General features: G+C 57.7%; 99 protein-coding genes and 3 pseudogenes. 46 read left to right on the top strand and 56 right to left on the bottom strand.

Translation table 11 applies throughout. The features are described 5' to 3' along the window. The 14 genes from DDA898_RS12360 to DDA898_RS23230 form a co-directional block, all read right to left on the bottom strand. Nucleotides 1-914 (bottom strand): phage tail-collar fiber domain-containing protein (locus tag DDA898_RS12360; RefSeq protein WP_038911325.1); only part of this gene is annotated, 914 nt, incomplete at its 3' end. A gap of 359 nt (nucleotides 915-1,273) precedes the next feature. Further along, a complete protein-coding gene (locus tag DDA898_RS12355) occupies nucleotides 1,274-1,885 on the bottom strand; it encodes a phage tail protein I (RefSeq protein WP_038911324.1) in 612 nt (203 codons plus the stop codon). Beyond that, complete coding sequence (locus DDA898_RS12350) at nucleotides 1,878-2,786, bottom strand: baseplate assembly protein (RefSeq protein ID WP_038901387.1); 909 nt, start codon at nucleotides 2,784-2,786, stop codon at nucleotides 1,878-1,880. Before DDA898_RS12350 ends, DDA898_RS12355 begins: the two co-directional genes overlap by 8 nt. Before the next feature lie 4 nt (nucleotides 2,787-2,790). Next, complete coding sequence (locus DDA898_RS12345; RefSeq protein WP_038658004.1) at nucleotides 2,791-3,141, bottom strand: GPW/gp25 family protein; 351 nt, start codon at nucleotides 3,139-3,141, stop codon at nucleotides 2,791-2,793. Further along, complete coding sequence (locus DDA898_RS12340) at nucleotides 3,138-3,779, bottom strand: phage baseplate assembly protein V (RefSeq protein WP_033111903.1); 642 nt, start codon at nucleotides 3,777-3,779, stop codon at nucleotides 3,138-3,140. Before DDA898_RS12340 ends, DDA898_RS12345 begins: the two co-directional genes overlap by 4 nt. Before the next feature lie 147 nt (nucleotides 3,780-3,926). Next, a complete protein-coding gene (locus tag DDA898_RS12335) occupies nucleotides 3,927-4,589 on the bottom strand; it encodes a hypothetical protein (RefSeq protein WP_038911323.1) in 663 nt (220 codons plus the stop codon). 427 nt (nucleotides 4,590-5,016) lie between these two features. Further along, nucleotides 5,017-5,478 (bottom strand): phage tail protein, encoded by a 462-nt coding sequence (locus tag DDA898_RS12330; RefSeq protein WP_038911322.1) that lies wholly within the window; start codon nucleotides 5,476-5,478, stop codon nucleotides 5,017-5,019. Nucleotides 5,479-5,553: 75 nt separating this feature from the next. Beyond that, the gene (locus tag DDA898_RS12325) at nucleotides 5,554-5,757 is read right to left on the bottom strand and encodes a tail protein X (RefSeq protein WP_038911321.1); all 204 of its coding nucleotides are present in this window, start codon (nucleotides 5,755-5,757) and stop codon (nucleotides 5,554-5,556) included. Between the two features lie 573 nt (nucleotides 5,758-6,330). Beyond that, nucleotides 6,331-6,552, bottom strand: coding sequence for a hypothetical protein (locus tag DDA898_RS12320; protein WP_038911320.1), 222 nt, complete (start codon nucleotides 6,550-6,552; stop codon nucleotides 6,331-6,333). 63 nt (nucleotides 6,553-6,615) lie between these two features. Next, nucleotides 6,616-8,742 carry a replication endonuclease gene (locus DDA898_RS12315; RefSeq protein WP_038911319.1) on the bottom strand — a complete coding sequence of 709 codons (2,127 nt, stop codon included), beginning with the start codon at nucleotides 8,740-8,742 and terminating at the stop codon, nucleotides 6,616-6,618. Nucleotides 8,743-8,838: 96 nt separating this feature from the next. Continuing rightward, complete coding sequence (locus DDA898_RS12310) at nucleotides 8,839-9,063, bottom strand: TraR/DksA family transcriptional regulator (RefSeq protein ID WP_013318204.1); 225 nt, start codon at nucleotides 9,061-9,063, stop codon at nucleotides 8,839-8,841. Then, a complete protein-coding gene (locus tag DDA898_RS12305) occupies nucleotides 9,063-9,278 on the bottom strand; it encodes a DUF2732 family protein (RefSeq protein ID WP_033111901.1) in 216 nt (71 codons plus the stop codon). The genes DDA898_RS12310 and DDA898_RS12305 overlap by 1 nt, the downstream gene beginning before the upstream one ends. A gap of 119 nt (nucleotides 9,279-9,397) precedes the next feature. Further along, the gene (repB, locus tag DDA898_RS12300; protein WP_042318392.1) at nucleotides 9,398-9,946 is read right to left on the bottom strand and encodes a phage replication protein B; all 549 of its coding nucleotides are present in this window, start codon (nucleotides 9,944-9,946) and stop codon (nucleotides 9,398-9,400) included. After that, nucleotides 9,943-10,413: a hypothetical protein gene (locus tag DDA898_RS23230; protein WP_152490685.1), complete on the bottom strand. Its 471-nt coding sequence runs from the start codon at nucleotides 10,411-10,413 to the stop codon at nucleotides 9,943-9,945. The genes repB and DDA898_RS23230 overlap by 4 nt, the downstream gene beginning before the upstream one ends. A gap of 124 nt (nucleotides 10,414-10,537) precedes the next feature. Between DDA898_RS23230 and DDA898_RS12295 the strand changes: the two genes are divergently transcribed. Beyond that, nucleotides 10,538-11,380: a phage repressor protein CI gene (locus DDA898_RS12295; protein ID WP_038911318.1), complete on the top strand. Its 843-nt coding sequence runs from the start codon at nucleotides 10,538-10,540 to the stop codon at nucleotides 11,378-11,380. Nucleotides 11,381-11,975: 595 nt separating this feature from the next. After that, nucleotides 11,976-13,973 (top strand): methyl-accepting chemotaxis protein, encoded by a 1,998-nt coding sequence (locus DDA898_RS12290; RefSeq protein ID WP_038911317.1) that lies wholly within the window; start codon nucleotides 11,976-11,978, stop codon nucleotides 13,971-13,973. A gap of 195 nt (nucleotides 13,974-14,168) precedes the next feature. On the opposite strand, the gene DDA898_RS12285 is transcribed toward DDA898_RS12290, so the two are convergent. The 4 genes from DDA898_RS12285 to yebS all read right to left on the bottom strand — a co-directional run bounded on the left by DDA898_RS12285 (nucleotide 14,169) and on the right by yebS (nucleotide 20,168). After that, complete coding sequence (locus DDA898_RS12285) at nucleotides 14,169-14,360, bottom strand: YdfD/YebW family protein (protein WP_033111898.1); 192 nt, start codon at nucleotides 14,358-14,360, stop codon at nucleotides 14,169-14,171. 364 nt (nucleotides 14,361-14,724) lie between these two features. Then, entirely contained in the window at nucleotides 14,725-16,173 is a 1,449-nt protein-coding gene (gene rsmF / locus DDA898_RS12280) for a 16S rRNA (cytosine(1407)-C(5))-methyltransferase RsmF (RefSeq protein WP_038911316.1), read from the bottom strand. 109 nt (nucleotides 16,174-16,282) lie between these two features. Continuing rightward, nucleotides 16,283-18,913: a PqiB family protein gene (locus DDA898_RS12275; protein WP_038911315.1), complete on the bottom strand. Its 2,631-nt coding sequence runs from the start codon at nucleotides 18,911-18,913 to the stop codon at nucleotides 16,283-16,285. Between the two features lie 16 nt (nucleotides 18,914-18,929). Further along, nucleotides 18,930-20,168 (bottom strand): membrane integrity lipid transport subunit YebS, encoded by a 1,239-nt coding sequence (gene yebS / locus DDA898_RS12270; RefSeq protein ID WP_038911314.1) that lies wholly within the window; start codon nucleotides 20,166-20,168, stop codon nucleotides 18,930-18,932. A 310-nt stretch (nucleotides 20,169-20,478) separates the two neighbouring features. On the opposite strand from yebS, the gene DDA898_RS12265 reads away from it, so the two are divergent. The 3 genes from DDA898_RS12265 to prc all read left to right on the top strand — a co-directional run bounded on the left by DDA898_RS12265 (nucleotide 20,479) and on the right by prc (nucleotide 23,842). Further along, a complete protein-coding gene (locus DDA898_RS12265; protein WP_038901376.1) occupies nucleotides 20,479-20,985 on the top strand; it encodes a free L-methionine (R)-S-oxide reductase MsrC in 507 nt (168 codons plus the stop codon). An 84-nt stretch (nucleotides 20,986-21,069) separates the two neighbouring features. Next, complete coding sequence (proQ, locus tag DDA898_RS12260) at nucleotides 21,070-21,801, top strand: RNA chaperone ProQ (protein ID WP_013318193.1); 732 nt, start codon at nucleotides 21,070-21,072, stop codon at nucleotides 21,799-21,801. Nucleotides 21,802-21,820: 19 nt separating this feature from the next. Then, nucleotides 21,821-23,842: a carboxy terminal-processing peptidase gene (prc, locus tag DDA898_RS12255; protein WP_013318192.1), complete on the top strand. Its 2,022-nt coding sequence runs from the start codon at nucleotides 21,821-21,823 to the stop codon at nucleotides 23,840-23,842. Between the two features lie 149 nt (nucleotides 23,843-23,991). On the opposite strand, the gene DDA898_RS12250 is transcribed toward prc, so the two are convergent. The 4 genes from DDA898_RS12250 to narX all read right to left on the bottom strand — a co-directional run bounded on the left by DDA898_RS12250 (nucleotide 23,992) and on the right by narX (nucleotide 29,248). Beyond that, nucleotides 23,992-25,047: a DUF481 domain-containing protein gene (locus DDA898_RS12250; protein ID WP_038901374.1), complete on the bottom strand. Its 1,056-nt coding sequence runs from the start codon at nucleotides 25,045-25,047 to the stop codon at nucleotides 23,992-23,994. A 221-nt stretch (nucleotides 25,048-25,268) separates the two neighbouring features. Continuing rightward, a complete protein-coding gene (locus DDA898_RS12245; RefSeq protein ID WP_038911313.1) occupies nucleotides 25,269-26,537 on the bottom strand; it encodes an acyltransferase family protein in 1,269 nt (422 codons plus the stop codon). A gap of 259 nt (nucleotides 26,538-26,796) precedes the next feature. Next, on the bottom strand, nucleotides 26,797-27,444 hold the full coding sequence (gene narL, locus DDA898_RS12240) for a two-component system response regulator NarL (RefSeq protein WP_013318189.1): 648 nt from the start codon (nucleotides 27,442-27,444) through the stop codon (nucleotides 26,797-26,799). Then, nucleotides 27,437-29,248, bottom strand: coding sequence for a nitrate/nitrite two-component system sensor histidine kinase NarX (gene narX / locus DDA898_RS12235; RefSeq protein WP_038911312.1), 1,812 nt, complete (start codon nucleotides 29,246-29,248; stop codon nucleotides 27,437-27,439). Before narX ends, narL begins: the two co-directional genes overlap by 8 nt. A gap of 420 nt (nucleotides 29,249-29,668) precedes the next feature. Between narX and DDA898_RS12230 the strand changes: the two genes are divergently transcribed. Beyond that, nucleotides 29,669-31,060, top strand: a complete 1,392-nt coding sequence (locus DDA898_RS12230; protein ID WP_013318187.1) for a NarK family nitrate/nitrite MFS transporter — start codon at nucleotides 29,669-29,671, stop codon at nucleotides 31,058-31,060. 113 nt (nucleotides 31,061-31,173) lie between these two features. On the opposite strand, the pseudogene blaCAR reads toward DDA898_RS12230, so the two are convergent. Further along, nucleotides 31,174-32,172 (bottom strand): annotated as a pseudogene (gene blaCAR, locus DDA898_RS12225) (CAR family subclass B3 metallo-beta-lactamase); the annotation flags it as partial. Between the two features lie 104 nt (nucleotides 32,173-32,276). On the opposite strand from blaCAR, the gene DDA898_RS12220 reads away from it, so the two are divergent. The 5 genes from DDA898_RS12220 to narI all read left to right on the top strand — a co-directional run bounded on the left by DDA898_RS12220 (nucleotide 32,277) and on the right by narI (nucleotide 40,221). Next, nucleotides 32,277-33,167: a LysR family transcriptional regulator gene (locus DDA898_RS12220; RefSeq protein ID WP_038911311.1), complete on the top strand. Its 891-nt coding sequence runs from the start codon at nucleotides 32,277-32,279 to the stop codon at nucleotides 33,165-33,167. A gap of 328 nt (nucleotides 33,168-33,495) precedes the next feature. After that, entirely contained in the window at nucleotides 33,496-37,269 is a 3,774-nt protein-coding gene (locus DDA898_RS12215) for a nitrate reductase subunit alpha (RefSeq protein ID WP_038911310.1), read from the top strand. Continuing rightward, nucleotides 37,266-38,828: a nitrate reductase subunit beta gene (gene narH / locus DDA898_RS12210; RefSeq protein WP_013318183.1), complete on the top strand. Its 1,563-nt coding sequence runs from the start codon at nucleotides 37,266-37,268 to the stop codon at nucleotides 38,826-38,828. Before DDA898_RS12215 ends, narH begins: the two co-directional genes overlap by 4 nt. Then, nucleotides 38,825-39,544: a nitrate reductase molybdenum cofactor assembly chaperone gene (gene narJ, locus DDA898_RS12205; RefSeq protein ID WP_013318182.1), complete on the top strand. Its 720-nt coding sequence runs from the start codon at nucleotides 38,825-38,827 to the stop codon at nucleotides 39,542-39,544. The genes narH and narJ overlap by 4 nt, the downstream gene beginning before the upstream one ends. Then, nucleotides 39,544-40,221, top strand: a complete 678-nt coding sequence (gene narI / locus DDA898_RS12200; protein ID WP_038901368.1) for a respiratory nitrate reductase subunit gamma — start codon at nucleotides 39,544-39,546, stop codon at nucleotides 40,219-40,221. The genes narJ and narI overlap by 1 nt, the downstream gene beginning before the upstream one ends. 71 nt (nucleotides 40,222-40,292) lie before the next feature. On the opposite strand, the gene DDA898_RS21790 is transcribed toward narI, so the two are convergent. Further along, on the bottom strand, nucleotides 40,293-40,748 hold the full coding sequence (locus DDA898_RS21790) for an NUDIX hydrolase (RefSeq protein WP_042318387.1): 456 nt from the start codon (nucleotides 40,746-40,748) through the stop codon (nucleotides 40,293-40,295). Between the two features lie 385 nt (nucleotides 40,749-41,133). On the opposite strand from DDA898_RS21790, the gene yiaY reads away from it, so the two are divergent. From yiaY to DDA898_RS12180, 3 genes are all read left to right on the top strand, one after another. Then, complete coding sequence (gene yiaY, locus DDA898_RS12190) at nucleotides 41,134-42,282, top strand: L-threonine dehydrogenase (RefSeq protein ID WP_038901367.1); 1,149 nt, start codon at nucleotides 41,134-41,136, stop codon at nucleotides 42,280-42,282. 139 nt (nucleotides 42,283-42,421) lie between these two features. Then, nucleotides 42,422-42,643, top strand: a complete 222-nt coding sequence (locus tag DDA898_RS12185) for a type II toxin-antitoxin system Phd/YefM family antitoxin (protein ID WP_038911309.1) — start codon at nucleotides 42,422-42,424, stop codon at nucleotides 42,641-42,643. Then, on the top strand, nucleotides 42,640-43,017 hold the full coding sequence (locus DDA898_RS12180; protein WP_038911308.1) for a type II toxin-antitoxin system death-on-curing family toxin: 378 nt from the start codon (nucleotides 42,640-42,642) through the stop codon (nucleotides 43,015-43,017). The genes DDA898_RS12185 and DDA898_RS12180 overlap by 4 nt, the downstream gene beginning before the upstream one ends. A 353-nt stretch (nucleotides 43,018-43,370) precedes the next feature. Here DDA898_RS12180 and DDA898_RS12175 read toward each other — a convergent pair whose 3' ends face one another. Further along, nucleotides 43,371-43,955 (bottom strand): TetR/AcrR family transcriptional regulator, encoded by a 585-nt coding sequence (locus tag DDA898_RS12175; RefSeq protein ID WP_038902688.1) that lies wholly within the window; start codon nucleotides 43,953-43,955, stop codon nucleotides 43,371-43,373. A gap of 131 nt (nucleotides 43,956-44,086) precedes the next feature. On the opposite strand from DDA898_RS12175, the gene DDA898_RS12170 reads away from it, so the two are divergent. Further along, entirely contained in the window at nucleotides 44,087-44,518 is a 432-nt protein-coding gene (locus DDA898_RS12170; protein WP_038911307.1) for a VOC family protein, read from the top strand. Between the two features lie 262 nt (nucleotides 44,519-44,780). On the opposite strand, the gene DDA898_RS12165 is transcribed toward DDA898_RS12170, so the two are convergent. Beyond that, complete coding sequence (locus tag DDA898_RS12165; protein ID WP_022633797.1) at nucleotides 44,781-45,047, bottom strand: hypothetical protein; 267 nt, start codon at nucleotides 45,045-45,047, stop codon at nucleotides 44,781-44,783. Between the two features lie 258 nt (nucleotides 45,048-45,305). On the opposite strand from DDA898_RS12165, the gene DDA898_RS12160 reads away from it, so the two are divergent. Then, a complete protein-coding gene (locus tag DDA898_RS12160) occupies nucleotides 45,306-45,929 on the top strand; it encodes a glutathione S-transferase family protein (protein ID WP_038911306.1) in 624 nt (207 codons plus the stop codon). A gap of 130 nt (nucleotides 45,930-46,059) precedes the next feature. Continuing rightward, entirely contained in the window at nucleotides 46,060-46,950 is an 891-nt protein-coding gene (locus DDA898_RS12155) for an oxidoreductase (protein ID WP_038911305.1), read from the top strand. Between the two features lie 164 nt (nucleotides 46,951-47,114). On the opposite strand, the gene DDA898_RS12150 is transcribed toward DDA898_RS12155, so the two are convergent. From DDA898_RS12150 to pdxR, 5 genes are all read right to left on the bottom strand, one after another. Then, entirely contained in the window at nucleotides 47,115-48,146 is a 1,032-nt protein-coding gene (locus DDA898_RS12150; protein ID WP_033111894.1) for a methionine synthase, read from the bottom strand. Between the two features lie 28 nt (nucleotides 48,147-48,174). After that, nucleotides 48,175-49,158, bottom strand: a complete 984-nt coding sequence (locus tag DDA898_RS12145) for a DUF1852 domain-containing protein (protein ID WP_038911304.1) — start codon at nucleotides 49,156-49,158, stop codon at nucleotides 48,175-48,177. Nucleotides 49,159-49,656: 498 nt separating this feature from the next. Then, nucleotides 49,657-49,887 (bottom strand): tautomerase PptA, encoded by a 231-nt coding sequence (gene pptA / locus DDA898_RS12140; protein ID WP_013318169.1) that lies wholly within the window; start codon nucleotides 49,885-49,887, stop codon nucleotides 49,657-49,659. A 198-nt stretch (nucleotides 49,888-50,085) separates the two neighbouring features. Beyond that, complete coding sequence (locus DDA898_RS12135; protein WP_038911303.1) at nucleotides 50,086-51,180, bottom strand: ABC transporter ATP-binding protein; 1,095 nt, start codon at nucleotides 51,178-51,180, stop codon at nucleotides 50,086-50,088. 400 nt (nucleotides 51,181-51,580) lie between these two features. Then, nucleotides 51,581-53,068, bottom strand: coding sequence for a MocR-like pyridoxine biosynthesis transcription factor PdxR (gene pdxR, locus DDA898_RS12130; RefSeq protein ID WP_013318166.1), 1,488 nt, complete (start codon nucleotides 53,066-53,068; stop codon nucleotides 51,581-51,583). A 126-nt stretch (nucleotides 53,069-53,194) separates the two neighbouring features. On the opposite strand from pdxR, the gene DDA898_RS12125 reads away from it, so the two are divergent. From DDA898_RS12125 to DDA898_RS12100, 6 genes are all read left to right on the top strand, one after another. Next, on the top strand, nucleotides 53,195-54,460 hold the full coding sequence (locus DDA898_RS12125; protein WP_013318165.1) for a 4-aminobutyrate--2-oxoglutarate transaminase: 1,266 nt from the start codon (nucleotides 53,195-53,197) through the stop codon (nucleotides 54,458-54,460). 21 nt (nucleotides 54,461-54,481) lie between these two features. After that, entirely contained in the window at nucleotides 54,482-55,942 is a 1,461-nt protein-coding gene (locus tag DDA898_RS12120; protein ID WP_038911302.1) for an NAD-dependent succinate-semialdehyde dehydrogenase, read from the top strand. A 306-nt stretch (nucleotides 55,943-56,248) separates the two neighbouring features. Beyond that, nucleotides 56,249-57,280 carry an ABC transporter substrate-binding protein gene (locus tag DDA898_RS12115; protein ID WP_050570261.1) on the top strand — a complete coding sequence of 344 codons (1,032 nt, stop codon included), beginning with the start codon at nucleotides 56,249-56,251 and terminating at the stop codon, nucleotides 57,278-57,280. Nucleotides 57,281-57,316: 36 nt separating this feature from the next. Continuing rightward, nucleotides 57,317-58,588 (top strand): ABC transporter permease, encoded by a 1,272-nt coding sequence (locus tag DDA898_RS12110; protein WP_038911300.1) that lies wholly within the window; start codon nucleotides 57,317-57,319, stop codon nucleotides 58,586-58,588. Between the two features lie 33 nt (nucleotides 58,589-58,621). Then, a complete protein-coding gene (locus tag DDA898_RS12105; protein ID WP_038912554.1) occupies nucleotides 58,622-59,440 on the top strand; it encodes an ABC transporter permease in 819 nt (272 codons plus the stop codon). Between the two features lie 432 nt (nucleotides 59,441-59,872). Further along, a complete protein-coding gene (locus DDA898_RS12100; protein WP_038911299.1) occupies nucleotides 59,873-60,775 on the top strand; it encodes a hypothetical protein in 903 nt (300 codons plus the stop codon). A 103-nt stretch (nucleotides 60,776-60,878) separates the two neighbouring features. Here the strand turns inward: DDA898_RS12100 and fhuA are convergent. The 3 genes and pseudogenes from fhuA to DDA898_RS12090 all read right to left on the bottom strand — a co-directional run. Further along, nucleotides 60,879-62,927 (bottom strand): annotated as a pseudogene (gene fhuA / locus DDA898_RS12095) (ferrichrome porin FhuA); the annotation flags it as partial. Between the two features lie 18 nt (nucleotides 62,928-62,945). Beyond that, complete coding sequence (locus DDA898_RS23225) at nucleotides 62,946-63,128, bottom strand: hypothetical protein (RefSeq protein ID WP_152490684.1); 183 nt, start codon at nucleotides 63,126-63,128, stop codon at nucleotides 62,946-62,948. A gap of 258 nt (nucleotides 63,129-63,386) precedes the next feature. Beyond that, complete coding sequence (locus tag DDA898_RS12090; protein ID WP_038911298.1) at nucleotides 63,387-64,166, bottom strand: DeoR/GlpR family DNA-binding transcription regulator; 780 nt, start codon at nucleotides 64,164-64,166, stop codon at nucleotides 63,387-63,389. A 113-nt stretch (nucleotides 64,167-64,279) separates the two neighbouring features. Between DDA898_RS12090 and hisN the strand changes: the two genes are divergently transcribed. The 3 genes from hisN to DDA898_RS12075 all read left to right on the top strand — a co-directional run bounded on the left by hisN (nucleotide 64,280) and on the right by DDA898_RS12075 (nucleotide 67,165). After that, entirely contained in the window at nucleotides 64,280-65,071 is a 792-nt protein-coding gene (hisN, locus tag DDA898_RS12085) for a histidinol-phosphatase (protein WP_033111891.1), read from the top strand. Between the two features lie 77 nt (nucleotides 65,072-65,148). Then, nucleotides 65,149-66,327 carry an MFS transporter gene (locus DDA898_RS12080; protein ID WP_038912553.1) on the top strand — a complete coding sequence of 393 codons (1,179 nt, stop codon included), beginning with the start codon at nucleotides 65,149-65,151 and terminating at the stop codon, nucleotides 66,325-66,327. Between the two features lie 28 nt (nucleotides 66,328-66,355). Then, a complete protein-coding gene (locus DDA898_RS12075; protein ID WP_038911296.1) occupies nucleotides 66,356-67,165 on the top strand; it encodes an HAD family hydrolase in 810 nt (269 codons plus the stop codon). A 106-nt stretch (nucleotides 67,166-67,271) separates the two neighbouring features. Here the strand turns inward: DDA898_RS12075 and DDA898_RS12070 are convergent, their stop codons facing one another. The 4 genes from DDA898_RS12070 to DDA898_RS12055 are packed head-to-tail and all read right to left on the bottom strand — an operon-like array spanning nucleotide 67,272 to nucleotide 70,379. After that, entirely contained in the window at nucleotides 67,272-68,189 is a 918-nt protein-coding gene (locus tag DDA898_RS12070; RefSeq protein ID WP_038911295.1) for an aminotransferase class IV, read from the bottom strand. Nucleotides 68,190-68,198: 9 nt separating this feature from the next. Continuing rightward, entirely contained in the window at nucleotides 68,199-68,981 is a 783-nt protein-coding gene (locus tag DDA898_RS12065) for an amino acid ABC transporter ATP-binding protein (protein WP_013318153.1), read from the bottom strand. Between the two features lie 43 nt (nucleotides 68,982-69,024). Beyond that, nucleotides 69,025-69,699, bottom strand: a complete 675-nt coding sequence (locus tag DDA898_RS12060; RefSeq protein WP_038901350.1) for an amino acid ABC transporter permease — start codon at nucleotides 69,697-69,699, stop codon at nucleotides 69,025-69,027. Nucleotides 69,700-69,707: 8 nt separating this feature from the next. Then, nucleotides 69,708-70,379, bottom strand: coding sequence for an amino acid ABC transporter permease (locus tag DDA898_RS12055; RefSeq protein ID WP_038911294.1), 672 nt, complete (start codon nucleotides 70,377-70,379; stop codon nucleotides 69,708-69,710). Nucleotides 70,380-70,735: 356 nt separating this feature from the next. Between DDA898_RS12055 and DDA898_RS12050 the strand changes: the two genes are divergently transcribed. Beyond that, a complete protein-coding gene (locus DDA898_RS12050) occupies nucleotides 70,736-72,145 on the top strand; it encodes an MmgE/PrpD family protein (protein WP_038911293.1) in 1,410 nt (469 codons plus the stop codon). A gap of 19 nt (nucleotides 72,146-72,164) precedes the next feature. Here the strand turns inward: DDA898_RS12050 and DDA898_RS12045 are convergent, their stop codons facing one another. The 16 genes from DDA898_RS12045 to sctW form a co-directional block, all read right to left on the bottom strand. After that, nucleotides 72,165-72,974, bottom strand: a complete 810-nt coding sequence (locus DDA898_RS12045) for a transporter substrate-binding domain-containing protein (protein WP_438266279.1) — start codon at nucleotides 72,972-72,974, stop codon at nucleotides 72,165-72,167. Nucleotides 72,975-73,358: 384 nt separating this feature from the next. Beyond that, on the bottom strand, nucleotides 73,359-75,314 hold the full coding sequence (locus tag DDA898_RS12035) for a methyl-accepting chemotaxis protein (protein ID WP_038911290.1): 1,956 nt from the start codon (nucleotides 75,312-75,314) through the stop codon (nucleotides 73,359-73,361). A gap of 521 nt (nucleotides 75,315-75,835) precedes the next feature. Beyond that, on the bottom strand, nucleotides 75,836-77,809 hold the full coding sequence (locus DDA898_RS12030) for a methyl-accepting chemotaxis protein (RefSeq protein ID WP_038911289.1): 1,974 nt from the start codon (nucleotides 77,807-77,809) through the stop codon (nucleotides 75,836-75,838). A 697-nt stretch (nucleotides 77,810-78,506) separates the two neighbouring features. After that, nucleotides 78,507-79,736, bottom strand: coding sequence for a peptide antibiotic transporter SbmA (gene sbmA, locus DDA898_RS12025; protein ID WP_038911288.1), 1,230 nt, complete (start codon nucleotides 79,734-79,736; stop codon nucleotides 78,507-78,509). Nucleotides 79,737-79,895: 159 nt separating this feature from the next. Next, nucleotides 79,896-80,390 carry an OsmC family protein gene (locus DDA898_RS12020; protein ID WP_038911287.1) on the bottom strand — a complete coding sequence of 165 codons (495 nt, stop codon included), beginning with the start codon at nucleotides 80,388-80,390 and terminating at the stop codon, nucleotides 79,896-79,898. Between the two features lie 81 nt (nucleotides 80,391-80,471). Then, nucleotides 80,472-81,551 (bottom strand): type III secretion system export apparatus subunit SctU, encoded by a 1,080-nt coding sequence (sctU, locus tag DDA898_RS12015; protein ID WP_038911286.1) that lies wholly within the window; start codon nucleotides 81,549-81,551, stop codon nucleotides 80,472-80,474. A 39-nt stretch (nucleotides 81,552-81,590) separates the two neighbouring features. Beyond that, nucleotides 81,591-82,394 carry a type III secretion system export apparatus subunit SctT gene (sctT, locus tag DDA898_RS12010; RefSeq protein ID WP_013318137.1) on the bottom strand — a complete coding sequence of 268 codons (804 nt, stop codon included), beginning with the start codon at nucleotides 82,392-82,394 and terminating at the stop codon, nucleotides 81,591-81,593. Nucleotides 82,395-82,401: 7 nt separating this feature from the next. Next, on the bottom strand, nucleotides 82,402-82,662 hold the full coding sequence (gene sctS / locus DDA898_RS12005) for a type III secretion system export apparatus subunit SctS (protein ID WP_013318136.1): 261 nt from the start codon (nucleotides 82,660-82,662) through the stop codon (nucleotides 82,402-82,404). Between the two features lie 7 nt (nucleotides 82,663-82,669). Beyond that, nucleotides 82,670-83,323 carry a type III secretion system export apparatus subunit SctR gene (sctR, locus tag DDA898_RS12000; protein ID WP_038911285.1) on the bottom strand — a complete coding sequence of 218 codons (654 nt, stop codon included), beginning with the start codon at nucleotides 83,321-83,323 and terminating at the stop codon, nucleotides 82,670-82,672. Beyond that, the gene (locus tag DDA898_RS11995) at nucleotides 83,320-84,468 is read right to left on the bottom strand and encodes a FliM/FliN family flagellar motor switch protein (RefSeq protein WP_038911284.1); all 1,149 of its coding nucleotides are present in this window, start codon (nucleotides 84,466-84,468) and stop codon (nucleotides 83,320-83,322) included. Before DDA898_RS11995 ends, sctR begins: the two co-directional genes overlap by 4 nt. Next, entirely contained in the window at nucleotides 84,465-84,989 is a 525-nt protein-coding gene (locus DDA898_RS11990; protein WP_038901338.1) for a type III secretion system HrpP C-terminal domain-containing protein, read from the bottom strand. Before DDA898_RS11990 ends, DDA898_RS11995 begins: the two co-directional genes overlap by 4 nt. Then, complete coding sequence (locus DDA898_RS11985) at nucleotides 84,986-85,465, bottom strand: hypothetical protein (protein WP_013318132.1); 480 nt, start codon at nucleotides 85,463-85,465, stop codon at nucleotides 84,986-84,988. The genes DDA898_RS11990 and DDA898_RS11985 overlap by 4 nt, the downstream gene beginning before the upstream one ends. Continuing rightward, nucleotides 85,452-86,831 (bottom strand): type III secretion system ATPase SctN, encoded by a 1,380-nt coding sequence (gene sctN, locus DDA898_RS11980; RefSeq protein WP_038911283.1) that lies wholly within the window; start codon nucleotides 86,829-86,831, stop codon nucleotides 85,452-85,454. The genes DDA898_RS11985 and sctN overlap by 14 nt, the downstream gene beginning before the upstream one ends. Next, nucleotides 86,831-87,802, bottom strand: coding sequence for a type III secretion system inner membrane ring subunit SctD (gene sctD, locus DDA898_RS11975; RefSeq protein ID WP_038911282.1), 972 nt, complete (start codon nucleotides 87,800-87,802; stop codon nucleotides 86,831-86,833). Before sctD ends, sctN begins: the two co-directional genes overlap by 1 nt. 11 nt (nucleotides 87,803-87,813) lie before the next feature. Next, a complete protein-coding gene (gene sctV / locus DDA898_RS11970) occupies nucleotides 87,814-89,916 on the bottom strand; it encodes a type III secretion system export apparatus subunit SctV (RefSeq protein ID WP_038911281.1) in 2,103 nt (700 codons plus the stop codon). A gap of 3 nt (nucleotides 89,917-89,919) precedes the next feature. Continuing rightward, a complete protein-coding gene (sctW, locus tag DDA898_RS11965; protein ID WP_038911280.1) occupies nucleotides 89,920-91,089 on the bottom strand; it encodes a type III secretion system gatekeeper subunit SctW in 1,170 nt (389 codons plus the stop codon). Nucleotides 91,090-91,411: 322 nt separating this feature from the next. Between sctW and DDA898_RS11960 the strand changes: the two genes are divergently transcribed. From DDA898_RS11960 to DDA898_RS11915, 10 genes and pseudogenes are all read left to right on the top strand, one after another. Then, nucleotides 91,412-91,966 carry an RNA polymerase sigma factor gene (locus DDA898_RS11960; protein WP_038901333.1) on the top strand — a complete coding sequence of 185 codons (555 nt, stop codon included), beginning with the start codon at nucleotides 91,412-91,414 and terminating at the stop codon, nucleotides 91,964-91,966. A 259-nt stretch (nucleotides 91,967-92,225) separates the two neighbouring features. Then, a pseudogene (locus DDA898_RS11955) lies at nucleotides 92,226-93,691 on the top strand (PAS domain-containing sensor histidine kinase). Nucleotides 93,692-93,721: 30 nt separating this feature from the next. Beyond that, on the top strand, nucleotides 93,722-94,363 hold the full coding sequence (locus tag DDA898_RS11950) for a response regulator transcription factor (RefSeq protein WP_013318125.1): 642 nt from the start codon (nucleotides 93,722-93,724) through the stop codon (nucleotides 94,361-94,363). A gap of 441 nt (nucleotides 94,364-94,804) precedes the next feature. After that, complete coding sequence (locus DDA898_RS11945) at nucleotides 94,805-95,788, top strand: sigma 54-interacting transcriptional regulator (protein ID WP_038911279.1); 984 nt, start codon at nucleotides 94,805-94,807, stop codon at nucleotides 95,786-95,788. Nucleotides 95,789-95,951: 163 nt separating this feature from the next. Beyond that, entirely contained in the window at nucleotides 95,952-96,158 is a 207-nt protein-coding gene (locus DDA898_RS11940; protein ID WP_033111884.1) for a type III secretion system major pilin HrpA, read from the top strand. 83 nt (nucleotides 96,159-96,241) lie between these two features. Next, on the top strand, nucleotides 96,242-96,607 hold the full coding sequence (locus tag DDA898_RS11935) for an EscI/YscI/HrpB family type III secretion system inner rod protein (RefSeq protein ID WP_038901331.1): 366 nt from the start codon (nucleotides 96,242-96,244) through the stop codon (nucleotides 96,605-96,607). An 86-nt stretch (nucleotides 96,608-96,693) separates the two neighbouring features. Continuing rightward, a complete protein-coding gene (sctJ, locus tag DDA898_RS11930; protein ID WP_033111883.1) occupies nucleotides 96,694-97,476 on the top strand; it encodes a type III secretion system inner membrane ring lipoprotein SctJ in 783 nt (260 codons plus the stop codon). A gap of 2 nt (nucleotides 97,477-97,478) precedes the next feature. After that, nucleotides 97,479-98,072 carry a hypothetical protein gene (locus DDA898_RS11925; RefSeq protein ID WP_038911278.1) on the top strand — a complete coding sequence of 198 codons (594 nt, stop codon included), beginning with the start codon at nucleotides 97,479-97,481 and terminating at the stop codon, nucleotides 98,070-98,072. Between the two features lie 92 nt (nucleotides 98,073-98,164). Further along, nucleotides 98,165-98,767 (top strand): type III secretion system stator protein SctL, encoded by a 603-nt coding sequence (gene sctL / locus DDA898_RS11920; protein WP_013318119.1) that lies wholly within the window; start codon nucleotides 98,165-98,167, stop codon nucleotides 98,765-98,767. A 260-nt stretch (nucleotides 98,768-99,027) separates the two neighbouring features. Continuing rightward, nucleotides 99,028-100,341 (top strand): lytic murein transglycosylase, encoded by a 1,314-nt coding sequence (locus tag DDA898_RS11915; RefSeq protein ID WP_050570259.1) that lies wholly within the window; start codon nucleotides 99,028-99,030, stop codon nucleotides 100,339-100,341. Between the two features lie 10 nt (nucleotides 100,342-100,351). Here DDA898_RS11915 and DDA898_RS11910 read toward each other — a convergent pair whose 3' ends face one another. After that, entirely contained in the window at nucleotides 100,352-101,512 is a 1,161-nt protein-coding gene (locus tag DDA898_RS11910) for an alpha/beta hydrolase (protein ID WP_038911277.1), read from the bottom strand. A 552-nt stretch (nucleotides 101,513-102,064) separates the two neighbouring features. Here DDA898_RS11910 and DDA898_RS11900 point away from each other — a divergent pair. From DDA898_RS11900 to hrpN, 7 genes are all read left to right on the top strand, one after another. After that, nucleotides 102,065-103,114: a hypothetical protein gene (locus tag DDA898_RS11900; RefSeq protein ID WP_013318115.1), complete on the top strand. Its 1,050-nt coding sequence runs from the start codon at nucleotides 102,065-102,067 to the stop codon at nucleotides 103,112-103,114. A 217-nt stretch (nucleotides 103,115-103,331) separates the two neighbouring features. Further along, complete coding sequence (locus tag DDA898_RS11895) at nucleotides 103,332-103,559, top strand: type III secretion protein HrpF (RefSeq protein ID WP_013318114.1); 228 nt, start codon at nucleotides 103,332-103,334, stop codon at nucleotides 103,557-103,559. After that, nucleotides 103,546-103,980, top strand: a complete 435-nt coding sequence (locus DDA898_RS11890; protein ID WP_038911274.1) for a type III secretion system chaperone — start codon at nucleotides 103,546-103,548, stop codon at nucleotides 103,978-103,980. The genes DDA898_RS11895 and DDA898_RS11890 overlap by 14 nt, the downstream gene beginning before the upstream one ends. Next, nucleotides 103,973-106,042: a type III secretion system outer membrane ring subunit SctC gene (sctC, locus tag DDA898_RS11885; protein WP_013318112.1), complete on the top strand. Its 2,070-nt coding sequence runs from the start codon at nucleotides 103,973-103,975 to the stop codon at nucleotides 106,040-106,042. The genes DDA898_RS11890 and sctC overlap by 8 nt, the downstream gene beginning before the upstream one ends. A gap of 34 nt (nucleotides 106,043-106,076) precedes the next feature. Beyond that, nucleotides 106,077-106,265, top strand: a complete 189-nt coding sequence (gene hrpT, locus DDA898_RS11880; protein WP_022633734.1) for an HrpT family type III secretion system protein — start codon at nucleotides 106,077-106,079, stop codon at nucleotides 106,263-106,265. Next, the gene (hrpV, locus tag DDA898_RS11875; RefSeq protein ID WP_038911273.1) at nucleotides 106,262-106,672 is read left to right on the top strand and encodes an HrpV family type III secretion system protein; all 411 of its coding nucleotides are present in this window, start codon (nucleotides 106,262-106,264) and stop codon (nucleotides 106,670-106,672) included. Before hrpT ends, hrpV begins: the two co-directional genes overlap by 4 nt. A 163-nt stretch (nucleotides 106,673-106,835) precedes the next feature. Next, nucleotides 106,836-107,864: a harpin HrpN gene (gene hrpN / locus DDA898_RS11870; RefSeq protein WP_038911271.1), complete on the top strand. Its 1,029-nt coding sequence runs from the start codon at nucleotides 106,836-106,838 to the stop codon at nucleotides 107,862-107,864. A 159-nt stretch (nucleotides 107,865-108,023) separates the two neighbouring features. Here hrpN and DDA898_RS11865 read toward each other — a convergent pair whose 3' ends face one another. Continuing rightward, a complete protein-coding gene (locus DDA898_RS11865; RefSeq protein WP_013318108.1) occupies nucleotides 108,024-108,425 on the bottom strand; it encodes a cupin domain-containing protein in 402 nt (133 codons plus the stop codon). 349 nt (nucleotides 108,426-108,774) lie between these two features. Here DDA898_RS11865 and DDA898_RS11860 point away from each other — a divergent pair, with 349 nt between their 5' ends. Both DDA898_RS11860 and DDA898_RS11855 read left to right on the top strand, forming a co-directional pair. Further along, nucleotides 108,775-110,451: a ShlB/FhaC/HecB family hemolysin secretion/activation protein gene (locus DDA898_RS11860; RefSeq protein ID WP_038912551.1), complete on the top strand. Its 1,677-nt coding sequence runs from the start codon at nucleotides 108,775-108,777 to the stop codon at nucleotides 110,449-110,451. 71 nt (nucleotides 110,452-110,522) lie between these two features. Further along, nucleotides 110,523-111,263: filamentous hemagglutinin N-terminal domain-containing protein (locus tag DDA898_RS11855; protein WP_038911270.1), on the top strand; the 741-nt coding region annotated here is incomplete at its 3' end.

Genomic DNA, 111,263 nt, shown 5'->3' with positions numbered 1-111,263 from the left:
GCCCCGCGCCCATCATCCCAGCCACGAATAAATTCGCCGCGCAGATCCGGCAGGACGCCGCCGGGGTACGCCAGCGCCAGTTTGGGGAAGGCGTTTTTGTCGAACGCCTGACCGTTGCATTTCAGCCAGCCGGCCGGTGGCGTCGCCTGCGGCCAGGGCAGCGGGATGCCGGCCAGGTCGGCGCTTTTCAGCACGTCGCTTAAACCCAGGTTTGCGAGAAAAGCGGATTTGTTAGCGATGTCGGCGCCGTTCTGCTCTTTGAGCAGAGCGACGTTTTTGACAAACGCGGTAGTCGCCAGCTGTGTGGAGTTCACACTTTTCTCCGCTGTTGGCGCGGTGGGTGCGCCGGTCAGCGCCGGACTATTGAGTGGTGCGTACTGCGGGTGAGGGTTGGGGGCTGCAAGATGTGCGTTGAGTTGAGTGTCGGCGTAGGCCTTGACCTGAATGGCGCTATCATCGACGTATTGACGAGTGGCCAGCACCACCGCCGGGTCAATCTTCAGGGTAATGGCTTCGGTCGTGCTGACAATCAGGATCATGCGCACGGTTTGCACCCGGCCGGACCCTTCCTGCAACTGCGGTTTATAGGTTTCGGCGCAGTTTGCGACAGCGATCAGATCGCCGTCGCTGTCGTACAGACCGATTTCGCGGATCCACCAGCCGCCTTCATTCTCAGGAATTACCTGCTCGGCCATGATCTGGTTGGTGTTTTGCGGGTCGATGCTTAGCGCGTTGAGCGCGGCGCGGCGTTTCTCATTGACCAGTTTGGTTTGAGCGGGTGTCGGCGTCGGCAGGCTGCCGCCGCCATCACCCACCGCCATTTGCGTGATAGCCAGATGGCTACCCAGCGCGGTGGCGTTAGCCAGCTTCGCCGCGCCGGTGTTCGTCAGTAAAGCAAAGTATTTTGTACTCATGCAGATTACTCATTTTGTTGACAGGAGAGGATGCCGCAGAGCGGCATCGGAGAAGCCGGGCTGGCCGACGGGCGATGACCAGCCGGTATGCCCGGCTGTGGGTAGGCTGTGTCGCCGGATATCTGGGTGCGGGCGCAGGCCCAAAGGCGTTATCAGGTTATGGGCGCTGCACCGGGGTAGGTGCGCGCCCGCGTCGGTCGTGAAGTGCGTTACCCGGGGCACAGCCTGGGTAGAGGTAGTATGCGAAGTCGGCGCTGTTGGCGCATCCGGCGGGCGTTGTTAGCGGGGGGAGACAACATCCGGCGGCGATTCAGCCATAAAAAAAGCCAGCGCAGGCTGGCTTAGAACGAGAGGGAAAATCAACCACCGACGTAGATGTCATCAATCAGGTGAATCGCCGCCCCATTGATCTCTTCGCCAGAAACGCTGATGGTTTCCGGGAAATAGGGGTAGATGGTGAGTTCGTCGCCGCTATAGGCGCCGGCGCCCATTAACAGTGGGCCGGAACTGTCCAGATTGATGTTTAACCCCAGCATCTGGCGGCTAACCGGTTTGGCGTCGGCAATCAGGCGCTCCAGCTCCTGAAAGGACTCTTCGGTGATCCCGGATTCCTGAATACCGATATCCAGCCGGAAGGTGCCGGGAGTGTCGCCGGTTTGCCACCATTCCTTGATGCGAATCAGGTATCCCAGCGGTTCAACGACCCGGCGCAGCGCGCCGATGGTGCCCTTGTGGCGGTGGATAAAGAACGCGTCCCTGATGACCTTGCGTTTGACGGTTTCCGTCCAGCTTTCATCCCAGCGGTCAACCGATAGTGTCCAGGCCAGATAAGGCAACAGCTCGACCGGGCAGGTATCCGGATTCCAGAGTTGGCGCAGGGGAATCGGCACGGTTTCCAGGCTGGCGCCGGTGACGGCAACGGCGTGTTCCAGCGGCGATGAACCGGGCGGCAGCAGGGGGCTTTTATTCATCCGTTCCCCCCAGCGTCAGGGTATAGCCGGTGCAGTGCGACGCCTGAGTATCGTCCAGCACGATATCCGCCGCCGGACGAGCCAGTTCTACCCGCTGAACCCCTTCCACATGCAGTGCGGCGTAGATGGCGGAACGGCGGATATCACGGCCCAGTCGATGCTGGGTGCTGACGTAACTCTGCAGTTTCTTCTCGGCAGTGGCGCGGATAGGTTCGGCCTCCGGGCCGGGATACAGGTAAAGCGTGGCATTGATATCGTAAGGAACGATCACTGCCGATTGGACGGTAACCCGGTCGGCCACCGGCCTAACGTCTTCGGCATTGAGCGCCGCATTGACGGTGGCGATCAGCGTATCGCTGGCCGTACCGTCGTTTTCCCGCGACAGGACCGACACCAGCACCTGAGCGGGACCGGGGCTGATGACCGAGATATCCGCTACCTGACCGCTGGCGCTGCGCCCGTGGAACTGGTAGGCGCCGATGGAGCCGGCCACGCTCAGGCCTTCGTAAGCCTGCTGAATACGCAGGCGGAAATCGGTATCGGACTCCATCACGGCGGCGATCGGGGGAACGGTGGTATTGTCAGCCGGGGTGATCACCAGTCGGGAGACGTTGACGTTGGCGCCCAACTGGTCCAGATCGTTGCCCTGAGCAAACGCCAACATCCCGGCCTGAGCGGCTTCATTGATGCGCTGGCGCAGCAGCAGCTCGCGGTAAGCGTTTTCCTGCAGCAGTTTCACCATCGGCTCCGATTCCAGCGTCAGGGCGCGCGCAATGGCTTCGCGCTCGTCGGCGCTGTAGAGCGACAGCAGGGTTTCTTTGCGTGTGGCGTACAGGGTTTCATAATCCAGCGTTTCGACCACGCTGGGGGCGGGTAACTGACTTAAATCGATAAGAGGCATGATCTCAGCTCACGGGAATGGTTAACGAAAGGGATGTGCCGTTGCCGGCCAGGGTGCCGGAAATATCCACAATCAACTGGCCGTCGTAGTGGCTTTCCATTGCGATGGACGTCAGCGTCAGCCGCGGCTCCCACTTCAGCAAGGCGACATAGCAGGCCGCCTGCACCTGTAACTTCAGCGCGGGCGTTTGCGGTTGGTCGATCAGGGTGGAAAGCAGCGAACCGTAATCGCGCCGCATGACCCGGCTGCCTTGCGGGGTGGTCAGGATATCGCGCACGCTTTGACGCAAATGTTCCAGATCGCTGAGGCTGCCGCCGGTGTTGCGATTCATGCCGGTGTATGACGTGCTGGTCATAGAGGTCCTCCTGTTGTGCCGCCGCCATTTTGTACGCCGCTATGCTGATGGGTATGCACCACCACGCCATTGGAGGAGAAGCTTCCCCCCGAGTGGGTGACGCTGCCGGTAATGCTGCCGCCTTGCTGCACGTCGATAGTCTGGGTGATTAATTTGTGCGTACAGACGACTTCCGGGGTGTCCAGCGTGATGCGTTGGCTGGCGTTGACGGTGACGTTTTTCGTGGTGACGGTCACCGATTCCGATGCGACGACCGTCGCGCTCTTGATACCGGTGACCGTCAGCGCGCCGTTGGCCGGCTCGTATTCCATCACCGCGCCATCAGGGAAGCGGATGTGGCAGGCATCCGCAGAAGCCGATGGGGCCGGATGATGTTCGCTGTAAATACCCGGTAAGACAAATGCCGTATTGAGTTCGCCTCCTATTGCAAGCAATAACACCTGTTCACCCACCGACGGCGCCCACCATTCGCGGGAACTCCCCGCACGACGGGACAGCCAGTGGAGCCATCCGGTGACCATGCCACCGGTCTGCACGCGGCAGCGTGCCTGTTGGGTATCGACCTCGGTGATGACGCCGATACGAATCAGGTTACGCAGCGCGCGCTGGATTTCGGAGAGATATTCGTATGTATTCATGGTGGGAAGCATGCGTCTTCCCGCGCAGTGAGACAATTCGCCGTGGTTGTGTGGCGGATGGCCCCACCGATCTTTGCACCACGGCCTTTGCATTGCGATCCTGGCATCACGGTAACACGCCGTGGCGTGGCGCACCGGTGTAAGGCGTCAGTGTTGTGTCGGGTTCGGTTTGTTGATGAACATGTGCGCCAGGTAAGGGGAATCCTGGCGGAAAAACGGGGTAAATGGCACACAGGTGTGGGTACTGCGACGGCTGTCGATAATGAGCAGATCGCCCCGTTTCAGATTGAGCCATTGCATGCTGTTTTTCAGCAGCGGGTCGAACTTCAGCAACGCATATCTGGCGGGCGAGGTCAGGGGATACGCCAGGTCAGGCGTACAGGTCAAAAAGGGGTCGCGGTCGGCGCTGAGGAGACTGAACGGCGTTTGCTCCTGGCTGATGGCGCCGGGGCGCAGCGTATACTGCGGCAGGCATAATTCGATGCGGGTTTGCCGGTCCATATGCGTAATAACATGACGAAGGCTGGCGATGCCAACCAGTATTTTGAAGACGGACGTTTCACACCGGCAATACAGCAGCAGAAAGTCGGGCTGGGTAAACACCGGCGTTGGCGAATCCGCTCTGGCCGTCAGCAATCCGTAAGAAGAGAAAATACTGGTGAGCTGCGGTGACGCGCCGGGAACGGCGGTCGGGCTATACGGGTCGCCCAAATGACCGCCGAACAGAGTAAGCAACTTTCTGAACTTTTCACCATTGCCGCCGCAATGGGAGATGGCGTTTTCAGGCAGAGAAGGGCGAATATCTTCCATGATTTTTGGGTAATAAAGAAATCCTTCATTGTTACCAAAATGTTTAAAATGGAGTAATTCCTTTCGTATATTACGTGGCAAACTTCGGCTGTTATCCAATGGTGTTTCCCTTCAGTTATTCAATCCAAAAGAGAGTGGATGAGGTAATAGCGTCAGCAGGTTTTCGCTGATGAGGCATAGAAGGTAATAGGGTATTACTGATTAATCCCCGGCGATAACAGTAGAAAACGATTTCTGAAATAATTTGCGATGAAGAAAATAAAGAAGGCGTGTAGGTAGATCGGAGATAAAGTTTATTATGAAAATTACGGGATGGAAATAAATAAGATGAAAGTTTTAGATCATGAAATAATCATTACTTATAGTTTCTCAGGAAAAAAGGCCGTATTCACAACGGCCATCACGAAGGAAATGATATCTAGAGGGGTCAGTTCCCTTTCCACTGACTGACCGGTTCACCGGCGATATACAGTGCCGTGGGCCGGCTAACCGGTTCGGGCGGTGTTGGCTCCGGTTCATAATGCACCTGCAGGCTTTGATTCTGTTCATTGACCCGGTTGCGCTCAGTCAGGTTGAGCCGTACGGACAGCGTGCTGGTGTTATCCGCGTTGTTGTCGATCGTAAAACTGATGCCTTTGTTGCGGATACTTTCACGCGTTAGCAGGTCCGGCTGATTCTGACGCACCCAGAGCAGCAGGGTGACGAAAAGGGTGTCGGGATTGTCAGAGAAATTAGTCAACGTCAGCAGCAACTGATAGCGGTATTCAAACGACAGGGACGGCTCTTGCAACGCGGCGATTTCCCCCTCCTGGATCCGAAACTGTAACGCATTGCCCAACGCGGGTAGCGCGCTGGTCAGTGCAAGTTTGAGGCTTTGTGGTTTTTGCATGATAAGGTTCCTGGTGTGGCGGCGATCTCCATGTGTTATCAGCCGAAGGCAAGCATGGAGCCTGATGATCCGGCATTATTCCCAGATATTGACGCTTTCCTGTGAGCCGGAAGTATTCATATCGGGCAGGGTGACGGCGGTGCCGTGCGGCAGAATCGGGCCAAGGTCCGCAAGCCCGTGGTTGGACAGCATAACCGTTTCCACCACGCCTTGCTTGCGGCCGTAGTAGCGGTAACAGAGCGCGTCCAGGGTGTCGTCCTGATGGGCGTAAACTTTCATGTGATACCTTTAAGTTCAGATAAAAAGATCGAGTAAAACGGGTTATCTCGGGTCCTTTATCCTCCAGAGGAACGATAGCGGTCGCAATGCGGGAAAGGCGTTGGACGGATGACACAACAACAGGCGGAAAATGGTGTCAGGGGTGTCTGGTTAGCATGTCCCTTGTTTATTGTTCGCGCGGCTTATTATGGTTCTTTTAGGGTGCCCGCTTATTATGTCCCCTGCCGATCCTTGCTGGCAGGGGATATTGTACGTTAAAGGTACCGGGAAGGCCGGGGGTAATATCACTACCAGACGTTTTTACATGGGAATACCCTAATTCCGTACTGCTGTGTTAAAGAAAAAACATGACCAACGAACAGGTTTGCACTGAGTCAGAATTAAAATTTATACCAAAATGTATATACCGGCTTTGGCCAGTCAGACCTTTTTATTGAACGGTCTGGATACGAAAAAAATTTTGCTGCGTATTAGTCGGGCGTGTTAGCCACAGAGAAAATCCATTAATTTGCACGTGCCTCTGGCTATCGGCCAGGGAATTTCACGTCGGTCATTATTATCCATCGAAATCCCTTACAACATTTGTTGTTCGAACCATGCTTTAAGCTGCTGTCCATCACTGCTGTTTTTCAGAAACTGTTGATAATCACTGTCCGGGAGTTCGCCGTGAGATAAGTCGGCGATCAACGACATGGCGATTTTCATTTCTTCAGGATTGCATTGTGATATCAATGATATATCGGCAATTAATCGAATCCTTGACAAGGTCAGCTCTCTGTTTTCAGTCTGTTCCACGGTACCTCTTCCATTGTGAGACTGTATTTATATACAGTACTTTATTCAGTAATATTCGTCAACTCATAAGTGCAGGACCTGTTTGCCCATGATGCGCTTTTCATCAACGGCGGATATAGCTTTATTCCTAAATTCATCAATCAGTTGGCCGTCAATTTTCACGCTGGCGCCGCGCACCAACGCCTCCCGTTCCCAGCGTGAGATATCAATACCTTGCTGGCTCAGGCGGGGGCGCAACGACGCCAGTCGATCGCGCTGAAAATAGGTTAGCCGCGCTGAAGGAACGCGAGGAATATCGCGAAATGGGTAAGGGAGCGCGTCGGACGAAAACGCGCCCCCACAGTTATTGACAGAACTCCAAGGCAGAGCCGGGCGACGGCCGTTGGCAACATCGCCGCCGGCGTGGTGTTTGGCCACGATTTGCCATTCGTCCAGCCGGGTGGTGAAGACACGCTCGCGACCGCGCTGGGCGGAAAAAATACCGATGGTGCGTACGATAGTTTCATCGTAGGCGTTCAGCCGTTCGCTGGCGGCTCTGGCGACACGAACCGACTGGCGTTGCCTGGCGACATTCGCGCCGCCCTGCGCTTCGATATAGGCCGCGAAGTCGCCGCGATCCGCCGCAAATCTCACCACTTCGGCCTGTTCGCCCAGTTCGTCCTGCAATGACCGGCTGCGAATTCGACGGCATTCGCGGTACGCGCCAATCGTGGGCAACCCGATGAAATGGAATTGCGGAATGCGCCAGAGCGAGGCCCAGGCCGAGGCGGCGGCGGCCATCTCTTTTAGCGGCTTTCCGGTTTCGTGGTCTGCTTCACCGTCGAGCGCATAGCCATCGATATTTTTGGCGATGTATTTGGCGACGTACGCCGCCGCGCCGCCCTTGTTGATGTGCTTGCAGTCAAACCGGCGGTTATGCGCCACCGTGCGCTCGCTTTCACCAGGCTGGGCATAGCGACGCAGGATCTCGACGATCGCCTGACGCTGTGCGCGTTCGCAATACAGCATTATGTGCCAGTGCGGCGTGCCGTCGTGATGGGGTTCCACGACCCGTAATCCGTAGATGTGCAGTTTACGGTCTTTGAGCGCGGTACGGATTTTTCCCCATAGCTTGACCAGATAATGCTGGGTCATTTTGGGCGAAGGGCAGTCCGGCATCCATCCGGTGTTGACCAATACTCGCTCGTGACCGCGAGTACGGGTGGGATGGTAGTGGCCGGGAGCGGTGAATGTCACCAGCATACCGATGTGGTGGTGTGCGGTCGCGTAACGCTCAATACCCGCCAGCATGGTCATCAGTTCCATTCGGCGAATTTCCGGGTTGGCGATACTGCCCATGACTTTATCGATCAAATCGACCCGCTCGCCGTTGCGGGTATTCTCCAGCTCGCGACTTTTCAGAAAATCCAGCGTCGCCAGACGGCGGTAGCGGATATCCTGCAATGCCTGGCGGCTGAGAAAGGGAGACGCGGCCCGGCTCACCTCGCCGCCGGCAATCCACAATGCCTCGCGCCAGCGGGCTCGCTGAATCTTCAACTGGCGTTCCCACCAGCGGGGGTTGACCAGCCGCATAATGCCGGCGCACGCCTGTTCCAGCGTGAGCGTTCCGTTCTGATGGCGATGCCAGTGGGCGGGCGTCACGTTCAGGGCTTGCGCCAGTGTCGCTAACCGACCATAGATGCGCGCTTGTGTTTCATCGTTGAATAACGTCGCCTGAGCATCGCCGGGACATTCCTGCAGGTAGCGTTCGCAGTGGGCATGGTAGGCATCGTTCATGTGGGCGGCGATGCGGCCGGCGAACGCGCGCAGCACCTTGTCCGGCATATCCGGCAACTGGTGATACTGCTCCGCTTCGCTGATGAAGCGTGAAGATAAGGCCGTGTTCATCCGGTAGCGGGCGTTGACGGCGTCGATTCGGGGCCAGAGCCGCCGCTGAACCACCGATAACAGGTAGCTGAACGCGGCGGCCAGCCCCTGATGCTGCTTCAGATAATCGAAGCGACGGCGGAAATGGCCGGCCAGAAAACGCGGCAGCAACGCCAGCAGATACAGTACCGCCTGTCCCTGCTGCAAGGTGTCCGCAGACAATGCGCTGGATTCGGGCAGTATGGCGGGGCGGGGCGCATTCCACGGGTATGCCCAGCGGTCGCCCCGGTTGTCGGCGTTTTTTTCGGTTTCGTCAGACGTCATAACCAGCCAGCGTTTACCTACCCGATGAATGTTTGCCGGATTACCGGCGGGAATAGCCGCAGATCGACCCTGGCTTGTCAGTCAGTGAAAACATGCTCAGGACGGTGAACGGTAGTGACGTTGTTTCTGTTCGCGAATTTCCTGGCACGCCACGCAGCACGTCACCCCGGGGATCGCCTGACGGCGGGCTTCGGGAATCGGCGCATCACAGTCCTCGCAGACATGGGCGGTGTGAGCGACCGGGGCTTTGCGGGCATGGGCGATTTGCGCATCCAGCAGCATGGCTTGCTGCTCCTGGGAAATGTCCATACTGTCTGCCATTAGTGCGCCTCCCAAATCTGGTGCCGAATGTTTTCGGCTTCCTGTTGTAGCAACGCCACCAGTTCCTGAGCGGACAGCTGTTCCTGCCGGGCGTGTTGCGCCAGCTGCTCCAGATGCTCGCTATAGCGATGAGCAAGGTCGGTACGCCAGACGTCATTTGGGATATGCCGCCTGGTAAGGGACGACGTCTTGTGATTCGTTTGTGTATTTTTCATACAATTTCCTGATGTTAAGCAGCAACAAGGCGGACCATCCTGAACGGTGGCCTGTGTGCTGGCGGTTGAGTTAACGATGTCGTTTTTACTGACGCGATCTGCCGTCAGCGAAACTGTCGTCAACGCGAATGGTGTTCGGCGCTGAAATAGTGTTCGGCGTTGAAATAGTGTTCAGGTCTGATGCTGGTCAGAATGTCCGGCGCCTCGGCAAACAGGCTATGCAACTCGCCGAGGGCGCGGTTAAGCGCTTTCGCCCACTGGCAATCCGACTCATCAATGCGCCGCAAAGGTTGATCGAATTCCTGGGTCGTGAGCCCGGCATGGAAAAACAGCGTGCGTCGTTCGCTGAGGGTGAGGACCCGAACCGAGTACAGGAGCTGGCCTGGCTCCTGTTTTTCCGGCAAGTCGAATGCGCTACGCAGTTCATTCAGCGCGCTGACGATTCTTTCGCGCGCCATTTCATCCATCTCTTCCAGTTGATAGACACACCAGCGGTGGTGCAGCGCGGCATGAAAACACAGCGTGCGGCGATAGCGTTCGGAGAGCCGCCGATAAAAAACGCACGTCTGCGCCCAGCGCGAATCCGCGAAGTGTTTTCCGATCAGCGCCCGCAAATTGGGCGGCAAGGTCTGCAGATGTTCGGCGGTAAAGGCATAATGGGGCTTCATGATGACGCCCGTTTACCATCGCGGCCGTCAGCCTCCGGCAACCGACGCGAAATATCCGCTGAATTCGAATTTCCGAACTTAGTGTTAAAATCATTGCCGCCATTCACAACGGTTGAACGGCTGTACTGCGCCGATGGCGCTCGGGCGGTGATGAGGCTGGAAAAAACGGCTGTCGTCGTAGCAGTGATGAATGCCGTTTTTGCATTTGCAAAATTGCGCTGAGGCACGATGTGGGCAGACTGGATCCATGACGTGCTTGTGCGGCAGGACGCACGCCGCGTCATGGGGACTGACGCGGCGTTATATACCGCGCTGCGCAAGCCGGTGAAAGAAGTTAACGCCCGGTCGGGTATAGCATGAAACCGTTGGTTGACAGCCAAAAAGCTGATTTCTGCCACTGCGGATGAACTCGCTGCGGTAGGATTTTCCTCAGAAATGTGCGTTAGAATTGAAATCTCGTCCGACATAAAGCAATATCTCCCCCAGGCCAGGGTGTTCTATGGTGTTACATGTGCTGTGTAGACACTATAAAACACGTAACGTGTATATGTAAATACTCGTGAGGTGTTTTTGAATACAAATAGTAATGCCGTGTCTGCGGCCTTCGTGCTTGAGCGCATCATGTCAAGCTACGGAGTAAAGACTCAGAAGGAACTGAGCGAGGTGACTGAGATACCTACCAATACAATCAGTAACTGGGTTCAGCGAGGGAATGTGCCGGGTAATATTATTTTGAAGTGCGCGCTTGATACCGGAGCGGATGCCGGATGGCTGGTCACCGGGGAGTTCGCAAATGCGAATGTGTTTACGTATAAATCGCCGCTGAAAGGCAAAGCGCTTTATGAGCAGATTCTGTCATCGGGCGGCAAGGCTGTACTGCGTCGTATGCTTGATGCCTATGGCTTCAGCACGCAAAAAGAGCTGGGCGATCTGCTGGGCATCGCGCCCGGTACGATCAGCACCTGGATTCGCCGCGATTTCTTTCCGGGGGATGTGGTGGTCACCTGTGCGCTGGATACCGGTGTGTCGCTGGCGTGGCTGGCAACCGGTAGAGGTTCGCCGCAGCAGAATGACGCGCCCGTCAGCCGTCACGACGACAGCGGCATTTGCCTGATCCCGCGTAATCTGTTGAAAACCGGAAAACTGCAGGATGCGGGTGAGTGGAAGGCGGATCCGCAGTTTATTCCTGCGGGATTGCATGCGCCTCTGCTGGTGGAAGGGAGTTCGTCTTCCTGGCTGGTGGATACCGGAATTACCAGTATCAGCAATGGTCGTTGGCTGCTGGATATCGACGGCAAGAGCGACATCTACGATGTGGCGCTGTTGCCGGGGCGTAAAATGCAGGTCGAAGGCGGCGGCTCACAATTCCAGTGCGGGGTGGATGAGGTCACGCCGCGCGGTGTGGTGGTGCTGACGCTAACCCCCAGCTTCTGATATCCGAACACCCGGTGCGTGCAGGCTGCGCCGGGTGTTCCCATCCGCAGGTAAAGCGTAGCCGTGGCGATTAAGGTTGCTCGCAACGGCGTATTATCCCCGATGTTTATTCTGTCTTCCCGCCATTGATAACGACCTATTTATTTTCATCGAAATATCCAGTCATGCTAGATCAGCGGGGGTTCTTATACCCTTGCATTATATATCTTTCTATTATTGGAAGGATGATATATAGATTATGAGGGATTAAAACGGTTAACTAAAATCCTGATAATCAGCGTAAATCGTTTTTCTCTCACCATTCTTAATGGTGTTTCAATTTATTCATAATCACATGATTTATTTGTTATTTTAATCGTGCGAGACGGTGTCAAGCATCCAGCTATTCATTATTTCTACTTTTTGCTGAATTGAGTGTTATACGCATCAATAGATTTTTTAACGCATCAATAGGTTTTTGGCGGCAGGATGACAGTAAAAAAGGATGTTGATTACCTTTGCAATTATTAAATAGCGATATGTAATATTTATCATGATATGTCATTGATATACATGGAATGACGTTCACATTATGAGAGCCATAAATGGTGATTCTATGAATATTCTGGGTGGAAAATACGAAAATCTTAAACTGGGAACCAAACTGTCATTAGGCTTTGGTTCGGTTTTGTTATTGTCGTTGGTGGTATTGATGGCCGGGGTTATTGGATTTCGCAGTGTGGCGGATAATAACGATAAGGCACAGGCGAGCAATCAACTCAACGCCACATTGGCGCAGGCTCGAATCCTGCGCACGCAATTTCAGTTCACGCATGACTACAGCTTTATCGATAAAAATGGCGAGCTGATTAATAAGATGGATGACATTCTCAGGCAGGCCAAGACGCTGAGCTGGGATAAGGATACGATCGACGATGTGAACCGCATTGAGCAGGACCTGAAAACGTATCGGGCCATGCGGGACGCATTCATCGCCGCCAGTAAAAAGCGGGATGCCGCTGGTTTGACTATTGGTCAGGATGAAAGCGGCAGCGTGCTGGAAGCATTCCATAATAAGTGGCAGCAGGTCGCGGGCGTATCGTCAGATATTCAGGTGCTGTTGTACCAATTGGGCGAGTACATGTCTGATATTCGCGACGTAGCGCATGATCTGCTGCTGGGGCCCTCGGATAATACGCTGGGAATGACCCTTAAAAACATTGATGCCGCCGAAGCGGCCATTAAGGAAAAGGCCGGGCGGTTATCCGCGGAACAGCAGGCATGGCTGAATACCGCCTGGGATTATTTCGCAGGCTACCGCCGTTCTGCGCCGGCCTATCTGGCCGCTTTTAAGGATGAAACCCGCGCCAGCCAGGCAATGAGTGAGGCGGCGGAAAAACTGAATACGGATGTCGGCAGTCTATTCAATCAACAACTGGCTAATTCCAATCAAACTACCCAGTCATCGGAATTCAACATGGTGGCGACCGGTCTGTCCGTGATCCTGCTGGGTATCATCATGGCGTGGCGTATCTCGGTGCAATTGATTGTCCCGCTGAAACTGAGCCTGTCGGTGGCGGAACGGATCGCCAGCGGCGACCTTTCATCTGTGGTCAGTACGACGCGTCGCGACGAGCTGGGGCAGTTGCTCACCGCAATGGGCAACATGAATGACAAGCTGCGCACCATGATCCGGGATATCCGCGAAGGGGTGGGGCATGTCGAATCCGCCTCGGCGGAAATCGCGGCGGGTAATACCGATCTTTCGTCCCGTACCGAACAGCAATCGGCGGCGGTGGTGGAAACGGCCGCCAGCATGGAGCAGTTGACCTCGACGGTGAAACAGAACTCCGAAAACGCCCACCATGCGTCGCAGCTGGCGTCGGAAGCGTCGCAGAACGCGGTCAAGGGCGGTGAAATCGTCAATAACGTGGTGAAGACCATGGACGACATTTCCAGCAGCTCCAAACGCATTTCTGATATTACGACGGTGATCAACAGTATCGCCTTTCAGACTAATATTCTGGCGCTGAATGCGGCGGTTGAGGCCGCGAGAGCCGGCGAGCAAGGGCGCGGATTCGCGGTGGTCGCCAGTGAGGTGCGCAATCTGGCCCAGCGTAGCGCTCAGGCCGCACGGGAAATCGAGGGGTTAATCCATGAATCGGTATCGCGGGTCGATACCGGTTCAGCGCTGGTGGGAGAGGCGGGAAAAACCATGCAGGATATTGTCAAATCGGTAGCCCATGTGTTTGACATTATGGGGGAAATCGCCTCGGCTTCGGATGAGCAAAGCCGGGGAATATCCCAGATCGCTCAGGCGGTGTCGGAGCTGGACACCACGACCCAGCAGAACGCGGCGCTGGTGGAAGAGTCGTCATCGGCGGCCAATTCGCTTGAAGAGCAGTCGCGGATACTGGCGCAGGCGGTATCGGTGTTTCATTTGGGCGACGATTCGCACCCTCACCATGTTAGTTCACCGGCAAGCCATCAGACATTACTGTTGAATAAGCCGGGCCAAACCGGCCGGAAACCGACGCAGAAGAAAGATACTCACCGCAAGGCGACAGAGTCGGCGAAACATCATCCCGCCGAAGATGAGTGGGTGAAATTCTGATAATCATGAAATTCTAATAATAACAGGCAATAACCATCACACCTGTTTGGGCAACGCCGTCACAGCTGCGACGTTGCTTTTTTTGCGATGCAATAGGCAGGAATCCGTGAAAGATGCGCACGGTTCAATCCGTGTCAGTGCAATCCGTGTCAGTGCAAATCCGTGCCAGTGCGATCAATGTCAGTGCGATCAGCGTCAGCGGTCACGATACTCGCGCGCCGGTTTCCAGTACCCACTGCGAAAATCGTCAATCGGAAAACAGCCGCCGTTACGGATTTGCTGTTCCTCCATGGCACCCAGACATTGTGGTTCATTGATATAGGTTCCCGCGACCAGACTCTCGCAGTTACCTCCCAGGTAACAGACAAAGATCACCAGTGCGAACATAGATTCCTCAACAGGTTGAATGCTGATGCTACGCCTTGATTGTGAGTGTATACCCGTCATACTTCAAGTTGCAGGTGCGTTGGCTTTCTTACTCGGCCCATAAATGGGCCTCGCCCTACGGGCCGCTGCAAGCAGCGTTCAAATCGGCTAAGCCGATTTGTCGCTCACCCCAGTCACTTACTTGAGTAAGCTCCTGGGGATTCGCTGCGTCGCCGCGTTACAAGGCTCGTTACTCGCCTTGCCCTAAAGGGCCAACGCGTTGCGTTGTTCAACACGCTAGCGTGTTGTCCTGCAACTCGAATTATTTTGGGTATAGATGAAAAAAACGCACCGGGAACGCCCAGTGCGGCGACCCGGTTAAAGATTAGTCGATAGGGGAAATAAGGTTGGCGCCGTCGCGAACCAGATCGCGAGGCAGGGTGTTTTTCAGCCGCTGTCCGACACGCTTGGTCAATCCCAGCGTGGTTTGTTGCCAGGTCAGCAGAACCTCGTCGTGATTGACGGGCGAGGGCGGATAAATGTCTTTGCCGCGAAACCAGTCAACGACCTGCTCCGCACTGAGCGCGTAGGTGTTTGGGGTGTCCGGGTTGCCCAGCGCCACAATGGCTTCATGCTGCCAGCGATACCCTTTGGCAAAGCGCTCCGCCAGTTTGACGCCCATGCGGGAGAAGCGCATTTTGCCCAGCATCGGCTGCAAAGCCGCCGGAAACAGCCAGATTTCATCGTCCCGCTGCCATAACTGTAACTGCTGTTCCGACCATTGCAGGCCCAGCCGCTGCGCGCTTTGGCGAATCAGCTGCGCATCCTTGTGGCTGAGGGGGGTAAACGGTAGCTTGCCGAGTTTGTAATCCGGCGCCGCCAGCGGCGGTACGCCGGCGGTTTTACGCAGGCGCGCCACAAAAAAACCTTCGCTGTCGTAAATCTGCGGGAAAACGTGCAAAAAGCCGTCTTCGGTGAGGGCGTGGTGCGCTTGTGGGAACAGATCTTTCAGCGATTCGACCTCGCAGGCGTCGGGGAACTGCTGCATCAGCCAGCGGCAAACGTGCTGGTTCTCCTGATGATTCAGGGTGCAGGTGGAATAAATCAGCACGCCGCCCGGCTTCAGGGCATGAAAAGCGCTCAGGATCAGCTCGCGCTGGGTCGCCGCGATATCGGCGATGCTCTCCAGCGACCAGTGACTCATGGCAGCGGGATCTTTTCTCACCACGCCTTCCCCGGAGCAGGGCGCGTCCAGCAGGATGGCGTCAAACGTTTCCGGCAAGGCGTTGCCGAAAACCCGGCCGTCAAAATGCGTCAGGGCGGTATTGCTGACGCCGCAGCGGTGCAGGTTGGCGTGCAATACCTTAACCCGGCTGGCGGAATATTCATTGGCGACAATTAATCCCTGATTGTTGAGCCGGGCGGCGATCTGGGTAGTTTTGGAGCCGGGGGCGGCCGCCATGTCCAGCACTCGCTCCGGGGCGTCATCCCCCATGAACAGCGCGCTGACCGGCAGCATTGAGCTGGCTTCCTGAATGTAGAACAGGCCGGCCAGATGCTCCAGCGCGTTGCCCAGCCGTATGGCTTCTTCATCCGCGTTCAGCAGCCAGAACCCTTCATCGCACCAGGGCACCGCTTCCAGTTCCCAGCCGTAGGGCGCGACCAGCGCGAGAAATTCGGCCACGCTGATTTTCAGGGTGTTAATACGGATGCTACGCCGCAGCGGCCGCTGGCAGGCGTCGATGAATGCGTCCATGCTCAGGTGCGCGGGCATGATAGCTTGCATGGCGGTCAGAAAATCGGGAGTGAGGGACGCGGGAATAGGTTTGGCCACAGAAACGGTTCCGTTACAGCTACAATCAGGACGCGAATCTTACCATATCTCGACCGCCTGAAGGGATGACGACTCACCGGTATCGGCCGGTGAGTCGTAGAAATGACGCCTATCGTTCCGGCAGCGCGGTTCCCCAGTCGCGCCAGCCGCCAGGCTCTTCGCCGTGCAGCAGGAAATGCTTGCCCGCCTGCGCCGCGGGGGCCAGTGGGGTAGCCGGTGGCGTGGCGAAGGCGATGCCGCCGCGGATAAACTGCTGGAAGGTGCCGCTCTTGATCACGCCGCCGGTGAGGCCAAACTGCAGGTTATAGCCGGAGGCCAGCCAGAACACCGAATTGTCGCGTACCAGATGGGCGTGGCGTTTGCTGATGCGCACCGCCACCGATACCCGGTCGGACAAGGCCCCAAGCGACAGACCGGTCACCGTGCCGACCTCAATCCCGCGGAACAGCACCGGGGTGCCGACCTGTAATGACCCAGCTTCGGCGGTATCAACGCTGATGTTCAGCCCATCCTGATAGCGGGAGTCGGAAATGGTGGCTTTTTGCAGTTCAAAGCTGCGGGTAAACACGCCGCTGCCCGGCTCGACGTTGATGTAGGGTTGGATCAGGGTTTCCAGATGGTTGACCCCGGCGGCGGAAATCTCGGGCGTCACCACCGAGAAGCGGGTGCCGGCGCGGGCGAAGTTGCGGACATATTCCGGGTACAACACCGCCTGAACCAGGACTTCATCCCGCTGCTCCGCCAGTTTCAGCGACTCCAGTTGACCGATATCGATGCCGAGATAACGAATCGGCATCCCGGCGGAGAGTTTGCTGGCATCGTAGGTGCGCAACGTGATCCGGCTGCCAATCGCCCGGGCGGCGGTTTCATTGCTGTACAACGGACGTTTGCCGCCCTGCACGTCGGCGGCGCCGTCCACGTTATCGAAGCTGATGGCGCCTTTCAGCGCCCGGCTGAGCGGGGAGGCCTGCACGGTTAGCCCGGCGCCGCTAAGCTGCACCCGCGCGCCGCCTTCCGCCCAGAAAACACTGTTATCAGTCAGCAGATTGCGGTATTCCGGCCGGACATACACATCGATTTCGAAGGCGTCGGCTTTCGGGCGAATGCGGGTGATTTCACCCACCTGAAACTTGCGGTACAGCACCACCGAGCCTTCCTGAATGTCCGGCAGACTGTCGGTCAGCAGCGTCAGGGTGGTGGGCGGGGTAACGCCCTGAATGCCGGCGCCGGCTTTTTCCCGGTCGCTGTAGAGTGGATAACGCGGCTGGGCGTCGCCGGTGCGCCCCGGCAGCACCGTCACGCCGCCGCTCAGCCATTCCTGGGCGCTGGCGCCCAGCACCTGAACACCGTCCAGCCCCAGCTTGACGTTGACCCGGCTGCTGGCGATGAACTGGCTGTCTTTATGCAACAGATGGCGGTACTGACGATCGATAACGGCGATAAAACTGACGCCGCTATCGGTTAACGCGCGCTGAACAATCCGGCCGATTTGCACGCCGTGCAGGATAACCGGCTGGCCGCTGTCGATGCCGTAACTCTGGCTGGCGGTCAGCTCAACGGTGAGCGCGCCGGGCTGCTGCAACTGCTGTTGGGTGGCGTCAGGCACGGTGAAACGCTGCTTCGGTTCTCCATCGCCGGGGATCAGCGTCAGGGTGGTGCCGCTCAACAGGCTGGGCAGATTAAGGTCGCTCAGCGACAGACGCGGCGCGGCCAGTTCAATGCGGGTGTTTTCCCGCATCAGCGGCACCACCGACGGGTCGACGATTAACTCTCCGGTAACGCGCTGGTCTGCCTCCAGCGCGATGCGCTGCAGCGTGCCGACTTCCAGTCCCTGATACAGCAGCGGCGTATGCCCGGCCCGCAGTTTATCGCCGGAAGGCAAATCCAGCGTGATCTGAACCCCGCGCTGGCTGTGCGCCAGGTCTGGGTACAGGGTGTAATTCTGGTCGGCCGCCGCCGCTTCGGCCTGCGCGGGGGAGTCGAACGCGATGGCGCCGTTGACCAGCGCGGACAGGTTCTGCATTTCGACGGTCGCGCCGCTGAGGCTGACGTCGGCTTTTAGCCCGGACACGTTCCAGAAGCGGCTGTCTTTTTTCACCAGCCCGGTAAAACGGCGGTCGATCAACACATCGATCGTCACGCCGCCGTGATCGGGGTTAACGCTGTAATCGTAGACTTTCCCTACCGGCATTTTACGAAAATAGACCAGCGAACCGGCGTTCAGCGAACCCAGATCGTCGGCGCGCAGATGTATCAGCAATTCGCCGCTGTTAACGCGGTATTTGGGCTGCGTATCCTGTGCGGTGAAGTGACTGGCGGGATCGCCGCCGCCGGGTAGCATGCCGATGTAGTTGCCGCCGACCAGCGCATCCAGACCGGACACGCCGGCCAGCGACGCTTTAGGCGTAACCAGCCAGAACTGGGTGCCGCTGCGCAGCGCCTCTTTCATGTCGTTGCGAATACTGGCGATAACCTGAATGGTGCGCAAATCATCGCTGAGTTTAATGTTGCGCACGGTGCCGATCTCGACGCCCTGATAGCGCACCGGCGTGCGGCCGGGGACGATGCCGTCCGCCGACACGAAATCGATGGTCACCGTCGCGCCGCGTTCCTGCTGGTTGGTGTAGAGCAGCCAGCCGGCGAGCAGCATGGCGATAAACGGAAGCAGCCAGAATGGCGACAGGCGGCGCCGGGTTTTGACGTTGGCCTCAGTTGGTGTCATCGGCGTTTGGTTGTGCATTGTTATCCTACGACTATTAAGTGTTATCCCACATCAGTCGGCTATCCAGCCACTCGACAGACAGTATTGTCAGAATAACGGCGGCGCCAAAATAGAACGCCGCCGGTCCCATGGTAAAAGCCAGCAATTGGTCACGGTTAACCAGCGACATGGTCAGGGCGATCACGAACAGATCGAGCATCGACCAGCGCCCGATCCAGGTCATGAGGCGCAGTAGCCGCATGCGCGCCATCAGACTGTGTTTGACCCGAAAATGAATACTGAGCAGCAAGGTCGAGGTGATTAACACCTTGCTGAACGGCACCAGAATACTGGCGACAAAAACCACCAGCGCCACGGGGACATTTCCGGCGGCCAGCGACATAATGCCTGAAAAAATCGTGTCTTCCCGGCGAACGCCATTGACGTAAATTACCGATATCGGCAGCAAATTGGCGGGAAACAGCAGGATTACGGCGGCAATCAGCGCGGCACAGGATTTCTGCAGGCTATAAGGGCGGCGCAGCGTCAGCGGTACGTGACAACGGCGACAGCGGCCCCGATCGTCCGGCGCGCCGGTGAAACGGCAGGACAGGCAGACCAGCGCCTGCGGCGAGGCCGGGCAGGCGCGCTGCGGATAGAAGCGTTGCCACAGCTGTTCGGGATTAAGGTGAATCAGGGTCAGCAGACTGAGCGCCATCAGCGCCAGAAACGCCAGCAGCCCATTGCCGGGGAGTACCTCGGAAAACTCGCGTACCTTAATCGAGGCGACCGCCAGACCGACCAGATACACATCCAACATGACCCACTCTTTCAGTCGCTCAAACAGCAACAGTACCGGGCGCAGGTTCATGCCGACCCGCGGCGCGAAAAACAGATATAGCAGGGCGAGTACCAGCGTCACGGGCGCGCCGATGATACAAAACGCCACCATGCTGGCGGTGACCGGGTGCCCCTGACGGGTCATTTGCCAGATGCCTTCCAGCAGGCTGGCGTTGATGGACACCCCCAGCAGCCGAATATTGAGCAGCGGTTCGGTATAAGCGAAGGGCATCAGCACCAGCATGGCGAGCGCCATCGCCACCAGCCGGGTAATCGGCCAGTCGCGGCCGCTGGCGATATGCGCCGCGCAGCGCGGACAGTGGCCGTGCTGATGGCGTTTGAGCCGGGGCAGCGTGAACAGCAGGTCGCATTGCGGGCAACGTTGAAGACGCCGCGGCGCGGCGGGCGGCGAGTCAGCCGACCCGGCGGACGGTGCGGCGTTATAAATTTTCATATTTCCTGCGGGCAGGTTAACAGGACAGGTATTATCATAGTGTAACTGAATGATGAACGACACAAAATCACTGCTAACCTTGTCCGTTGACATTGATGGTCAGTCGACATTGATGGCGTCACCAGACGGTAGTCCGTACGGCAGCGACAGGAGCCAGGCGAAAAGCGATAAGCCCCTGTGATGGTGCCGTGCGGTGAAGGTTGGGCTAACAAGAGAAATCCTGTAGCATCCTGATCCGAAACTTTATTAATGTGCTGCGGGCGTCAGCCGTCAGGCGGTCCGTAAAGACAATTTATGCCTATTGCAAGCTATGAAAAAAGAACAATTCTACGATGAGTTGGTGCGTGATCTGACCGCGCTTATTGCCGGTGAAGATCGCTTCATCACGATATTATCAAACAGTAGCGCGTTACTGTTTGAGCGACTGGATGGTGTGAATTGGGCCGGCTTTTATCTGCTGGATGGCGATACGTTGTTTCTGGGGCCGTTTCAGGGGCGCCCGGCCTGCGTGCGTATTCCGGCGGGAAAAGGGGTCTGTGGTCGGGCTGTTCTGGAAAACCGCGTGCAGCGGGTCGGCGATGTGCATGAATTTCCCGGTCATATCGCCTGCGACGCCGCCAGCAATGCCGAGATTGTGTTACCGCTGACGGTCGATGGGCAACTGATTGGCGTACTGGATATCGACAGCACCGTTCATCACCGTTTTGATGCTGTGGACGAAGACGGGCTGAATGCTGTGACGGCTGCGCTATGCCGCCAGTTGTCACAGAGCGACGTGTTGGCTTTCATCAATTCTCTTACGTTGCGACAAGGATAACGTAGCAATTGCCGATGGCGTCATTATAATGACGCCTGTTCATGCCTGCGCTGGTTGGCAAACCCGTTGTAATCAGGAAATTTCATGGAAAATCAACCTAAGTTGAACAGTAGTAAAGAAGTGATCGCCTATCTGGCAGAGCGTTTTCCGCTTTGTTTCACCCTTGAAGGCGAAGCGCGTCCGTTAAAGATTGGTATTTTTCAGGATCTGGTCGAACGCGTGTCCGAATCTGAACACGTCAGCAAGACGCAGTTGCGTTCCGCACTCCGTCTGTACACGTCAAGCTGGCGCTATCTGTATGGCGTCAAAGTGGGCGCTCAGCGCGTCGATCTCGATGGCAATGCGTGCGGCGAACTTGAACAGCAGCATGTAGAACATGCGCGTAAGCAGCTGGAAGAAGCCAAAGCCCGCGTTCAGGCCCAGCGGGCGGAACAGCAGGCGAAGAAACGCGAAGCCGGCGAAGCCGAACCGTCCCGTCCGCGTCCGGCTGCCGGCAGAAATGCCCCGCGCCGTGAGCGTGATGGCGCCGGTACTGCGCCGCGCAAGCCGCGTCCTGCTTCTTCCCGTTCCGCACAGACCGCTTCTCCGTCATCCGAAAAATCCCAACCCCGTCAGCCCAAAGCGGCCCGTGCGGCGCAGCCGGAGCGGCAGGCGGTGACGGATATTTCCAGCCTGCAAATCGGCCAGGAAATCAAAGTCAGGGCTGGCAAAAACGCCATGGATGCCACTGTGCTTGAGATCGCCAAAGATGGAGTCAGGGTACAACTGGCTTCCGGTCTGGCGATGATCGTACGCGCAGAACATTTGCAGTTCTGATACGGAGGCCAACCTGGGCATGAACAAATTTGTCAAAGCAGCGGCTTTAATCTGGCTTTTGCTGTCTGGATGCAGTTTTGCCAGTGAGAATATCACCCGCGCGGATCAAATCCCCCAATTGCAGCCGGAAGCGCAGCATTCCACCGTTAGCGAACGCGTCGCGTCGCGTTTTCTGCGTTCCCACTATCGCCAGTTCATGCTGGATGCACAGTTTTCCGGCAAGATTTTTGATCGTTACCTCAACATGCTGGATTACAGCCATAACGTGCTGCTGGCTTCCGACGTGGCGCAGTTTTCCGGTCAGAAAGGCGAGTTGGGCGACGATCTGAAAAGCGGCAAGCTCAGCCTGCCGTACGCAATGTACAATCTGGCCCAGAAACGCCGTTTCGAACGTTACCAGTACGCGCTGACGCTGCTGGAAAAACCGGTCAATCTGAACGGCAACGATGTTATCGATCTCGATCGCGCCAAGGCGCCGTGGCCGCAAAACGTGGATGAGCTCAATGCATTGTGGGATGCCAAAGTCAAATATGACTGGCTGAGCCTGAAACTGACCGGCAAGACCGATGCGGAAATCAAGGAAACGCTGACCAAACGTTATCAGTTTGCGATTCGCCGTCTGGTGCAAACCAACAGCGAAGACGTGTTTCAGTTGATCATGAACGCCTTCGCGCGGGAAATCGATCCACACACCAGTTATCTGTCGCCGCGCAATACCGAGCAGTTCAATACCGAAATGAGCCTGTCGCTGGAAGGCATCGGCGCCGTGTTGCAGATGGATGAAGATTACACCGTGATCAACTCCATGGTGCCGGGCGGTCCGGCGGCGAAAAGCAAACGCATCAGCGTTGGCGATCGCATCGTGGGCGTCGGTCAGACCGGCAAGCCGATGGTGGATGTGATCGGCTGGCGTCTGGACGATGTAGTCGCGTTGATCAAGGGGCCGAAAGGCAGCAAGGTGCGTCTGGAAGTGCTGCCGGCAGGCAAGGGCACCAAAACGCAAACCATTACCCTGACTCGTGAACGTATCCGGCTGGAAGATCGCGCGGTGAAAATGTCGATCAAGGACGCGGGCAAAGACAAAGTCGGCGTGCTGGATATCCCCGGTTTCTACGTCGGACTGACGGATGATGTGAAAGTGCAGTTGCAGAAGCTGGAGAAAGAGCATGTCAGCAGCATCATCATTGACCTGCGCGGCAACGGCGGCGGTGCGCTGACGGAAGCGGTCAGCCTGTCGGGGTTGTTCATTCCCACCGGGCCGGTAGTGCAGGTGCGCGACAACAACGGCAAAGTGCGCGAAGACAGCGATACCGACGACACTATCTATTACAAAGGTCCGTTGGTGGTGCTGGTTGACCGCTTTAGCGCCTCGGCGTCGGAGATTTTCGCCGCGGCGATGCAGGATTACGGCCGTGCGCTGATTGTCGGCGAGCCGACCTTCGGCAAGGGCACGGTGCAACAGTACCGTTCTCTCAACCGCATTTACGATCAGATGCTGCGCCCGGAATGGCCGGCGTTGGGTTCGGTGCAATACACCATCCAGAAGTTCTATCGTATCAATGGCGGCAGCACCCAGCGTAAAGGGGTCACACCTGATATCGTGATGCCGACCGGCAACGAGATGGTCGATACCGGCGAGAAGTTTGAAGACAACGCCTTGCCGTGGGACAGCATCAAGCCGGCCAGTTATACGGTGATGGGCGACATGAAACCGCTGTTGCCGGGGCTGATCGATCAGCATAACGCGCGTATCGCCAGGGATCCGGAGTTCCAGTACATCCAGCAGGATGTGGCTCGCTACCAGGAGCTGAAAGATAAGCGTAACCATGTATCGCTGAATCTGGTCCAGCGCCAGAAAGAAAACAACGAAGACGAGTCTACGCGCCTGCAGCGCATCAACGATCGACTGAAACGTCAGGGTAAACCGCCGTTGAAGTCGCTGGATGATTTGCCGAAGGATTATCAGGATCCGGACGCTTACCTGAATGAAACCGTCCAGATTGCGGAAGACCTGTCTAAACAGGAACCGAAACCGCAGTAAAGGCGAGCAACAGCACTAAAGAAAAAGCCCGGTGAGAAAACCGGGCTTTTTTATGCGCGGAACTTTTTATGTGTAGCGCTTTTATAGATGAAACGTACGGTGATAGTGGGGAACGGTTCCTGCGGCAATCGCAGGAACCGGGCCGGGAATTACCAGCCGACGCCCAGACCCAGCGAGTACAGGGTATCGTTGACGTTGCCCTGAACGCTTTCGGTGCGGTTGCGGGACACCTTCATGCTGACGGATGACCAGTCGGTAACCTTGAAGCGCAAACCGGCGCCAGCTTTGAAGTAAAGCGGAGTGGTGCTGTCAAACGAACGGCCCACTTCGCCATCGGTGAACAATTCGGTGCGCTTGCTGAACAGGAAACGATCGTAGTTCCACTTCAGGCCGCCGGAGTAGAAATTGTCTTCGCTGTTGTTCTGATAAATAAAGGTCTGGGAGTTCACCAGCGTGGTGACGGAGAAGGAGCCCAGATCGTTATCCCAGAACTGGTAGCCCGGACCGGTACCGACGGAGCGGTTGATCTTGATGTTTTCCACCCAGTCGCGTTTGTATTCATAACGACCCTGCCAGAACCAGTGCTCGTCGATGAATTTATCCAGCGCGTATTCGCCGGCGGCGTTTTTGGTGCTCTCCACATTGTCTTCTTTGGTCATGTGGTAGCTGGCATCCAGATTGTGGCGCCAGGTGCCGTGACGCAGGCGGGTGCTCAGCGTGACATCGCGGTTGTCGGTTTCGGTGGAGCTTTTCTTGTGAGCCAGGCTGACGTCGACATTGCCTTTCCAGGAGAAATCTTCCACCCAGCGGCGCGGTACCACCATCGAGTTGATATCAGACAGCGGCAGGGTTTCCTGACCGGCGCTGACCTGCTGGCCATCTACGCTTGCCGGCTGGGCAACGATGGCGCGTGAACTATCGGAGGCCTTGATGGACGGGTAGAGCACGCCTTTCTCGTAGCGTTGTCCCTGAATCACCATCCCGTGGTCGGTCTGGAAGGTTTTGACTTTGTCCCAGGTGACCGACACGGTGTCGGCATAGTCGGTTTTGATAAACAATTTACCGCTGTCCAGCAGCGTAATCTGGCCGCTGATCTTGTCACCGTTGGTTAACCAGACGGTGTCCGCATGGCTGGTGGAAATGCCTGCGGCGCTGAGGGCGATAAACAGACTCAGCGACGAAAGTGCGTGTTTGGAATGTGTCATGATGTCAGATAAAACAGTGGGTGACTAAAAGTGAAAGACGCCGTTCAGACGATGCATCGATGTACCGGTTTTTTCCGGCGAGGCAAACATTAACAGGAATCGCGCTGCGCCTCTAGGTATAAGTGTCCCATAATTAGAATGGAAATTGTTATAAACCGTGTGATTAATGATTTACGGCTATAACGGTGACGATGATCACATCACCGCGATAGCCGTTATCATCAGGCCGCGCTGCGGGAGGGGTGGAAACGGCGGCCCAGGAAGCGTTCGGTCAATGCCTGTTTCATGCGGATGACCACCTGTTCCTGCAATACCACGCACAGTGCGACGGTGGTCAGCAGGAACACGCCATAGCCGGTCATGGACAGATCGACTCTTCCGGCGGCGTCGATACAGGCCGTCCAGTCGCTGAAGCACTGTAGCGGGTCGCCGCGCAACAGCTGTTCCAGCGTACGGAACAGGTTAAATAGCGGCACATGCAGGGCAAAGATCGACAGCGATGCCGCGCCCAGCCGGGTTGCCCAGGTTTTCAGCGTTTCGCTGTCCGGTTCGCGGAAGTGAGCGCACAGGCACACCAGCGCTACCTGTGCCGGCAACAACAGACCGTTGTGCAGCAGGAAATACCAGTAGCGTTCGCCATGCGTAAACAACCAGGTAGCGATGATAAAACTCAGGCAGATAAAGGCGCCCAGCGCTTTGCGCTGCATACGGGTCAGCGCCGGCAGCGTGCCGTCGCGGTATTGACGGAAAATGGCGTAGCCCAGCACCCCGGCCAGAAATTCCGGCAGGCGCAGCAAGGGGTTGCGTTGTAGCAGGCCGGTGTATGGCGCGCCATATAATTGATGCCAGATCACCCATATCGGCGGCAGTAAATACAGCACGAACATCGCCATCAGCCACAGGCGCGGGTGACGACTGCCCAACAGCCGCGGCGCCAGCAGTGGGAACAGCAAATAGAAGAAGAACAGTGTCGACACCGACCACAACGGCGCGTTGAAGGTCAGAAAGTAGGGGTTCCACGCCTGCAACATCAGTAATTGCAACAAGCCGTTAAAAGCCAGTTCAGCGTTGTCCATGTAGTGGCGTAACGTCTCCGGCGCGACACTGGGGTCGTTGCTGTCGTAAATCACGAAGCGGGCGCTGGCGACCTGACCTTCCGGCGGAATCGCCAGCCAGTGCATCAGGCTGACCACGACGATGGATGACACCAGACCGATGATATGAATCGGGTAGAGGTTAAACAACCGCTTGGCTAAAAAGTGCCGGGCGGGTTCCCGCAACTGGCCGTCACGCAGATAAACGTGCGTCAGCAGAAAGCCGGATAACACAAAAAAAGTACTGGTGGCGAAGAATCCCATGCTGGTCAGTTCGTTCAGAAAGAGGATCTTTTCACGCTGCGGATAGACATGTACGGTGTGGTAGACCATGACATAGCATCCAAGCAGAAACCGGAGCCATTCCAGTCCAATATATCGTTCTCTGACTTTCATTCTCTTTTTCCTCCGGTTAAGCCTGGCGAAAGCGCAATGAAACGCCGAACAAGGTGAGTCTAGGAAAGGAATATGGGGAAATATCTAGGAAAATGGCGATAAAGTACTAAAAACCATGAACGGGCGTTACTTTATCAGCCGTAACGCAAATAAACGTATAGAAGTGTAGGTGGGTGTATTTTACTGTAATTTTTGACCTCAAAAAGTAAGCGCGACATCGGCGTGGCGGTGCTGGCCGGCGGCGTCCGGCCGCCGCCGGTTAAAAAATCTTCTCTTGCACCACCCAGACTGCGGCTTCCACCCGGGAGCGCAATTTCATTTTTTTCAGCAGATGTTTGACGTGTACTTTCACCGTGCTTTCGGTAATCGTCAGCTTACGGGCGATGACCTTGTTGGGCAGACCCTGGGCGATCAGCTTCAGGATATCTTTTTCCCGCGGGGTCAGTTGCTGGATATCCCGCGTATCGCTGCTGCGCGTTTCCCGCAGGCTGGCCGCCAGAACCGGCGTCAGGGCATCGCTGAGCACCATTTTGCCGGCGGCGGCCTGATGCAGCGCCACCAGCAGGTCTTCCGGTTCCATATCCTTGAGCAGATAACCATCGGCACCGCTTTTAAACGCGCTGATCACATCTTCTTCGTGGTTGGAAACGGTAAACACCACGATACGCCCGGACAGTGGGGTTTCGCGCAGCCGGGCCAGCGTTTCCAGCCCGTTCATGCCGGGCATGTTCAAATCCAGCAGAATCAAATCCGGATCCAGCTGTTCCGCCAGCGTAACGCCTTGCTCGCCGTGGCTGGCTTCGCCGACTACGCGCAGGTCGGGCGCCATGCTAAGCAACTGCTTGACGCCGTTGCGCAGCATCGGATGGTCGTCAATCAGCAGCACGGTGGCGGCGTCGTTAGTCATGGTTTTCTCCTGATAGTACGGGTGGCTGGCGGTAGTCTGCCAGAAAGCTGACGCAGACTTCTGTGCCGCCGGACGCAAGACGTTGAATAGTACAGTCGCCGTGCAGGCTGCGGGCGCGGTCGCGCATAATAATCAAACCGTAATGATTGGCGCGGCCGATGTCATCGCTGATACCGATGCCGTTATCGCGCACGCGCAGCTCAATGTGTCGTTGTTGCTGACGCAGGGTGATGTTAACGGCCGTAGCCTGCGCATGTTTGTAAATATTGCTCAACGCCTCACGCACGATCTGCAGCAAATGAATGCCCTGATGGGCGGACACCGCCTGTAACGGTAGCTGGTAGTCCAGCGCGATATCGTAGCCGAGGCGTTGACTGAATTCGTCCGTGGTGGCCCGCAATGCCGCCAGCAGGCCGGATTCCGACAGCTTGAGCCGGAAGGTGGTCAGCAACTCGCGTAGCTGCCGGTAGGCGGTATTGGTTTCATCGCGCATGGCGTTCAGTTGCTGTTGTATCTCCGGCGTTAGCGCGGTGTGCTGCATCTGCAGGCAACTGATCTGAATCTTCAGACAGGACAGCGACTGGGCGATGGAGTCATGCAGTTCGCGGGCGATGGTGGCGCGTTCCTCCATCAGCATCAACTGCTGCTGATGGCTGGATTGCCGCTCCAGCGCCAGCGTGCTGGTCAGTTGCTCCAGTAAGGTATTCAGCAACTGGTGCTGGTCGGGCGTCAGGTGCTGATTTTCGGGCAACCGCGCCAGCACCACGCCGTAATGGCCGAGCTTGTCGTGCAGATTCCAGCTTACCGGTTTGCCTTCTGTCGTCATGCGGGGCGGCGAAAGGTGATCGCAGCGTTGGCAGTGGCTGTCCGGGCAGGCGTCGGGGTCGGGAATAAGCGTCAGGCTGGACGGCGTGACATGCGCCTGATGATTGTCTTCGTAGAGCTGTAAGCGGATATCGGACAGCGGCATCAGCGCGCTCAGCTCATCCAGCACCGGCAGTAGCCGGCTGCATAACGGCGTGCTGGTATGTAGCCGACGGCTGGAGCGGTAGAGAAACGCCAGCGTGTCGTTCTTCTGCTGCAGGTCGGCGGTTTTTTCCGCTACCCGCCGCTCCAGATCGTGGTACATCGCCGACAACTCATCCGACATATTGTTCAGCGCCTGCGCCAGCGTGCTCATTTCGTCCTGACCGCGCAGCGTTACACGCTGATGGAATTCGCCCTGGCCGATGGCCTGCGCCATCGACACCAGCTTACGCCAGGGGGCCAGCAGGCGGTGGCGCAAATAGAAAAAGGTGATCAGCAATAGCGACAGCATGATGCCGATAAAAACGCGTTGCACTAGCGTCACCAGCCGCAGGTGCGCTTCGGTTTTCTGGTCGATGGCCAGCACCAGCGTATCCAGATGATGGACAAAATCGGCCGCCGCGGCGGCGGCGTCGGTCGGGCGTTCAGCCTGGCGCAGGCGCGGTTTAAGCTGTTCCGCCCAGTAATGTCGCAAGGTGATGAACTGTTCGCTTAATCCCTCGCGCATCACCGCCTGACGCAGGTCGTCGTCGTTTTCATCCCGTTCCAGTTCCTGCAAATAGCGCTCACTGTCGGCGTTGAGCGGCACCATCGACAGCAACCGGTAGCTTTGCATACGCAGAGAGCCGGCGGTATTGATGGCGTGCGCGTTGCCCTGAATGCTTTGCGACATCCAACTGGAAACCGCCATGCCCGCAATCCCCAACAGGCCCAGCAGCAACATCAGCAACGCCACCTGATTGACCAGCGAGAGTGGAAGCCGAAAGCGTCTGAACATCGGGAAACCGCCTGTGACGAAAGTGGAAACGCGTTTGTGTGATAAAAACTATACCGCGGGTATGGTGCTACGCTTTGATGGAGATCGACAGAAACCCGAATCCTGCTGCCTGCCGTGGGAAGCAGCCTCACGCATCACAAGGTCATTTTTTCTTATTTTCAGGGGTAACCCCATACCCCTAAAGAAGTACCACTTAATTTCAATAAGGGGGTAGTAGTGAGTACAGTGACAAAGCAAATGACTATAACAGTATGAAACTACGACATTAACTTGTCACTGTCGCTTACCCCCTTGGGAGTGGTAGCGAAAGAGGTGCATTTTTTTACCCAACAACCTGTTGATGTATATCAACTTTGCCCCGGACATACCTTCTAATGTGGCGCGTAGTGATAGAGGTATTTTTACTGACCGAGGCTTTTTATGACGCAGTCAACCATTACGCCAGGCGATTCACGACAGACTGTTATCCGGGATTGGCGCCCGGAAGACGTTCAGTTCTGGCAAAAACAGGGGCGCGGCATCGCCCAACGCAACCTGTGGATTTCAATTCCTTGTCTGTTGCTGGCTTTCTGTGTCTGGATGTTGTTCAGCACCGTGGCCGTCAACCTGAACAAGGTTGGGTTCCATTTCACCACCGATCAGCTGTTTATGCTGACCGCCTTACCGTCGGTATCCGGCGCGCTGCTGCGGGTGCCGTATTCATTTATTATTCCGCTGGCGGGCGGGCGCCGCTGGACCACCTTCAGTACGTTGATTTTGGTCATCCCGTGTGTGTGGCTGGGGTTCGTGGTACAGGACCCGCAAACGCCTTACAGCGTATTCATCGTTATTTCGTTGTTGTGCGGGTTCGCCGGCGCCAATTTCGCCTCCAGCATGGCTAATATCAGCTTCTTTTTTCCCAAAGCACAGCAGGGCAGCGCGCTGGGTTTGAATGGCGGCTTCGGTAATCTCGGCGTCAGCGTGATGCAGTTGCTGGTGCCGGTAGTGATTTTTCTGCCGGTGCTGAGTTTTACCGGCAATGGCGTGGCGCAGCCGGACGGCGGTCAGGTCTGGCTGCAGAATGCCCCCTGGGTGTGGGTGCCGCTGCTGCTTATCGCGTCGGCGGCGGCCTGGTTCGGCATGAACGATCTGTCCACCGCCAAAGCGTCGCTGCGTCAGCAGTTGCCGGTGCTTAAGCGGGCGCATTTGTGGATCCTCAGCGTACTGTATCTGTCGGCGTTCGGCTCTTTTATCGGTTTTTCCGCCGGTTTCGCCATGCTGTCGAAAACCCAGTTCCCGGATGTGATTATCCTGCATTACGCCTTTTGCGGTCCGTTGTTAGGGGCGCTGGCGCGTCCGGTGGGCGGCATGCTGTCGGACCGCTTCGGCGGCGTGCGGGTGACGCTGATCAATTTCGTGTTCATGGCGATCCTGTCCGTGCTGTTGTTCACCGCGTTGCCGGGTGACAATCAGCCCGGTTCCTTCCTGCTGTTCTTTGGTATCTTCATGCTGCTGTTTTTGACGGCCGGGCTGGGGAGCGGGTCGACCTTCCAGATGATCGCGGTGATTTTCCGTGGATTGACGGTAGAGCGGGTGACCGCAGCGGGCGGTGGCGAAGACGAAGCGCAGCGCAGCGCGGTGACCGATACCGCCGCGGCATTGGGATTCATCTCCGCCATCGGCGCTATCGGCGGCTTTTTCATCCCGAAAGCGTTCGGCACATCGCTGGCGATGACCGGCTCGCCGGCCGGCGCTATGAAGATCTTCGTGGTGTTCTACATTGCCTGCGTGGTTATCACCTGGCTGTGTTACGGACGTAAAACCCGTTCCTGATGTTTGTCTCATCGTATCGTGCCGGGGCGGTGAGCCCCGGCACGATAGATTTCAGCGCCATCGGTGCGGATAGCATCGGAACTTATGTCGCTTACTTCTTGTTTTCCTGTTTCTTTTTTCTGCTCGGCGAGCAGGCGTTGTTCGGCCGCGTCGCGGGCACTATCCAGCTGTTTAATCAAGGCGGCCTGGTCGACCAGCGGGTGCGGCTCTCCCGGCTGGCGTGTCTTCAGGCGCTCTTTCGCTTCGGTTAACCCGGTATTGAACGGGTGCGCGGTCAGGTGAACCGCGATCGGGTGTTGCGGATCGGTAATCAGCCGCTTCAGACGGTCGATGCTGGCGATATAGGCTTGTACCTGCCGGGCATTTTCGATGGCATTCAACCCCATTCCTCCGATGGTGATAGCCCGATAGGCGTTGCCGCCGTCTTTGACATCAAAGGCGTAGGACGTGGTTCCCCAGGTATGACCGGGAGTGGCGTAAGCGTAAAAGGTGGTATCGCCGACGGTGAAGGTCTGGCCGTCCTGCGCCACGATGTCGGCGTTATCCAGCATTTTCCAGGGATGGGGCGAATGTTGCGATTGTTCGGCGTCTTCCCGCGCTTCGTCCCAGCCGGCCTGGGTCATGACGAATCGCGCCTGACTCAACGCTTTGATTTTATAAGCGCCGCCCACATGGTCGAAATGACCGTGGGTCATCAACACCAGTTTAATATCCGCCGGGTCGACGCCGACTTGCCGGATATTGGCGATCAACCGGTCAACATACGGTTCATGCAGCGTATCAATCAGCACCGGACCGCCGCTGGTTTTAATCAGCCAGGCGGAAACCCAGCAAACCCCGACGAAGTAGACATTATCGAACGCCTGATAGGGCGGGATAGCCTGCGCCTGTGGGTCATTCAGCCACTGGTTCAGGTCTGGCAGCATGCGGCCGGTGCGGCCGAATTCGGCAAACCGCGCGTTGATGGCGTCGGACGGGCAACCGGCTAATGACTGCGGCGCGGCGCTGCGGGGGGAAGGCGGCGTTTGCGCCAGCGCGGAGGCGCCCGGCGCTGCCAGCAGTCCGGCAGTAAAGCACAACAAGAGGTATTTTTTAAACATAATCAATCTCATAGCAGAATTTCTACAGACAAGGAATTATTATTGCTTCCTGATGTGAGCGAATAAACCCTAAAATAGGCCATAGTTTGTTGCATATATCGGTCAACAGGAGCGCTATGGATCGTCTTATCGCCATGCAGGTGTTTGTGGATGTGGCGGACCTGGGCAGCCTGACGGCGGCGGCGAACAAACTGGATATGTCACGTTCGATGGCCACCCGTTACATTGCCTCGCTGGAGCACTGGCTGGGCGTGCGGCTGCTGCACCGTTCGACCCGCAGTCTGGGGCTGACCAGCGCCGGTAACGACATGCTGGTGCGCTGCCGCCAGATTCTGGCGTTGTCGGAGGACATGGCGGCGCTTTCCGGCCACGGCGACACCGAGCCGCACGGGGTGATTCGTATCGCGAGCAGCGTGTCGTTTGGGCAGTTCTATCTATCGCCGGCACTGAGCCGCTATCGCGCCCGTTACCCGCATACCACCACGGAATTGATATTAACGGATCGCGCCATCAAGCTGGTGGAAGAACGCATTGATCTGTCGGTAGACGTCACTAACACGCCCGATCACAACCTGATCGCCAAACCGCTGGGCCACTGCGCGTCGGTGGTGTGCGCCGCGCCGGACTATCTGGCCCGCCATGCACACCCGGTCACGCCGAATGACCTGATACGGCACGATTGCCTCAATCACACGCGCCTCGGCAGGGAGTGGTTTTTCACGCACCGGGAAAACGGAGCACCGCACCGGGTGATGGTGGCGGGGCGCGTTATCGCTAACGATACGCTGGTGCTGTTGAATGCGGCGCGAGCCGGCGAAGGCGTCGCCTGTTTGCCGGAGTTTGTCGCGCGAGCCGGGCTGGAGGCCGGGGAACTGACGCCGCTGCTGCCCGACTACCAGACCCAGGCGCTGGGTATTTACGCCTGCTATGTGTCGCGGCGGCATATGCCCGCCACGCTCCGCACGTTACTGGATTTTCTGGCGCAGGATCTACCGCTATACGGCTAACAACAATCGCAGGTCGGGCGGCAGGGATAACACCGGTTTCGGTCGCCTGATACGACCTACTACCTCCAAATAGTCACCGGGGGTGAGTATGGTCTTACCTGAACGTTACGCATCAATAAATTTCCTTTTTTATCAGTTCATTATCTTGTTTTTCTCGGGTAATCCTTTGGTGGTATCTCCGCTGTTTCCCGCGTCAACCGGCCCGGGCTGGCTTGATCGCTGTCAATTCTGACACTTATCCGGCTGGCTACCCTACGCCTCAGTGAGCAAAACCCACGTGTACTTCATAACGACAGGAACCGTCAGGTTCCGCAGCAGGAGAGTCCGGATGAGCAAATTTCTTGACCGGTTACGTTATTTCAAACAGTTGGCCGAGCCGTTTTCCGGCGATCACGGCCAGACATTGAATACCAACCGTGACTGGGAAGACGGCTATCGCAGCCGCTGGCAACATGACAAGGTGGTGCGTTCGACGCATGGCGTCAACTGTACCGGTTCGTGCAGCTGGAAGATTTACGTCAAAAACGGGCTGGTCACCTGGGAGACGCAGCAAACCGATTACCCTCGCACCCGGCCGGACCTGCCGAATCACGAACCGCGCGGTTGCCCGCGCGGCGCCAGCTATTCCTGGTATCTCTACAGCGCCAATCGGTTGAAATACCCGATGGTGCGTAAACGCTTGATGAAGCTGTGGCGCGAGGCGCGTCAGCATCATGCCGACCCGGTAGATGCCTGGGCGTCGATTGTCGGCGACGCGAGCAAAACGCAGGAATACAAACAGGTACGCGGGCGCGGCGGTTTTGTGCGCGCCGACTGGCAGGAGGTGAATGAACTGATCGCCGCCGCCAACGTGTATACCGCCAAAACCTTCGGCCCGGACCGGGTCATTGGCTTTTCGCCGATTCCGGCCATGTCGATGGTGTCCTACGCTGCCGGCGCCCGTTACCTGTCGCTGCTGGGCGGGGTATGCCTCAGTTTTTACGACTGGTATTGCGATTTGCCTCCCGCGTCGCCGCAAACCTGGGGCGAGCAAACCGACGTGCCGGAATCGGCCGACTGGTATAACTCATCGTACATTATCGCCTGGGGTTCCAACGTACCGCAGACCCGCACCCCAGACGCCCACTTCTTCGCAGAAGTGCGCTATAAAGGCACCAAAACCGTCGCCATCACCCCGGATTATGCGGAAATCGCCAAGCTGTGCGATCAGTGGCTGAATCCGAAACAGGGCACCGACAGTGCGCTGGCGCTGGCGATGGGCCACGTGATCCTCAACGAATTTCATCTCAAACAGCCGCGCCAGTACTTCACCGATTACGTGCGCCGCTATACCGACATGCCGATGTTGGTGCTGCTGGAAGCGCGCGCGGACGGCAGCTACGCCGCCGGGCGTTTGCTGCGCGCCGCCGATCTGGTGGGAAAACTGGGGCAGGAGAACAACCCGGAATGGAAAACCATCGCCATTGACGAACCCACCGGCGAACTGGTCGCGCCGCAAGGCTCCATCGGTTATCGCTGGGGCGAGCAGGGCAAATGGAACCTGGAACAGCGCGAAGGCAGCGCCCAGCGCGACGTCAATCTGCAACTGAGCCTGCTGGGTCACCACGACGAGGTGGTGTCCGTCGGCTTCCCGTATTTTGGCGGCGCATCCAGTGAAAACTTCGCCAGCGTCGCGCTGGACGAGGTGCTGCTGCATCGGTTGCCGGTCAAACGCCTGACGCTGGCCGATGGTCAGCAGGCGCTGGTTACCAGCGTTTATGACCTGACGCTTGCCAACTACGGTGTGGATCGCGGTCTGGACGATGCGCAGTGCGCGACCGACTACGATCAGGTGAAAGCGTACAGCCCGGCGTGGGCGGAGCAGATTACCGGCGTGTCGCGCCAGAACATTATCCGTATCGCCCGTGAGTTCGCCGATAACGCCGACAAGACCCACGGCCGTTCGATGATTATCGTCGGCGCGGGCATGAACCACTGGTATCATCTCGACATGAACTACCGCGGCATTATCAATATGCTGATCTTCTGCGGTTGTGTCGGGCAGAGCGGCGGCGGCTGGGCGCATTATGTCGGCCAGGAGAAACTGCGTCCGCAAACCGGCTGGCTGCCGCTGGCGTTCGGGCTGGACTGGCAGCGTCCGCCGCGCCATATGAACAGCACCTCGTTCTTCTACAACCACTCCAGCCAGTGGCGCTACGAAACCATCGCGCCGCAGGAACTGCTGTCGCCGCTGGCGGACAGCTCCCGTTTCAGCGGCAGCCTGATCGATTTCAACGTGCGCGCCGAGCGCATGGGCTGGTTGCCGTCGGCGCCGCAGCTGGGTGCAAACCCGTTGCGTATCGCCGAACAGGCCGCCGCCGCCGGGATGTCGCCGCAGGATTACACCGTGGCGGAACTGAAAGCCGGCCGTCTGCGTTTTGCCGCCGAGCAACCGGACAACCCGCAAAACTTCCCGCGCAACCTGTTTATCTGGCGTTCCAACCTGCTGGGTTCCTCCGGTAAAGGGCATGAGTACATGCTCAAGTACCTGCTGGGCACCGAGCACGGTATTCAGGGGCAGGATTTGGGTCAGCAGGGCGGCGTGACGCCGGAAGAGGTGGAATGGCGCGCGCAGGGCGGCGAAGGCAAGCTGGATCTGGTGGTCACGCTCGATTTCCGTATGTCCAGCACCTGTCTCTACTCCGACATCGTGCTGCCGACCGCCACCTGGTATGAAAAGGACGACATGAACACCTCGGACATGCATCCGTTCATCCACCCGCTGTCGGCGGCGGTTGACCCGGCCTGGGAGTCGAAAACCGACTGGGAAATCTATAAAGGACTGGCGAAAACCTTCTCCCGCGTCTGTCAGGGGCATCTGGGGGTGGAAACCGACGTAGTGACGCTGCCGATCCAACATGATTCGGCGGCCGAAATGGCGCAGCCGCTGGGCGTCAAAGACTGGAAAAAAGGCGAGTGCGACCTAATTCCGGGCAAAACCGCGCCTCACATCATGACGGTGGAACGCGACTACCCGAACCTGTATAGCCGCTTTACCTCGCTGGGCCCGTTGCTGGATAAGCTGGGCAACGGCGGTAAAGGCATCAGCTGGAATACCCAAAACGAAGTCGATTTCCTCAAGCGTCTGAACCGGGTGCAGGAAGACGGCCCGGCCGCCGGCCGCCCGAGAATCGACAGTGCGATAGACGCCGCCGAGGTGATCCTGTCGCTGGCGCCGGAAACCAACGGCCAGGTAGCGGTAAAAGCCTGGGAAGCGCTGAGCAAGGTCACCGGGCGCGATCACACCCATCTGGCGCACCCGAAAGAGGAGGAGAAAATCCGCTTCCGGGATATTCAGGCGCAGCCGCGCAAAATCATTTCCAGCCCGACCTGGTCTGGTCTGGAAGACGAGCATGTGTCTTATAACGCCTGTTACACCAACGTGCATGAACTGATTCCGTGGCGCACGATTTCCGGTCGCCAGCAACTGTATCAGGATCACGAGTGGATGCGCGCCTTCGGCGAGAGCCTGCTGGTGTATCGTCCGCCGGTGGATACCCGCGCCGCGCAGCCGCTGCTGAATAAAAAGCCCAACGGCAACCCGGAAAAAGCGCTCAACTTCCTGACGCCGCATCAGAAGTGGGGTATCCACTCCACCTACAGCGAAAACCTGCTGATGCTGACCTTGGGACGCGGCGGGCCGATTGTCTGGCTGAGTGAAGACGATGCCCGCGAGCTGAACATCGCCGACAACGATTGGGTGGAAGTGTTTAACGCCAACGGCGCGCTGACCGCGCGAGCCGTGGTCAGCCAGCGTATTCCGTCCGGCATGACCATGATGTACCACGCGCAGGAACGACTGGTGAACCTGCCCGGTTCGGAAGTCACCGGCCAGCGCGGCGGCATCCACAACTCGGTCACGCGCGTTTGCCCGAAACCGACCCACATGATTGGCGGTTATGCCCAACTGGCGTATGGCTTTAACTATTACGGCACCGTCGGCTCCAACCGCGATGAATTCGTGGTGGTCCGCAAGATGAACCGTATCGACTGGCTGGATGAGGACAGCCATGACGACCTGTCTTCCCATGTGCAACCTCATCTGCAGGAGAAAGCCCGATGAAAATTCGTTCACAAGTCGGCATGGTGCTGAATCTGGATAAATGCATTGGCTGCCATACCTGTTCGGTGACCTGTAAGAATGTCTGGACCAGCCGCGAAGGGATGGAATACGCCTGGTTCAACAACGTGGAAACCAAGCCCGGCACCGGCTATCCGCATGCCTGGGAAGATCAGGAAAAATGGAAGGGCGGCTGGATCCGCAAAATCAACGGACGACTGGTGCCGCGCATGGGCAACCGCGTCGGGGTGCTGTCGAAGATTTTCGCCAACCCGGACGTCCCGGCGCTGGATGATTATTACGAGCCGTTCGACTACGACTACGCCCATCTGCAACGCGCCGGCGAAAGCCGGCACCAGCCGGTGGCGCGCCCGCGTTCGTTGATCACCGGCCAGCGCATGGAAAAGATCGAAAACGGCCCTAACTGGGAAGACGATCTGGGCGGCGAGTTCAGCAAGCGGTCGAAGGATAAGAACTTCGACGACATGCAGACGGCGATGTACGGGCAGTTCGAAAACACCTTCATGATGTACCTGCCCAGACTGTGCGAACACTGCCTCAACCCGGCCTGTGTCGCCACCTGTCCGAGCGGCGCTATCTACAAACGGGCGGAAGACGGCATTGTGCTGATCGATCAGGATAAATGCCGCGGCTGGCGCATGTGCCTGACCGGCTGCCCGTACAAGAAAATCTATTTCAACTGGAAGAGCGGCAAGTCGGAAAAATGCATTTTCTGCTATCCGCGTATCGAATCCGGCATGCCGACGCTGTGCTCGGAAACCTGCGTCGGGCGTATCCGCTATCTGGGCGTCCTGCTTTACGATGCCGACCGTATCGAGCAGGCGGCATCGGCAGAAAGCGAAACCGATCTGTACGGTCGCCAACTGGATATTTTCCTCGACCCGAACGACCCCGAGGTGATCGCGCAGGCGCAACGCGACGGCATTCCGCTCAGCGTGATTGAAGCGGCGCAGCAGTCGCCGGTGTACAAGCTGGCGGTGGAATGGCAGTTGGCGCTGCCGTTGCATCCGGAATACCGCACGTTGCCGATGGTGTGGTACGTGCCGCCGTTGTCGCCGATTCAGTCCGCCGCCGATGCGGGCCAGCTGGCGCACAGCGGCGTATTGCCGGACGTGGAGAGCCTGCGTATCCCGGTACAGTATCTGGCTAATCTGCTGACCGCGGGCGACACCCGCCCGGTGCTGCGTGCGTTACGGCGTATGCTGGCGATGCGCCATTACAAGCGGGCGCAGACGGTGGAGCAGGTTACCGATGTCAGCGCGCTGGAGCAGGTTGGGCTGACACCGGCGCAGGCTGAAGAAATGTACCGCTATCTGGCGATCGCCAACTATGAGGATCGCTTTGTGGTGCCGTCCAGCCATCGGGAACTGGCGCGTGAAGCTTTCCCGGAAGCGCATGGCTGCGGCTTCAGTTTCGGCGACGGCTGCCACGGTAGCGATTCATCGTTCAACCTGTTCAACAGCCGCCGTATCGACGCTATCGACGTCACCAGCAAAACCCAGACCATGAGCAACCGGCGGATGCAGGAGAACCAGTCATGATCAGTCTTCGCGTTATCGCCCGGCTGCTGGAATATCCGGATGCGGAGTTGTGGCAGCAACAGCAGGCGATGCTGGAGGCGTTGGAGCAGGCCGACGAGCTGCCTCTACGGCAGAGCGCGCAACTGTTGCAATTCATCGCCGACTTTTATCAGGGCGACCTGCTGGACCGGCAGGCGCGCTACAGCGAACTGTTCGATCGCGGCCGCGCGCTGTCGCTGCTGCTGTTTGAACATGTGCACGGCGAGTCGCGCGACCGTGGTCAGGCGATGGTGGATTTGCTGGCGCAGTACCGTGAGGTCGGGCTGGAGCTGGATTGCCGCGAGCTGCCGGATTTCCTGCCGCTGTATCTGGAGTATTTGACGCTGCGCGATCCGCAGGCGGCGCGTGATGGGCTGCGTGACATCGCGCCGATCCTGACGCTGCTGGCGGAACGCTTACGCCAGCGCGACAGCGAGTATGCCTTGTTGCCGGATTTGTTGCTGACGCTGGCAGAGTTCGAACCCGCGCGTGAATCCGTGGCGGCGAAGGTGGCGGAAGAAGCGCGCGATGACACGCCGCAGGCGCTGGATGCGGTGTGGGAAGAAGAGCAGGTCCGCTTTCTGGCCGACGCGGGCTGCGCCCCGGCGCAACAGACTGGTCACCAGCGTCGTTTCGTCGACGCGGTGGCGCCGCACTACCTGAACCTTGACGCTTCACCGGTCAAAGGAGATTGCTGATGCATTACCTCAATCTGTTTTTGTTTGATATCTACCCTTACATCGCCGGCGCGGTATTTCTGATCGGCAGTTGGTTACGCTACGACTACGGTCAGTACAGCTGGCGCGCCAGCTCCAGCCAGATGCTGGATAAGAAAGGCATGCGGCTGGCCTCAAACCTGTTCCACATCGGTATTCTGGGGGTGTTGGGCGGCCATTTTTTGGGCATGATGACGCCGCACTGGATGTACGAGTCGTTCCTGCCGCTGGAAATAAAACAGAAGATGGCGATGATCGGCGGCGGGACGTGCGGCGTGCTGACGCTGGTGGGCGGCGTGCTGTTGCTGAAACGTCGGCTGACGAATCCACGAGTGCGCGCCACATCGACCACCGGTGACATCCTGATCATGTCGCTGCTGGTGATTCAGGCGGCGCTGGGGCTGCTGACCATCCCGTTTTCCGCGCAACACATGGACGGCAGCGAGATGATGAAGCTGGTGAATTGGGCGCAGGCGGTAGTGACGTTCCGCGGCGGCGCCTCGGCGTATCTGGATGGCGTGGCGCTGATTTTCCGCCTGCATCTGGTGCTGGGGATGACGCTGTTCCTGCTGTTCCCATTCTGCCGGCTGGTGCATATCTGGAGCGCGCCGGTTGAGTATCTGACCCGTCGTTATCAATTGGTCAGAAACCGGCACTAACGCCGCACGGTATTCGGTATGGTTAACGCGATACGCTCCGGCGTATCGCGTTGTCATTTTCGGCGGGAGAATCAGTGCGTGTTGCGCCAGAGCAGGTTCAGAGCGCGCATGACGTAGGGCACAACCGGCAGGTGCGCGATTTGTTCCCGGGTGAAGAAGGCGAACCCGGAGCCTTCCTGCAGGACGATATCGCCCGGCGTCAGCGTCGTGGTCAGGGAGAAGATATAAATCCGGGCGTTTTTACTGTCATCCGACAGCGTGACGATCAGCGGCGTCAGATCCCGATCGTCAAGGGTGATACCGATCTCTTCATTTAATTCACGCACCGCCGCCTGAGCGGGCGTCTCTTCACCTTCAAGTCCGCCGCCGAACAGCGACCAGTAACCGGGGTAGGGAATGTCTTTATCTGTATCCCGCAATTGCAGCAGGATTTTTCCGTACGGATCGACGAGTACCACCAGCGCAGCGCTACAGGCGCTGGCCGTGCTGATATCGCCGATCACCTTAAATGTGATCTCATTCGTCATGGGTATTGTCGACATTAAAAGCCCCGAGTGGTCATGATACGACAGCCTGTATCCGTTCACTAATACTGATACGGTTTGGTCTGGCGCGATGCGCCGATGTAACACCTTTTCAGGCCGTAATCTATGTAATAACGGCAGATTGACCCGCTTGTTTACAACGAAAATACCGCCCGCGGCGTTACGCCGGTTTTATATCGGTTCAAAAGTAAAATAATTGTTTATTTGTGCGGTGCGGTTTTTTCATTTATGCATGATATCCCTAAGAAAAAACGGTTCAGCCTTTTAGCGAAGAGTGGGTGAAGTTTGTTTTTGGTCAATTTTAGCGGCAAATGTCAATGCTAGGATGGCTGTAAGTTAAGACTCTGTAATAAATGGATGGTGATCTATGAGCAGCGCATTTTATATTCCGGCTTTAAACCTGATGGGTGAGGGTGCGTTAGAGGAAGCGGCCAGGCAGATTCAGTTGCAGGGTTTCAAACATGCCTTGATCGTGACTGACGGCGTGCTGAACAAAATCGGCGTCGCCGCCTCCGTGCAGCAACTGCTGAAAAAGTACCAGATCGACAGCGCCATTTATGATGGCGTGCAGCCGAACCCGACCGTCGCCAACGTGGATGCCGGTCTGAAGATTCTGAAGGCGAACCACAGCGATTGCGTGGTGTCGCTGGGCGGTGGGTCTTCCCACGACTGCGCCAAAGGGATCGCTCTGCTGGCGACCAACGGCGGCGAGATTGCCGACTATGAAGGCGTGGATGTTTCCGCCAAGCCGCAGTTGCCGCTGATCGGCATCAACACCACGGCGGGCACCGCGTCTGAAATGACCCGTTTCTGCATCATTACCGATGAAGTGCGGCATGTGAAAATGGCGATCGTGGATAAAAACGTGACGCCGGTGATGTCCGTCAACGACCCGGTCCTGATGGTCGGCATGCCGGCCTCGCTGACCGCCGCCACCGGGATGGACGCCTTAACCCACGCCATTGAGGCCTATGTGTCGACCGCCGCTAACCCGATTACCGATGCGGTGGCGATTAAAGCGATTGAGTTGATCCGCGACCATCTGCGTGATGCGGTCAAAGACGGCAAAAACATGGTGGCGCGCGAGCAGATGGCTTACGCCCAGTTTATGGCCGGCATGGCGTTCAACAACGCATCGCTGGGGTATGTTCATGCGATGGCGCACCAGTTGGGCGGCTTCTATAACCTGCCGCACGGGGTGTGCAACGCGGTGCTGCTGCCGCACGTTGAACGCTACAACGCCGCCGTCGCCGCGCCACGTCTGAAAGACGTTGCGGTAGCGCTGGGTGTGGATGTCGCCGGGCTGAGCGATCGGCAGGCGGCTGATGCGGCGATCGCAGCGATCAGCCAGATGGCGCACGATGTCGGTATCCCGGCCGGATTGAAAGATCTGGGCGTGAAAGAAGAAGACTTCAGCATTCTGGCGGACAACGCGCTGAAAGACGCCTGCGGTCTGACCAACCCGAAAAAAGCCACTCACGCCGAAATCGTCGAGATTTTCGCCGCCGCGTTCTGACGGTGATTTGAATGGTATTGAAAAGCCCCCGGCCTGATGGTTGGGGGCTTTTTTTATAACGTCGCATTAACGCGGCATAGCTGGTGGTCTATTTTACTAATCAGATGTACACTTGAAATGTACATTTCAAGGGGGTGCCATGAAGACTTATACCATTACTGAAGCCCGGCAAAACATTGCGACGGTCATTGATACAGCAGCCAGCGGTGAGCCGGTAGAGATTAAGCGTCGGGACGGCACCTCGACTGTACTCATCCCCAAAGCAGAGTTTGAGGCTTATCAGAAAGCCAGATTAGACGCCGAATTTGATTTCATCATGCAGCGCCACGGACACACCATCAAAGCGCTTGCTGACAGATGAAATGGGTGAGTGCACAGGACGTCATCGACTTTCATGATCGTATTTTGCAGGTGTTGCCCGGGGTAGCGGGTATGGCTGATCCTGGTCGGGCTGAGGCGTTGATTTATCGGGTGCAAAACCGTCTTTATTATGAAGGTGTGACCGAATTGTTTGAGCTGGCGGCGACGTATTGGGTAACCATTGCTCGTGGTCATATTTTTAATGATGACAATAAACGCACCGCTTTTTTTGTTACCATGATATTTTTACGCCGCAATGGCATATTGATTGTTGATAACGACAATTCGCTGGAAGAACTCACCATTAAGGCGGCAACCGGAGAATGCCTGGTGTCGGAACTCGCCGAACAATTAAGAAAACGGGTGGAAAAATAAACGGTATCTCAGAAGAGATAGCTTCTTGCTGGTGGTAAATATATTAAAAGATGCCAGAGGTCTGATCACCCCGAAAAAGTGACTCACGCCGAAATCGTCGAGATTTTCTCCGCCGCGTTCTGATTGTGATTTGGATGGTATTAAAAAGCCCCTGGCCTGATGGTTGGGGGCTTTTTTTATAACGGTCTATAGTGGAATTGTGGGTTGTTTTATCAATCAGAGGTATTGTACTGGCCTGTAATTAATTTAGTTGGATATTATTTTTGGTGTAATTATGTCTAATGGCCGGCTAAGTGCCAGAAGCGTACAAGCTGACTCTCCTTGAGGGTCAATAAACAGCGAGCTGGCTTCGCTCATTCTTTATCTGGCATGAGATTCTTTGTGGATTGATCTAACGCTGAAAGCACGATTTTACGTGCATACAGCAGGACGGATTTTATCTCGTCTGCAGAAATATCTGCGAACCCAAGCCCGCGCAGCAGAAAAATACCTTCAACGGCAAGGAGTGCGTGCCTTACTTCAGCATACTCATCGCTAACTGAACGAAGAGGTACGAGAAGTGAACTGTACAGTTTTCGTACCGGCTCCAGCATACCAGGCGCATGGACAAGAGCGGTAATAAGAAAAGCTGCCATTTGAGTTGAAGCGTCTTCCTCTCCAAGAGCTTCCTCAAGATGAGCGAGAACTAATTCGATCGGCCCAACCGGGGTTGTTAGGAGACGCTGGCGTACTGCTTTTTGGAAACGTGCAACTTCTCTTTCCAGTGCTGCATAGATCAGACCATCCTTAGAGGAAAAGGTATAAACAAGCCCGCCTTTACTGATACCCGCGCGCTCCGCTACAGCATCAAGAGTAAATAATCTGCCGCCAGATTCAAGAATGATGCTTTCGGCCGCATCTAAAACTTGTTCTCTGTCGATCTCTTTTTTACGTGTCACAACTTCCCCTTGTCTTTTTCGACTGAACAGTCGCATAATCATTTTCGACTACTCAGTCACATTAACATTGCAATGTTGACACGACAATATTGCACTTGCATTTATTAATCTGAATACAGTAAGGCATTGAAATGGAAAAATCTTTACCATCTGCAGCCCTCGCGCATTATGTCATGAAAGTGAAAGACATTGAGTTAAGCTATGATTTTTATCGGGGTTTAGGTCTCCGCGGATTAGACAAATTTCCGGGAATGGCTATCGTCGAACTACGCGGCGGTACGCATCTGTTATTAACAACAAAAAGCGATCCTCTGACTGCTCCCCTCCATGCCAGCCGTGTAGGCCAGCGCCCTGATTTTATATCTGAAAAAATTGACCTGATGATTGCAGGCCACTCCAAGTCAGACCTCGAAACTTTTCGAAATGGATTGATTGAACGAGGGTATTCCCCTCTGGAAATTGCGGAAGGTTCGCTGCATGGACATCATTATTTCTCAATGCAGGACCCTGATGGTAATGGCGTGACTTTCTATACCAGCCATTGCAATGATGAACCCGTGTAATTAATAGATCGTCTGTAGTTTATGATTATATTGGGTAATCTGCTTATTGAAGCGTCTTGCCTAATAGTTGCTTACCGCAGCCTGTTGTAGATGCAACAGGCTGCTTTGAATTATCAATTACCGTAAAAGTCCGCTCCTTGCTCACAGCAGACACGCCCCATCTTTTGGATTTGCCGCTGTCAGAAGGGATATTGGCGCGTTAGGTCACGACAACGATGTGCCGTCATACTTATATATTAAATGTCTACGTGACATGCGAGGATCAATTGAGCTGTTTTTCCGTAGAACGGATGCAGACTCCCGGACGCTGGCTGTGGAGGTATTCATACAGCAGAAGCATCCCTACAGGATTATTCTCCAGATTTTCGAAATCCACGTGGATCCTCTCCAACAGGTAATCACGCAGTTCGAAGCGCTCCATTCCTTTATGTCTCGCCAACGCCTGGCACAGTTGATCCATAATTTCACATTTTGCACCGTATGGAACATCAGGGTTGTAGATTTCAGGAATGGAGTGAGTCTGCTTCATTACAGTACCCTCATGAGCGTCTGTTTTGAGTGATATAGCAACCAGATGTATTCTGATTTATAGCTAAATACGCAGCAAAGTGCCAACAGAGAACGCTGGTAGGGGCATGAAGCGCGTCCAGGCTGCCGTCAAACTGTTTTTTGATGTCGAGGACGTTAGTGCATTCTGTGTGTCCAGTGCGCTGCTGCCAGTAGTAAGAAGATATTAAGCTGGTGTATTGTTTTTAAACGATTAATCACGCGGAAGGACATTCGAAGTATGCTCAAAATACTTGGCAAAACGACGTCAATAAATGTGCGCAAAGTGCTCTGGACCTGCGAAGAAGCGGGGCTGGACTATGTTCAGGAAGATTACGGTAGCGGATTTGCATCGACGGAAACCGATGCATTTCGCGCCATGAACCCGAACGCGATGGTGCCCGTGTTGATTGACGATGAATTCGTGCTGTGGGAATCCAATTCGATTTGCCGCTATCTGGTGCGCAAAGCCGGGCGCGATGACCTGCTCCCCAACGAGCCGCAGGCGTGCGCTAACGTCGAGCATTGGATGGACTGGCAGGCGACCGAATTTAACAACGCCTGGCGTTATGTCTTCCCGGCTCTGGCGCGCAAGAACCCGGCCTATAACGATCAAAACGCGATTGCCGCTGGCATTAAAGAGTGGAACCACTGTATTGGTATTCTTGAACAACAACTCCAGCTCACCGGGGCATGGGCGGCAGGCGAGAGGTTTACGCTGGCGGATGTGGTGCTTGGGCTGTCGGTGAATCGCTGGAAAATGACACCGTTTCCTCACCCCGACGTCCCTGCCATTGACGCGTGGTTTGCGCGCTTGAATCAGCGACCAGCATTTTTACGTCATGGGAATAATGGTATGGTCTAAGACACCAGGTTTGCCGCGGTATTGGGTGATCGGTTTCCCGGCGAGACGTTAACGCTGAGAAAATGCTGGCGTAGGTGGTGATTGCCGCCGGCACACTGATGATGGGCTAATCAAATCAGGAGAACACAAGATGTCTGACCATCCCACGATGGCTCTTCTGGGGCCGGGCGCTATCGGCACTACCATCGCTGCTGCACTGCATGAAGTTGACCGTACGCCGGTCCTTTGCGGACGCACCGCGCATTCGCAATTAATTCTGCGTCACGATGACGGTGAAACTGTGGTGCCTGGTCCGGTATTGAGCAATCCGGCGGCTATCAGCCATCCGTTCGATCTGGTGTTTGTCGCGGTGAAAATCACCCAGGTCGCAGACAGTGCCGACTGGCTGGCCGCGCTGTGCGATGAAAACACCGTGGTGTGTGCGCTGCAAAACGGCGTAGAACAGAAAACTCAGTTGGAACCCTGGGTCAACGGCGCAACGGTGCTGCCTTCGGTAGTGTGGTTCCCGGCACAGCGCGAGCCAGATGCGTCTGTCTGGTTGCGTGCGAAACCGCGCCTGACGCTGCCGGATGTGCCGCAGGCAAAATGGGTAGCAGATGCGCTCAGTGGTACACGTTGCACGGTGGAGTTGTCATCCGATTTTGTCTCCATCGCCTGGCGCAAACTGCTGCAGAATGCGGCCGCTGGTCTGATGGTTCTGGCTAATCGCCGTGCCGGGATGTTCTCACGCGGGGATATAACGGAACTGGCGCTGGCTTATCTGCGCGAGTGTCTGACGGTAGCACGTGCGGAAGGTGCGGTACTGAGCGATAACGTTCCGCAGGAGATCGTTGACGGTTTTCAGCGTGCCCCTGCGGATTTAGGCACCTCTATTCTCGCCGACCGCCAGGCTAACCGCCCGCTGGAATGGGATATCCGCAACGGCATAGTACAGCGTCGTGGTCGTTCACAGGGTATTCCTACGCCCATCAGCGACGTGCTGGTACCGCTGCTGGCGGCAGGAAGTGAGGGGCCGGGTTGATGTCGTTCACTGCTAGGGTGTTGGTAAGACCACGACACCGTTACGAGATCATAGAGTAGGTCCAACTAAATCGCTCAGTCCGGCTGGCGGTTTAGGTGATTTGGCGATTGATCAGATCGCCGCACGGACTGAGTTTTGTTTAAATGATCTATTATTGGGCGATGTTATTTAGCCGAGAGTTCTCTGCGGATGATTTCTGCGCCTGCACTTAACGCATTGAGCTTGCCTGTGGCTACCCGACGAGATAAGGGGGCCATGCCACAGTTAGTCGACGGGTAGAGCTTGTCGGCATCGACAAACTGAAGTGCTTTTCGTAGCGTATCGGCGACTTCTTCTGGTGTCTCGACGGTATTGGTTGCCACGTCAATGGCCCCGACCATCACTTTTTTACCGCGAATCAGTTCAAGCAGATCCATGGGAACACGCGAGTTATGGCATTCCAGCGAGATGATATCGATATTGGATGTTTGCAGTTTGGGAAACGCTTCTTCATATTGCCGCCACTCTGACCCCAGCGTCTTTTTCCAGTCGGTGTTGGCTTTGATGCCATATCCGTAGCAGATATGTACCGCCGTCTCACATTTCAGCCCTTCAATCGCTCTTTCTAACGTGGCGATACCCCAATCATTCACTTCATCAAAGAAAACATTAAACGCGGGTTCATCAAACTGAATAATATCCACACCCGCAGCTTCTAACTCTTTCGCTTCCTGATTGAGAATTTTGGCGAATTCCCAGGCCAGTTTTTCGCGGCTTTTATAGTGGTTATCATAGAGCGTATCGATCATCGTCATCGGCCCCGGCAGAGCCCATTTAATAGGTTGCCTGGTGAGTTGACGTAAGAATTTGGCATCTTCGACAAAAACGGGTTTTTGGCGCGCCACCGCTCCGACAACGGTCGGTACGCTTGCGTCATAGCGATTACGAATTTTAACGACTTCACGTTTCTCAAAATCCACGCCGCTAAGGTGCTCAATAAACGTGGTGACAAAGTGTTGGCGCGTTTGTTCGCCATCGCTGACAATATCAATACCTGCACGCAGTTGATCAAACAGCGACAAACTCAGGGCATCTTTTTTCCCCTCAATTAACTCTTCGTTTTGTAATTTCCAGGGGGACCACAGTTTCTCAGGCTCTGCGAGCCAGGACGGTTTGGGCAAACTGCCGGCAGTCGAGGTGGGTAGCAATGTTTTCATAGCAGGTGACCTTATATTTTTTGGTGAATCAAAGCGCGTAGTGAGCAGACCATTGTTCAAGAATATTTTTGTAGGGTTTGATGAAATGCTCTTCAGTAAACTTTCCTTGCTCAATAGCCAACTGACTGCGTTCTTCCCGATCATAAACAATTTTTGTTAATGAATGATCCTGATGATTCAGGTTGGGTTGATAGTATTGTCCTGCTGCAGAGTTAGCATTGTAAATCTCAGGTCGATAAATCTTTTGGAAAGTCTCCATCGTACTGATGGTACTGATAAGCTCAAGATTAGTGTAATCACTCAGTAAATCACCAGAAAAATAAAAAGCCAAAGGTGCAACGCTATTTGCAGGCATAAAGTAGCGAACCTGTAACCCCATTTTTTCGAAATAATGATCGGTCAAGGAAGCGTCATTTTGCTGGTATTCGACGCCCAATACAGGATGCTGATTTCCAGTGCGATGGTAGGTGTTTTTACTTGAAACACTTAGGCATATAACAGGCTGTTTGTTAAAGTGTTTTTTGTAATCACCTGAATTTGTGAAATGTTTGAATATTTTCCCATGCAAATCGCCAAAATTATCTGGCGTGCTAAATTCGGTGCGATGCTTATTGTGCTCAGGGAGTATTACGCTAAAATCATAATCTCGCACGTAAGAGGAAAAGTTATTCCCTACAATGCCTTCAATGCGTTGGTTAGTTTTTTTATCAACAATATTCGTTTTCAATATTTCAATCACAGGGAAGGTATCGTTATTGCCTTCGACAGCAATATTTATCTCAACGGAAATGATTTCAAGTTCGACAGAATAACGGTCACCTTTGGGGTTATCCCAATACGCCAATGTATTGAAACGATTGTCAATCATCACTAACGTGTTGCGCAAGTTCTCCTGGCGGTTCGTCCCTCTGGCCAAATTAGCAAAGTTGGTAGTGATACGCGTATTTTCGGAGGGGTTGTAATTTTCATCGAAGCAACTGCTCTTAATCGTAAATGTAAAATCTTTATTCATCGCGATCTTTGCATCCTAAATTTTGATATGAAAACTGATTTAATTTGTTGATTTTAAATGATTTGTTTATTTCTCATTCAGCAGTCTTCATGTTGTCAATAAGTTAATTTAGCATATTTTATGCCAGAGTTAGTGGATGAGTGAAAGAGACTTAATTTCACTACAACATGAGCCATATTCATGGTCTGGCGTACGGTCAGATCCGCAATGGTTGCAGACGTCCCTGGCCCATAAGATTCACCGGGGGAATCCATGGGGTCAGGAGCGACTAACTGAACAGACTGATGGAAATGCTAAACAATGTGGAAGGCCGCTTTCATGGCGCAGAACGAGCAATAACGAAGCCGTGGCGCGGCGAATCACAGATAGGGCAGTTGTGTTACAAGGCTCGTCATGAGCCTTGTCTTTGACGGGGCAACACAGATTATTCAGGGCACAGCGATCGGTGATCACACTGTTCCGCCTTTGAGCGCCGATAACCTGCTTCAGGCGTTGTCGTTACAGCGTGTAGCCCGGCTTTTTGGTGAGATTATCCAGCTCCGGCCCGATTTCGATGTCGTAAACCGCCTCTTTCCAGCTTTCCGGCGCGACTTCGGTTAAGGCCACCGAGATCGACTTGTCTTCCGCGTTCATATACTTCTTGAGTAATTCACTGATCTCGTTTGCCAAATCCTGTTTGACGGTTTCCGGCAGATTGCGGGGAAAATACTTGATGGCAACATGTGGCATATAAAGGCTCCGTGTAGTGCGTCCTGTCTGTAGCGGACGGCGGTTAAACCTAACGCCGGCGGCTACCCGTGCCAGCGTCGGCATGGCGTCGGGCAGCAAGCGTTAGCCCTCTATTATTGACGCCGGCTTAACCGGTGGCAACGTCTGTCGCCATCATCAATATCAATGCGTAGTGACTGATCAATGCGTAGTGACTGATCAATGCGTAGTGACGGCATCCAGCGCGCGCAGGTGTTCCGGCTGCCAGGACAACTTGATTTCGCTGCCGATTTGCCAGTCCGGGTTAACGTCGCTGGCCGGCAGTTTCACCATAAACTGCGGTTGACCGGCGACCTCGGTCATCATGCGTACATGATCGCCGAGATAGATAAACTGCTGGATGCGAGCGCTGACTTGCTGTGCGCCGTCCGGCAGCATGCTGGCGTTGACCTTTACCCGTTCCGGGCGAATGCACAGGTGGATTTTTCTGCCTGGTGAGCTGGGGCGGACTTTCAGCGCGCGTAATGTGGTGCCGTCATCCAACTGGGCCTGATAGTAGTCGCCGTCGCCGCCGGACTGAGTGCCAATCAGCGTGTTGTTTTCGCCGATAAACTGCGCCACGAAGGCATTCTGCGGACGTTCGTAGATGTCGCTGGGGCTGTCCATCTGCTGAATAATCCCGTCGTTGAAGACCGCGACCCGGTCCGACATGGTCATCGCCTCGCTCTGATCGTGGGTGACGTACACCACGGTGAGCTCCAGCGCCCGGTGCAGTTCCTTGATCTCCAGTTGCATGTGCTCGCGCAGTTGCTTGTCCAGCGCGCCCAGCGGTTCATCCATTAGCACCAGACGCGGTTCGAACACCAGCGCTCTGGCCAGCGCCACGCGCTGTTGCTGACCGCCGGACATCTGCGCCGGGTAACGGTCGGCCAGATTGGTCAGTTTGACGCGGTCCAGCACCCGATCCACTTTGTCTTTGATATCGCTGCGGTTCATACGGCGGATGGAGAGCGGAAACGCCAGGTTTTCCGCCACCGTCATGTGCGGGAACAGCGCGTAGTTCTGAAATACCATACCAATGCCGCGTTGATGGGGCGGCAGGTTGTGCAGTGGGGTGTCGCGCAGCAGAATTTCACCCTGCGTCGGCGTTTCAAACCCGGCCAGCATCATCAGGCTGGTGGTTTTGCCGGAGCCGGACGGGCCCAGCATGGTCAGAAACTCGCCTTCCTGAATATCCAGATTCAGATTTTTGACCACCAGACGATCGCCATCGTAGGTTTTTTGAATATTTTTGAAGCTAACGTAGGTTTTCATTCTTCCCTTCTCTCACGTGTCGTAGCGCGGTGTTGATGACTTACGTATGCATAAGTCATGCCTGATGCTTAATTGAGAAGTTATTCTTATTATTTTGAGGGCAAAAAAGAACAATGCAGAATCTTACGCCAGCGGAAAATCAGGCCGAGGCTTAGCCGTTGGCGGGTAGTTTATTGTGCATGTTGCACAACGGTAAAATCGCCAAAGCGAACAGCAGCAGTGAACAGTAAGGTGTACGACAAATCGGCTTTGCCTCAAAATAGTGATCGCGTGTTAAATAAAAGCACCACTATTGTGCGTTGTTTTACGGCGAAAAACCGGCGTGAAGGATATCGGTTGCACCGGTTTTTCTGCTGCGTGTTTTGGCGGCACGTGAGCGGTTAAACAGCAGGCGAGGGATTCAGGCGCGCGCGTTTTCCAGCGCGCCTAAACAGCGAAGAATCACCTCAAACGCCGGCACCATCTCGGCGTCGTCCACGCTGGCGTAACCGAGCAGCAGCCCACGCTGGTGCGTCGGCCGCAGATAGTAACTGGACAGCGGTTTGACCATCACGCCGTGTTGCAGAATACGGGCGCTCAACACCACATCGTCGATGTGGTCGGGCAACCGCAAAATCAGGTGCAGACCGGCGTTACTGTTGTAGCCAAGGTAATCTTCGCCCAGGTGCTGCACGATCAATTCGCTCAGCAGGGCGCGACGGCGCGCGTACAACAAGCGCATGCGGCGGATGTGGGCGGCGTAGTGACCTTCGCGGATGAACTGACTCAGCGTCAGCTGTGTCAGCAGGTGACCGCCCCGGTATAGCTCGGCGTGCGCCGTTTTCAGCTCACGCGCCAGATGCGGCGGCAGCACCATGTAACTGACGCGCAATCCCGGATAGAGGGTTTTGCTGCAGGTGCCGATGTAAATCACCGGCGGTTGGGTTTGCAGCCCCTGCAGCGCCGGGATGGGGCTGCCGGAAAAACGGAATTCGCTGTCGTAATCGTCTTCGATAACCCAACTGCTGTGTTCCTGCGCCAGTGCCAGCAGGCGCTGGCGGCGTGCCAGGCTCATCACCGCACCCAGCGGATACTGGTGCGACGGGGTGACGCAAATCAGCCGCGGCACCGATTGGGGCGAGACGTCCTCCGGCGGCACCATGCCTTGCTCATCCACCTCGATGGGCGCGACGCGCAAGCCGTTGATGGTCAACACGTTGCGCATTCCCCAGTAGCAAGGGTCTTCAATCCACGCCAGATCGCCGGGGTTGCACAGCATTTTTGCCAGCAGGTCCATCGCCTGATGGGTGCCTTCGGTAATCAGAATTTGTTCCGGGGTACAGGTGACCGAGCGCGCCACCCGCAGGTAGTCCACCAGCGCCTGTTGCAGTTCCGGGCAGCCGCCGATCGGCGAGTAGGAGAGTTGTTCTGGTTTCAGGCGGCGAGACAGCCGGGTTTGCAGCCGCCGCCACAGGTCATGCGGAAAGCTGGCGATATCCGGGATGCCGGGCATAAAGGCTCCCCACTGACGCGCCGACGCACCGGCGTAGCCCAGCAGGTGCATGCCGCGCCGGGAGATTTCCTGCACCGCCGGGCGCAGTGGCGACAGGGTATCGTCGCGCACATCCGGCGGGTGGGTGTCCGGCAACTGTTCGGTGACGTAACTGCCGCTGCCGGTGCGGGTTTCGATATAGCCTTCCGCCAGCAATTGTTCAAAGGCGGCGATCACCGTATTGCGCGACAGCGACAACTGCTGCGCCAGGTCGCGGGACGAAGGTAGCCGCCGCCCCGGCGCGATATCGCCGCTCAGAATCGCCAGCCGGATAGTGTCGTACAACCGCTTGTTGAGGGTGCCTTCCTGCTGCTGTTCCAGCCCCTGCAACAGCAAATCGGTCAGTAGTGAGCGCAAAGTGGATCCTTCAAATATTAAAAACTGGCTCTGGATTATAGGGCCATGCAGGGGATAAATAGCAACATCAGAACGTTAATCGTCAGCCCCCGTCGGGCGGTGTGTTCATCGAATCGGAGCAGAATAATGAGTAACAGCGAATTGAATCAACGTCGTTTGGCCGCTACGCCGCGTGGCGTGGGCGTCATGTGCGATTTCTTTGCCGACAAGGCCGAGAACGCCACCCTGTGGGATGTTGAAGGGCGCGAGTATATTGATTTTGCTGCCGGGATTGCGGTGCTGAACACCGGCCACCGTCACCCGAAACTGGTGGCGGCGGTGCGCGAACAGCTGGAGAAATTCACCCATACCGCTTATCAAATCGTCCCGTACGGCAGCTATGTGGCGCTGGCGGAACGCCTGAACGCGCTGGCGCCGATCGCCGGCCCGGCCAAGACCGCTTTCTTCACTACGGGTGCCGAAGCGGTTGAAAATGCGGTGAAAATTGCCCGCGCGTATACCAAACGCCCAGGGGTGATCGCTTTTGGCGCCGCGTTCCACGGCCGTACGCTGTTGACCCTGACGCTGACCGGCAAAGTGGCGCCGTATTCCACTGGATTCGGCCCGTTCCCCGGGTCCATTTTCCATGCGCTGTACCCGAATGCTCAACATGGCATCACCGTAGAGCAGGCGCTGGACAGCATTGACCGCCTGCTGCACACCGATATCGCCGCCGATCAGGTCGCGGCCATTCTGCTGGAGCCGATTCAGGGCGAAGGCGGCTTCAATGTCGCGCCGCCGGAGTTCATCAGCGGCGTGCGCCAGCTGTGCGACAAGTACGGCATGTTATTGATCGCCGATGAAGTGCAGACCGGTTTTGCCCGTACCGGCAAAGTGTTCGCTATGGAGTATTACGACGATAAAGCGGACCTGATCACCATGGCGAAAAGCCTGGGCGGCGGTTTCCCTATTTCCGGCGTGGTAGGCCGCGCCGAGGTGATGGACGCGCCGGGCCCTGGCGGACTGGGCGGCACCTATGCCGGTAACCCGCTGGCGGTGGCGTCGGCGCTGGCGGTGCTGGATGTGATTGAAGAAGAACAACTGTGCCAGCGCGCCCAGCGTCTGGGCGCTACACTGGTGGAAGCGCTGGAAAGAGCGAAAGCCGGTAATGCGGCGATCGCGGATATTCGCGCCCGCGGCTCCATGGTGGCGGTGGAGTTTAACGACCCGCAGACCGGCAAACCGAGCGCGGAGATCACCAAAAAATACCAGCAGGCGGCGCTGGAACAGGGGTTACTGTTGTTGACCTGCGGCACGCACGGCAACGTGATTCGTTTCCTGTATCCACTGACCATTCCGGATACCCAGTTCAGCAAGGCGCTGTCGATTCTGAGCAGCGTTCTGGCGAAGTGAGAAGTGAGTGAAAGGGTAGTTATGCAACTGAAAAATAAAACGTTATTCCGTCAACAATGCCTGATTGGCGGTGAATGGCAAGATAGCTTCAACGGGGAACGCCTGAGCGTGACCAACCCTGCGACCGGCGCTGAGCTGGGAAGCATTCCGCTGGTGACGGCGCAGCAGACCCAGCAGGCGATTACCGCCGCCGAACAGGCGCTGAGCGCGTGGCGTCAGCGCACCGGCAAAGAGCGTGCGGCGCTGATGCAGGCGTGGGCGCAATTGATTCGCGCCAATCAGGACGATCTGGCGGCCATTCTGACCGCCGAACAGGGCAAATCGCTGGCGGAAGCCAGCGGTGAAATCGCCTACGCCACCTCGTTTATCGAGTGGTTCGCCGAAGAGGCCAAGCGGGTGGAAGGCAGCGTGCTGCAATCGCCGCAGGCCAGCCAGCGTTTGCTGGTGATCAAGCAGGGTATCGGCGTGTGCGCCGCGATCACGCCGTGGAACTTCCCGGCGGCGATGATCACCCGCAAAGCCGCGCCGGCGCTGGCGGCCGGTTGCACCATGATCGTCAAGCCGGCGGAGCAGACGCCGTTTACCGCGCTGGCGCTGGCGGAACTGGCGCAACAGGCCGGTATTCCCGCTGGCGTGTTGCAGGTGGTGACCGGCGACGCGCCGGCGGTGGGTAAAGTCCTGTGCGATAGCCCGGTAGTGCGCAAACTGAGTTTCACCGGTTCCACCGAAGTCGGCCGCATCCTGATGGCGCAATGTGCGCCGACAGTGAAAAAGCTGTCGCTGGAGCTGGGCGGCAATGCGCCGTTCATCGTGTTTGACGATGCCGACCTGGAGCAGGCGATAAAAGGCATTCTGGCATCCAAATTCCGCAATAGCGGGCAGACCTGCGTCTGCGCCAACCGCATTTATGTTCAGCGTGGTATCTATCCGGCGTTGGCCGCCCGGCTGGTGGAAGAGGTGGAAAAGCTGAAAGTGGGCGACGGCACCCAGCCCGGCGTGATGCAAGGCCCGCTGATCGACGCAGATGCGGTCGGCAAAGTCGAGCAGCATATTGACGATGCGCTGTCGAAAGGGGCGGAATTGCTGACCGGCGGCTCGCGCCACCCGCTCGGCGGCACCTTCTTCACCCCGACGGTGATCGGCGGCGTGACGCGCGACATGCGTTTCGCCCGCGAGGAAACGTTTGGCCCGGTGGCGCCGCTGTTCCCGTTTGACGATGAGGCGCAGGCGGTGGCGATGGCTAACGATACCGAGTTCGGCCTGGCCGCCTACGTTTACACCCGCGACGCCATTCGGCAGTGGCGGGTGCCGGAAGCGCTTGAATACGGCATGGTGGGGATCAACACCGGCCTCATTTCCAACGAAGTGGCCCCCTTCGGCGGGGTAAAACAATCAGGGCTGGGGCGCGAAGGTTCACGCTTCGGCATCGAGGAATACCTGGAGATGAAATATCTCTGCGTTGACCTCACTCCGTCAGCCTGACTCCTGCTGCCTGACGGCGGATGAACAAGGGCGTTCATCCGGCTTTTCGAGCCAGCATGGTGCAGCCTCATTGCCGGGCTGCACCATAATAAGGCGAATTCAGTTCAAGCTATCACGTGAAAAATAGTATAGGCGTTGTGCACATTGCATAGCGTGGTTTCTCTACGGCGCCATCCCGCGGTTTTCAACGCAGACGACAGAAACTGGCATGAAAACTGCTTTATAAACTGATGCCTATGCATCAAAAAAAATTAAGGGTTTTGCCCACGTGGGCATACGTTGACTACTCTTTTCAGGAGCCAGACCATGTTGAAAAAATTTGCATTATCCGCTCTGCTCGTTGCTACGGCTTCCCAGGGATGGGCCGAAAACTTGACCGTGATTTCCTTTGGCGGCACCAACAAGGACGCGCAGGATAAAGCGTTTTACAAACCGTTCCAGGCGGCAGGCAAGGGGGCCATCGAAGCCGGCGAATACAACGGTGAAATGGCTCGCATCCGCGCCATGGTGCAGACCGGGCAGGTCGGCTGGGACGTGGTGGAAGTGGAGGGTCCGGAACTGCTGCGTGGTTGCAACGAAGGATTGTTTGAACCGCTGGACTGGAAAAAACTGGGCAGTCAGGCTGATTTCGTGAAAGGTTCGGTTTCCGAATGTGGCGCAGGGATCTTTGTCTGGTCCACCGTACTGACCTATAACGCCAATAAACTGCAACAAGCGCCGAAAAGCTGGGCCGATTTCTGGGATGTGAAAAACTTCCCCGGCAAGCGCGCGCTGCGTAAAAGCGCCAAGTTCACGCTGGAAATCGCCTTGCTGGCGGACGGCGTGAAGCGTGAAGAGGTCTACAGCGTGCTGGCGACCCCGGCCGGCGTCGATCGTGCGTTCAAGAAACTCGATCAGATCAAATCCAATATCCAGTGGTGGGAATCCGGCGCGCAGCCGCTGCAATGGCTGGTCGCGGGCGACGTGGTGATGACCTCCGCCTACAACGGCCGCGTGGCGGTGGCGCAGAAAGAGAAACCGGGCATCAATATCGTCTGGAAAGACGGCCTGTACGATCTGGATAGCTGGGCCATTGTGAAAGGCTCCAAACACAAAGCGCTGGCCGAACAGTTTATCGCGTTCGCCAATCAGCCGGAAAACCAGAAAGTGTTCGCGGAAAACATCGCCTACGGCCCGACCAACGGTAAAACCACCGCCTTGCTGGACCCGGCGATCAGCCGCAACCTGCCGACCGCGCCGGATAACCTGGCCCAGTCGGTGCAGGTGGATACCGAGTTCTGGATCGATCACGGCGAAGAGCTGGAGCAGCGCTTCAACGCCTGGGCCGCCCAGAAGTAATCCCGAACCGGTATTGATCACAAGGAGAGAGCGCTTATGTCCCAGAATGAGATGTTGAAGGCAGAGCCGCCCGCCGGCGGCGAGGGGAATCGCACCAGTCTGAAACAGCAACTGCGTCAGGCGCAGGCCCGCTATCAGAAACGGTCGCTGTTACTGATAGCGCCGTTGTTCCTGTTCATTCTGGTCAGTTTCCTGTTCCCGATACTGTCGATTCTGGGCAAAAGCGTGTCCAACCCGGACCTGCGCGTCAGCATGCCGACTACTATCGAGGCGATGCGGCAATGGTCCGGCAAAGGTGTGCCGGATGAAAGCGTGTTTCGGGCGCTGGTGAGCGATCTGCGCAATGCCCGCAGTACCGGGCAGGTCGCCACCATCACCAAACGGTTGGGTTATGAAGACGGCCAGTATCGCCAGCTTATCACCCGTACGCTGCGTAAATTGCCGTCGGATGAACAGCCGGGGCTGCGCGAGCAACTGATTGCCGACCAGCCAATGTGGGGCGAACTGACCACCTGGAAAACCATCGACCGCGCGTCGCGGCCTTTTACCAGTTACTACCTGCTGTCGGTCTTCGACCACAAGGTGGACCCGCAGACCGACAAGGTGGTGGCGCAACCGGCGGATCAGGCGTTGTATGTTGATGTACTGTTGCGCACGCTGCTGATGGCGGGGGTGGTAACGCTGCTGTGTGTGGCGCTGGGCTACCCGCTGGCTTACTGGCTGGCGAAACAGCCGGATAATCGCGCCAACCTGCTGATGATTTTGGTGTTACTGCCATTCTGGACCTCACTGATTGTGCGTACCGCCAGTTGGATCGTACTGCTGCAGTCCGGCGGGTTGATCAACCGTTCGCTGATGGGGCTGGGCATCATTGATGAGCCGCTGGTGCTGGTGTTTAACCGTATCGGCGTCTACATCTCCATGACCCACATTCTGTTGCCGTTCTTCGTGTTGCCGCTGTATGCGGTGATGAAAGGCATTTCACCCAACTATGTGCGGGCGGCGATTTCGCTGGGCGCGCATCCGTTTCTGGCGTTCTGGCGAGTGTATGTGCCGCAGACCTACGCCGGAGTGACCGCCGGCGCGCTGTTGGTGTTCATGATGGCGATTGGCTACTACATTACGCCGGCGCTGCTAGGCGGGCCGGGCGATCAGATGCTCAGCTATTTTGTGGCGTTCTTCACCAACACCACCATGAACTGGGGAATGGCGGCGGCGCTGGGGACACAACTGCTGGTGATCGTGGTGCTGCTGTATGTGGTGTATATCCGAGTCACCCGCACCGACGCCGACGCGGCGGCGCGTTAACCGAAGGAGCAAGCGATGAAACCGATGAAGGAAATGAGACAACAGGGTTCGCAGCTGCTGCGGGTGTGGAACGGCTTCTTCAATTTTTACGGCGCGGCGATGCTGCTGTTTCTGATCGTGCCGGTGCTGGTGATTGTGCCGCTGTCGTTCAACGGCGGCTCGTTTCTCAGCTACCCGCTGGCCGGGTTTTCCCTGCGCTGGTATCGGGAATTTTTCCACTCCAGCGAATGGCTGAGCGCGCTCGGCAACAGCCTGCTGATTGCGCCGCTGGCGACGGTGCTGGCAACCGTACTGGGCGTGCTGGCGTCGGTCGGGCTGGTGCGCGGCGAGTTTCGCGGTAAATCGCTGGTGATGGCGGTGCTGATTTCGCCGATGATCGCCCCAGTGGTGATCGTGGCGGTCGGGATGTTCTTCTTTTTCGCCAAGCTGTCGCTGTTGAACAGCTACATCGGGCTGGTGCTGGCCCATGCGGTGCTGGGCGTGCCGTTTGTGGTGATTACCGTCACCGCGGTGCTGAAGAATTACGATCAGAACCTGACCCGCGCCGCCGCCAGTCTGGGCGCGCCGCCGCTGCTGGCGTTTCGTAAGGTGACGTTGCCGCTGATCGCTCCCGGCGTATTCTCCGGCGCGCTGTTTGCCTTCGCTACCTCGTTTGATGAAGTGATCGTCACGCTGTTTCTGGCCAGTCCGCGTCAGCGCACGCTGCCGTTGCAGATGTTCGCCGGGATCCGTGAAAACCTCGACCCGACCATCGCCGCCGCGGCGACCATGATGGTGGCCGCCGCGCTGGTGCTGCTGGTGGTGATGGAGGTGCTGCGCCGCCGTTCGGAGAAACTGCGCGGCGGGCGTTGATCCTGATTGTGGATTGATGTCAGTCGCTGGCTCGTCTGTTAAGCGCCCTTGTCGGAATCGGCAGGGGCGTTGTTGTTTGTTATAGCGGCGGTGCGATTGCATTAATCTACTGACGTTGTTTCTGATTCAATGCGGCGTAAAATAATCCATCCGGTAATTTTCTCTCTGTTGAATATTTATTATTGAGGATATTAATCCTACTGTTATTAAAAATAATAACAATAAAAATCATGCGATTAATGCTTTTAAAGAAATAGTGAATGCAGGCAACTTGCATTGTTGGTTTATTGCGTCATTCTTAAAGAACTCCCTGTATTTTCCATTATTTTATAATGCGCCATGATGGCGATATTCGTTGTGCTTTATTTTCCTTTCTTGAAAAAACGGATTCATTATTTTTTATAAAACTAATCATATCTGGGCGAGGGCAATATGAAAAAGTACATTATCGTATCAATGATGCTGATGTCGGGCTGTGCAGTAAAACCGGAAGTGTCGTATCAAATCATTCAGGGTGATAAGCCGGCAGGCGAAAAACTGCTGGATAAAAAAATATCCGACAGCTTTTATCTGGCATCATCCTCGGTGATTTTTGAGCCTGAATATGAAAAAAAATCCAATGGCGAAAATGGCGCTTTAAAATATAAGGTCACAGTATTAAATCATGATTACAAGAAATTCAAAGTGGGTATTTCTCCTAAAGAAAGCCTGTTCACCAAAACAAACATTAGTATGTCCAAAATTGAAAATACAGATAGAGTGAAAGAAATTGGAGTTGATACAGAGGATAACAGAGAAAAGGCTGTTAAAGAGTTTGGTGCATTGGCGATTGCAGTGACTAAACTTATACCAATGACTCTCTTTTCTACGAATAAGAATAAAACCGTTCAGACTAAAATAGTCGAAACCAAAACAGTAGACATTGACGAAAAAATATTAAATGAGAATAACAAATCTATTGATTTATCTGATGGTTATAGTGCAGAAATAGCATTGGGGAGTGTGCCCGTCGATGCCATTTCTGCCGACTGGGTTGTGCCATCGTTGCCGGAGAATCTGGATAAAATTAAGCACCACTTTATCTATGCTGCCTGCAGAGATGGTGTCATTAAGGTAAAAAAGGCAGGGGCAGTTGAAGAGACTGTTTATGTAAGAGTGAATGACCCACGGTATTTGCAGGCTGTTGCTTTACCGGTGAAAGGGAAAGTAACTACTCATTCGCAGTGCGGTGTGTCGGTTGTTACCGAAAAGAATAGCCAGTCAACGGATACCGCCGTTTTAACCGCGTTGCTGAATGAAATGAAAGACGTTAAAGACGCGGTGGCGAAAAAGTAATGCCATTACCTGCCGGGTTGCCGCCTGATATGACTGATGTTTAAACGATATTGGCATCGATGGTCGCGGCATTGGCCGCGACCATCACTGAAATGCCGATTAATCAGAATCGGAATGTCGCCGTAGCGGTAACGCGACGCTCGCTGCCCCAGTAGCAGGCGTAATCGGTATAACAGCTGGCGACGTACTGCCGATTGAGCAAGTTATCGACATTGACGGCCAGGCTGGAGCCGGGCATACCGAATGCCGCCAGATCGTATTTCACCATCGCGTCCAGCAATCCGTAAGGCGCAACCTTAAAAGTATTGTTTGCATCGCCGTAGGAACTACCGACATAACGCACGCCGGAACCGATGGTCAGCCCGCTGAGCACTGAACGGTTAAAGGTGTAATCCGCCCACAGCGAGGCCTGATTGTTGGGAATCTGGTACGGACGTTTACCTTGCAAGTCGGTGTCGTGGGTGTATTTGGCATTGACATGCGAATAGGCCGCCGTCACGTTAATGTTCTGCGTCAGCGCGCTCTTGGCTTCCAGTTCCAGCCCACGCACCGTGATTTCACCGCTCTGGACGCTGAAGTTGGTGTTGTCGGGGTCGGTGGTCAGGTTGTTGCTCTTGGTCAGCGAATAGACCGCCGCCGTCAACACCAACGGGCGATCCTTCGGTACGTATTTCACCCCGGCTTCATACTGCTTGCCGAGCGACGGTTTGAAGGTCTGGCCGCTGGCGCTGGCGCCTGAGGTAGGTTCAAACGATTCGCTGTAACTGAAGTACGGCGTGATACCGTTGTCAAACAGGTAGTTCACCCCACCTCGCCAGGTGAACTGACCCTGGCTGTTGGCGTCGGTGGTTCCGGAGGTGCGATTCTGCGCCGAGGTTTTCGCCCGGTCGTAACGTCCGCCCAGCGTCACCAGCCACTGATTCCACTGCGCCTGATCCTGCATATAAACCCCGGTTTGCTCCTGACGGTTGAGGAAGTTCCAGGGAGAGAGGGAATCCGCCGGAATGCTGTCGTCACCGTAAGCCGGATTCAGCAGGTTCAGCGAGGATGCCGAACCAAAATATTCGTCGATATCGTTGCGCATGCGCATGTAATCCACGCCAAACAGCATGGTATGGCTGACATCGGCGGTTGAAAACGTCGCCTGCGCCTGATTATCGACGGTAAAGCTGTTCAGTCGTTCGTGAGAGATAACGGATGCGCGATCCATCACATACGGCAGCGATGCGGAAATGCCCGAGCCGTAGATGCCACGGTATTGCGTTTCCAACTGCATGTAACGCAGGTTCTGTCGCACGGTCCAGGTGTCGTTAAACGCATGCTCGGCGCTGTAGCCCACCATCTTCTGGTTACGCGCCATCTTGTTGCTGGCTTCGCCATCGTTAAACGACGTGGATAGCTTATGCTGATTGCCGTTGGCGTCGAGGAACGGGTTAACCGTGCCCTGACGCGGCAGCCAGCCGTAAAAACCGGTATACGGATCGTTCTGGAAATCGGTCAGCAGCGTGAAGCGGGTGTTTTCATCCGGCTGCCAGCTAAATGACGGAGCGATGGCGTAACGCTTCTCTTTAGCGAGATCCTGCTGAGTATCGCTGCTTTTCGCCACCCCGGTCAGGCGGTAGGTATACACGCCTTGATCATCAACGGCGCCGCCGAAGTCGAAGCCGGTCTGAAACAGATTATCGGTTCCCATCTTGAACTGGACTTCGCGGATGGTTTCCGCCGTCGGCCGTTTGCTGACCAGCGCGACCAGGCCGCCCGGGCTGCTTTTGCCATACAGCACCGACACCGGGCCGCGCAGCACCTCCACCCGCTCCAGCATGTAAGGGTCCAGCGATGCTTCCGAATAGTTGTCGCCCTGCAATTTCAGGCCGTCGAGGTACTGATTGGTGTTGACCGCGGTGAAACCGCGCAGGTGAACCACGTCAGAGGCGATTCAGCTGCCGAGGTTTTCGCCCGGTCGTAACAACCGCCCAGCGTCACCAGTCCACCGAGTCCACTACGCCTGATCCTGCACATAAACCCCGGTTTGCATCTCTTCACGGGTCACGACAGTTACACCGACAGAGGGAATCCGCCCAAATGCCGTGTCAGTCATGGTACCGCTGACGATGCGTGCGGCCGAAAACGTCGGCGCGGCACGCCACGCACTTACCGACGAGAAAGCCGCTCAGGCGTTAACGTTGATGAGATCAACGGTGATGCGCGATCCACCACATACGGCAGCGATACGGAAATGCCCCACCCGCCAGACGCCACGGAAATGCGTTAACAACTGCAAGTAACGCAGGTTCTGTCGCACGCGAACAGGAGACGCTAAACGCAAGCTCGGCGCCTTGTAGCCCACCATCATTACGATTACCCGCAATATTGTTAATGGAAAAACAAAAGTAAAACAACAATGAATAGCATAAGCTAATTGCAATTGGCGGTCGAGGAAAGAGTAAACCGTAACCTGACGCGGCAGCCAGACGTAAAAACCGGTATAAGGATAAAACTGGAAAGCGGTCAGCAGCGTGAAACAGATGTTGTCATCCGGCTGCCAGCGAAATGACGAAGCGATACCCGTCCACGAACCGGGACGGGCAACACATGCGGCATAAGGGCTGACTTATTGTGCATCGGCAAAACGGATAGACATCTTTTTGTCGATAAAAGGCGCGAGTTTATCCGTCGGGATCGCCTGTTCCACCACCAGGGTGGTGATGTCTTCGCAGGGGATGACATGGTAGCGGGCGATCGCCGGGAGCTTGTCCGACGTCATCGCCACCACGATCTCATTGCTGTTGCGCGCCGCCGCCCGCTTGAATTCCGCGTCTTCGTAGTCGAACACGGTCAGTCCTTCGGTGGCGTCCAGCGCGCAGCCGCCCAGAAAGCAGAGATCGAAATAGATGCTCTCCAGCTGTTTCTGCGGTGTGATACCGAGCGCGCCGCCGGTGCGCGATTGCACCCGCCCGCCGAGCATGATCACCTCCGCATGGGATGATTTCATCATTTCCAGCGCGATAGCGGGGGAGTTGGTCACCACGGTCACGGATAGCGAGGTCGGAATCGCCCGGGCGATAGCCAGATTGGTGGAGCCGGAATCGATAAAGATGCACTGACCCGCCTGAACCAGCGCCGCGCAGGCGCGGCCCAGCCGATCTTTGGCCTCGCTGTCGGCGGCGGCGCGGGTGATGAAGTGACCGTCAGCAGGAGCCAGGCTGACCGCGCCGCCGTATACCCGCTTGCACACGCCTTCGCGCGCCAGTTCCTGCAGGTCGCGCCGGATGGTGTGTTCCGAAACCTGCAATTCTTGTGACAGCAATGTACAGACTACCCGACCATCCTTGCGCAGCCGATCCCGGATCAGGGATTGTCGCTGCTCAGGAAAAGATGCATAATCGAGCATAACCAGTCCTTATATTTAAAATAAATCGAGCATAACGAGCATAATCAATCGCTGTGACTCGATTTGTCAATCCACTATTGTTGATGTGCATTTTATCCCAAGAGGTGAATACCATGCGTCAATCACTGCCGGATATCGCGTTTTTTCATACCCTGGCCGACGCGGCCAGCCAGCAAACCCTGCCGCGTTTTCGCTCGCACCAGAATCTGCATGTCGGCAGCAAGCCGAAAGAGGGGTTTCGCTTCGATCCGGTGACGGATGCCGACCGGGAAGCGGAGCGGGCGATTCGGGCGTTGATTACCGAACGCTACCCGGAGCACGCGATTTTGGGTGAGGAGTTCGGCGCGACCGGTAGCGGCGATATCCAGTGGATTCTTGACCCGGTCGACGGCACCCGGCCGTTTTTGTGCGGGCTACCGGTGTGGGGCACGCTGATCGGGCTGTTATACCAGGGCCGCGCCGTAATGGGCATGATGAGCCAGCCGTTCACCGGCGAGGCGTTTTGGGCCGATGGACGGCATGCCTGGTATCGAGGCCCGCAGGGAGAAAGCCGCATCGAGAGCCGTAAAAATGTACCGCTTGAGCAGGCCATTTTGCATACCACCTCGCCGGAGCCGATTGAACGCCATCCACAGATCCGTTTTCATGACCTCACCGAGCGCACGCTGATGACCCGCTACGGCGGCGAATGCTACGCGATGGCGATGCTGGCCGCCGGGCACATTGATATCTGTCTGGAATATTCGCTGCAACCCTATGACATCGCCGCGTTTATCCCGATTGTCGAGCAGGCGGGCGGCGTGGTGACTACGCTACAAGGCGAACGGCCGGAAGCGGGCGGACAGATTCTGGCGACGGGGTGTCCGCGTTTGCATCAAGAGGTGCTGCGGGTTCTTAATGGGTAGTTTTATGGATCGTTGATGTGCGCCGCGCGCCGCTGCGGTTATTGGTCAATTCCTTTCACACGAGACAGTATCGTTTTATGCAACAGTTAACGGATTCCCAGAACAACTCCCCTTTATCTGCGCGCGTAAGCGACGAACCCGGACGACGCGAACAACGGGCGACGCGCGTGATGTTTTTTCTGGCCGGGTTCGCCACCGCGGTATGGGCGGCGCTGGTGCCTTTCGCCAAGCTCAATACCGGCGTCGATGACGGTACGCTTGGTCTGCTATTGCTGTGTCTGGGCGGCGGCGCGCTGGTGGCGATGCCGGTCACCGGGATGCTGACCACCCGTTTTGGCTGCCGTAAAGTCATCGCGCTGGCGGTGCTGCTGTTCTGCCTGATACTGCCGTGGCTGGCGGTGATTCCGGATACCGTTTTGCTGGCGATCGCGCTGCTGGTGTTCGGCATCGGGGTCGGCACTACCGACTGCGCCATGAACGTGCAGGCGATTCTGGTGGAAAAGGCGGCGGGCAAAGCCATGATGTCGGGGTTTCACGGCTTTTACAGCATCGGCGGCATCGTTGGCGCCGGAGCAATGAGCGGCATGATGTCGCTGGGGCTGTCGCCGCTGGCGGCCAGCCTGCTTAGCGTACTGGTGGCGGTGGTGTTATTGCTGACGCATCTGGCCGGCCTGCTGACCTACGCCAATCCGCCGGAAGGCCCGGCGTTCGCCATTCCCCGCGGCGCGGTGCTGGTGCTGGGCCTGGTCTGTTTTGCCGTGTTTCTGGCCGAAGGCACGGTGCTGGACTGGAGCGCAGTGTTCCTGACCGAGCACCGCGGGATGCCGGACGCGCAAGGCGCGCTCGGTTTTGCGTGTTTTGCCGCCGCCATGACGCTCGGTCGCCTGACCGGGGACCGGGTGGTGACGGCTCTGGGGCCGCAGCCGATGGTGATGCTGGGGGCGTCGCTGGCGGTCGCCGGTCTGATGCTGGCGGTGTGGGTGCCGTTCTGGCCGGTAGCGTTGCTCGGTTATGCGCTGATCGGGCTGGGGTGTTCCAATATCGTGCCGATCATGTTCTCCGCCATTGGCCGCCAGACCAGCATGTCGCAGGCGGCCGCGGTGCCGGCGGTGACGACGCTGGGTTATTTCGGGGTATTGGCCGGCCCGGCGAGCATCGGGTTTATTGCGCACCACAGCAGCCTGTCGGCTGCGTTTCTGGTGGTGGCGGTGTTGCTGGCGCTGGTTGGGTTAAGCGCTAAAGCAGTGAAGGTCTAATCGTTCGGACACATGATGGAGCAGAGTGATGATTAAACTGATTATTACCGATCTGGATGGCACGTTTCTCAACCGCCACGGCGAGTTCAATCGGCCGCTGTTTGACGAGGTCAGGGGGTTAATGCAGCGCAAGCAGGTACAGTTTGCACCCTGTACCGGCAAACAGAGCGACCGGGTTGAAGAGCTATTCGGCGCACCGGCGGCGGATTTCTGGATCCTGGGCGACAGCGCCACCCGCATCCGGCACCGGGGCGAGTACGTCTATCAATCGCTGATCGACAATGCGCTCGGCCGGGAGATGATCGCCACGCTGGATGCGGTGAATCAGGAACATGTGATTATCGCCTGTACCCCCGATGGCGCGGTGCTGAAAGACTCGCTGGCGCCGGCAATGATCGAGAAAGTGAAAAAATCCTACGCCACCGTCCGACTGGTGCCGGATTTCAACGCGGTGCGGGAGGATTTTGTCAAAATCTCCCTGTTCGATGAAAAAGGGCGTTGTCATCAGACTCGTGCGCATCTCACACCCTATGACGATCGCGCGTATATCGTGGTGTCCGAAGCGGCCTGGATCGACATCGCCGATGTTGGGGTGCATAAGGGCAGTACGGTGGAAAAATTGCAGGCGCTGTTGCAGGTGACGCCGGAAGAAACCATGGTGTTTGGCGATGGATTAAACGACATTGAGCTGATGCGTTGCGGCGACTATAGCTTCGCCATGCGCAATGCGTTTGAGGAAACCAAGGCTGCCGCCCGCTTTATTACCGGCTCCAACGACGACGACGCGGTGATGCACACCATTATCCGGCTGCTGACGTTGCAGCCGGACAGACCATAACGTCCGCACGATAAGCGGAAGCGGCGACCAGGCGAGACGGTGGCTCGCGCTGAAAGCCGTTTCCCGCTACAAGCCGTTTTCCGCGTAGTTAGCCTTCATCCACTCGTCAGCCTTCAATAAATTCCTGATACCACTGCCTGAGCCGATCGGTGATGGCGCGATGCGCGGCGGCAAACTCGCGGCCATCCAGCTTACGCACCGGGGTGATGCCCGCCAGCGTGCCGGTGACGAAGGCTTCGTCGGCGGTCAGCGCTTCCGCCAGCGTGAAATCGTCCACCCGCACCGTCAGGCCTTGGGCGCGCGCCAGGTCGATCACCGTCTGGCGGGTGATGCCGTTAAAGCAATAGCGACCGCTGGAGGTCCAGAGTTCGCCGCGCCGCACGATAAAAAAGTTGGTGGAGTTGCAACTGGCGACGAAACCGTGCGGGTCCAGCATCAGCGCTTCGTCGGCGCCGGCCTCGATCGCCTGCAACAGCGCCTGAATCAGATTCAGGCGGCTGTGGGAATTAAGCCGCAGGTCGAACACGTCCGGCGAACTGGTGCGGTAACTGGAGGTGAACAGCGCCAGCCCGCGCTGTTTGGCGGCGGCATCCACCACTTTATATTCCGCCACGCATACCACCGTCGCGCCGCCAAGAATAAAGCGCGGGTCCTGATTCGGGGTGCTTTTGCGCCCGCGGGTGATCATCAGCCGCAGGTGCGCGCCATCGGTCATGCCGTTGATAGCCAGCGTGCGCTGCATAATGTCGATCAGTTCAGCACGGCTGTGGCCGATATCCAGCCGGATGGCGGCCGCGCCGGCCAGCAGCCGGTCCAGATGGGCGTCGAGGGAAATCAGCCGGCCGTTGACCAGCCGCAGGCCTTCCCAGACGCCGTCACCGCAGACGTAACCCGAATCAAACACCGATACCACTGCCTGCGAGCGATGCACGAACTCGCCGTTGAGGTACACCTGCACCTCGTCGTTGCGGGCGTCCTGCCGATAAGCCTGGCTGCTGGCGGTGGAAGGGGAGGAAACGCTCATGGTGACTCCTTAAAACGCGCGTTCGGCAAAGCGGGCCAGAAACGCCTGCGTGCGGGGTTGTTGGGGATGACGCAGCACCTGTTCGGCGCTGCCCATTTCGTGAATGACGCCGTCGGCGATGAAGATGACCCGGTCGGCGAAATGCCAGGCGAAACCCAGCTCATGGGTCACCAGCAACAGGGTGCGTCCGTCGTCCGCCAGCGCGCGAATGGTGTGCAGCACTTCGCCCACCAGTTCCGGATCGAGCGACGAGGTCGGCTCGTCGAACAGCATGATCTCCGGCTCCATCGCCAGCGCGCGGGCAATCGCTACCCGCTGTTGCTGGCCGCCGGACAGGTTGCCGGGGCGTGCGTGCAGCTTGTCCGCCAGCCCGACTTTCTCCAGTTGCCGGCGGGCAATGATAGCGGCGTCGGCGCGCGGCAGCTTTTTCACCGACAGCAGCGCTTCCTGCACGTTTTGCAGCACCGTCAGATGCGGGAACAGGTTGAATTGCTGGAACACCATGCCGACGCGCTGGCGCACCGCGCACAGTTGCTTTTCCGCATAGCGTCGGGTGCCGTCCGGCAACAACTGCCCCAGTATCTCGCCGTCCAGCTCGACGGTGCCGCCGCTCGGCACTTCCATAAAATTCAGGCAGCGCAGCAGGGTGCTCTTGCCGGAGCCGCTGCCGCCGATAATGGCGATTTTTTCCCCGCGCCGCACGTCGAGGTCGATGCCTTTCAGCACCGGCTGACCGTGGAATGCTTTGGTCAGCCCGCGCAGCCGTAAAACGATATCCTGCGAATCAGTCATAAGGGGTTACCGGGTTGATAAACGTTGCCGGGTTGATAAAAAATTACCGGGTTGATAAAGGGGAGCGCCAGCGCCGCTCCAGCCGCGCGGCCAGATAACTGCCGGGCCAAATCAGCACGAAGTAGAACAGCGCCACCACGGTGAGGATTTCCAGCGGGCGGTAGGTGTCGCTGCTCAGCAGACGCCCCTGATACATCAGTTCATTGACCGCCAGCATCGACGCCAGCGAGGTGACCTTGGCCAGCTCGATCAGGCGGTTGGTCAGCGCGGGCAACATGCGCTGTAACACCTGCGGCAGGATCACCCGTCGCAACGCCAGCGGGTAAGACATGCCGAGCGCTTTAGCGCCTTCCCACTGGCCTTGCTCCATCGACTGCAGACCGGCGCGGAAGATTTCGGTGCTATAGGCGGCGGTGTAGAGCGTCAGCGCCAGCGTCGCCGCGCCAAAGGTGCTGAACTGGATGCCGAGCAGCACCGGCAGCGCGTAATAAAACCAGATCAACTGGATTAGCACCGGCGTGTTGCGAAACAGCTCGACGAACGCCATCGCCGGCAGGCGGACGGCGCGGCGGCGCGCGGTGCGGGCGATGCCCAGCGCCAGACCGAGCAGCGTGCCGCCGATGCCTGCCAGCAGCCACAGCTCCAGCGTGACGCCCAGCCCGCGCAGCAGGACCGGCAACTGTTGCCAGATAAAGCCAAAGTTCCATTGATAGTGCATCGGCGACCTCACTGTACGCGGGCGTAAGACAGCCGCCGCTCGACGTACTGACTCAGCAGGCTAAGGACAAACAGCAGCGTGAAATAGAGCAGCGCCGCCAGGCTGTAGACTTCCAGCGGGCGGAAGCTCTGGCTGTTGATCTGCATCGCCTGATACAACAGTTCGCCGTAAGCCAGCGACGATGCCAGCGACGTGGATTTAATCAGCTCGAACGAGCGTTCAATCAGCGGCGGGATCATGCGCCGCAACGCCTGCGGCAGGATCACCCGTCGCAGCGCCAGCGGGCGCGACATGCCGAGCGCTTTAGCGCCTTCCCACTGACCCTCGGCAATCGACAGGATGCCGCCGCGGTAGACTTCGGCGTAAAACGCGGCCGACTGCGCCGACAGGGCCGTCACCGCGGCGGCGAACGGCGACAGGGTCAGCGGGCTGAGGACCGGCAGCGCGTAGTAAATCCAGAAAAAATGCACGATAGCGGGCGTGTTGCGATAAAAACCGATGAACAGGTGAGCGGGCAGGCGCAACAGCCGGGTGGACGACAGTTTCATCGCGGCCAGCAGCGCGCCGACCAGCATTCCGATGAGAATGCTGGTAAAGCCGATGCGGACTGTTCCCCATAACCCGTCCAGCAGCAACGGCCACCAGTGCGGCAGGGCGGAAAAATCCCATTGATAACGCATGTGTTTTTCCCTGATGACGCCAATGGCGTACAAATTGTTATATCGATGGTGTTTTTTATATTCACCGCATCTTAGCAGCCGAAAAATGTGATAAGTAAATGCTAAAAAAGCGGATTGATAGCCGATTTTTGGCTAAGGAAAGCGGGAAATTCGCTGAGTCGCGTCGCGATGGAGCAATGGCTGTCAGCGACGACCGGATCGACGAGGGACGCGTCGGCACAGTAGCCGGTACGCAATGACCGGGTTATGACCTTTGGTTTACACGGCGGCGAAAATGGCATAAAGCAGCGGGAAAGCGGAGTGTTATCATCGATATATTTGCCATATCCCCCTGAACCTGACAGGAATCCAAACCGATGTATTCCCCGAACCATGCCGCCCCAATAACCCTGACGCTGGCCCGTTTTGCCTGCCAGCTTACCCCAGAGGCGATCCCCACGGTGTGGCGGCGGAAAATTCTGCTGCATCTGCTGGATACGCTGGGGTGCGGCGTCGCCGGGCTGGAGAGCGAGGTGTTTTTGCAGGCGCAGCGCATGGCGCGTCAGCAGTATGCGGCGGGCGCATCGCCGGTGCTGGGAAGCCCAAACGGGCTGTCGGCGCTGGGGGCGGCGTTTGTTAATTCGGCGGCGATGAACGCGCTGGATTATGACGACGGCTTTGAGCGGGACGGGCGCGGCATGGGGCACCCTGGCGCCACATTGGTGGCCGCGGCGTTGGCCGCGCTGGACGGGCGGCAGATATCCGGCGCCCGGTTGCTGTGCGCGCTGGCGGCCGCCTGGGAAATCAACGGGCGGGTGATCCTGTCTCAGCAGCCCAGCCCGGAACGTTTCCGGCAGGTGTACGGCGTGTGCCAGCATCAGTCGCTTGGCGCGGCGGTCGCGTTCGGCCTGCTGAGCGGCTGCGATGCCGCCGGGCTGGAAAACGCCATCGGGCTGGCGGCGTCGCTGACCCCGCTGCCGGGGCTGCACAAGTACAACTGGCGGCAGCGGCCGCTGGTGGCGTTCAAGGATTATAACGCGCCGGCGACGGAAGCCGGGGTGCGCGGGGTATTACTGCACCGGGAAGGCGTCATTGGGCCGCGCGACGTGCTGGGCGGAGATCATGGGTTCTGGCGCATGGCAGGCTCCGACCGGTGTGATACGTCGCTGCTGATCGATGCTCTGGGCGAAGAATGGCGACTGCGCCATGCCAGTTTCAAACGCTACCCGGTTTGCCGCTGGATGCATACCGCGCTGGCGGCGTTTGAGTTATTGCTGGCGCAGCAGAGGCTGTCGCCGGATCGGATCGCGCGGGTTCAGGTGATCGGCAGTCGGACGCTGGTACAGCAATTCGCCGATACGCAGGTGCTGAGCGAAACCGATGCCCAGTTCAGCGTGCCGCTGGCATTGGCCTGCCTGGCTTACGGCGTTCCCCGCCAGCGCTGGAGCGACGCAGCGGCGCGGCGGAATACGACCTTGCTGGCGTTTGCCCGGCGGGTCGAGTTAGTCGTGGATGACGAGCTGGAGCAGTTGATGGCGGTGCAGCGGCGGCCTGTCAACCGCGTAAGGGTCAACGTCGACGGGCAGTGGCTGAACGCGCCGGCAGTGGATTATCCGCCGGGGTGCGAACAGAACCCGATGGCGGAAGCGGAGATTGTGCGCAAGTGCCGCGACAATCTGTCGCGGCGGCTGGGAGAGACGCAGAGCAAGCGCTTTGTTGATGCGCTGCTCGAGCTGGAACGTCAGCCGGATGCGGGGGCGCTGCTGGCGCCGCTGTTTGCCGGCTGACGTTCCCCGATCGCGCCGGTTATTTCCACGCCTCGCGGATTACCGGCGGCACCTTGCTGATATCCACGCCGCGCGCTTGTAACGCCTGCTCGTAGAACTGCTGAATCTGCCCGGACTGATAGAGCTTGCCGAATTCGTCGTTGAGGAACTGGTGGAACGCCTGGTCGCTTTCCTTGCGGATGGCGCCGCTGGTGCTGACCGCCACGATCGGCTTCGGCAGGATCAGGTTGCCTTTGCCGACTTTGGCCTGTTGCAGCGCCAGCGCCGGATGGAAATAAGACAATGCATCCACCCGTCCGGCATAAAACGCCGCCACGCCTTCATCCATGTTGGGGAAACGCACCAGCTGCGCTTTCGGCAGGTTTTTGGTCAGCAGCAGGTCCGGGCTGGACCCCAGCGTGACGCCGATTTTGACATCCGGCCGATTGAGGTCTTCCCAGTCGGCGACGCTGATGCCGTCGCGCACCAGCACGCCCTGGGCATACCAGAAGAACGGCTGCTCGGGAAAGTCGACCGCTTTCTTGCGCTCCTCGGTGGGGTCAAGCACCAGCATGGTGTCGATCTGGCCGGTTTGCAGCGCGGCGACCGCGTTGCCCCAGGTGGTTTCCACCGTCACCAGTTTGACCCCGAGGTCTTTCGCCAGCACCTTACCGACCTGATAGCCGATACCGTCCCATTCGCCGGTCGCCGCGTTCTTGAAATACCAGGGTTCACCCTGCGCCACGCCGATACGCAGTTCACCGGTCTGTTTGATGTGTTGCCAGGTAGAGGCCGGCGCTTCGGCCTGAGCCAGCCAGGGCGCGGCGGCCAGCGCCAGCGCGGCAATCATGGTGCGAAAAGATAAATGCATAATGTCCCCGTGTGTGAATGGTTAAGCGCCTGTATCAGAGGGATGTTACGTGTCCAGTGGATGTTACGTGCCCAGTGGATGTTACGTGCCGGTGTCGGCCCGACTACGCCGCTTATCCTCCGATAAAACCAGGCGTTGAATGAATCAAGAGATAAAAGGTGAACACCACGCGCGACATCGGCTTGTTTCATAAATAATGCTTTAATATCATTAACATGATGATTGCGCGTGCGGGCAGTATTGCAGGAAATCGGCGCGACATTAAATGCGAAGAGTGACTGAGCTTATGCGCTGGGTGGTAAAACGAAGGGCACGACACGTTATGGCGGGCGACGCCCGCCATAACGAGGCAGAATTAACGGTTTAGAACGACTCCCACTCGTCGTTGCCGGAGCGGGCGCCCGCTCCGGCGCCGGCCAGCATCAGCGGTTTTTTAGCGCTGACGGCGCCGGGTTTGTGCGCGGAGCGGGTAGGGCGATGGTTGTCGTCATGGCCGAGGCGGAATATCGAGACAGCCTGTTCCAGCGCCTGCGCCTGCTCTTCCAGCGAATTGGCCGCCGCGGAGGATTCTTCCACCAGCGCGGCGTTCTGCTGGGTGGTGGCGTCCATTTCGGCTATCGCGTTGGAAATCTGGTTGATGCCGCGGCTCTGTTCGTCGGACGCAGAGGCGATTTCACCCATAATGTCATGCACATGGGCGATGGAGCGGATGATCTCGGCCATGGTTTTACCGGCGCTTTCCACCTGCGTGGAGCCGGTGTTCACCCGGATGACCGACTCGCCGATCAGCGTTTCGATCTCTTTGGCGGCCTGGGCGCTGCGCTGAGCCAGATTGCGCACCTCGCCGGCCACTACCGCGAAGCCACGGCCCTGTTCGCCGGCGCGCGCCGCTTCCACCGCGGCGTTGAGCGCCAGAATGTTGGTCTGGAAGGCGATGCCGTTGATGACGGAAGTGATTTCGGAAATGCGGCGGGAACTGGTGGCGATCTCGTTCATGGTGCTCACCACGTTGGTGACGATCTCGCCGCCTTTGGTGGCGTTGCCTGACGCATCGGCCGCCAGTTGCGAGGCGTGATGCGCGTTGTCGGCGTTCTGCTTCACCGTGGAGGTCAGTTGTTCCATGCTGGCGGCGGTTTCTACCACCGCGGCCGACTGCTGTTCGGTGCGGGAGGAGAGATCGGTGTTGCCGGCGGCGATTTCCGACGCGGCGGACGCCACGTTGTTCACCCCTTCGCGGATAGTGCCGATCATATCGCGCAGCTTGTGGTTCATTGCATTCATCGCCGACATCAACTGGCCCAGCTCATCTTTACGGGTGACGGTGATGGACGCGGTCAGGTCGCCCTGGGCGATCCGCTCCGCCAGCGACAGGCTCTGACGCAGCGGGCGGGTAAGTTGCAGGGTGATGCGCCAGGCCATCAGCACGCCGAGGGCGATAATCGCCAGCCCGATGATCCACTGTTCGTATTGCGACTGGCGGGTAATGTTATCCACCTTGTCTAACTGGGTTTGGTAGAGCTGGGTCGCCGACTGGTTAAGAACCAGCGCGATATCCGCCATGCGCTGAGACGCCGCGTTCTCTTCCTGATAGGCCGCCATGTAAAGGGTGATATCCCCGTTGTAGGTGGCGAAAAGCTGCCAGGCCTGATTCAACCAGGCCTGCTGTTCCGCGCTGTATTTTGACAGCGCCTGCGTGATGGCATGTTGCGCGGTACTCAACGCTTTGCGAAGCGCCGCTTCGGTTTCGGCGGAGGGCATCAACGTCAGTTCATGGGCCGTATCTTTGATATCCGACAGTCCCTCGTTGATGTACATAAACTCCAGCCGTAATTCCGCCGGCAGCGTGGCGGCATCGAATTGTCCGCGCAGGGTATCAATCACTTTACCGATGGTATCCTGCGACAGTTTTTGACCGATAGCGTCCCGCTTTTGGCTGGCGCTGATCAGGTTTTCCCGCGCGACATTATATTCCTTGCCGGACTGGATAATCTTATCCAGCAGAATACGGGTGTCCGCATCCCATTTCATTGTCTGGGCGACATTCAGCGATTGCGTCATTTTATTCAGCAGTTCGCCGTTTTTATTAATAGCCGCATAATCGTGGGTATATTGGAAGCGCAGACGCTCCCGCCGGGCTTCTTCCAGATAGCTGTTAATATTATTGCTGATAATGGACTTTTGGGAGTACGCGTCAATATTTTGAAAGCCATTGATCCCTGACAGCATGATTATCGCCGCCATTAATAATATCAGTCCGAATCCCATCGCCAGCTTCACACCGACTCTGAAATTGTTATAAGCGCCAAAAACAGTCTTCATTGGGCCTTCCTTTTTTTGATTTACCAGGGTAGTGATGGGGAAAACAAAAAAAACGAATTGAACATATCAATGCATGAGCGCTTCAGGGAGTGAGTGCTGAAGCCATGTTTTATTGCTGTTAGTTATAGGATAGTCGATGGTGATACCGTCGTTTTATCAAACGGTCGTTACTGCTGCGGACATCATAACCTCATCCTCAGCACAGGGAAAGATAATGTAAAAATTATGTTTCCGCATCGTAATATTCTACAGTGATATTATCAATCAGCTTATTGAAAGAACGGACCGTCATGATTAATGCGTCATTCGTTTTTTAAATGACCGACATAAAAACGTAATAATGCGGAACGACAACATGCAGGGATAATTTCGGACGTGCGTTTAGCCGGAAAGAAAGTTTGTGCATGTCAGAATAATACTGCCGGGAAAGGGGCGGGAGATTAAAGACCGTAGCGGCATGCATAAAATAAATACAGCATGGCCGTATATCGCCATGCTGTATTGTCCGTGGTTAAAATCGGTTAGAACGACTCCCAGTCATCTTTGCCGTTGGCCGCAGGGCGGCTCAATGCGGTGGTTTTGGCGGCCGAGGTCGCTTTAGCGGCGGATGTCGTCAGTTTCAGCGGTTTGCCGGCGCTGAGGCTGGCGCGCGGTGCCGCTTCGTTGTTACCGAGACGGAACACCGATACCGCATGCTCCAGCGTTTGCGCCTGCTCTTCCAGCGAATTGGCCGCCGCGGAAGACTCTTCCACCAGCGCGGCATTCTGCTGGGTGGTGGCGTCCATTTCGGCGACCGCGGTGGAGATCTGGTTGATGCCGCGGCTCTGCTCGTCAGAGGCCGACGCGATCTCGTCCATGATGTCATGCACATGGGAGATGGAGCGGATAATCTCGTCCATGGTTTTACCGGCGCTCTCCACCAGCGTGGAGCCGGTGTTCACCCGGGTGACCGACTCGCCGATCAGCGTTTCGATCTCTTTGGCGGCCTGGGCGCTGCGCTGGGCCAGATTGCGTACCTCGCCGGCCACTACCGCGAAACCACGGCCCTGTTCGCCGGCGCGCGCCGCTTCCACCGCGGCGTTGAGCGCCAGAATGTTGGTCTGGAAGGCAATGCCGTTAATGACGGAGGTGATTTCGGAAATGCGGCGGGAACTGGTGGCGATCTCGTTCATGGTGCTCACCACGTTGGTGACGATCTCGCCGCCTTTGGTGGCGTTGCCTGACGCATCGGCCGCCAGCTGCGAGGCGTGATGTGCGTTGTCGGCGTTCTGCTTCACCGTGGAGGTCAATTGCTCCATGCTGGCGGCGGTTTCTACTACCGCGGCCGACTGTTGCTCGGTGCGGGAGGAGAGATCGGTGTTGCCGGCGGCGATTTCCGACGCGGCGGACGCCACGTTGCTCACTCCCTCACGGATTTCGCCGATCATCTCGCGCAGTTTGTGGTTCATGGCCGCCATGGCGGACATCAGCATCCCCAGCTCATCGCGGCGGGTAACGTTAATCGAGGCGGTCAGATCGCCTTGCGCAATCCGTTCCGCCAGCGACAGGCTCTGATGCAACGGACGGGTAATTTGCAGGGTGATGCGCCAGGCCATCAGTACCCCGATAGCGATAATCACCAGACCGGTGAACAACAGCTGCCACTGCGAGCTGGTGGTGGTGGCGCTGACCAGCGACAGTTGGCTTGCATACAAATCGGTGGAGGCGTTATCCAGAATGGTCGCCGCGCCGGTCATGGTACTGGTGGCGGCGTTTTCATCCCGGAAGGCGCTCATATAATCGTCAATGTAGCCGTTGTAGGTGGAGAAAAAGCGCCAGGCCTGGTTCAGCCACCCTTGCTGCTCCGCGCTGAATTTGGGCAGGGCTTGATTGAATGCGGTCTGAGTGTTGCCAAGGGCTTTGCGCAGATTGGACTCGGCCTGAGGGGACGGTTGCAGTAACAACTCATGCGTCAGGTCGCGAATTTCCGACAGTTGTTCGAACAGCGTGCTAAATTCCAGCCGTAATTCCGGCGCTATCGCATTGTTGCTGAATTGAGTACGCAGTGTATTGAGCACGTCGGCGCTGCTGTCCTGATTCAGTTTTTGCGCAACGACATCGCGCTGCTGACTGGCTTTAAGCAGCGCTTCCCGTCCGGGGAGATATTTTTTGTAGGCGTCATTGAGCTGATTCAGTAAGTTCTGCGCATCGGGGCTCCAGGTCAACTGGTTGGCCTGATTCAGCGACTGGCCGACTTTTACCATCAGGTCGCCGACTTTATTAATCGCGGTGTAGTCATGGGTATACTGAAAACTGAGTCGGGCTCGTCTGGCATCGTTCAGGTTATTATTAATATCATTACTGATAATGGATTTATTGACATACGCGTCAATATTACGAAAACCATTAACTCCCGATAGCATGATGAAGGCGGACATGATCAAAATCAGTCCAAACCCTATCGCTAGCTTAATACCAACCTTCAGATTGTTATAGGTATGCAGAATTGTATTCATTAAGGCTTCCTATGGGGCTAAATGTGTCGATAATGCAAGATCAACAGAGGCTAACCATCTGTTAACATCCATGTTTTTTTTAAAAATTAGAAGATGGGGTTTTTTCAGCGAAGAGAAAAAACCTGTGAATGTTATCACATTTTTTTTAAACATAAACAGCTAGCGACATAATGAAATAACGCACTGTTTACGTTTTTTATTCCAGATTCGATCTTACGTATTTTTATTCTGTTCAGAGTCTGTTAAATGATTTCGTGTACTAGTTAATTGGGGCGGGAGAATTGCCGTTTCTTATTACTTATTCAAAAAATTATTTCCAGATGGCGGCACTAAGTCATATTTTTTCATTTCATCTATACCCAAAATAATTCGAGTAATAAAGCCAACGCACCTGCAACGTGAAGTATGACGGGTATGCTGCCGAAAAATAATGCTCTGCTTGCTGTTTACTCGTCGGGACGTCCAGGCATACACCCAGATAGTTCGAACGGCAGGGAAGGCGCGCATGACGGGGCGAGTGAGATCAAACTCTGTCGTATGATGGCGCCGACGACGACGCGGATGCAAGGCGTAGGCAAAGGGGAGAATAGGTCAGGCGCCGGTTCAAACATGGCTGGATGCTGGCGTCTGTCTGAATCCGCCGGTGCGTGGGGTTGATACCTCGTCGCACCGGCAGCGTGGAAAGGGAATGCGTCCGTCAGGCGCCGGAAGTGGCATCCGCGGCGTCGGTGGTCATCGGCACATCCTGAATTACCGATTCGAAACTGCGCAGACGTTTATAAATCGACATCAGTTCCACGATGGTGGTCCAGGAGTTGATCAGGTACTGGAACGAGCCGCGCACCTGATCGAACACGTTGGTGATCTGCGTCATCAGGCCGAGCGTCAGGCTGCCTGCGACGATCGATGGCAACAGCATGATGATGCCAAAGATATTGTCTGTTTGCAGATAAAGCACCCGCGCGATGTTGAAGTAGGTGTAATGGAAGTAAAGGCGGAAATAGTTTTTCCGCACGTTGCCAAACAGCTGTTTTACCGTAGGCGGCGCGGCGCGGCTGGCGTCATCCTCGCCATACACCAGCTCTTTACGGTAGGCGGCTTCCACCCGCTGATTATTGAATTCCAGCCCCGGCAGTTTGATGCCGATCAGCGCCAGCACGCCGGTACCTGCCAGCGACCAAATGACAGCGGCAATCACCAGGCCGTAGGGAATCTCGCCGATCAGCGGCAGCGATTTGACGTGAGAAGAGAGGCTGACCAGCACCGGTAAGAAGGCGATCAACGTCATCAGCGATTTCACCAAATCGACCCCCAGGCTTTCCACGGTGGAAGCGAAACGCATGGTGTCTTCCTGAATACGCTGCGCCGCCCCTTCAATGTGGCGCAACGCTTGCCAGTGCGAGGTGTAGTAGTCGTTCATGGCGGTACGCCAGCGGAACACGTAATGGCTGACGAAAAACAGGTTCAGCACGCCGACGGTCACCGCGGTCAGCGCGATACCGAGGAAAATCAGCAACTGCTGGTAAAACGCCTGAATCGTCACGGCGTTAGGTGCGCTCAACGCTTTCTGGATCAGATCGTAAAAAGGAACGTACCAGTCGTTGACCGCCACACCGACTTCGACCGAAAAATAGGTGACGAAAATAATCAGCGACGTGCCAAGAATCGACCAACGCTGCCAGGGATGTGGACTTAACCATGCCCAGGCACCGGCGAATAGACCCACGCACAGCAGATAGTAACCGTAGAACCACAGAAAGGCGGGCGACAGGAACCGTATCGCGCCCTGCGGCAGCGGCTGGCTGATGTGCAGCAGGCTATCGCCCAGCGGACGCCCCCAGCCATACCAGATGATCACCGCTACCAGCGACCAGATCAGCGCGGAGGAGAAAAACAGTTTGGGGGTGGGAAAAAACGATTTGAACATAAACGCACTTTTATCTGTAAAAGGAGAATAACTGCCGTGATAGCAAATATTTAACGCTGGCGCAGGATTATATTGAAACGATTTTTGACTGGGTAACGCTTTTCTTTACGCAGATGCGCAGGCGGCGAGAGGTAAAAGCCGCCGCCGCTCAGGAGCTAGCTAGCGGTGCGACGACGACGGGTTATCGACCACGATGTCCGGCTGGTGGGTGACGGTAAAGTTAACCGAGCGGGCAATAAAACACATCTCGTGGGCCTGATGGTGCAACGCGAGAGCAGTCTGTGGGTCGCTGTCGGCGCTGATCACCACGCGCGGGCGCAGGGTGACCGACAGAAATTGCCCGGCGCCGCCGGCCTCTTCCACCATTTCTCCTTCCGCCCGGTCGTCGTAGGCCACCACCGTGACGCCGGCCCCCGCGCACAGCCCGAGATACCACAGCTTGTGGCAGGCGGACAGCGACGCCACCAGCAGCTCTTCCGGATTCCAGCGCGCGGGGTCGCCGCGGAAACTCGGGTCGGATGAGCCGGGCAGCGTCGGCTTGCCCGGCGCGCTGATGTCATGATTGCGGCTGTAACCGCGATAGCTGGCGGTGCCGGCGCCTTGGTTGCCGGTCCAACTGACCTGTACCTGATAGCGGTGAATTTTGTCTGCCATGTTGCCCTCGTGCTCCGATTAAAAAGATACCCGGTTGCAGTCTAGCAGGCGCGGGCGTCAAACAGCGAAGCGCCGTATCGGTCAACCCATCTCGATCACATCGCGTGCCGGCAGGCCTTTCTCCAATTGACGTAATACCTTATAGACCTGCGCCACCGGTTGCAGGGTGTCGCGCGGGATGTAGTGGCCTTCCGGTATCCGGTACAGGGTGCGCGCCAGCCAGATGAAGCGGATCACCGGCACGCCGGCCTGATGGGCGCGGGCAATCAACGCTTTGGCCTGATCGTCTTCGCCCTTGAGCAGGATGCGCGGCAGCGGCGTTTTGCCGGGGCGGTAGAACAGCGCCACCGCGTAGTGGGTCGGGTTGACCAGCAGTAGATCGGCGTCTTCCACTTTGGGTTTGGCGCGCGGGCTGGCCGGTTCGTTGAGGATCTCCTGCGCCACCGATTTACGATGGCCTTTCATGTGCGGGTCGCCTTCCGAGTTTTTGAACTCGTTGCGGATATCTTCATGGCTCATGCGCTGCTGTTTGAGGAAGTAATATTTTTGCAGCCCGAAGTCGAGCACTCCCAACGCCAGCAACGCGGAAAGGGTGGTGCGCGCCACGCTTTTCAGCACGTTTTCCACCCCTTTCCAGAACGTGGTCAGATCGCCGTAAGCCAGTTCCACCAGCCACTCCAGCTGCGGCATCACCACCAGCCAGAACACCAGCCCGATGGTCGCCGCCTTCAGGATGTTGGTCAGCATGTCGGTGAGCTTGCGCATGGTGAACATTTGCTTGATCTGGTTGATCGGATTGAGACGGTTGAAATCAACTTTCAGCGCCTCGACGGCAAACAGCGGGCCGTACTGGATCCAACCGCCAACGACGCGCATCAGTAGCGCTACGCTGATGGTCAGCAGGCAGAAGGTAGCCAACAGCGACAGCGCTTCGCTGAAAATTTCATCCGCCGCATGCCCGAACGGGTCGGTGATGCGGCTCAACGGCAGCTGCATCAGCGCCTGCAATTTGCTCATGCCGCTGTCGGTCAGCGCCAGAATCATCTCCAGCAACGCGAAACTGATCAGCAGCTTGGGCACATCCTGGCTCTGGCCCACTTCCCCTTTCTTGCGAGCGTCCTGCAACTTTTTTGGGGTGGGTTTTTCGGTTTTTTCACTCATCCCGGCACCTTGTGGTTAGTAACCGTATCTTGCAGCCATTCAGGGGGATGCCTGAAAGAACAGCGGGAGCAGGTGTTTCAGGTCGCTCAGCGCCTTGAGCCGCCCCTCGCCGAGAAACTGCAACACCGGCATGTAGAGCACGAAAAACGCCATGCCGGCCAGACATTTGGCCGGGGTGGACAGCACATACACCTGCAACTGCGGGCTGTAGAGACTGAGGATGGCGATACTGAATTCCAGCAACAGCAACAGCGCCACCAGCGGCCCGGCGTACACGATCATGTGCTGGAAAGTGTCTTTGAGCAGATCGAGATAGGTGTGAAACCCCTGTTCCGATAACGGCGGCAGAAAGTCTAACGCCGGCCACAGGCGGTAGCTGTCCCACAGTAACTGGGTAAAGCCGGGAAAACCGATGGTGATGATCAGCATCATCATGAACAGTTCTTTCATCATGTGGCCGAGCGGGGTGGCGTCGCTGCCCAGCGCCGGGTTGAGCTGGCCGCCGGTGAGCGCGCCGCGCTGGTTATCAAACAACGCGCCAACCGACTCGAACAGCCAGAATGGCATCGCCAGCACTACCCCCAGCAATAGCCCGATCACCAGCTCTTTGAGCAGCAGGCCGGGTAGCATCGGCCAGGTAATGGTGGTGGTCAGCATCTGTTGCTGGATGGCGCCCGCCGGCACCAGCGCCAGCGCGATCGCCACCGCGTTACGCAGCATGCCTTTGATAATGGTGAACGAGAACAGCGGCACCAGAAACAGGCACGGATAAAGCCGGGCCACGCCGAGCGTCAGCGCGTAAATAAAATCGTAAATGTTCTGGATCGTGGCGATGGATAACATGGCCGCCTCACACCCGGGTTTGTTCGATCATGTTGAAGGCCAGCATCGCCAGTTGGATCAGCTCGACGCCGATCCAGCGGCCGGTCATGGCCAATACCAACCCGACCGCCACCAGCTTGACGGCAAAGGGCAAGGTTTGATCCTGCAACTGCATCACCGCCTGTAGCAGCGAAATCAGCACGCCGACCACCACCGCCACCAGCAGCGGCGGCGCCGACAGCATCACCACCAGCACCATCGCCTGTCGAAACAGATTGAGCGTTTCCATGGTCGCCTCACAGATAGCTGTAGAACAGGCCGTCGAGCAGGCGCGTCCAGCCGTTGACCAGCACGAACAGCAGCAGCTTGAGCGGCAGCGAAAGGGTGGTGGGCGCCACCATTTGCATCCCCAACGCCAGCAGCACGTTGGAGACAATCAGGTCGATAACGATAAACGGGATGTAAATCAGAAAACCGATCTTGAACCCGGCTTGCAGCTCCGACAGCACATAGGCCGGCAGCATCAGCAGAATGTTTTGGGTAGTGATCTTTTCGGACATCGACGCCGGCCACATGCGCAGGCTGTTTTCATGCAGGTGGGTCAGAATGTCCGGATCGGTGTTGCGCGACATGAATTTCTGCAACGGTTCGATGCCTTTGGTCACGCTGCTTTCCAGCGCGTCGAGACTGCTGAAATCCACCGGCGCGTCCTGAAATCGCTGTTTGATGTCGCTGAATACCGGCGCCATCACGAACAGCGTGGCGGCGAGCGCGATACCGTACAACGCCATGTTGGGCGGCACCTGCTGCACCCCGATGGCGTTGCGGGTAATCATCAGCACCATAGACACTTTAAGAAAGCAGGTGCAGACGATCATCATCAACGGAATCAGCGACAACGCACCCAGAAACAGGGCAAACATCACCGGGTCGAAGCTGCCCGAGGTCATAACGATGGCTCCGGGGAGATGCTTCCGTCCACGCCGAGACGGCGGGTAATCTGCAATCCCAGCCGACCGTCCACGTCCACCAGTTCGCCCAGCGCCAGCGGCTGTTCGCCGTGGTACAGGGTGGCCTCGCCGGGTGTTGCCTGTTGTAGGGTTAACACCGTGCCGGGGGCCAGTTGCTGCAAATCCTGTAACGTCAGCGTCAGATAACCGCAGCGCACGGTCAGCGCCAGCGTCAGCGGCGGCAGCGCGTAGCCCGACGGCGCGCCGGTGTGATGTTCGCCATCCGGGGCGGAAAAACCGGCGTGCGGCGACGTTTCGGGAGCGGCGTCAGTCTCAAATGGGGCCGCGTCGTCAAAAGGTATGGTGTCGTCAAAAGGTGTGGTGTCGTCAAAAGGTATAGCCACGGGACATTCCTCCAGTTCTGTCACGGTAAACCAGTACGGGGCGAGCGCATCCATCCTGAGCTGCCCGGTCAACCGCCGGTCGGCCAGCGTGATGCAGCCGTTGCCCTGCGGTGAAAAGTACTGTTTGAGTGGACAGATCAGGTCGCCCGGTTCCAGTGCCGCCAATTGTTCGTGTGACAACGTCACTTCTGCCAGCACCAACGGCACGCGCATCGCCAGGTGGCCGGGCAGCGGGTAGCGGGGCGCGTACCACCCCGGCTGGCTTTGCCACTGCCGCAAGGTTTTAGTCGATGTTCGCAACCGGCTGCGAACCCGGAAATCGCCGTGGATGACCTCCAGCCACAGTGTCAGTTCGCCATGCTCTGCGCTGTCTGGCGGTTGCGATGACGCCGGCCGGATTTCACCGAACAGTTCGCGTAGCGCCGGGCTGAGATGGTGGTTGTACTGTGTCCAGTACCAGTTGGCCGTTTCTGCGTCGTCGTCGGGGCCGGGGATGAGCGCCGGGCAGGCGGAAAGCAGCGACAGCAACGGCGCGGCGTTGTCGTCCAGCCACAGTGAGCCGGCATGGCAGCGCCAGCGGCTTTCCTGCCGGCCGGGCGGGGCGTCGTCCGCCAGTTGCAGGCGCAGTTCGCCGGGCTGCCCGTCCAGCATGAAGGCAAAACGGTGCGCCGCCGCTAGCTGGCGGGAGAGCGCGGCTCGCGCCTGACTGACCGGGCGCAGCGTCCGGGCAAGCGGGATCATTCCTCGTCCTCCCGGCTTTCAAACTGTAGGCGTACCGGCGCGCGCAGCGTATCCGCCAGCGATCGGCGGCAGGCGTCGCGCTGGCTTTTCAACTGTTCATAGGCGGATTTGCCGAAGCGCAGCGACACGTCCCAGCCGCTGGCGGGCAGCGTCACCATCCGCACATCCACGCTGCCCAGTTGCGGCAGTTGCAGGCTGAACGACAGCGGTTCTCCCCGGCGCAGCAGCGGCATGTCGGTCAGCGACGACTCCAGCGCCGGCCAGTACGCCGGCGTGACCGGTTCCGCCTGCGTCGGGGCATCGGCGAAGGCGTCCAGACTCAGAGGGAAGTTGAACGCCAATGGTGGACCAAACGGCAGCCAACTGGCGTCGGGGAACTGCATTTCCGGCTCGGACAGCTCGCCTTCCCAGAAGGCATCGTCGTCGTAACCGTAGCCGGGGAAATCCTGCTCCTGGCCGTGCGGCAACGGGCGCAGGGCAGGCAGAGAAACATCTTGCGTTGCGGGCAGATGAGGGGTCATATCGCCTCCTGATAGGTGGTTAACAGAAACTCCAGTTTTTCAACGGCTTTCTGGCAGAGCCGGGCCGCTTCCCGGGCCTGGCCGACCTGCTGCTGCCGGTTCAGATACTGTTGCTGCCAGTCGGTACACAGCAGCACCTGCGCCTGAATCTGACGAATATGCTTTTGCTCCTGCTCCAGCTGGTTTTTCAGCGACTCCAGCGTCTGGGTTTTCCCCAACGCCTCGCGCAGGAAAATAGTGCGCTGCTGCTGCCAGTCGGCCTGCAACTGCTCCAGTTGCGCCTGTTGCGTGCGCAGCGCCGCTTCGGTTTGCCTGAGCGTCTGTTCGGCCTGGCGCAACTGGCGTTCGGCGCGGCTGAGGCGTTGCCGACGGATCGGCAGCAGCTGGTTAAGTACCGCGCCCAGTTCCTGCGCGCTGCTGTCCGGCTGCTCTTCTTCCATCGCGCTGACGGGTGGCATGGCGTTAGAGATTGGCATACTGGCTCACCTCTTCGAGTTGCGACTGAATGTGGTCAAAGCCCTGCGGCTCGCGCATCGCCTGTTGCAGAAAGCGGTTGATGTCGTCGTTGGCGCTGACGGCGGCATCGGTGAAGGCGTCGTGCCCCGGTTGGTATTCCCCGAGGCGGATCAGCATTTCCACCTGCTTGTAGGCCGCCATCAGCCGCCGTACCGCGTTGGCGTGACGGGTGTGATCCCGTTCCACCACGTTGCTCATGGTACGGCTCAGGCTCATCAGCACGTCGATCGCCGGGTAGTGGTTGCGTTCGGCCAGCCGGCGCGACAACACGATGTGGCCGTCGATCAGCGATCGCACTTCGTCGGCCACCGGGTCGTTCATCGAATCCTGTTCGATCAGCACCGAATAGAGCGCGGTAATCGCGCCCTGACGGGTTTGCCCGGCGCGCTCCACCAGCCGGGGCAACAGGGTGTAGACCGAGGGCGGCAAGCCGCCGCGCCCCTGCGGCTCGCCCAGCGCCAGGCCGATTTCGCGCTGAGCGCGGGCAAAGCGGGTCAGTGAGTCGATAATCAGCAGCACTTGTTTGCCCGCGGCGCGAAAGGCTTCGGCGATGGCGGTGGCGGTAAAGGCGGCGCGGGCGCGCTCCATGCTGCTGCGATCGGAGGTGGAGCAGACCAGCACGGTGCGGCTGCGCAGCTGTTCGTCCAGTTCGTGATCGAGGAATTCGCGCAGTTCGCGGCCGCGTTCGCCGATCAGCCCAAACACGATGGCGTCGCACGGGGTGTTGCGCGCCAGTTCCGCCAGCAGGGTGGTTTTGCCGCAGCCGGCGCCGGCGAATACTCCGACACGCTGACCGCAGCCGATGGTCAGCAGGCCGTCGATGGCACGCATACCGGTGGGCAGCGGGTCGGCGATGCGCGGGCGTTCAGTAGGCGGCGGCGCGTCGCCGATCACCGGGATAGGGGTGGCGTTAAGTGAGCCCGGTTCGACAAACGCGCTGTGGCCGCCGTCTTCCAGCGGGCGGCCGAAGCCGTCCAGCACACTGCCGAACAGCGCGTCGGACACCTGCACGCAATGCGGCTGGTACAGCGGGGTGACCACCGCGCCCTGCGCGATGCCGTCCAGCGCGCCCAGCGCCGACAGAAAGGTGTTTTCCGGGCTGAAGCCGACAATTTCCGCCAGCACCTGCGAGCTGTCGTCGCGTGCCACCAGGCACAAATCGCCGATGCGGGCGTTCGGCAGGCTGGACTCCAGCAGAATGCCGCTGATGCCGATGATTTGCCCCTGTCGCGTCACCGGCGAATACGCCGCCAGCTGACGTTGTTGCTGTTGCAGCCACCGGCTCAGCCGGGGGTAGCGGGTATCGATTGCGTCCTGCGCGTTCATCACCAGTTCACCTTGATCTGTTGTTTGCCGCGAAATTCGATCTGGCTGTCGTTGATGCTCACCAGCCGCAGGTTGTCCACCTCGTCGCCGACGAAGATGCGCCGCCCGTCCGAGGTCACTACGTTGGCTTTCGGGCCGCTGGTGACCTGCACGATCTGGAACGGCAACTGGTCGTTTTTCACGGTGGTGTGATTTTCGATCTGCAAAGCGGTGACGTAACGCTGGTGGAACTGTGCCAGCATGCGCGCCAGCCGGGTGTGCTGCGCGGGCGGCAGCGCGCCGCTCAGCACGATGCGGTTGTTCTCCTGACTGGTCGAGACTAGCCGTTCCAGTTCGCGGTCGGTAAGCATGGTTTGCAGGGTGCTGTTCAACTGCGGCAGGGTGCCGATCGGTAAACGGTTATCCTGCGGCGGCGGTGCGGGCGGCATCGCCGCCGTTTCCTGCAACATCCAACTGCCGACGATCATGAACAGCAGTACCGCCAGCAGCAGGTAGCTGAATTTGGCCCACAGCGGCAGGCGCGCCTTCTCCCGGCGCGTCACCATCGGTTCCGGCATCGGTGCGGAAGGGGTATCCGGGGCGATGCCGGCGTCAGGCGGGATGACGTCGGCGTCGGTTCCGGCGGCGTCGTCGGCCAGGTCGTCATCCGGCGGCGTTTCCTCCGCCTCATCCTGCCAGGGGGTATCGGCGCTGACCACGCACAGCCAGATGCCGCCGGCGGCGAACGGCGTGCCGGGCGGCAACCACAGCGATTGCGCCGCCGCGTGGCCTTCGCTGTTGCTGACCGGGCCGTCCAGCACGGACACCAGCCAGCCGTCGGGCTGTTTTTCCAGCAGGCAATGCCGCTCGCGGATGCCAGGATCGTAGAGCACCATATCCGCCTCGTCGGCGGAACCGATGCGCCATGAGGTTCCGCTTAACGGCAGCGCGGCCCCACGGTGCAATCCGGTCAGAACACGGAGTTCAAACATTTTGCGTTATCCTATGCGTTAAAGGGGTCAACCCGGTCCAGCAGGTCGATACGGCCCGCCACGTTGATCGACAGGTGCGACTCCAGTTCGGTGAACGACAGCACCGGTACGTGATGAAATTCGTCCTGCAACAGAATGCGTAGCGGGCTGCGCAGGTCCTGCGCCACCAGAATCAGCGCCGACGGCGGCGTCATCGGCGGGAATGCGCGCCGCAATAGGCCGAGCAGGGTGGCGGCGTATTCCTGGGTCAGCGCGAAGAAGGTTTCGTTCTGCGTCTGGCGTAGCGCGTCGCGCAGCAGCTCTTCGGTTTCCGGCGTCAGCAGCCAGACGGTGAGGCTGTCGTCCTGACTGTACTGGTGGCAAATTTGGGCTTTCAGCTCCAGCCGCACGTAGTCGGTGAGGGCGTTGATGTCGCGCTCATGCTGACCGATTTCGATCAGCGCTTCGGCGATCGGCCGCACCGAACGCAGCGGCACCCGCTCCGACGCCAGCCGTTGCAGTACGCTGGCGAAGCGCGATAACGGCATGATGCGCTGTAGCTCCTGTGCCAGCTCCGGCTGTTCGGCCTCCAGCCAGGCGAGGATCGATTTGGTTTCCTGCAGGCCGATAAACTGCGCGCCGCTGCGATGAATCGCATTCTCCATGCGACTGAGGATCAGCGCGTCCGGGCTCCAGGGGCTCAGTTCCGGCTGCTGTAATAGCGGATGTTCCGGCGTCAGCCACAGCAGGTGGTGTTCGTCGCGGGCCGACAGGCCGGGCATCATGGCGTCGTCCTGCATCGCTTCCGGCAGTTGTCCGCGCGGCACCGCCAGCAGCGGCACGCCGAAGCTGGCTCGCAACTGCGGGATTTCATACACGCAGAAGCGGAACTCATCCTCCGGCACGTTGGGGTTGAATTCGATATCGAACGACGGCAGCGTAAAGCCGAAGTGGTACACCAGCCGGTTGCGCAGGCGACGGATGTCCTGTACCAGCACCGCGGCGGCCGCGGCGCCCTGCCACACGGTATGGAACTGCAACAGGTAGGCGCGGGTCGGGTTGAAACGCCGCAGATCCTGATAGCCGTTCTGTTCGGCGGGCATGCCGTCATCCGCCAGCAGCGAATCCTGCAAGCCGCTCTGTTTGACGCGCCACAGCTGAAACAACCCGCTGCCGAGCGACGCCAGGCTGATTAGCAGAAACACCAGCGTCGGCATACCGGGCAGCAGCGCGAACCCCAACATGCCCACCGACGAGATGATCCACGCCTTGGGCTGGCTGGTCAGTTGCTCGGCGATCTCCCGGCCAATATTGTTGTCCATTTTCTGGCCGTCGGCGGAGACGCGGGTGATGATCATCCCGGCGGTCAGCGAAATCAGCAGCGCCGGAATCTGAGCGATCAGGCCGTCGCCGATGGTCAGCACCGAGTAAATGTGCATGGCGTCGCCGGCGGCCATGCCGTTTTGCAACACGCCGATGGCGAAGCCGCCAATCATGTTGATGAATACGATCACCAGGCTGGCGATGGCATCCCCTTTGACGAACTTCATCGCCCCGTCCATGGCGCCGAACAGCTGGCTCTCCTTGGCCAGGTTTTCCCGTCGCTGGCGAGCCTGCTGGGCGTCGATCAACCCGGCGCGCAGGTCGCTGTCGATGGACATCTGTTTGCCGGGCATGGCATCGAGGGTGAAACGCGCCGCCACTTCCGCCACCCGCTCCGACCCTTTGGTGATCACCAGAAAGTTCACCACCGTCAGGATCATGAAGATCACCAGGCCGACCGCCAGATTGCCGCCCACCACGAAGTTGCCGAACGCCTCCACCACGTGACCGGCATCCTGTTGCAACAGAATCTGCCGGGTGGTGGAGATGGACAGCGCCAGCCGGAACATGGTGGTTAGCAGCAGCACCGCCGGGAAGGTAGAGAACGCCAGCGGTTTGGGCAGGTACATCGCCAGCACGATCAGCAGTGATGAAATACAGATGTTGAACGCAATCAGCACGTCAATCAGGCCGGTCGGCAGCGGGATAATCATCATGAACACAATCGCCATGACGATGACGGCGCCCACCACTTCGGAGCGCTGCATGGCGCTCATGGCAAAACGGTTAAGCCAGGCGATCAGCACAGCCATCGGTTACCCCTTGTTCCGAGATCGGTCGTTCATCGGTTTGGCGTCATCCTGCTGCTGTTTTTCGTACTGGGCGAAGTCGCCGATCAGGCTACGAATCAATTGCAGGGCGGTGAGACGGTTTTTGGCGTCGCGCCACAGCGGATGCGGCAGGTCGTTAACCAGCGGCAGCAGGCCGTTGAAAAACAGCAGCTGGCGCTGGGTGTCCTGCCCGGCGACTTCGCGGCCGAGATTGTGCAGGTCGCGGGCGTAGGCGCCGTTGGCGCTCAGGCCGATCAGCCGTCGGGTCAGCTCCACCGCGCCCAGCGTGCACTCCGGCATGCGCGACGCCAGCCGTGCGAGCAAAGACTGGCTGGCCGACAGCGTATGGCTGAGCTGGCGCGAGTCGTTCAGGCTGCTGAGCATTTTGCTGAGCGCATTTTTCGAGATGGACGGTGCCAGCGAGGCGATATCCGCCGCCAGCGCTCGTTGCAGCGTACGCAGCCCGGCCGCGAAGTGTTGTGCATCGAAGCGTTCCAGTAAGGCATCGAGCAGGGCGCTGGGCGACTGCTGATGGACGATGCGCTGATAGTAGAGGTCGCGCAGCGCCTGTTTCTGGTTCGGGTCGGTGCTGAACAGGGAAATGGCGGCGGCGGTGTTCAACCCCGCCCGTACTTCCGGTCCTTTTTCCTGATGCAACTGGGCCAGGCTCTGGCTGGTCGACTGCGCGAGTGAGGCGTCCTGCTGCTGTTGCGCCTGGCTCAGCACATGGCGCAGCACGATATCGCTGCGTGCGGCGTCGCCGCCTGCCGCCTGCATGATGGCCTCGACCGAAGGCGGCGATGACTGGCGCAGCAGTACCTGCATCTGCCGGATCTGCTGGTCCAGCGTCGGGTGTTTCGGGTTTTCCAGCAGTTGAAACAGTTCGGTCAGTTTTTCGATGCGCTCGATGTTGGCCAGCATCCGGCTTTGCGGCTGGCTGATTTGCCGCCGGTTCAGCGCCTTGCTTTTGCGTTCGACCTGTTCGCCGAAACTGGCCGCGACCTCTTCCATGGCGTCGTGAAGGGCTTTGTCGTGCGACGGCCGGGCGTCGCTGGTTTTGACCGGCATGCCGACCGGCTCCTGCTCGTCAATGTCATTGGCGATGGCCGCGCTGCTGGTATTGAGCACGGAAGAAACGTTATTGAGTGAAATCATGGTCCTGTCCTGCCTGAAGCTGCCTCTGCTTTAACGGTGTGCTGTTATGTGGCAGGAGTGGGGAGCAGGTTCCCAATAAATGATACAAGTCAATAATAATAAGTAACAATAGGTTATTATTTTGTTGATAATTATTTAGTTGATCTGTTCTGCAAAAGCTTGCAATTTAGGCTGAATTTTACTGGCAAAAAATGGCATAAAAAGCCAGGGTGATAAAAAATAAAATGATAAATAACAGCTAGTTAATCGGATTTTTCTGGCTGGCACGCGCCTTGCTCTCTCCGATGCGCCAATTGGGGCATATCGATGGAGAGTTAGTGAAATGGAAACGATTACACTGAAACAAATGGATGCGTGTCAGATTCATACCCCTGCCAATACCGTGGACTGGGAGCAGGTTTTTCGCCTGCATGGCAAGCGACTGCAAAACTTCATTCGCAAGCGCGTATCGAACCGTGAAGATGTGGAAGATTTACAGCAGATGACTTATCTGGAAGTGCTGAAGAACCGCGAAAAGTTCGCCGGCGCCTCGCGCCCGGAGACTTGGGTATTTGGCATTGCCCTGAATCTGGTGCGAAATCACTTCAAACAGGCGCGCTATCGCACCGTCGATATCAGCGACGATGCGTTGGAAGTGGCGGAAATTCTGTCGACGGATATCGATCCCAGCCGCATTACGGAGTGCGATCACTCGCTGAACCGCGCGCTGACGGCCAGTGCGCACCTGCCGGAGGAAACGCGTAAGATGTTGATGATGCTGCTGGATGCCGATGTCAGCTATCAGGATATCGCCGAGCAGCTCAACATTCCTATTGGCACTGTACGCTCGCGTCTTTCCCGCGCCAGGGGATATCTCCGCCAGGCTGTTGATGCATAAGTTGACTCCTCCGTGCGGTTGTCCGGCACGGGGGCGCTTATATTGCCATGCCCCGGGAGGGCATCTTCCCTTAATCAGGGGAGGTGAAGGAACCTGTCAATATCAGGCTGTATGCCGCCGGCGCCGCACATCGCGGCGGAGTGCAGCCTAACAGGGTCGCAGGCCACCTTCCCGGAGGCGATTTCTGCGGCTTTCCTTTCTGCTGTCGGCACCCGGTTTTCAGGGGGCCGACAGGCTGAGCGATAGCAAGGAGATGGCAATGTTATATACCCCGATTTCCCCTCAACCCCACCATCCTGATGACGTACCGCCGCTTGAGCTGGTGGATTTCGCCTTTAGTCGTATCAACGATGCCATTTATATTGTCAACGATATGGAGCAGTTTTGTTACGCCAATGATGAAGCCTGTCGCATGCTGGGCTACAGTCGCCGCGAGTTTCGTCGTATGCGAATACAGGACATCGACCTTGGCTGGACAAAAGAAGAGACGAACCGCCACTGGAGCGACCCCCGCTGCTGGAAGCGCGGGCTGACGTTTGAAACCCGGCATAAAACCCGCTTTGGCATGGTGCTGCCGGTTGAAGTCAGCGTGAATCATTTTCTACATAAAGGACGAAAGTACAGTATGTGCGTAGTAAGGGATATTCGTGAACGCAAGCATATCGAACAACTGGCCTACGCCCGCGAGCAGGAGTTCCGGGCGCTGGTGGAGAATACGCCGGATCTGATCACGCGTTTTGATCCACAGCTCAACTGCCAATACGCCAACCCCGCCACGCTGGCCCACCTGCGTTTTACCGCCGAGCAACTGCGCGGGCGGCGGCTGACCGATTTGCTGCCGAACGCCCGCTGTGCCCAGCGCATTTTGCAACTGGTGCAGATGGTGGTGGATACGGAAAGCAGCGTCGAAGGCGAACTGGAGGAGGATATCGGCGCAACGGAGACGCGCCACCGGGTGATCCACCATATCCGCTGTGTGCCGGAGTTCGATCAAAGCGGCAAGCTGACGTCGATCCTCACCGTTGGGCGCGATATCACCGCCATCCGCTATGCCGAAAAAAAACTGGAAGATTCCCACATGCAGCTGCGACTGCTGGCGCGCCAGCGGGAAATCTCTCGCGAAGAAGAGCGCAAACACATCGCCAGGGAGATCCATGACGAGCTGGGGCAGCACCTGACCTCCATGCGCATGAGTCTGTCGCTGATGCGTATGCAGTTCGCCCGTGATAACCCGCATATGCTGACGCAATTACAGAATTTGATGGCATTGTCCGATAAAACCATTCAGGTGGTGCGACATGTCGCGACCCGGCTACGCCCCAACGTGCTGGATATGGGGCTAACCCCTGCGCTGGAGTGGCTGCGTGATGACTTTATCCGCCAGTATCGCTGCCCTTGTCTGTTGCGGGCGCCGGAGCCGGAAGTGGTGCTGAATGACGAATGTGCCACCGCGGCGTTCCGGGTGGTACAGGAGTCGCTGACCAATATCGCCCGTTACGCCGAAGCGACGCAGGTGGTGATTTCGCTGGAAAACCGCGAGGGATTGATCGTGCTGAGTGTGCGCGACAACGGCAAAGGATTTGACGCTCAGACCCGCAAGCCTCACGCCTTCGGCCTGATGAGCATGAAAGAGCGCGGCCGGATGCTGGGGGGGAAGTGGTAATAGAAAGTCAGCCGGGAGCGGGTACGCTGGTTCGGCTGACGTTCCCGCAGGATACCGCGTAGAATAGATTTTCTCTGGAGGAGGAAACGCGAATGGATAGACTCATAAAGCTGATGATCGCTGACGATCACGTAATTATGCGTGAAGGATTAAAGCAGATCTTTGCATTAGACGACAATCTGGAGGTGGTGGCGGAAGCCGGGACCGGATCGCAGGTGCTGGCGCAATTGCGGGAGAGTCAGGTCGATTTACTGCTGCTGGACATGAGCATGCCGGGCATTTGCGGTGAAGAGCTGATTATCCGTATCGTGGCGCAGTATCCGCGTCTGCCGATTCTGGTGTTGAGCATGTACAGCGAACCGCAGATCGCCCGTCGGGTGCTAAAAAGCGGGGCGCTCGGCTATATCACCAAAGACAAGGACCCGGAGGCGCTGTTGTCGGCTATCCGCCGGGTTGCGCAGGGGGCGCGCTATATCGACCACAGCATCGCCGAGCAGATTGTATTTGCGGATTGCCAGACCCGCGGCGACGGGCGTAATGAACTGCTGACCTCGCGGGAGCATCAGATCATGGTGATGCTGGCGCAGGGGTTGGGGGTCAATGCCATCGCCGAAATGCTGGCCATCAGCAACAAAACCGTCAGTACCCATAAATCGCGATTAATGGAAAAAATGCAATTCACCACCAACGCGGACATTGTGAAATATGCATTGAGCCAGCGTTTAATCGCCTGATGATAGTCTGTAGTCCTCCCTTCGCTTATGGCCTTGTGTAAGACCATGCCATGACGAAGGGGGGAACCCGCGCCTTCAGTGTCCGGAACGCCGCCATCGCCGCTGTCTCCGGGGTAAGATTATTCCTACTTTTCACTCTGAAATTCCTACGCCAACTTCAGCCGCCGGCTGATGGTTTGTTTTGCCGTTGGCGGTAATGCTTACACACTCCATAAATAATTTGTTAATACTTGCAGATTGGTGATTGTTAAGCGTTAAGAAATTGTCAGGATGGCAACAGGAGCCATCGGAGCCAAACCCGTGCCGGCGTTCAGAATTAGGTTGTATTCCGTCATGATGCAATGACAGCTACTGATGGCTATGTTGCGGCGGGGTACTTTCTGGAACGGGATAGATTCGACAGTTTGATAATGGAATATAGAAAAATGTACAGGAGTTTTCATGACGATAAGGAATAGCAATGAATCCGTGCAGTCACTTCATTGTGCCTCCCATGAGTCCTCGTTAACGCATCCGTCGGAAGATATACACGGATCGCTATCTTCTCTCATCCACACTATCGCGCCCCTCAACGTTGATATCGTACTGGAAGGCGAAACCGGCACCGGCAAAGACACGCTGGCGCGCCGTATTCATCAGCTTTCCGGCTGCGCCGGCCCGTTGGTGGCGGTGAACTGCGCCGCCGTGCCGGAAACGCTGGCGGAAAGCGAGTTATTCGGGGTGGTGTCCGGCGCTTACACCGGCGCCAGCCGGTCCCGCGCCGGATACCTTGAAACCGCGGACAAAGGCATTCTGTTTCTGGATGAGATCGACAGTATGCCGCTGACGCTGCAGGCCAAAATGTTACGGGTGCTGGAAAGTCGCGGCATCGAACGGCTGGGCAGCACCCAATTCAAACCGGTGGATATGCGGGTGATCGTCGCCACGCAGACGCCGTTACAGCAACTGGTGGACGAAGGGCGTTTTCGGCGTGACCTCTACTTCCGGCTGGATACGGTAAAAATTCAGCTGCCGACGCTGCGTTCGCGTACGGAAATCATTCTGCCGTTATTCGAGCGCTTTTTGCGTGAGGCCTCGGCACGCCTGAAACGGCCGGTGCCGGGCCTGTCGGCTATCATTCAGGAACAACTGCTGATGCACGGCTGGCCCGGCAACATTCGTGAGTTGAAGGCGGCGGCCGAGCGCTGGGTGCTGGGGCTGTCGCCGGTGCCGATAGCCAGTGATGGCGACGGGCAGGTAATGGGAGAGGATACGCCGCTGACGTCGCTGAAAGTGCGCCTGCGCCGCATTGAGCGGTTTCTGATTCAGGAAGCGTTGCAGCGCAACGACCACTGTATCGATACGGTGGTGAATGAGCTGGGCATTCCCAAACGCACGCTCTATCACCGCATCAAGCTGCTGAATGTGGCGGCGCGCGGGCTGTAATTTATCGGGCTGTATCCTGTTATCACCACCAGGGGAAAAAAGTGAATATCTTTCGGAACCACCTCGCATTATCTCCTACTTAATCTATGAACACGATGACTGTGTAAGTCGCAAAGTTCATAGCGAAATCACTTTATCAATTAATTGTTAACTGGAGATATCTATCATGATGGGACTTTCTAACGCAGCAGCAATGGCAGGCATGCAGTCTCTGGACAAAACCATGGCATCGACCACGGCGATGACCACCGCAGCCCAGGAGCAGAAAATGAAAACCGATGCTATCAGCTCAATCACCGACGGCCAGATGGACTCAGCCACCAAGGCCATGAACTCCGGGCAGAAAGCGGCCAAAGCTATTCAGTTCTGATGTTGTGTAGGTAGTCGACTACCGGGGGGAAGTTCCCCCCGGTTTTTTTGTCAGATGAACATCCATCAAAGAGGAACGGATTCATGATGAAAATCACCCGCGTCAATGAGCTTCAGGGACCGATCGGCGACGGTGAACCGCGCAGCGTTGATATTCCTGCGCAAGCGGATGTGACCTGGTTTAGCGCCGCGATGGAACCCGCTGCGCCGGCAACGCCGACAGCGGACAACAAGGCCTGGCTGGGCGCGCTGGCGGAAAAATCCGATAACCTGGAAAACCTGTTGCAGAAGGCGGAACGTCAGGTAGGTAAAAGCATCAACAGCAATAACCCGAAGGATGTGATGGATGCTACCCGGACGCTGTCCTCGTTTTATCTGGAAAGTTTGCTCAATGCCAAAGTGGTGGCCAAGAGCGTCCAGAGCCTGGAAAAACTGACCAACCTGCAATAGCCAGGATCAAACCCTTAATCAACACATCATGATTACCCAGTCATGATTAATCCAATCATCAACAACTCACAATAAATGGCGCCATGATGAGTAAATCCGTCCTGCACCGATTCCTGACCCTGCTGCTGGCGATGTTAATCGTTGGCTGCGGCGATCGCGTGGAACTCCATCGCGGTCTTTCCGAAAACGATGCCAATGAAGTGATCGCCGCGCTGGGGGGATATCACATCGGGGCGGAAAAGCGCACGGAGAAAACCGGCGTCAGCATTCTGATTGATGTCAAAGACATGGAACGGGCGGTCAATATTCTCAACGCCGCGGGATTGCCCCGCCAGGCCCGCACCAATCTGGGCCAGGTGTTTCAGAAAACCGGTGTGATCTCGACGCCGTTGGAAGAGCGCGCCCGTTACATTTATGCCTTGTCTCAGGAAGTGGAATCCACACTCACGCAAATTGACGGCGTGCTGGTGGCCCGGGTTCATGTTGTGTTGCCTGAGCGTATTGCACCGGGGGAACCCATTCAACCGGCATCCGCCGCGGTATTCATCAAATACCGGCCAGAGCTGGAGCCGGACAGTATCGAACCGCGCATTCGCCGCATGGTGGCCAGCAGTATTCCGGGGCTGGCCGGCAAGAGTGATAAAGACCTGGCCATCGTGTTTGTGCCGGCGGAGCCGTACAAAGACCATATTCCGACCGTGTCGCTGGGGCCGTTCCAACTGACGCCGCAGACCATGACGCAACTGCAGTGGCTGGCTGGCCTGTTGGCGCTGGCGCTGGCCGGGGTGCTGGGCTGGCGCTTCGGCAAGCCCTGGTGGGAACAACAGCGGGCGCGCAGGAAACCGGCGCAACCGGACGCGGGGGCCTGAGCATGATACGTGTAGCCGATGACAACGATGCCCTGCGCTGGAGCCGCTGGTGGTGTTATGGCTGCCTGCGGCAAGCGGACCCGAGCTGGCTGGACGCGACGGTTTTCAGCGAGGACGAGATGGCGCTGGCGCCGGTGCACCATACCGCGATGCGCCGTCGTCTCGGTGTGGCCGAGGTGCTTCCCCCCGCGCCGGAGAGTGCGCTGCTGCAACTCGGACAACTGGATGCGGGGCGGCGGCGCCAGGTGTTGCTGCTGATGGCGGCGGTATGCCGCGAAACGCCGGGCGAACTGCCGGAGACGCTGGCCGTCTGGTGCCGGCGACTGGCGAAGGCGCTGCGTCCCGGCCTGTGGCTGCCGCCGACGCTGACGTTTGACCGGCACCGGGAGCAGGACGCGCTGACTATCCTGCGCTGCCGCTTCCCGCAAGCCTGTTGGTCGCGGCTGCAACTGTTGTACCCGCGCGACTGGCGCGACGGCGCCGGTCAGCCGCCGGGCGGGGCATTGCCCGCCAGCCGTATCGTCAGCCTGTGCGATGCCATCATCTGGAAAGCGACGGACGGCAACCCAGCGGGGCATGAGGTCGGTTCAGTATAAAATAATTTACCATCTAAACTATATTGATAGTGAGTTATCAATTGGCGGTAAGTTATCAATCGTAAGCATCATCGACATCACGGAGAGAGAGTATGTTGACCAGACGGTGTTTAAAACTGGTGGCTGGTACGGATGTGCAGGAAGCAGAACTGATCCGGGTTGAACAATTGCAGCAGCATCAGCGTGGGCTGGCGGTAATGGCGGAAGCACGGCAACAGGCGGATGCGTTGCTGGATGAAGCGCGCCAGCAGGCGCACGAGGCCATCGCCGTCGCTACCGGTCAGGCGGAACAGCAATTCTGGCGGCAGGCGGATGAGATACTGCGCGGCTGGCAGCAGGAACGCGAGCAGATGGAAAACTGGCTGGTGGCGCGATGCGGCCAGTTGCTGACCGACGCGATGACCCAGATTCTCAAAGCGGTGCCCGACGCCGAACGTTACCCTGCGCTGTTGCGTCAGTTGCTGCGCACACAGGGCGGAGAAGGGCGCGGCACGCTGTATTGTCACCCCGACAGCCAGGCGGATGTCGCCGCCTGGCTCACCGAGCACAGCCACCTGGGCTGGAAACTCAGCAGCGACGACGCACTGGCGCAGGACACCCTGAAACTGATCACCGCGCAGGGCGTGATGACGCTGAGTTGGCAACGGGCGGTCGAGCAACTGCTGCCACAAACGGAGATGTTATCGCTCAACTGAGTGCGGTGACGAGAGCAGAAGCAGGCGGCAATACGTCGTTACGAAAGCACATGCAATACTACGGATAACGTCTGTCAGTGACACTTATGTCAGCGGTTGTCTGTATATTCCCACGCGTTGCGGCACTATTACTGTAAGAGGAATTGCTCGCTGCCAGGGCGACGCCCGGTCCCATACCATAATCCCGGTAACGATAATCCCGGTAATGATAAGGGTGCCGGCCGGCCTGGGCATGTCTCTGTCTCTGATGGAATAGTCAAATGGTCAATAACAGAATGCAGACATCACCAATGATGTCGATGGCAAGGGTGCTGGTGGTGGTGCTAGGCGCCGGGTTGTTAAGTTCATGCGCTCACAGGCCTACTCCGCCCGGCGAATGCCGGAATATTGATAGCTTGCTGAAATCGCACGGTATTACTGACGCGCCCGCGGGGCTGCCTACGCCTGACGAAAGCGTTGAACAGTGGGAAGCCGCGCTGCGTCAGCAGGCGCTTTCTCAGGGCATCACAGCCGACACCTTTGATAAGGCGTTTGCTGGTTTTACCCCGGACAGCGATGTCGTGGCTGCCACGCAAAAGCAGCCTGAGCTGGTTACGCCGGTGTGGACCTATATTGAGCAACGGGTAACGCCGGAGAACATTACGCAGGGGAAAACGCTGCTTAAGCAATACGCGAAGGTGACGGCCCGCATCGAGCAGCGCTATCAGGTTGAACCGCCGCTGCTGTTCGCTTTTCTCTCCATCGAAAGTGGTTATGGCGCCAACACCGGCGATAAAGCGGTGATTCGCTCGCTGGCCACGCTGGATTACTACAATTATCGCCGGGCGTTTAACCGACAGAATTTAATCGCCGCGTTACGCATGATTCAAAACGGCGATGCACGGCCAGAGCAGATAAAAGGGTCCTGGGCCGGGGCGATGGGGATGCCGCAGTTCATACCGACCTCTTACCTGCAATACGCGGTGGATTTTGACGGCGATCGCCGCCCCGATATCTGGACCTCGTTCCCGGACACGCTGGCGTCGGTGGCGAACTATATGCAGCAGGCTAAGTGGAAAGCGGGCGTACCCTGGGGGTTTGAAGTGAATCTGCCCGCCGGTTTTGATTATTCCCTTTCCGGTTTGGATAACCAGAAAACCGTCGCCGACTGGCAGGCGCTCGGGGTGAGAGCCTCGGTGCCCAGAGATCTGGCATCGCTGTCTTCTGAGAACGCCTCGATATTGCTGCCGGTCGGCAAGAATGGCCCGGCGTTTCTGGTGACGGCCAATTACCGCGCTATCCTGCGCTATAACAATTACCTGTCTTATGCGCTGACCGTTGGCCTGCTGTCGGATAACTACCAGCACGATACGCCGGTGCTCAAGCCCTGGCCGCGTCAGGAAACGCCGTTAACTCGCAAAGAGCGCGAGGCGCTGCAAATTCTGCTACAGGAAAAACAGCTGTATCAGGGCGCTATCGACGGCAACATTGGCCGCGGCACCACGCAGGCGATCCGCACCTACCAGCAGCAGCAAGGGCTGCCGGCGGATGGCTACCCCGACCATGCCTTGCTTGACCGGCTGCGCTGTGGTTAAACGCCGACCTTCAGCGCGCCGTCACGATATCGTGCGCCGTTCGTACCAGCAGGTCGGCGCACGATGTCGTCATCGGCCCCAACAGGCCGTGGATGCCGAGAGTATGCCCGACGTCCGGCAGCAGGGTGATATCGACATGCGGGAAGCGGTGTTTGACGCGCTCGAACCGTGCCGCTTCGGCGGCGGCGTTCACCTGGGTGTCCATCATGCCGAAATAACAGAGCACCCGGCTTTGACAGCGTGCCAGATGCTCAATTTCCGGCGTCTCATTCTGATACCACTGTTTCCACCAGGCATAGGATGACTGGGTGAACGGTGCGTCGGCCGGCCAGGGTTCCCGATCGTCGTGGCGTAAGGTGATGTCGCGCTGCTGCTCGAAACTGGCCTGCAGCCTGGCGGTCATGCCGTCGAAATCCACCCCATCCCAGTATCCCTTATAGGGCAGCAGGCTACTGATAGGTTGCAGGAACGCCAGTGGGCTGTGGCCGAATCCGTTTTTTAGATCCTCCAGCGTGAGCCGGTCGCCGGTATGGGGAATCGCCTTAAGCCAGGCGACGGTGCGGTGGATGAGCTGCCATTCCATCAACTGCTTCATGGAGCAGAAGGTCGGTGAAACCAGCATCAGGGCTTTGGCGGCGACCGGGTAATGCGCCACCATGCGGCTGATATTAATAGCGCCTTCGGAATGGCCCAGCAGAATAAGGTTATGCCGGTCGATGTGCGGCAGCCCGACGGCATACTGACAGAGCGTGTAGAGATCGTCGTATTGGCTTTGCGGGGTCACCGTCTGCCGGACGGCGGCATCGATAAACAACCGCCGATAAGCCAGCTCGCGGTTGAACAGGTATTCCGGGTTATCCAGCGTTTTATCGCGCAGGTGGCCTTTGACGCCGCGGCCATCGAACCGCAGCACCGCCAGTCCGGCGGCCAGGAAGTCCTGCGCCAGACAGGTAAAGACAAAATCCGCCTGGGTGCCGCTGTCGCCGATCAGATAGTGGCGGTCGTGCATGCCGCTGCCGGGCGCCAGCACCACCAGCGGATACACGCCCGCCGGCGTCTGCGGATAGTTGATCTGACCGGTCAGGGTCGCGTTCCCATCCTGCGAGCGCAAGGCAAACGGATGCGCCGGGTAGGTTTCATTCAGTTCGTCATTTTCAAGATAGCTTTTCACGGGAATTGCTCCTGATTGCCCGGCACGCTGTCCGCCAGTGTAAGCCGGCGGATACCCCACCGTATTGCGCCGGCGCAGATCCGCCCGGTTTTTCTGTCGCCGTTCCTGGTTTTTCTATCGCCGTTATAGCCGGGCCTGTTCTGTGTTTTCCTCCGTTCACTCTGCTTATCATCCCCCCTTTTTTCGGCCGCATTTTCCCGCTGGGCGCCCACACAACCTCCGCGACGTTAACCGGCGAGCGCCATCCTGTAGTCTGCACTCGTTCAGCGCCGCCAGTCAGCTAAGAGGTTGTTGTGGAAGGTTGGCGCTGCACTGAACCGTTATCGCAATGGACGCGGTGTCGCAGGCCCTGTGCCGTCGACAATGGACTTCATTCCGCTTATCCGGGCGCGAGCGTTCCCGGCCTCCCTGTTTTCTCTGGCGTGTTTGTCCGGGCCTGTTCGCCGTCGTTACGGCCTGAATTCGCGTTGTTCTGACTCAGCATGCCGGCCTTTGCCCCGCTACATTGCCTACACCACAGATCTTAATCGATTTAAAACCAAGGAGTTAGACATGGAAAAAGTACTAATCTGGTTCTGCGGCACCGGCACCACCAAACAGGATTTTCTCGCCAACGTCGAAATCAGCGGCTTCAGCGCCGTGGTCGCCATTGACGGCATCGGCACCGCCGCCATGCTGACCAAAACCCAGGCGCTGGCAAAACGCGCCAGCTGGGGCGGCAGCTTTGTGGATATGAGCGAAACGCTGGGCGTGCTCTACGATCAGGTCAACGGTTATGACGACCGCGCCGGCGTGGTGACGCTGGACAGCCTGTTCCCGCTGGTGGATTACCTGAAAACGCTGAAGGAGTACCAACTGGTGGTCGGCGGGCATAGCCGCGGGGCCGCGGTCGGCTTAACCGAGTTTCTGGCCGAGTTGTATCATCTGGCGGTGCGGAATCAGGCCGCCGGCGTCTGGGCCAACGCAAAAACCATCCGGCTGGTGGTGGTGGACCCGGTGCAGGGGCAGCAGGACTCCGACAAGGACACCAACGCGTTTAATGCGATTCTCAAAGATAAAACCCTCGCCCAGATTCTGGCCGAGCTGGAAACCAAATGGTTCGGCGGACGGGAAGTGTTCGACACGCTGGTGTACAGCGCTCGCTATGACGCCCGTTCCAGTTTTGCCTTCGATTCCCGCTGGTATCGCTTCATCACCGAGCAGATGGGCAAACAGGCCGGCCCGGCCAAACGCGCCAAACTGGTGATGGCCGGTTTCCGCCATTCGGCGCCGGTCAGCAAAGAGGATGAAATCTCCGCGCTGTATCAGGGCAAAGGCGTGGCGCCGATCGCGTTTTTGCAACAGCTGGTGTCGTTCGACCCCAACTGGGAACAATCGGCCCGTCTGTTGAGCCAGATTGAAAACGGTTATCTCGACCAGCTTGCCGCCGGCGCGAAAACCGACCTGATCAGCCAGTTGGACAAGCAGACCAGCCTGCTGTCCTACGGCATCACCGGCCTGATCGGCGGTAAATCGTTGCAGAAAACGCTGGCGTCGGATAACCCGCAGAAACCGGAATACCGCCGTTTTTACCGCTATCAGTATGGTAAGACGACGTTTTAACGCGCCTCTACCGTAGGCTAAACGAGCAGGCCGTTCCGTCAGGTACGGCCTGTTTTCATCTTATTTATTCGCATGTATTGCACTTCCGGGCGCCACCGTTTTCCGCCCATCTTTCCCCCACTCAAATGGAACCGCCGTCGCTCCCCGGCCACACAACTGCAGGCCAACCATATCTGTTCAACAACCATACCAGCTCAACCAACGGGGGTACGTAATCATGTCTTCATCTTCACCTATTCAGCGCCGGTTGGACGGTGCGTTTGTCGATGCGCAGTCCCGGCTCGACGAGATGGCACTGAACGTCTCGGAGGGAGAGGTCAGCGCGGCGGATAGCTATGCCTTTTATGAGGCCAGTATGGACTACTCGAACGCCAACTGGGCCGCCGGGCAGATGCTGAGCGTCAAGCATGGTCTGGCAAAGGCCATCATCAATGACTTCAACTGAGTTGATCGGGGTCATCGAACGCTGGCTCAACAGCGCCGCGGGCCAGCTGACGCTGCATATTGACGGCAGCCCGGTGGTGTTGACCCGTTATCACGACGGTGTGGGCTGCTCCGCCGTCGTCACGCTGCCGGTCAAGGTGGATGACCGGCTGTTGCACAAGGCGCTGCGCTATTCGTCGGCCGCCGTGCTGCGACTGGGCATGGACGCTGCCGCCCTCTGCTGGTCCGCCGCCGACGAGCAATTATGGTTACTGATGCGACGCGAGCCGGATGACCCGATTCGGCTGTGTCGTTCAATGGAAGCGCTGGTTAATCAGCGGGATGTCTGGCAGAGCCTGTTGGTGCCGTTGGCCAGACCGGCATCGCCGCCGCCGCTGAATTTGAAAACACTGGCTTTTTTGCAAGGAGATCAGCATGCGTAACGCGCTGTATGCACTATTGTTCAACCTCTACCGCCTGTTCTGCTGGTCGCTGGTGCTGATGGGGATGTTGCCCATCGCGCACGCGGCGACGCCGCCCGACTGGAGCAAAGGCGCGTATGCCTATTCCGCCGAGCAGACGCCGCTGTCGGCAGTGTTGCAGGATTTCGCCAATAGCCACGGCGTCGATCTGGTGCTGGGCAACATTCAGGACATTAACGTCGAGGCCAAAATCCGCGCCGACAATGCGGTGGCGTTTCTGGACCGGCTGGCGCTGGAGCACCGTTTTCAGTGGTTCGTCTACAACAATGTGCTGTACGTCAGCCCGCAGGATGAGCAGACATCGGTGCGCATTGAAGTGTCGCAGGATGCGGCGCCGGATATGAAACAGGCGCTGACCGGCATTGGCTTGCTGGATTCGCGTTTTGGCTGGGGAGAACTGCCGGAAGAGGGCGTGGTGCTGGTCACCGGCCCGGCGGAGTACGTCAACCTGATTCGTAACTTCAGCCAGCAACGCGAAACCAAGGAAGATCGCCGCAAAGTGATGATTTTTCCGCTGCGTTATGCCTCGGTGTCGGATCGCACCATTCAGTATCGCGATCAACGTCTGGTGATCCCCGGCGTGGCGACCATTCTGAATGAATTGATGGATGGCAACCGGAACACACCTGCCGGCGCGTCGGCCGCCGCCAGCGGCATGGGCAACGACGGCGCGATGGCGGCGGCCAGCGGCGGCGGGCAAGATGCCAGTCAGGCGATTGAACTCAATGCCCGCGCCATGCTGGCCCGGTTGGCGACACGATCCAGCGGTGGCGCGACGGCCGCCGCCCGTAAAAAAGATCAACTTAACGGCAAGGTATCGGCGGATGTGCGTAATAACGCGCTGCTGATCCGCGACGACGAAAAGCGTCGGGATGAATACCAGCAACTGATCGACAAGATCGACGTGCCGCAAAATCTGGTCAATATCGATGCGATCATCCTGGATGTCGATCGCACCGCGCTCTCCCGGCTGGAGGCCAACTGGCAGGGCAAGCTGGGCGCGGTCACCGGCGGCGCCAACATGATGTCTGGCTCCAGCACGCTGTTTGTCAGCGATTTCAAACGCTTCTTCGCCGATATTCAGGCGCTGGAAGGGGAAGGTACCGCGTCGATTGTCGCCAATCCGTCGGTGCTGACGCTGGAAAACCAGCCCGCGGTGATCGACTTCAGCCGCACCGCCTTTATCACCGCCACCGGTGAGCGGGTGGCTAATGTGCAGCCGGTGACCGCCGGCACCAGTCTGCAGGTAACGCCGCGCGTGGTCGGCCGCGGCAGCCTGAGCAGCATTCAACTGGTGATCGACATTGAAGACGGTCAGGTGGAAACCAATACCGAAGGCACCGCCTCCGGCGTGAAGCGCGGCACCGTCAGCACGCAGGCGTTGATCGGCGAAAATCGGGCGCTGGTGCTGGGTGGGTTCCACGTGGAAGAGAGCGGCGATCGTGATAAGCGCGTGCCGCTGCTGGGCGATATTCCCTGGATCGGCAAACTGTTCACCTCGCGCCAGCATGAAGTGTCTCGCCGCGAACGGCTGTTCATTCTTACCCCGCACCTGATTGGCGATCAGAACGATCCCACCCGATTCGTGTCGGCGGATAACCGTCGCCAGCTCAACGACGCCATGGGGCGCGTGGCGCAGCGCAACAGCAAAACCGATCTGTTCAGCGTGGTTGAGAGCGCCATGCGCGAGCTGGCCAGCGGCCAGACGCCCGCCGGATTCACCATCGACGGCAGTGGGGCGCGCCTGTCGGAGTTTTGCCGCACGTCGCCGTCGCTGAGTTATCAGAGCAACCGGCATCAGTGGTACAGCAATTTGACCCTCAGTCTGGCGGTGGGGGTGGTGAAAAACATCGGTACTCGCCCTCAGCGCTTTGACGAAGCCAACTGCGCCAGCAGTCGCACGCTGGCGGTGGCCGCGTGGCCGAAAACCACGCTGGCGCCCGGCGAATCCACCGAGGTGTATCTGGCGCTGTTACCGGCCAAAAACGCGCAGCCATCACGCGCGTCACTGATTAAACCCTGACGATTTACCATCATAGCCTTTAGGGAGAAAAGCCATGCGTTATCAAACACTTCTGGTGCTGTGCGGTTCGCTGCTGCTCAGCGCCTGTGCCGCCCGTGCGCCGCTGGGCGCCTGCGATTCGGTCAGTTGCCGCCCCGAGCCGGATAACCGGCAGATGGTGATCTGGTGGCAGACGGACATGCGCCCCGGCGCCGCCGATTTTACCCGGGTGAGCGTGCTATGACGGACGGCATCGAGGTTTTCGACACCGTTACGGCCTTTATGGCGGCGATGAGCCGGCACCAGGCGGCACGCTGGTCGCCGCAATCCGGCGTCGACCTGGTGTTTCAGTACGGCGATATCGGCCGTGAACTGATGTTGCAGATTCAACCGGGGCAACAGTATCCCGGCATGGTACGTGGCGTGCTCGGCCGTCGTCATCAACAGGCGGCGGAGTGCGATGGTTGCCACCTGTGCCTGAACGGCAGCGATGTGTTGATCCTCTGGTGGCCGTTACCGCCGGCGCCCGATACCTACCCGCAAGTGATGGAGCGCCTGTTCGAGCTGGCGGGTCTGTCGCTGCCGTCGGTTTCAGCGGATCGGGCGGTACGCCCGCAACCCGGTGTCGGCATGGTTCGATCGTTGGGGTAACAACGGTTGCTTTTTTTGCGGCGAACCGGCGACGGCAGGGAACCGTTTCACCGCTGGCGTCACTCATTAACCAGTATCCATCATGATGCCCGCATCGGGATCGGAGCGGGCATCCGTTGCAGATACTTTTGTGAACACCTGACATGAATGAGGAAACGAAATTATGCAAATTACGATCAAAGCGCACATCGGCGGTGATTTGGGCGTCTCCGGCCTGGGCCTGGGTGCTCAGGGTCTGAAGGGACTGAACTCCGCGACGTCATCCCTGGGTTCCAGCCTGGACAAACTCAGCGGCACCATCGATAAGCTGACCTCTGCGTTGACGTCGATGATGTTTGGCGGCGCGCTGTCGCAGGGGATGGGTTCCGGTTTGGCGCGTGGTGCAGGCAACCAGCTTGGTGCGTCGCTCAATACCTTTGGTAGCGGCGCACAAGGCGCAGGCAACGTGCTTTCCAAACCGCAATCCGGCAGCGATGCCTTGTCAAAAATGTTTGATAAAGCGCTGGACGATCTGCTGGGCCATGACACCGTGACCAAGCTGACTAACCAGAGCAACCAACTGGCTAATTCATTGCTGAATGCCAGCCAGATGACCCAGGGTAATATGAATGCCTTCGGCAGCGGTCTGAACGACGCACTGTCGTCGATTCTGGGCAACGGCCTGGGTCAGGCGATGGGCGGTTTCTCGCCGTTGTCGCTGGGTGCCGGCGGTTTGCAGGGCCTGAGCGGCGCCGGCTCGTTCAGCCAACTGGGTAACGCCATCGGTATGGGCGTTGGTCAGAATGCGGCGCTGAATGCGCTGAGCAATGTCAGCACCCATGTCGACGGCAACAACCGTAATTTCGTGGATAAAGAAGATCGTGGCCTGGCGAAAGAGATCGGCCAGTTTATGGATCAGTATCCGGAAATTTTTGGTAAACCACAGTATCAGAAAGATGGCTGGAGTTCAGCGAAAACTGACGACAAATCCTGGGCCAAAGCGCTGAGCAAACCGGATGATGACGGCATGACCGGCGCCAGCATGGACAAATTCCGTCAGGCGCTGGGCATGATCAAAAGCGCCGTGGCGGGCGATACCGGCAACACCAACCTGAACCTGCGTGGAGCGGGCGGCGCATCGTTGGGTATCGATGCCGCGGTAGTCGGCGACAAGATCGCCAACATGTCGCTGGGTAAGCTGGCTCACGCCTGATACGCCGAGGCGGTTGCCCGATAAATCGGAAACGAAAAAAGAGACAGGGCAGCCTGTCTCTTTTCTTTTTGGAGTCTGGCGCTGTTGGGAAACCGAGTGGTTTCCTGAAACCGGGTTTTGGGCTGAAAAACGCGCCGAGCGGCGCAACCTGGCCCCGCCTTATTCGTTGTCATCCACCACCTGGTATAAACGCACATTTTCCCGTTCATTGGCGTCGTTGCGCGCCACAATCGCGATGGCGTCCTCCTCATCGCTCAGGTTGCGGGGCTGATGAGGCACGCCGGGCGGAATATAAAGAAACTCGCCGGCCAGATGAAGGCAGGTCTGTGATAAATCGGTGCCGTAACGCGTTTCGATCCGGCCCTTCAGCAGATAGATCGCGGTTTCGTAATCAACGTGGTAGTGCGGTTCCGCCTCCGCCCCGGCGGGGATCACCACGATATTCATGGAGATGTGTTTGGCGCCGACGGTATCGCGGGAAATACCGACAAAATAAGGCAGTTTTTGCGTTGTATCCGTGGCGTGATCCGGCCGGACAATCTTGAGTTGGTTAGTCATCATTTTTCTCCGTCTGGTGCTGTTACCCGAAATAATCAGTTCTGCAAATGAGACAGTGGCGGAGAGATCTCACAGAATGGTTCGCTTAAAAAGCGAACAGTTGTTACATCTGATGAAAATTCAGTTTCCTTATTTTTACATTTTCTCCCGCCATACCTCATGACGTTAGCGATGCTTTTTAGGTTTTCTTTTTATAGGAAATTAAATTAGTTATTTAAAATCAGTTGCTTGATTTTAATATTCCCGTTTTTACTGTCAGCTGAATTGTAAGTTTTTGTATTGTTTTTGAAAGGAATGCGCATTATTATTTCGGCAATTTTTACCATCTGTTTCTATTACATGGACGTGCATGATGTTTGTCAGTAGCAGGAAAACTGGCCTGATCGTCTGTTTTTCCCTCATCGGTTATACCGCCTCTGCGTTTTCCGCATCGTTGAACCCGGCGGAGCGAAACGAAACCCAGCAACGCCAGTCGGAAGTGATTGAGCAATCTCGCCAGCAGCGGGAAGCATTACAGCAATTAAACAATATCGTGCAGGCGCCGCTGAAAGCGGACAATGCGCTGCAAGGCCCCTGTTTTACCCTGCGCGAAATCCGCTTTAATCACAGTACGTTGCTGGGCCAGCGCGACCAGACGGCGCTGACCGCCAGCTACCTTAATCGCTGTAATAATCTTGAGCAGATCAACCAGTTGATGCATGACGTCAGCAACTGGTACATCCAGCGCGGCTACATCACCAGCCGGGCGTTTCTGAGCGAACAGGATCTGTCTGGCGGCGTGCTGCAACTGGAGATCCTGGAAGGGCGGCTGGAAAAGATCACCATCAATAACCAGACGGAACGGATGACCCGCACCGCGTTTCCGGCGCGGGAAGGGGAGATCCTGAACCTGCGCGATATTGAACAAGGCATGGAGCAGATGAACCGCATGCCGTCTCAGCAGGTCACGATCGAGATTCTGCCGGGCAGTCAGCCGGGGTATTCGGTGGTGAACCTGACCCGCGAGGCGCACCTGCCGTTCACCGGCGGCGTCACCTTCGATAACAGCGGACAAAAAAGCACCGGCGAACAGCAGCTCAACGGCAGTCTGGCGCTGGATAACCTGTTCGGCGTGGCCGACCAGTGGTTTATCAGCGCCGGCCACAGTAGCCGTTTTGCCACCAGCCACGATGCGGAAAGCCTGCAGGCCGGTTTCTCTATGCCGTATGGTTACTGGAACCTGGGTTACAGCTACTCCCAAAGCCGTTATCGCAATACGTTCATCAGCCGCGATTTTCCCTGGCATTCCACCGGCGACAGCGATACCCATCGGCTATCGCTGTCCCGCGTGGTGTTCCGCAACGGCACCATGAAAACCGCCATCGCCGGAACACTCAGCCAGCGCACCGGCAATAACTACCTCAACGGGACGCTATTGCCGTCCAGCAGCCGCAAGCTGAGCAGCGTGTCGCTCGGCGTCAACCACAGTCAGAAACTGTGGGGCGGGCTGGCGACCTTCAACCCGACTTACAACCGCGGCGTGCGTTGGCTTGGCGCGGAAACCGACACCGATAAAAGCGCGGACGAACCGCGAGCCGAGTTCAACAAATGGACGCTGTCGGCCAGCTATTACTACCCCCTTACCGACAGCATTACTTACCTCGGCAGCCTGTACGGCCAGTACTCGGCCCGCGCGCTTTACGGCAGCGAGCAGATGACGCTGGGCGGGGAATCCTCCGTGCGCGGATTCCGCGAGCAGTACACCTCCGGCAACCGGGGCGCCTACTGGCGTAACGAATTGAACTGGCAGGCATGGCAACTGCCGGTGCTGGGCAACGTCACCTTCATGGCGGCGGTCGATGGCGGTCATCTTTATAACCATAAACAGGATGACTCGACGGCGGCCTCATTATGGGGCGGCGCCGTCGGCGTAACCGTTGCCAGCCGCTGGCTGAGCCAGCAGGTAACGGTGGGGTGGCCGATTTCCTATCCGGCATGGTTACAGCCCGACACCGTGGTGGTGGGTTATCGGGTGGGTTTGTCGTTCTAACACATGTAATAAATCAACATTTTTTCAATGCTTTCATGGTATTGAGTTTTTCATGCAGCAGGAGTTCAGGGATGAAAGCGGTGAAGGTGAAGACGTCGCAGCGGGTGATGGCGTGGGGGCTGGTGTGGCTGACGGGGCTGCAGCCGCTGCTGCCGGCATGGGCGGCGGGGGTGACGGTGGCGTCGGGGAACACGGCGCTGGAGGCGGCGGGCAACGGGGTGCCGGTGGTGAACATCGCCACGCCGGACGCCGCGGGGCTGTCGCACAACCGCTACCACGACTTCAACGTCGACAACCGCGGCCTTATCCTCAACAACGGCACCGCGCAACTGACCCCGAGCCAGCTGGGCGGGCTGCTGCAGAACAACCCCAACCTGAACGGGCGCGCCGCCTCGGCCATCCTCAACGAGGTGGTGTCGCCGAACCGCAGCCGGCTGGCGGGCTACCTGGAGGTGGCGGGTCAGTCGGCGAACGTGGTGGTGGCGAACCCGTACGGCATCACCTGCAGCGGCTGCGGCTTTCTCAACACCCCGCGCCTTACCCTGACCACCGGCACCCCGCGGTTTGACGCGGCGGGGCGGCTTGACGGGCTGGACGTGCGCGGCGGGGACATCCTGATAGACGGGGCGGGACTGGACGCGAGCGGGAGCGACTACTTTGCGCTGATAGCGCGCACGGCGAGCCTGCAGGCGGGGCTGAGCGCGCGGGACGCGCGGGTGGTGCTGGGGGCGAACCGGGTGGACGCGGCCGGGCGGGTGACGGCGCAGACGGGCGAGGGGCCGTCGCCGGCGCTGGCGCTGGACACCGGGGCA

The organism is Dickeya dadantii NCPPB 898 (assembly GCF_000406145.1).
Lineage (GTDB): Bacteria > Pseudomonadota > Gammaproteobacteria > Enterobacterales > Enterobacteriaceae > Dickeya > Dickeya dadantii.
The sequence above is the reverse complement of the archived record's forward strand: the minus strand, read 5'-3'. Positions and strand labels throughout refer to the sequence as shown.

Bases quoted from the DNA above. Each gene is read 5' to 3' on its own strand.
- DDA898_RS12355 (WP_038911324.1), bottom strand. From the start codon at position 1,885: ATGAATAAAAGCCCCCTGCTGCCGCCCGGTTCATCGCCGCTGGAACAC.
- DDA898_RS12350 (WP_038901387.1), bottom strand. From the start codon at position 2,786: ATGCCTCTTATCGATTTAAGTCAGTTACCCGCCCCCAGCGTGGTCGAA.
- DDA898_RS12345 (WP_038658004.1), bottom strand. From the start codon at position 3,141: ATGACCAGCACGTCATACACCGGCATGAATCGCAACACCGGCGGCAGC.
- DDA898_RS12340 (WP_033111903.1), bottom strand. From the start codon at position 3,779: ATGAATACATACGAATATCTCTCCGAAATCCAGCGCGCGCTGCGTAAC.
- DDA898_RS12335 (WP_038911323.1), bottom strand. From the start codon at position 4,589: ATGGAAGATATTCGCCCTTCTCTGCCTGAAAACGCCATCTCCCATTGC.
- DDA898_RS12330 (WP_038911322.1), bottom strand. From the start codon at position 5,478: ATGCAAAAACCACAAAGCCTCAAACTTGCACTGACCAGCGCGCTACCC.
- DDA898_RS12325 (WP_038911321.1), bottom strand. From the start codon at position 5,757: ATGAAAGTTTACGCCCATCAGGACGACACCCTGGACGCGCTCTGTTAC.
- DDA898_RS12315 (WP_038911319.1), bottom strand. From the start codon at position 8,742: ATGACGTCTGACGAAACCGAAAAAAACGCCGACAACCGGGGCGACCGC.
- DDA898_RS12310 (WP_013318204.1), bottom strand. From the start codon at position 9,063: ATGGCAGACAGTATGGACATTTCCCAGGAGCAGCAAGCCATGCTGCTG.
- DDA898_RS12305 (WP_033111901.1), bottom strand. From the start codon at position 9,278: ATGAAAAATACACAAACGAATCACAAGACGTCGTCCCTTACCAGGCGG.
- repB (WP_042318392.1), bottom strand. From the start codon at position 9,946: ATGAAGCCCCATTATGCCTTTACCGCCGAACATCTGCAGACCTTGCCG.
- DDA898_RS23230 (WP_152490685.1), bottom strand. From the start codon at position 10,413: ATGTCGGACGAGATTTCAATTCTAACGCACATTTCTGAGGAAAATCCT.
- DDA898_RS12290 (WP_038911317.1), top strand. From the start codon at position 11,976: ATGAATATTCTGGGTGGAAAATACGAAAATCTTAAACTGGGAACCAAA.
- DDA898_RS12285 (WP_033111898.1), bottom strand. From the start codon at position 14,360: ATGTTCGCACTGGTGATCTTTGTCTGTTACCTGGGAGGTAACTGCGAG.
- DDA898_RS12275 (WP_038911315.1), bottom strand. From the start codon at position 18,913: ATGCACAACCAAACGCCGATGACACCAACTGAGGCCAACGTCAAAACC.
- yebS (WP_038911314.1), bottom strand. From the start codon at position 20,168: ATGAAAATTTATAACGCCGCACCGTCCGCCGGGTCGGCTGACTCGCCG.
- DDA898_RS12265 (WP_038901376.1), top strand. From the start codon at position 20,479: ATGAAAAAAGAACAATTCTACGATGAGTTGGTGCGTGATCTGACCGCG.
- proQ (WP_013318193.1), top strand. From the start codon at position 21,070: ATGGAAAATCAACCTAAGTTGAACAGTAGTAAAGAAGTGATCGCCTAT.
- prc (WP_013318192.1), top strand. From the start codon at position 21,821: ATGAACAAATTTGTCAAAGCAGCGGCTTTAATCTGGCTTTTGCTGTCT.
- DDA898_RS12250 (WP_038901374.1), bottom strand. From the start codon at position 25,047: ATGACACATTCCAAACACGCACTTTCGTCGCTGAGTCTGTTTATCGCC.
- DDA898_RS12245 (WP_038911313.1), bottom strand. From the start codon at position 26,537: ATGAAAGTCAGAGAACGATATATTGGACTGGAATGGCTCCGGTTTCTG.
- narL (WP_013318189.1), bottom strand. From the start codon at position 27,444: ATGACTAACGACGCCGCCACCGTGCTGCTGATTGACGACCATCCGATG.
- narX (WP_038911312.1), bottom strand. From the start codon at position 29,248: ATGTTCAGACGCTTTCGGCTTCCACTCTCGCTGGTCAATCAGGTGGCG.
- DDA898_RS12230 (WP_013318187.1), top strand. From the start codon at position 29,669: ATGACGCAGTCAACCATTACGCCAGGCGATTCACGACAGACTGTTATC.
- DDA898_RS12220 (WP_038911311.1), top strand. From the start codon at position 32,277: ATGGATCGTCTTATCGCCATGCAGGTGTTTGTGGATGTGGCGGACCTG.
- DDA898_RS12215 (WP_038911310.1), top strand. From the start codon at position 33,496: ATGAGCAAATTTCTTGACCGGTTACGTTATTTCAAACAGTTGGCCGAG.
- narH (WP_013318183.1), top strand. From the start codon at position 37,266: ATGAAAATTCGTTCACAAGTCGGCATGGTGCTGAATCTGGATAAATGC.
- narJ (WP_013318182.1), top strand. From the start codon at position 38,825: ATGATCAGTCTTCGCGTTATCGCCCGGCTGCTGGAATATCCGGATGCG.
- narI (WP_038901368.1), top strand. From the start codon at position 39,544: ATGCATTACCTCAATCTGTTTTTGTTTGATATCTACCCTTACATCGCC.
- DDA898_RS21790 (WP_042318387.1), bottom strand. From the start codon at position 40,748: ATGACGAATGAGATCACATTTAAGGTGATCGGCGATATCAGCACGGCC.
- yiaY (WP_038901367.1), top strand. From the start codon at position 41,134: ATGAGCAGCGCATTTTATATTCCGGCTTTAAACCTGATGGGTGAGGGT.
- DDA898_RS12185 (WP_038911309.1), top strand. From the start codon at position 42,422: ATGAAGACTTATACCATTACTGAAGCCCGGCAAAACATTGCGACGGTC.
- DDA898_RS12180 (WP_038911308.1), top strand. From the start codon at position 42,640: ATGAAATGGGTGAGTGCACAGGACGTCATCGACTTTCATGATCGTATT.
- DDA898_RS12170 (WP_038911307.1), top strand. From the start codon at position 44,087: ATGGAAAAATCTTTACCATCTGCAGCCCTCGCGCATTATGTCATGAAA.
- DDA898_RS12165 (WP_022633797.1), bottom strand. From the start codon at position 45,047: ATGAAGCAGACTCACTCCATTCCTGAAATCTACAACCCTGATGTTCCA.
- DDA898_RS12160 (WP_038911306.1), top strand. From the start codon at position 45,306: ATGCTCAAAATACTTGGCAAAACGACGTCAATAAATGTGCGCAAAGTG.
- DDA898_RS12155 (WP_038911305.1), top strand. From the start codon at position 46,060: ATGTCTGACCATCCCACGATGGCTCTTCTGGGGCCGGGCGCTATCGGC.
- DDA898_RS12150 (WP_033111894.1), bottom strand. From the start codon at position 48,146: ATGAAAACATTGCTACCCACCTCGACTGCCGGCAGTTTGCCCAAACCG.
- DDA898_RS12145 (WP_038911304.1), bottom strand. From the start codon at position 49,158: ATGAATAAAGATTTTACATTTACGATTAAGAGCAGTTGCTTCGATGAA.
- pptA (WP_013318169.1), bottom strand. From the start codon at position 49,887: ATGCCACATGTTGCCATCAAGTATTTTCCCCGCAATCTGCCGGAAACC.
- DDA898_RS12135 (WP_038911303.1), bottom strand. From the start codon at position 51,180: ATGAAAACCTACGTTAGCTTCAAAAATATTCAAAAAACCTACGATGGC.
- DDA898_RS12125 (WP_013318165.1), top strand. From the start codon at position 53,195: ATGAGTAACAGCGAATTGAATCAACGTCGTTTGGCCGCTACGCCGCGT.
- DDA898_RS12120 (WP_038911302.1), top strand. From the start codon at position 54,482: ATGCAACTGAAAAATAAAACGTTATTCCGTCAACAATGCCTGATTGGC.
- DDA898_RS12115 (WP_050570261.1), top strand. From the start codon at position 56,249: ATGTTGAAAAAATTTGCATTATCCGCTCTGCTCGTTGCTACGGCTTCC.
- DDA898_RS12110 (WP_038911300.1), top strand. From the start codon at position 57,317: ATGTCCCAGAATGAGATGTTGAAGGCAGAGCCGCCCGCCGGCGGCGAG.
- DDA898_RS12105 (WP_038912554.1), top strand. From the start codon at position 58,622: ATGAGACAACAGGGTTCGCAGCTGCTGCGGGTGTGGAACGGCTTCTTC.
- DDA898_RS12100 (WP_038911299.1), top strand. From the start codon at position 59,873: ATGAAAAAGTACATTATCGTATCAATGATGCTGATGTCGGGCTGTGCA.
- DDA898_RS23225 (WP_152490684.1), bottom strand. From the start codon at position 63,128: ATGATGGTGGGCTACAAGGCGCCGAGCTTGCGTTTAGCGTCTCCTGTT.
- DDA898_RS12090 (WP_038911298.1), bottom strand. From the start codon at position 64,166: ATGCTCGATTATGCATCTTTTCCTGAGCAGCGACAATCCCTGATCCGG.
- hisN (WP_033111891.1), top strand. From the start codon at position 64,280: ATGCGTCAATCACTGCCGGATATCGCGTTTTTTCATACCCTGGCCGAC.
- DDA898_RS12080 (WP_038912553.1), top strand. From the start codon at position 65,149: ATGCAACAGTTAACGGATTCCCAGAACAACTCCCCTTTATCTGCGCGC.
- DDA898_RS12075 (WP_038911296.1), top strand. From the start codon at position 66,356: ATGATTAAACTGATTATTACCGATCTGGATGGCACGTTTCTCAACCGC.
- DDA898_RS12070 (WP_038911295.1), bottom strand. From the start codon at position 68,189: ATGAGCGTTTCCTCCCCTTCCACCGCCAGCAGCCAGGCTTATCGGCAG.
- DDA898_RS12065 (WP_013318153.1), bottom strand. From the start codon at position 68,981: ATGACTGATTCGCAGGATATCGTTTTACGGCTGCGCGGGCTGACCAAA.
- DDA898_RS12060 (WP_038901350.1), bottom strand. From the start codon at position 69,699: ATGCACTATCAATGGAACTTTGGCTTTATCTGGCAACAGTTGCCGGTC.
- DDA898_RS12055 (WP_038911294.1), bottom strand. From the start codon at position 70,379: ATGCGTTATCAATGGGATTTTTCCGCCCTGCCGCACTGGTGGCCGTTG.
- DDA898_RS12050 (WP_038911293.1), top strand. From the start codon at position 70,736: ATGTATTCCCCGAACCATGCCGCCCCAATAACCCTGACGCTGGCCCGT.
- DDA898_RS12045 (WP_438266279.1), bottom strand. From the start codon at position 72,974: ATGATTGCCGCGCTGGCGCTGGCCGCCGCGCCCTGGCTGGCTCAGGCC.
- DDA898_RS12035 (WP_038911290.1), bottom strand. From the start codon at position 75,314: ATGAAGACTGTTTTTGGCGCTTATAACAATTTCAGAGTCGGTGTGAAG.
- DDA898_RS12030 (WP_038911289.1), bottom strand. From the start codon at position 77,809: ATGAATACAATTCTGCATACCTATAACAATCTGAAGGTTGGTATTAAG.
- sbmA (WP_038911288.1), bottom strand. From the start codon at position 79,736: ATGTTCAAATCGTTTTTTCCCACCCCCAAACTGTTTTTCTCCTCCGCG.
- DDA898_RS12020 (WP_038911287.1), bottom strand. From the start codon at position 80,390: ATGGCAGACAAAATTCACCGCTATCAGGTACAGGTCAGTTGGACCGGC.
- sctU (WP_038911286.1), bottom strand. From the start codon at position 81,551: ATGAGTGAAAAAACCGAAAAACCCACCCCAAAAAAGTTGCAGGACGCT.
- sctT (WP_013318137.1), bottom strand. From the start codon at position 82,394: ATGTTATCCATCGCCACGATCCAGAACATTTACGATTTTATTTACGCG.
- sctS (WP_013318136.1), bottom strand. From the start codon at position 82,662: ATGGAAACGCTCAATCTGTTTCGACAGGCGATGGTGCTGGTGGTGATG.
- sctR (WP_038911285.1), bottom strand. From the start codon at position 83,323: ATGACCTCGGGCAGCTTCGACCCGGTGATGTTTGCCCTGTTTCTGGGT.
- DDA898_RS11995 (WP_038911284.1), bottom strand. From the start codon at position 84,468: ATGATCCCGCTTGCCCGGACGCTGCGCCCGGTCAGTCAGGCGCGAGCC.
- DDA898_RS11990 (WP_038901338.1), bottom strand. From the start codon at position 84,989: ATGACCCCTCATCTGCCCGCAACGCAAGATGTTTCTCTGCCTGCCCTG.
- DDA898_RS11985 (WP_013318132.1), bottom strand. From the start codon at position 85,465: ATGCCAATCTCTAACGCCATGCCACCCGTCAGCGCGATGGAAGAAGAG.
- sctN (WP_038911283.1), bottom strand. From the start codon at position 86,831: ATGAACGCGCAGGACGCAATCGATACCCGCTACCCCCGGCTGAGCCGG.
- sctD (WP_038911282.1), bottom strand. From the start codon at position 87,802: ATGTTTGAACTCCGTGTTCTGACCGGATTGCACCGTGGGGCCGCGCTG.
- sctV (WP_038911281.1), bottom strand. From the start codon at position 89,916: ATGGCTGTGCTGATCGCCTGGCTTAACCGTTTTGCCATGAGCGCCATG.
- sctW (WP_038911280.1), bottom strand. From the start codon at position 91,089: ATGATTTCACTCAATAACGTTTCTTCCGTGCTCAATACCAGCAGCGCG.
- DDA898_RS11960 (WP_038901333.1), top strand. From the start codon at position 91,412: ATGGAAACGATTACACTGAAACAAATGGATGCGTGTCAGATTCATACC.
- DDA898_RS11950 (WP_013318125.1), top strand. From the start codon at position 93,722: ATGGATAGACTCATAAAGCTGATGATCGCTGACGATCACGTAATTATG.
- DDA898_RS11945 (WP_038911279.1), top strand. From the start codon at position 94,805: ATGACGATAAGGAATAGCAATGAATCCGTGCAGTCACTTCATTGTGCC.
- DDA898_RS11935 (WP_038901331.1), top strand. From the start codon at position 96,242: ATGATGAAAATCACCCGCGTCAATGAGCTTCAGGGACCGATCGGCGAC.
- sctJ (WP_033111883.1), top strand. From the start codon at position 96,694: ATGAGTAAATCCGTCCTGCACCGATTCCTGACCCTGCTGCTGGCGATG.
- DDA898_RS11925 (WP_038911278.1), top strand. From the start codon at position 97,479: ATGATACGTGTAGCCGATGACAACGATGCCCTGCGCTGGAGCCGCTGG.
- sctL (WP_013318119.1), top strand. From the start codon at position 98,165: ATGTTGACCAGACGGTGTTTAAAACTGGTGGCTGGTACGGATGTGCAG.
- DDA898_RS11915 (WP_050570259.1), top strand. From the start codon at position 99,028: ATGGTCAATAACAGAATGCAGACATCACCAATGATGTCGATGGCAAGG.
- DDA898_RS11900 (WP_013318115.1), top strand. From the start codon at position 102,065: ATGGAAAAAGTACTAATCTGGTTCTGCGGCACCGGCACCACCAAACAG.
- DDA898_RS11895 (WP_013318114.1), top strand. From the start codon at position 103,332: ATGTCTTCATCTTCACCTATTCAGCGCCGGTTGGACGGTGCGTTTGTC.
- DDA898_RS11890 (WP_038911274.1), top strand. From the start codon at position 103,546: ATGACTTCAACTGAGTTGATCGGGGTCATCGAACGCTGGCTCAACAGC.
- sctC (WP_013318112.1), top strand. From the start codon at position 103,973: ATGCGTAACGCGCTGTATGCACTATTGTTCAACCTCTACCGCCTGTTC.
- hrpT (WP_022633734.1), top strand. From the start codon at position 106,077: ATGCGTTATCAAACACTTCTGGTGCTGTGCGGTTCGCTGCTGCTCAGC.
- hrpV (WP_038911273.1), top strand. From the start codon at position 106,262: ATGACGGACGGCATCGAGGTTTTCGACACCGTTACGGCCTTTATGGCG.
- hrpN (WP_038911271.1), top strand. From the start codon at position 106,836: ATGCAAATTACGATCAAAGCGCACATCGGCGGTGATTTGGGCGTCTCC.
- DDA898_RS11865 (WP_013318108.1), bottom strand. From the start codon at position 108,425: ATGATGACTAACCAACTCAAGATTGTCCGGCCGGATCACGCCACGGAT.
- DDA898_RS11860 (WP_038912551.1), top strand. From the start codon at position 108,775: ATGTTTGTCAGTAGCAGGAAAACTGGCCTGATCGTCTGTTTTTCCCTC.